The 99026-nt window shown below is 73.2% G+C and carries 92 protein-coding genes and 1 riboswitch; of the genes, 52 read left to right on the top strand and 40 right to left on the bottom strand.

The features are described from left to right. The first annotated feature begins 175 nt into the window (after window positions 1-175). The 12 genes from ACWD6P_RS17315 (at window position 176) to ACWD6P_RS17260 (ending at window position 12455) form a co-directional block, all read left to right on the top strand. Window positions 176-1126, top strand: a complete 951-nt coding sequence (locus tag ACWD6P_RS17315; RefSeq protein ID WP_451444944.1) for a hypothetical protein — start codon at window positions 176-178, stop codon at window positions 1124-1126. 156 nt (window positions 1127-1282) lie between these two features. Continuing rightward, complete coding sequence (locus ACWD6P_RS17310) at window positions 1283-1723, top strand: hypothetical protein (RefSeq protein WP_451444943.1); 441 nt, start codon at window positions 1283-1285, stop codon at window positions 1721-1723. Between the two features lie 110 nt (window positions 1724-1833). Beyond that, window positions 1834-2214 (top strand): hypothetical protein, encoded by a 381-nt coding sequence (locus ACWD6P_RS17305; protein ID WP_451444942.1) that lies wholly within the window; start codon window positions 1834-1836, stop codon window positions 2212-2214. A gap of 76 nt (window positions 2215-2290) precedes the next feature. Next, window positions 2291-3343: a zinc-dependent alcohol dehydrogenase family protein gene (locus ACWD6P_RS17300; RefSeq protein WP_451444941.1), complete on the top strand. Its 1053-nt coding sequence runs from the start codon at window positions 2291-2293 to the stop codon at window positions 3341-3343. A 134-nt stretch (window positions 3344-3477) separates the two neighbouring features. Next, entirely contained in the window at window positions 3478-3906 is a 429-nt protein-coding gene (locus ACWD6P_RS17295; RefSeq protein ID WP_451444940.1) for a DUF6234 family protein, read from the top strand. Between the two features lie 218 nt (window positions 3907-4124). Further along, window positions 4125-6572, top strand: a complete 2448-nt coding sequence (locus ACWD6P_RS17290) for a SpoIIE family protein phosphatase (RefSeq protein ID WP_451444947.1) — start codon at window positions 4125-4127, stop codon at window positions 6570-6572. A gap of 1 nt (window position 6573) precedes the next feature. Further along, window positions 6574-7674, top strand: coding sequence for a sugar ABC transporter substrate-binding protein (locus tag ACWD6P_RS17285; RefSeq protein ID WP_451444939.1), 1101 nt, complete (start codon window positions 6574-6576; stop codon window positions 7672-7674). A 12-nt stretch (window positions 7675-7686) separates the two neighbouring features. Continuing rightward, window positions 7687-8466 (top strand): ATP-binding cassette domain-containing protein, encoded by a 780-nt coding sequence (locus ACWD6P_RS17280; RefSeq protein WP_451444938.1) that lies wholly within the window; start codon window positions 7687-7689, stop codon window positions 8464-8466. After that, window positions 8448-9743, top strand: a complete 1296-nt coding sequence (locus ACWD6P_RS17275; RefSeq protein WP_451444937.1) for a sugar ABC transporter permease — start codon at window positions 8448-8450, stop codon at window positions 9741-9743. The genes ACWD6P_RS17280 and ACWD6P_RS17275 overlap by 19 nt, the downstream gene beginning before the upstream one ends. A 99-nt stretch (window positions 9744-9842) precedes the next feature. After that, window positions 9843-10712 carry a universal stress protein gene (locus tag ACWD6P_RS17270; protein ID WP_451444936.1) on the top strand — a complete coding sequence of 290 codons (870 nt, stop codon included), beginning with the start codon at window positions 9843-9845 and terminating at the stop codon, window positions 10710-10712. 49 nt (window positions 10713-10761) lie between these two features. Beyond that, entirely contained in the window at window positions 10762-11061 is a 300-nt protein-coding gene (locus ACWD6P_RS17265; protein ID WP_451444935.1) for a dsRBD fold-containing protein, read from the top strand. Window positions 11062-11108: 47 nt separating this feature from the next. Beyond that, on the top strand, window positions 11109-12455 hold the full coding sequence (locus ACWD6P_RS17260) for a nicotinate phosphoribosyltransferase (protein WP_451444934.1): 1347 nt from the start codon (window positions 11109-11111) through the stop codon (window positions 12453-12455). A 3-nt stretch (window positions 12456-12458) separates the two neighbouring features. Here the strand turns inward: ACWD6P_RS17260 and ACWD6P_RS17255 are convergent, their stop codons facing one another. After that, on the bottom strand, window positions 12459-13361 hold the full coding sequence (locus ACWD6P_RS17255; protein ID WP_451444946.1) for a universal stress protein: 903 nt from the start codon (window positions 13359-13361) through the stop codon (window positions 12459-12461). Between the two features lie 103 nt (window positions 13362-13464). On the opposite strand from ACWD6P_RS17255, the gene ACWD6P_RS17250 reads away from it, so the two are divergent. Beyond that, window positions 13465-14223 (top strand): HAD family hydrolase, encoded by a 759-nt coding sequence (locus tag ACWD6P_RS17250; protein ID WP_451444933.1) that lies wholly within the window; start codon window positions 13465-13467, stop codon window positions 14221-14223. Further along, window positions 14223-16634, top strand: a complete 2412-nt coding sequence (locus ACWD6P_RS17245; protein WP_451444932.1) for a glycoside hydrolase family 65 protein — start codon at window positions 14223-14225, stop codon at window positions 16632-16634. Before ACWD6P_RS17250 ends, ACWD6P_RS17245 begins: the two co-directional genes overlap by 1 nt. A 7-nt stretch (window positions 16635-16641) precedes the next feature. On the opposite strand, the gene ACWD6P_RS17240 is transcribed toward ACWD6P_RS17245, so the two are convergent. From ACWD6P_RS17240 to ACWD6P_RS17180, 13 genes are all read right to left on the bottom strand, one after another. Continuing rightward, window positions 16642-17361: a GntR family transcriptional regulator gene (locus ACWD6P_RS17240; RefSeq protein WP_451444931.1), complete on the bottom strand. Its 720-nt coding sequence runs from the start codon at window positions 17359-17361 to the stop codon at window positions 16642-16644. Window positions 17362-17446: 85 nt separating this feature from the next. Further along, complete coding sequence (locus tag ACWD6P_RS17235) at window positions 17447-18988, bottom strand: AMP-binding protein (RefSeq protein ID WP_451444930.1); 1542 nt, start codon at window positions 18986-18988, stop codon at window positions 17447-17449. Next, window positions 18985-19614, bottom strand: a complete 630-nt coding sequence (locus tag ACWD6P_RS17230) for a 4'-phosphopantetheinyl transferase family protein (protein WP_451444929.1) — start codon at window positions 19612-19614, stop codon at window positions 18985-18987. The genes ACWD6P_RS17235 and ACWD6P_RS17230 overlap by 4 nt, the downstream gene beginning before the upstream one ends. Continuing rightward, window positions 19611-20717 (bottom strand): acyl-CoA dehydrogenase family protein, encoded by a 1107-nt coding sequence (locus ACWD6P_RS17225; protein ID WP_451444928.1) that lies wholly within the window; start codon window positions 20715-20717, stop codon window positions 19611-19613. The genes ACWD6P_RS17230 and ACWD6P_RS17225 overlap by 4 nt, the downstream gene beginning before the upstream one ends. Then, entirely contained in the window at window positions 20710-21891 is a 1182-nt protein-coding gene (locus ACWD6P_RS17220) for an acyl-CoA dehydrogenase family protein (protein WP_451444927.1), read from the bottom strand. The genes ACWD6P_RS17225 and ACWD6P_RS17220 overlap by 8 nt, the downstream gene beginning before the upstream one ends. After that, a complete protein-coding gene (locus tag ACWD6P_RS17215; RefSeq protein WP_451444926.1) occupies window positions 21888-22166 on the bottom strand; it encodes a phosphopantetheine-binding protein in 279 nt (92 codons plus the stop codon). The genes ACWD6P_RS17220 and ACWD6P_RS17215 overlap by 4 nt, the downstream gene beginning before the upstream one ends. Before the next feature lie 29 nt (window positions 22167-22195). After that, window positions 22196-23341: a hypothetical protein gene (locus ACWD6P_RS17210; RefSeq protein WP_451444925.1), complete on the bottom strand. Its 1146-nt coding sequence runs from the start codon at window positions 23339-23341 to the stop codon at window positions 22196-22198. Window positions 23342-23376: 35 nt separating this feature from the next. Further along, window positions 23377-24090 (bottom strand): maleylpyruvate isomerase family mycothiol-dependent enzyme, encoded by a 714-nt coding sequence (locus ACWD6P_RS17205; RefSeq protein WP_451444924.1) that lies wholly within the window; start codon window positions 24088-24090, stop codon window positions 23377-23379. Further along, a complete protein-coding gene (locus ACWD6P_RS17200) occupies window positions 24087-25358 on the bottom strand; it encodes a pyridoxal phosphate-dependent aminotransferase (RefSeq protein ID WP_451444923.1) in 1272 nt (423 codons plus the stop codon). Before ACWD6P_RS17200 ends, ACWD6P_RS17205 begins: the two co-directional genes overlap by 4 nt. Continuing rightward, complete coding sequence (locus tag ACWD6P_RS17195; protein WP_451444922.1) at window positions 25355-26734, bottom strand: KamA family radical SAM protein; 1380 nt, start codon at window positions 26732-26734, stop codon at window positions 25355-25357. The genes ACWD6P_RS17200 and ACWD6P_RS17195 overlap by 4 nt, the downstream gene beginning before the upstream one ends. Beyond that, on the bottom strand, window positions 26734-28413 hold the full coding sequence (locus ACWD6P_RS17190; protein ID WP_451444921.1) for a carbamoyltransferase C-terminal domain-containing protein: 1680 nt from the start codon (window positions 28411-28413) through the stop codon (window positions 26734-26736). The genes ACWD6P_RS17195 and ACWD6P_RS17190 overlap by 1 nt, the downstream gene beginning before the upstream one ends. Window positions 28414-28445: 32 nt before the next feature. Continuing rightward, window positions 28446-30890: an ATP-grasp domain-containing protein gene (locus ACWD6P_RS17185; protein WP_451444920.1), complete on the bottom strand. Its 2445-nt coding sequence runs from the start codon at window positions 30888-30890 to the stop codon at window positions 28446-28448. A 213-nt stretch (window positions 30891-31103) separates the two neighbouring features. Beyond that, window positions 31104-32357, bottom strand: a complete 1254-nt coding sequence (locus ACWD6P_RS17180; RefSeq protein ID WP_451444919.1) for a condensation domain-containing protein — start codon at window positions 32355-32357, stop codon at window positions 31104-31106. A gap of 291 nt (window positions 32358-32648) precedes the next feature. Here ACWD6P_RS17180 and ACWD6P_RS17175 point away from each other — a divergent pair, with 291 nt between their 5' ends. Genes ACWD6P_RS17175 through ACWD6P_RS17165 form a run of 3 tightly spaced genes read left to right on the top strand, consistent with a single transcriptional unit; the run spans window position 32649 to window position 36330 of the window. Then, window positions 32649-34268 carry an AMP-binding protein gene (locus ACWD6P_RS17175; RefSeq protein ID WP_451444918.1) on the top strand — a complete coding sequence of 540 codons (1620 nt, stop codon included), beginning with the start codon at window positions 32649-32651 and terminating at the stop codon, window positions 34266-34268. After that, window positions 34265-35509 carry an MFS transporter gene (locus tag ACWD6P_RS17170; protein ID WP_451444917.1) on the top strand — a complete coding sequence of 415 codons (1245 nt, stop codon included), beginning with the start codon at window positions 34265-34267 and terminating at the stop codon, window positions 35507-35509. The genes ACWD6P_RS17175 and ACWD6P_RS17170 overlap by 4 nt, the downstream gene beginning before the upstream one ends. Window positions 35510-35541: 32 nt before the next feature. Further along, window positions 35542-36330, top strand: coding sequence for a uracil-DNA glycosylase (locus ACWD6P_RS17165; RefSeq protein WP_451444916.1), 789 nt, complete (start codon window positions 35542-35544; stop codon window positions 36328-36330). A gap of 75 nt (window positions 36331-36405) precedes the next feature. On the opposite strand, the gene ACWD6P_RS17160 is transcribed toward ACWD6P_RS17165, so the two are convergent. Both ACWD6P_RS17160 and ACWD6P_RS17155 read right to left on the bottom strand, forming a co-directional pair. Next, window positions 36406-37317, bottom strand: coding sequence for an SDR family oxidoreductase (locus ACWD6P_RS17160; protein ID WP_451444915.1), 912 nt, complete (start codon window positions 37315-37317; stop codon window positions 36406-36408). A gap of 1 nt (window position 37318) precedes the next feature. Continuing rightward, window positions 37319-38125: an SDR family oxidoreductase gene (locus ACWD6P_RS17155; protein ID WP_451444914.1), complete on the bottom strand. Its 807-nt coding sequence runs from the start codon at window positions 38123-38125 to the stop codon at window positions 37319-37321. 82 nt (window positions 38126-38207) lie between these two features. Here ACWD6P_RS17155 and ACWD6P_RS17150 point away from each other — a divergent pair, with 82 nt between their 5' ends. The 4 genes from ACWD6P_RS17150 to ACWD6P_RS17135 are packed head-to-tail and all read left to right on the top strand — an operon-like array spanning window position 38208 to window position 41651. Further along, window positions 38208-38981 (top strand): enoyl-CoA hydratase family protein, encoded by a 774-nt coding sequence (locus ACWD6P_RS17150; protein WP_451444913.1) that lies wholly within the window; start codon window positions 38208-38210, stop codon window positions 38979-38981. Next, window positions 38978-39817, top strand: a complete 840-nt coding sequence (locus tag ACWD6P_RS17145; protein ID WP_451444912.1) for a CoA transferase subunit A — start codon at window positions 38978-38980, stop codon at window positions 39815-39817. Before ACWD6P_RS17150 ends, ACWD6P_RS17145 begins: the two co-directional genes overlap by 4 nt. Then, window positions 39814-40584, top strand: a complete 771-nt coding sequence (locus tag ACWD6P_RS17140) for a CoA-transferase subunit beta (protein WP_451444911.1) — start codon at window positions 39814-39816, stop codon at window positions 40582-40584. Before ACWD6P_RS17145 ends, ACWD6P_RS17140 begins: the two co-directional genes overlap by 4 nt. Further along, window positions 40581-41651, top strand: coding sequence for an NAD(P)H-dependent flavin oxidoreductase (locus ACWD6P_RS17135; RefSeq protein WP_451444910.1), 1071 nt, complete (start codon window positions 40581-40583; stop codon window positions 41649-41651). The genes ACWD6P_RS17140 and ACWD6P_RS17135 overlap by 4 nt, the downstream gene beginning before the upstream one ends. A 31-nt stretch (window positions 41652-41682) precedes the next feature. Here the strand turns inward: ACWD6P_RS17135 and ACWD6P_RS17130 are convergent, their stop codons facing one another. Genes ACWD6P_RS17130 through ACWD6P_RS17120 form a run of 3 tightly spaced genes read right to left on the bottom strand, consistent with a single transcriptional unit; the run spans window position 41683 to window position 44236 of the window. Next, window positions 41683-42840 carry an acetyl-CoA C-acetyltransferase gene (locus ACWD6P_RS17130; RefSeq protein WP_451444909.1) on the bottom strand — a complete coding sequence of 386 codons (1158 nt, stop codon included), beginning with the start codon at window positions 42838-42840 and terminating at the stop codon, window positions 41683-41685. Window positions 42841-42849: 9 nt separating this feature from the next. Further along, on the bottom strand, window positions 42850-43461 hold the full coding sequence (locus tag ACWD6P_RS17125; protein ID WP_451444908.1) for a TetR/AcrR family transcriptional regulator: 612 nt from the start codon (window positions 43459-43461) through the stop codon (window positions 42850-42852). Beyond that, a complete protein-coding gene (locus ACWD6P_RS17120) occupies window positions 43454-44236 on the bottom strand; it encodes an SDR family oxidoreductase (protein WP_451444907.1) in 783 nt (260 codons plus the stop codon). The genes ACWD6P_RS17125 and ACWD6P_RS17120 overlap by 8 nt, the downstream gene beginning before the upstream one ends. A gap of 79 nt (window positions 44237-44315) precedes the next feature. Between ACWD6P_RS17120 and ACWD6P_RS17115 the strand changes: the two genes are divergently transcribed. The 3 genes from ACWD6P_RS17115 to ACWD6P_RS17105 are packed head-to-tail and all read left to right on the top strand — an operon-like array spanning window position 44316 to window position 47346. Continuing rightward, window positions 44316-45200: an enoyl-CoA hydratase gene (locus ACWD6P_RS17115; protein ID WP_451444906.1), complete on the top strand. Its 885-nt coding sequence runs from the start codon at window positions 44316-44318 to the stop codon at window positions 45198-45200. Continuing rightward, window positions 45200-46366 carry an acyl-CoA dehydrogenase family protein gene (locus tag ACWD6P_RS17110; RefSeq protein ID WP_451444905.1) on the top strand — a complete coding sequence of 389 codons (1167 nt, stop codon included), beginning with the start codon at window positions 45200-45202 and terminating at the stop codon, window positions 46364-46366. The genes ACWD6P_RS17115 and ACWD6P_RS17110 overlap by 1 nt, the downstream gene beginning before the upstream one ends. Then, window positions 46366-47346, top strand: a complete 981-nt coding sequence (locus ACWD6P_RS17105; protein WP_451444904.1) for an acyl-CoA dehydrogenase family protein — start codon at window positions 46366-46368, stop codon at window positions 47344-47346. The genes ACWD6P_RS17110 and ACWD6P_RS17105 overlap by 1 nt, the downstream gene beginning before the upstream one ends. A 75-nt stretch (window positions 47347-47421) precedes the next feature. Here ACWD6P_RS17105 and ACWD6P_RS17100 read toward each other — a convergent pair whose 3' ends face one another. Further along, window positions 47422-48027, bottom strand: coding sequence for a PadR family transcriptional regulator (locus tag ACWD6P_RS17100; protein WP_451444903.1), 606 nt, complete (start codon window positions 48025-48027; stop codon window positions 47422-47424). A 164-nt stretch (window positions 48028-48191) separates the two neighbouring features. Here ACWD6P_RS17100 and ACWD6P_RS17095 point away from each other — a divergent pair, with 164 nt between their 5' ends. Next, window positions 48192-50465 (top strand): FUSC family protein, encoded by a 2274-nt coding sequence (locus ACWD6P_RS17095; protein ID WP_451444902.1) that lies wholly within the window; start codon window positions 48192-48194, stop codon window positions 50463-50465. Window positions 50466-50500: 35 nt separating this feature from the next. Here the strand turns inward: ACWD6P_RS17095 and ACWD6P_RS17090 are convergent, their stop codons facing one another. Next, window positions 50501-51139 carry a UdgX family uracil-DNA binding protein gene (locus tag ACWD6P_RS17090; RefSeq protein ID WP_451444901.1) on the bottom strand — a complete coding sequence of 213 codons (639 nt, stop codon included), beginning with the start codon at window positions 51137-51139 and terminating at the stop codon, window positions 50501-50503. A 310-nt stretch (window positions 51140-51449) separates the two neighbouring features. On the opposite strand from ACWD6P_RS17090, the gene ACWD6P_RS17085 reads away from it, so the two are divergent. The 3 genes from ACWD6P_RS17085 to ACWD6P_RS17075 are packed head-to-tail and all read left to right on the top strand — an operon-like array spanning window position 51450 to window position 54925. Beyond that, window positions 51450-54014, top strand: coding sequence for an ATP-dependent Clp protease ATP-binding subunit (locus ACWD6P_RS17085; protein ID WP_451444900.1), 2565 nt, complete (start codon window positions 51450-51452; stop codon window positions 54012-54014). Between the two features lie 42 nt (window positions 54015-54056). Continuing rightward, the gene (locus ACWD6P_RS17080; protein WP_451444899.1) at window positions 54057-54578 is read left to right on the top strand and encodes a DUF6328 family protein; all 522 of its coding nucleotides are present in this window, start codon (window positions 54057-54059) and stop codon (window positions 54576-54578) included. Then, window positions 54575-54925 carry a PRC-barrel domain containing protein gene (locus ACWD6P_RS17075; RefSeq protein ID WP_451444898.1) on the top strand — a complete coding sequence of 117 codons (351 nt, stop codon included), beginning with the start codon at window positions 54575-54577 and terminating at the stop codon, window positions 54923-54925. Before ACWD6P_RS17080 ends, ACWD6P_RS17075 begins: the two co-directional genes overlap by 4 nt. A gap of 83 nt (window positions 54926-55008) precedes the next feature. Here ACWD6P_RS17075 and ACWD6P_RS17070 read toward each other — a convergent pair whose 3' ends face one another. Further along, window positions 55009-56097 carry a hypothetical protein gene (locus ACWD6P_RS17070; RefSeq protein ID WP_451444897.1) on the bottom strand — a complete coding sequence of 363 codons (1089 nt, stop codon included), beginning with the start codon at window positions 56095-56097 and terminating at the stop codon, window positions 55009-55011. A gap of 300 nt (window positions 56098-56397) precedes the next feature. Between ACWD6P_RS17070 and ACWD6P_RS17065 the strand changes: the two genes are divergently transcribed. Next, on the top strand, window positions 56398-56589 hold the full coding sequence (locus ACWD6P_RS17065; RefSeq protein WP_451444896.1) for a DUF6381 family protein: 192 nt from the start codon (window positions 56398-56400) through the stop codon (window positions 56587-56589). Between the two features lie 69 nt (window positions 56590-56658). On the opposite strand, the gene ACWD6P_RS17060 is transcribed toward ACWD6P_RS17065, so the two are convergent. Continuing rightward, window positions 56659-57459: a caspase family protein gene (locus ACWD6P_RS17060; RefSeq protein ID WP_451444895.1), complete on the bottom strand. Its 801-nt coding sequence runs from the start codon at window positions 57457-57459 to the stop codon at window positions 56659-56661. A gap of 197 nt (window positions 57460-57656) precedes the next feature. On the opposite strand from ACWD6P_RS17060, the gene ACWD6P_RS17055 reads away from it, so the two are divergent. The 6 genes from ACWD6P_RS17055 to ACWD6P_RS17030 are packed head-to-tail and all read left to right on the top strand — an operon-like array spanning window position 57657 to window position 65859. Continuing rightward, on the top strand, window positions 57657-58550 hold the full coding sequence (locus ACWD6P_RS17055) for a DNA/RNA non-specific endonuclease (RefSeq protein ID WP_451444894.1): 894 nt from the start codon (window positions 57657-57659) through the stop codon (window positions 58548-58550). A gap of 17 nt (window positions 58551-58567) precedes the next feature. Next, on the top strand, window positions 58568-59506 hold the full coding sequence (locus ACWD6P_RS17050) for an alpha/beta fold hydrolase (RefSeq protein ID WP_451444893.1): 939 nt from the start codon (window positions 58568-58570) through the stop codon (window positions 59504-59506). 7 nt (window positions 59507-59513) lie between these two features. Continuing rightward, window positions 59514-60641 (top strand): hypothetical protein, encoded by a 1128-nt coding sequence (locus tag ACWD6P_RS17045; RefSeq protein WP_451444892.1) that lies wholly within the window; start codon window positions 59514-59516, stop codon window positions 60639-60641. A gap of 40 nt (window positions 60642-60681) precedes the next feature. After that, window positions 60682-63621, top strand: coding sequence for an ATP-binding protein (locus ACWD6P_RS17040; protein WP_451444891.1), 2940 nt, complete (start codon window positions 60682-60684; stop codon window positions 63619-63621). Beyond that, window positions 63618-64751, top strand: coding sequence for a trypsin-like peptidase domain-containing protein (locus ACWD6P_RS17035; RefSeq protein WP_451444890.1), 1134 nt, complete (start codon window positions 63618-63620; stop codon window positions 64749-64751). Before ACWD6P_RS17040 ends, ACWD6P_RS17035 begins: the two co-directional genes overlap by 4 nt. 43 nt (window positions 64752-64794) lie before the next feature. Next, window positions 64795-65859, top strand: coding sequence for a trypsin-like serine peptidase (locus ACWD6P_RS17030; protein ID WP_451444889.1), 1065 nt, complete (start codon window positions 64795-64797; stop codon window positions 65857-65859). Between the two features lie 19 nt (window positions 65860-65878). On the opposite strand, the gene ACWD6P_RS17025 is transcribed toward ACWD6P_RS17030, so the two are convergent. The 3 genes from ACWD6P_RS17025 to ACWD6P_RS17015 are packed head-to-tail and all read right to left on the bottom strand — an operon-like array spanning window position 65879 to window position 68643. Continuing rightward, entirely contained in the window at window positions 65879-66916 is a 1038-nt protein-coding gene (locus ACWD6P_RS17025; protein WP_451444888.1) for an ABC transporter substrate-binding protein, read from the bottom strand. Window positions 66917-66965: 49 nt separating this feature from the next. Continuing rightward, window positions 66966-67838 (bottom strand): ABC transporter permease, encoded by an 873-nt coding sequence (locus ACWD6P_RS17020; RefSeq protein WP_451444887.1) that lies wholly within the window; start codon window positions 67836-67838, stop codon window positions 66966-66968. Continuing rightward, window positions 67828-68643, bottom strand: coding sequence for an ABC transporter ATP-binding protein (locus tag ACWD6P_RS17015; RefSeq protein WP_451444886.1), 816 nt, complete (start codon window positions 68641-68643; stop codon window positions 67828-67830). Before ACWD6P_RS17015 ends, ACWD6P_RS17020 begins: the two co-directional genes overlap by 11 nt. A 223-nt stretch (window positions 68644-68866) precedes the next feature. Between ACWD6P_RS17015 and ACWD6P_RS17010 the strand changes: the two genes are divergently transcribed. The 8 genes from ACWD6P_RS17010 to ACWD6P_RS16975 all read left to right on the top strand — a co-directional run bounded on the left by ACWD6P_RS17010 (window position 68867) and on the right by ACWD6P_RS16975 (window position 77685). Then, entirely contained in the window at window positions 68867-70540 is a 1674-nt protein-coding gene (locus tag ACWD6P_RS17010; protein WP_451444945.1) for a sensor histidine kinase, read from the top strand. Beyond that, window positions 70537-71229, top strand: a complete 693-nt coding sequence (locus tag ACWD6P_RS17005) for a response regulator (protein WP_451444885.1) — start codon at window positions 70537-70539, stop codon at window positions 71227-71229. Before ACWD6P_RS17010 ends, ACWD6P_RS17005 begins: the two co-directional genes overlap by 4 nt. Window positions 71230-71298: 69 nt before the next feature. After that, window positions 71299-71883, top strand: coding sequence for an N-acetyltransferase family protein (locus ACWD6P_RS17000; RefSeq protein ID WP_451444884.1), 585 nt, complete (start codon window positions 71299-71301; stop codon window positions 71881-71883). Window positions 71884-71969: 86 nt separating this feature from the next. Continuing rightward, window positions 71970-72653 carry a FadR/GntR family transcriptional regulator gene (locus tag ACWD6P_RS16995; RefSeq protein ID WP_451444883.1) on the top strand — a complete coding sequence of 228 codons (684 nt, stop codon included), beginning with the start codon at window positions 71970-71972 and terminating at the stop codon, window positions 72651-72653. Next, window positions 72650-74146, top strand: a complete 1497-nt coding sequence (locus tag ACWD6P_RS16990) for an amino acid permease (RefSeq protein ID WP_451444882.1) — start codon at window positions 72650-72652, stop codon at window positions 74144-74146. The genes ACWD6P_RS16995 and ACWD6P_RS16990 overlap by 4 nt, the downstream gene beginning before the upstream one ends. A 52-nt stretch (window positions 74147-74198) precedes the next feature. Next, window positions 74199-75230, top strand: a complete 1032-nt coding sequence (locus ACWD6P_RS16985; RefSeq protein WP_451444881.1) for an asparaginase — start codon at window positions 74199-74201, stop codon at window positions 75228-75230. Window positions 75231-75323: 93 nt separating this feature from the next. Beyond that, window positions 75324-76745, top strand: coding sequence for an aspartate ammonia-lyase (gene aspA / locus ACWD6P_RS16980; protein WP_451444880.1), 1422 nt, complete (start codon window positions 75324-75326; stop codon window positions 76743-76745). Between the two features lie 145 nt (window positions 76746-76890). Next, window positions 76891-77685 carry a carbon-nitrogen hydrolase family protein gene (locus tag ACWD6P_RS16975; protein WP_451444879.1) on the top strand — a complete coding sequence of 265 codons (795 nt, stop codon included), beginning with the start codon at window positions 76891-76893 and terminating at the stop codon, window positions 77683-77685. A gap of 37 nt (window positions 77686-77722) precedes the next feature. On the opposite strand, the gene ACWD6P_RS16970 is transcribed toward ACWD6P_RS16975, so the two are convergent. After that, entirely contained in the window at window positions 77723-78349 is a 627-nt protein-coding gene (locus ACWD6P_RS16970) for a GntR family transcriptional regulator (RefSeq protein ID WP_451444878.1), read from the bottom strand. 105 nt (window positions 78350-78454) lie between these two features. Further along, window positions 78455-78832 carry an ArsR/SmtB family transcription factor gene (locus tag ACWD6P_RS16965; protein ID WP_451444877.1) on the bottom strand — a complete coding sequence of 126 codons (378 nt, stop codon included), beginning with the start codon at window positions 78830-78832 and terminating at the stop codon, window positions 78455-78457. Between the two features lie 96 nt (window positions 78833-78928). On the opposite strand from ACWD6P_RS16965, the gene ACWD6P_RS16960 reads away from it, so the two are divergent. Beyond that, window positions 78929-80935 carry a heavy metal translocating P-type ATPase gene (locus ACWD6P_RS16960; RefSeq protein WP_451444876.1) on the top strand — a complete coding sequence of 669 codons (2007 nt, stop codon included), beginning with the start codon at window positions 78929-78931 and terminating at the stop codon, window positions 80933-80935. Between the two features lie 48 nt (window positions 80936-80983). Here ACWD6P_RS16960 and ACWD6P_RS16955 read toward each other — a convergent pair whose 3' ends face one another. From ACWD6P_RS16955 to ACWD6P_RS16935, 5 genes are all read right to left on the bottom strand, one after another. After that, the gene (locus ACWD6P_RS16955; protein WP_451444875.1) at window positions 80984-81196 is read right to left on the bottom strand and encodes a hypothetical protein; all 213 of its coding nucleotides are present in this window, start codon (window positions 81194-81196) and stop codon (window positions 80984-80986) included. Window positions 81197-81390: 194 nt separating this feature from the next. Further along, window positions 81391-82566 carry an aromatic ring-hydroxylating oxygenase subunit alpha gene (locus ACWD6P_RS16950; protein ID WP_451444874.1) on the bottom strand — a complete coding sequence of 392 codons (1176 nt, stop codon included), beginning with the start codon at window positions 82564-82566 and terminating at the stop codon, window positions 81391-81393. An 11-nt stretch (window positions 82567-82577) separates the two neighbouring features. Then, a complete protein-coding gene (gene solA, locus ACWD6P_RS16945; protein ID WP_451444873.1) occupies window positions 82578-83738 on the bottom strand; it encodes an N-methyl-L-tryptophan oxidase in 1161 nt (386 codons plus the stop codon). 33 nt (window positions 83739-83771) lie between these two features. After that, a complete protein-coding gene (locus tag ACWD6P_RS16940) occupies window positions 83772-86216 on the bottom strand; it encodes a GcvT family protein (protein WP_451444872.1) in 2445 nt (814 codons plus the stop codon). Window positions 86217-86473: 257 nt separating this feature from the next. Continuing rightward, a complete protein-coding gene (locus tag ACWD6P_RS16935; protein ID WP_451444871.1) occupies window positions 86474-87277 on the bottom strand; it encodes an IclR family transcriptional regulator in 804 nt (267 codons plus the stop codon). A 168-nt stretch (window positions 87278-87445) separates the two neighbouring features. Here ACWD6P_RS16935 and ACWD6P_RS16930 point away from each other — a divergent pair, with 168 nt between their 5' ends. Together ACWD6P_RS16930 and ACWD6P_RS16925 are read left to right on the top strand one after the other, a co-directional pair. Then, window positions 87446-87766 carry a bifunctional 3-phenylpropionate/cinnamic acid dioxygenase ferredoxin subunit gene (locus ACWD6P_RS16930; protein WP_451444870.1) on the top strand — a complete coding sequence of 107 codons (321 nt, stop codon included), beginning with the start codon at window positions 87446-87448 and terminating at the stop codon, window positions 87764-87766. Beyond that, the gene (locus ACWD6P_RS16925; protein ID WP_451444869.1) at window positions 87763-88971 is read left to right on the top strand and encodes an NAD(P)/FAD-dependent oxidoreductase; all 1209 of its coding nucleotides are present in this window, start codon (window positions 87763-87765) and stop codon (window positions 88969-88971) included. The genes ACWD6P_RS16930 and ACWD6P_RS16925 overlap by 4 nt, the downstream gene beginning before the upstream one ends. Here ACWD6P_RS16925 and ACWD6P_RS16920 read toward each other — a convergent pair. The 3 genes from ACWD6P_RS16920 to ACWD6P_RS16910 all read right to left on the bottom strand — a co-directional run bounded on the left by ACWD6P_RS16920 (window position 88931) and on the right by ACWD6P_RS16910 (window position 91887). Beyond that, window positions 88931-89749: an SDR family NAD(P)-dependent oxidoreductase gene (locus ACWD6P_RS16920; RefSeq protein WP_451444868.1), complete on the bottom strand. Its 819-nt coding sequence runs from the start codon at window positions 89747-89749 to the stop codon at window positions 88931-88933. The genes ACWD6P_RS16925 and ACWD6P_RS16920 overlap by 41 nt on opposite strands. A gap of 99 nt (window positions 89750-89848) precedes the next feature. Continuing rightward, window positions 89849-90703, bottom strand: a complete 855-nt coding sequence (locus ACWD6P_RS16915; protein WP_451444867.1) for a bifunctional 5,10-methylenetetrahydrofolate dehydrogenase/5,10-methenyltetrahydrofolate cyclohydrolase — start codon at window positions 90701-90703, stop codon at window positions 89849-89851. Between the two features lie 21 nt (window positions 90704-90724). After that, a riboswitch (ZMP/ZTP riboswitch) is annotated at window positions 90725-90813 on the bottom strand. A 39-nt stretch (window positions 90814-90852) separates the two neighbouring features. Continuing rightward, window positions 90853-91887 (bottom strand): hypothetical protein, encoded by a 1035-nt coding sequence (locus tag ACWD6P_RS16910; protein ID WP_451444866.1) that lies wholly within the window; start codon window positions 91885-91887, stop codon window positions 90853-90855. A 162-nt stretch (window positions 91888-92049) separates the two neighbouring features. Here ACWD6P_RS16910 and ACWD6P_RS16905 point away from each other — a divergent pair, with 162 nt between their 5' ends. Further along, window positions 92050-92367, top strand: coding sequence for a hypothetical protein (locus ACWD6P_RS16905; protein ID WP_451444865.1), 318 nt, complete (start codon window positions 92050-92052; stop codon window positions 92365-92367). 33 nt (window positions 92368-92400) lie between these two features. Here ACWD6P_RS16905 and ACWD6P_RS16900 read toward each other — a convergent pair whose 3' ends face one another. Next, complete coding sequence (locus ACWD6P_RS16900; RefSeq protein ID WP_451444864.1) at window positions 92401-93165, bottom strand: SDR family oxidoreductase; 765 nt, start codon at window positions 93163-93165, stop codon at window positions 92401-92403. A 231-nt stretch (window positions 93166-93396) separates the two neighbouring features. Between ACWD6P_RS16900 and ACWD6P_RS16895 the strand changes: the two genes are divergently transcribed. Continuing rightward, on the top strand, window positions 93397-93816 hold the full coding sequence (locus tag ACWD6P_RS16895; protein WP_451444863.1) for a PPOX class F420-dependent oxidoreductase: 420 nt from the start codon (window positions 93397-93399) through the stop codon (window positions 93814-93816). Between the two features lie 6 nt (window positions 93817-93822). On the opposite strand, the gene dacB is transcribed toward ACWD6P_RS16895, so the two are convergent. From dacB to ACWD6P_RS16880, 3 genes are all read right to left on the bottom strand, one after another. Further along, window positions 93823-95442, bottom strand: coding sequence for a D-alanyl-D-alanine carboxypeptidase/D-alanyl-D-alanine endopeptidase (gene dacB, locus ACWD6P_RS16890; RefSeq protein ID WP_451444862.1), 1620 nt, complete (start codon window positions 95440-95442; stop codon window positions 93823-93825). 99 nt (window positions 95443-95541) lie between these two features. Beyond that, entirely contained in the window at window positions 95542-95919 is a 378-nt protein-coding gene (locus ACWD6P_RS16885; protein ID WP_451444861.1) for a hypothetical protein, read from the bottom strand. A gap of 204 nt (window positions 95920-96123) precedes the next feature. Further along, a complete protein-coding gene (locus ACWD6P_RS16880) occupies window positions 96124-96750 on the bottom strand; it encodes a TetR/AcrR family transcriptional regulator (RefSeq protein WP_451444860.1) in 627 nt (208 codons plus the stop codon). A 118-nt stretch (window positions 96751-96868) separates the two neighbouring features. On the opposite strand from ACWD6P_RS16880, the gene ACWD6P_RS16875 reads away from it, so the two are divergent. The 4 genes from ACWD6P_RS16875 to ACWD6P_RS16860 form a co-directional block, all read left to right on the top strand. Beyond that, the gene (locus tag ACWD6P_RS16875; RefSeq protein ID WP_451444859.1) at window positions 96869-98059 is read left to right on the top strand and encodes a cytochrome P450; all 1191 of its coding nucleotides are present in this window, start codon (window positions 96869-96871) and stop codon (window positions 98057-98059) included. 8 nt (window positions 98060-98067) lie between these two features. Further along, the gene (locus ACWD6P_RS16870) at window positions 98068-98283 is read left to right on the top strand and encodes a ferredoxin (RefSeq protein ID WP_451444858.1); all 216 of its coding nucleotides are present in this window, start codon (window positions 98068-98070) and stop codon (window positions 98281-98283) included. 132 nt (window positions 98284-98415) lie between these two features. Next, the gene (gene rpmF / locus ACWD6P_RS16865; protein WP_451444857.1) at window positions 98416-98586 is read left to right on the top strand and encodes a 50S ribosomal protein L32; all 171 of its coding nucleotides are present in this window, start codon (window positions 98416-98418) and stop codon (window positions 98584-98586) included. Between the two features lie 9 nt (window positions 98587-98595). Next, on the top strand, window positions 98596-99026 hold a 431-nt coding region (locus ACWD6P_RS16860; protein WP_451444856.1), incomplete at its 3' end, for a GTP-binding protein.

The raw sequence follows: 99026 nt of genomic DNA, 5'->3' as shown, positions 1-99026 counted from the left end.
GCCCCCCCCCACACCTCTACAAACCTCCAACCCCACTTTTACCCCCCCCTGCTTTTTCCCTTTGTGCTGTTTCTCCACAGGGGCGGGGTCGGTGCAAGGCACGCCGCCGCCCTTCGCGGGCCGCTCCGCCCGCACCCGAACCGATGACGCCCCACCCCGGAAGGCCACCGCGGACATGCCCGCCTTCAGACGCCGTAAAGGCAGCCGTGCCCGTCTGGTCCCCGAGCTCGACGACCTCGATCTGGGCAAGGTCCGCCGACGCGTCGAGACCTGCTGGTCCCGCGGCTCGCTCGACACCGCCGTGATGGCCCTGATGGCGAACGTGATCGACGACGCCGGCCAGGACTGGGACCGCAAGGCCCATCGCCTCCAGGTGCTGGCCGGGAGCGCGGGGCGGGCGCTGCCCGGCATCTGGCGGCAGCACAGCCCGCGCAACCAGGGCGCCCTGCTGCTCCACGCCTGGTCGGATCTGCTCCAGGCCCAGCAGCAGGGCTCCGTCGCCGGTCTGGACGAGACCCGCGAGACCTGCCGGCTGGCGGCCGAACTGCTTCCCGCCGACCCCACGCCCTGGACCCTGTACCTGGCCGCACTCCGGCTGGAGCGGCGCCCGTCCAGCGAGATGTCGGCGATCTGGCGCGAGATCAAGGCGCGCGACCCGTGGAACCGGGAGGCCCACCTCCAGGCCCTGGGCTACCTCTCGCCGGACGAGTGCGGCTCCAGCGCCATGGTGCTGGACCTGCTCGACGGCGTCCGCTCCGTCATGCCGCCCGATGCCCCCGTCGCCGGTCTGGAGCTCACCGCGCTCGTCCGTACCCATCTGCGAGCCGTTGCTCCCGGCGGCCTGACGGCGCTCGGCGCGGGCGAGATCTGGCGCCGCCCCGACGCCACCCGGGCGCTCGACCATGCGGCGCACTACTGGCCGCGCCCGGGGTTCCTGCACCACGCGGCGGCGCTGGCCGATCTGAACACACTGGCCTTCGCGCTGATCAAGTCCGCACGGATCACCGACGCGGCGACCGTGCTGCGCGCCACTGAGGGCATCGGGACGCCCTGGCCGTGGAGCACGGACGGCGATCCGCTGGAGCGGTTCTCGCACTACTTCGGCCGCGCCACCTCGGCGAACTGACGAGGCCTCGCGAACTGACGCAGCATTGTGCGGTTTAAGGACCATATGCCCGCCCACTAGCCAAAACGGGTGGAATTGCGGCCTCTTTCCGGTCTCTCCGGAGTGCCCCGATGTCGTCCAGGGAACCCCTTCCTGGAAGAGCGTTGGGAGACCCGCATGCGCGACACCGTCAGCACCGGCCGCTCCGCGGCGACCGGTGGCTGGCGCGTACTGCTGTTCCTCGCGCTGCTGGCCCTGCTGCACGCCGCGCTCACCACCGGCGCTTCCGACGCAGCGGCGCTGGAGACCCACGGCTGTCTGACCCGCGCCGGCGCCTCCCTGGTGCCCGGCCCCGCCGAGCGGCCGTGCGTCGCCGCGGCGCCGGTGCTGGCGTCGAACGGGGACGGCGACAAGCGCCCGGGCAGTGGCTTCCGGCGCATGTGCGAGGCGTCGGTCTGCCATCTGCGCCACCCCGTCCCGACCGGGCCCGGTGGCAAGGCGATCCGGGAATCCGCCGTGACGGAGAGCGTCGGCGCACCGAGCGACGCCTCTTCCTGGGCCGTCATCACGGCCGCCGCCGCCCCCTCGCCGACGCGGGTGACCGTCCTGCGCTGCTGATCCGCCCCGGCCGCACCCGCGCTCCCTTCCGCCCCTCGACGGGGCCGACGGGGGCGGTCGCGGCCTGCCGCCGTCAGCTCTCACGCTTTCCGCATCGCAGGAGATCCGGCATGCCCATCGACATCTTCGCCGCCCTTGGTGCGCTCGTACGCGCCGAGGCCTCGCGCACCGCCCCCAAGGCCAAGCCCACGACGACGACCACCCCGCACACCGACAAGCCCCCGGCCCAGCGCCCGAGCACGCCGGAGCCCCCGCCCGCCAGGTCGTCGGGCGCGGCGCCGGGAGGACCGCCCGGCGGATCGCCCGGCGGGTCGCCCGGCGGACCGTCGACCGGGGCGCCAGTCGCCGCGTCCGGTGCCGCCTCCGCCGCCGCGTCCTCCGGCCGGGACCACCCCCGCTCGAAGCTGCTGCGGAAACTGAAGGCGCTCACCTCGGTCGTGCAGAAGGCCCGCACCGGCTCCGCCGACGGGCGCAGGCCCTCCCGGTCCTGACGAAGACGCCACGGCCGCCGGGCCGTAGCGCCGGCCGCCGTTTGTCCCGCGCACGGCCGGGCGCGATCCTGGACCCATGGCCGATCACCCGGCCGGGAACCCCGCTTCGGCCCCCGGCACGGACACCGTCCGCGGCTGGGCCGTCCGGCGGCCCGGTCCGATCGCCTCCGGCCCGCTGGCCTCCGTCCGGCGCCCCCTGCCCGAGCCGGGCCCCGACGAGCTGCTGCTGCGGGTGGAGGCCTGCGGGGTGTGCCGTACGGATCTGCATCTGGCGGAGGGCGACCTGGCTCCGCGCCGCCCGGCGACCGTACCCGGCCATGAGATCGTCGGGAGGGTGGTCGCCACCGGGGAGGTGGTCAGCGGTTTCCGCGTCGGCGACCGGGCGGGCGGCGCCTGGCTGCGCGGCACCTGCGGAGACTGCCGGTACTGCCGTGCCGGGCGGGAGAACCTCTGCCCGGCGTCCCGGTACACCGGCTGGGACGCCGACGGCGGCTTCGCCGAGGCCGCCCTCGTGCCGGCCGACTACGCCTATCCGCTCCCGGACACCGAGCCCGCCCCGGAGCTGGCGCCACTGCTGTGCGCCGGGATCATCGGCTACCGGGCGCTGCGCCGCAGCGCGCTGCCGCCGGGCGGCCGGCTGGGCATCTACGGGTTCGGCGCCTCGGCGCATCTGGCCGCGCAGGTCGCGCTGCCCGAAGGGGCGAGGGTCCATGTGCTGACCCGGTCGGCGCAGGCCCGTGAACTCGCCCTCGGCCTGGGCGCCTCCTCGGCCGGCGACGCCTACGAGCATCCGCCCGAGCCACTGGACTCGGCGATCCTCTTCGCACCGGTGGGTGATCTCGTGCCGGTGGCCCTCGAAGCGCTGGACCGGTCGGGCACCCTCGCCATCGCCGGGATCCACCTCACCGACGTGCCCGCGCTGAACTACCAGCGCCACCTCTTCCACGAGCGGAACCTGCGCAGCGTGAGCTCCAACACCCGCGACGACGGCCGGGAGTTCCTCCGTACCGCCGCCCGCATCGGCATCCGGGTCACCGTCAGCCCCTACCCGTTGAGCCGCGCCCCCGAGGCACTCGCCGACCTGGCCGCCGACCGGGTCCACGGGGCGGCGGTACTGATCCCCGGTTGACCGGAAGGGCCGGAAGGGCCGGATCCGTTTCCTGACGGAGCGTCAATGCGGCGGATTCGCCGCGCGGGCCGCCGTGTCCACATGAGTACGCGTACTCATGTACCGCCCCGTATCCACTGGCGACACTCACGGGCATGAACACCTCCACCACCCCAGCGAGACGTCGCGTCGACCGAGGCGCGGATGTGGGTGCGGCCATCGGGCTGCTGCTGCTCCAGGCGCTCGTCCTGGCCTTGATCTTCGCCAAGTGGTTCACGTCCGGGTGGAGCTTCGATCCGGGCAGGCCGGGCGTCACCGATTCCCTGACGGGTTACCTGTGGGCCGCGGGTGCGGTCGGCCTGACCATGCCGCTGTCCGCGGCCGTCGCCGCGCGCAGGGGCGCTTCGGTGACGGCGTGGGCCCAGGGCTGCCTGGCCGCGCTGCTCGCCGTGGTGCTGTGGAGCGGGGCGGTCTACCAGCAGCGCGAGGACCAGCGCAAACACCCCTCCGAGCCGACGTTCTCCGGCCAGGTCGGCTGCCGCAGCGGCGGCGACAACAGCGAGTGCGAGGGCACCAGCGGGTGACCGGACGCCTCGCTCACGCACCGTAACCCCCCGCGGTCGCCCCGCCGACTGGCTCGCCTCTCCTCACATGCCGCACCATGGGGTAAAGGGGTGTAAAAGGCGGTAAATTTCGGAATATCCGATGAGGCGGTGGCGGGGTCGACGCCCTTGCCCCGAGGGCGGATACGACGACCGTGGCTTGTGACGACGGCTTCCCACGTACGGAGGCGGTGCAGGTAGTGACCGCGCGGGTACTTGGGTCTTCCGGGGCTGAGCTGACCGCCGTCTACGTGCCGGCCGAAGGGGACGGCGATCTTCAGCTGGCCGAGATGGTCGGGGGCTCCGGCGTCCCCTACGCACTGCCGACGAGCTACCCGCTGTCCGGTGACTCCCCGGTCGCCGCGGCCTTCCGCACCGGCCTGCCGCAGTGGGTGAGCCCGGCCGAGCTCGGCGAGCTGGGTGCCACCGCCTCTCCGGACAGCGTCGGCGCGGTCTCGCTCGGCGTGCTGCCGCTGGGCGGGGACGCCCGGCGGCTGGGCTGCCTGGTCGTCGTCGACCAGACGGCACACGCCTTCGACGCCGACCGCCGCCACCTCCTGGAGCTGCACGCCGACCAGGTGGCCGCGGGGCTGGAGGCGGTCGAGGCACGGGTGATGGCCCGGACGGAGCGGCGTTCGCTGCTGGGGCCGGGGCTGGACACCCTCCGGGGCGGTGCCTTCACGCTGGTGCTGCACACCGGGCGGATGGAGGCGGACGCCCAGGTGCTGGAGCTGTTCGGGATCGACCCGCCGGAGTTCGACCGGCGGGTGGAGACGCTGCTGGAGCGCACCGCGCCGGACGACATCCCGGCCCTGATGTCGATCGTGGAGCCCGGCGGGGTGCCGGTCGCCGGTCAGCAGCTGTCGTTCCGGATCCGCCGGCCCAACGGTGAACTGCGCTGGCTGAGTCTGCGCTGCCGGGTGCTGACCGGCAGCGACGGGGTGCCGGAGCGGATGCTCGGAGTGGTCGCGGACGCCTCGTATCTGCGCCCGAGTGCCGACGAGGTCTCCATCGTGCAGCGGCTGTCGACGACGCTGGCCGGGGCGACGACCCTGCGGGACGTCAGCCGGGCGGTGATCGCCGCCCTGCGTGCGCCGCTCGCCGCCAGCCGGGTGGCGGTCGCCGAGCTGGAGGCCGACCGGCTGGTGGTCACCGCCCTCGACCCGCCGCAACCCGACTCCTGGCCCGCGTCCTGGCAGGCGGAGTGGCGCACCGAGTGGCCGGACGCGTCGTGCCAGTCGCTGCCCACGCTGGAGGGCGTGCTGCGGGCCGGCCATGTCGCCCTGTGGCCCCCGGGGGCGGCCCTCGAACCGGGGCTGGCGGGTATCGGGCCGGGCGGTCTGGCCGTACTGCCGCTGCCGGCCGACGGCCGCATCGTGGGGGTGTGTCTGGTCGGGTGGGACGCGGAGCACCACTTCGGACCGGAGGAGCGCTCGCTGCTGACCGCGACCGCGGGTCTGGTGGGGCAGGCCCTGGTGCGCGCCCATGCGCTGGACGCCGGGCATGAGCTCGCGACGATGCTCCAGCGCAGTCTGCTGCCCCGCAAGCTGCCGAAGCTGGCCGGCGGGGAGGCCGCGGTCCGCTATCTGCCCGCCACGATGGGACTGGAGGTCGGCGGCGACTGGTATGACGTCATTCCGCTCTCCGACGGCCATGTGGCGCTCATCATCGGCGATGTGGAGGGGCACAGCGCGGGGGCCGCGACGATCATGGGTCAGATGCGCACGGCCATCCGGGCCTACGCGGTGGAGGGCCATCCGTCCGACGTGGTGATCTCCCATGCCAACCGCCTGCTCCTCGGCATGGAGACCGATCTCTTCGCCACCTGCTGCTATGTGGACCTGGACATGGAGGAGGGCATCGCCTGGTTCGTGCGGGCCGGGCATCTGCCGCCGTTGCTGCGGTACCCCGACGGCAGCACCGAGGCCATGTCGGTCGAGGGCGGGCCGCCGCTGGGCGTCGCCGAGGATGCGGAGTTTCCGCTGACCGAGGTCGGGCTGGCACCCGGCACCGTGCTGGTCCTGCTCACGGACGGGCTGGCCGAGTCGTCCAGCCTCACCCTGGAGGACGGCATCCGCCGCGCACGTGACGTACTCGGTGCCGCCGATCCGGCCGATACCGGGCGGCTCGCCGACGCCCTGCTCGGCAGTGCGAAGCGGCGCGACGACGATGTGGCGGTGCTGGTTCTGCGCTACGACGGGATGCGGGTCCGCCCGACCCGGGCCCGCTGGGCGGTGTGGCGGCTGCCCGACGCCGTCATGCACGCCCGCCGCTTCACCGGGCGCACACTGCGCGCGTGGGGCGTGACGGAGGAGCTGGACGTGGCGCTGCTGGTGGTGTCCGAGCTGGTCACCAACGCCATCGCGCACACGCAGGGCGAGGTGCAGCTGGATCTGACGCTCGCCGCCGACCGGCTGCGGATCGCCGTGAACGACGCCTCACCGCGGGCGCCGGTCAAGCCGGTGAGCGTCGACTGGGAGTCCACCGGAGGCCGCGGGCTGCTGCTCGTCTCGGCGATGTCGGCGTCCTGGGGCTCGGTGCCGCTGAGCGGCGGCAAGCAGGTGTGGAGCGAGATCAGCCTGCAGCCGGGCGAACGGATCGGCACGGCGCGGGGGGCCGGCACGGCGGAGGGTGAGGAGGTGCCCTGAGATGAATCCCCGTCTGCGCGGGACCGCGGCGATCCTGGCCGGGCTGTGCCTGATGGCCGGGCCGGCGGCCTGCGGCGAGGCCGGTGAGGTGCACCGGCATCCCGGGTCCGGGCCCGATGGGCCGCCGCGGATCGGTGTGCTGCTCCCGGACAACCACTGGCGCTTCTACCACTTCGACAAGCCCCTGATGGCGAAGAAGATCCACCAGCTGTGCCCCGAGTGCAAGGTGGACATCGTCAGCGCGGAGCACGACATCGCCACCCAGCAGGCCCAGATGGACGCGATGATCACCAAGCGGGCGGATGTCCTGGTCCTCGACGCGGTCGACTCCCGGTCTCTGCGCGCCCCGGTCGAGCACGCCCGCCGGTCCGGCGTCCATGTGGTCGCCTACGACCGCCTCGCGGAAGGGCCCATCTCCGCGTATGTCTCCTTCGACGGCGCGAAGGTAGGCCGCCTCCAGGCCGACGCGCTGCTGCGGGCACTCGGCGACAAGGCCCGCAACAGCCAGATCGTCATGATGAACGGCGCGGCCACCGACCCCAACTCGGCCTGGTTCGAGGAGGGCGCGCTGTCCGTCCTGCGGGGCAAGGTGCACATCGGCAAGGCGTACGACACCGCCGGCTGGCGCCAGGAGGCCGCGAACGCCAATATGTCCGCCGCCATCTCGGCCCTCGGCGCCGACCACATCGACGGCGTCTACTCCGCCAACGACGGCCTCGCCACCGGCATCATCGCCGCCCTCAAGGCCGCGAAGGTCTCTCCGCTGCCCCCGATCACCGGGCAGGACGCCCAGCTCGACGCGATCCAGCGGATCGTCGCGGGCGAGCAGATCATGACCGTGCTCAAGCCCTACGCACCCGAGGCCGACACCGCCGCCACCATGGCCGTCGCGCTGGCCCGCGGCAAGAGCCTGAAAGGCATCACCACGCACCACGTCAACAGCCCCACCGCGCGCGGCATTCCGGCGGTGCTGCTCACCCCCATTCCGGTGACCGTGAAGAACATCAAGGAGACCGTGGTCAAGAACGGGATGTACACGATCGACCAGATCTGCACTCCCAAGTACGCGTCCGCCTGCGCCAAGGCCGGGCTCACCAGGTAAGGCAGGTTCCCCATGACGGCACCACCGCTGCTGGCGCTGCGCGGAGTCTTCAAGCGGTACGGCGCGGTCCAGGCGCTGGCCGATGTCGAACTGGACGTGCGTGCCGGGCAGGTGGTCGCGCTGGTCGGGGACAACGGGGCGGGCAAGTCCACACTCATCAAGGTGATCTCCGGGGTCGACCCGGCCGATGCCGGAACCGTCGAGTGGGAGGGCCGCCCGGTCCGCATCACCCGCCCCCACGAGGCCCAGGACCTGGGCATCGCCACCGTCTTCCAGGACCTCGCACTGTGCGACAACCTCGATGTGGTCGGCAATGTCTTCCTCGGCCGGGAGATCCACCGGGCCGGGATCCTCGACGAGGTGGAGATGGAGCGCCGCACCCTGGAGCTGCTCGACGCGCTCGCCATCCGGATGCCCGACGTCCGGCTGCCGGTCGCCTCGCTGTCCGGGGGCCAGCGGCAGACCGTCGCGATCTCCCGCTCGATGCTCGGCGAGCCGCGGCTCGTCCTGCTCGACGAGCCCACCGCGTCGCTGGGCATCGAGCAGACCGCGCAGGTCCTCGACCTGGTCGAGCAGCTCCGCGAGCGGCGTCTCGGGGTGCTGCTGATCAGCCACAACCTGGGGGACGTGAAGGCCGTCGCGGACTGGATCGCGGTGCTGCGGCTCGGCCGTAACAACGGCTTCTTCGATGTGGGCACGACCTCCCACGAGCAGATCATCTCCTCCATCACCGGGGCCACCGACAACGCGGTGACGCGGCGCAAGGCGCAGGGATGGGAGGGGGACCGGTGAGCCGGCCGTGGACGGCGGCGCTGCGCGGTATCCGGCCGGCCCGCCCCGACGGCGGGCCGCCTAAGGGTCACGGCGGCGGGCCCCCCAAGGGGCACGGCGGGCAGAACCCGCTGCAGATCCTGCGGCGCCGGTTCCACGCCGGTGAGCTCGGCTCGGTCCCCGTCGTCCTCGGGCTGCTCGTGGTGTGGATCATCTTCCAGAGCCTCAACGCGAACTTCCTCTCACCGCGCAATCTGTCCAACCTGAGCGTGGACATCGTCGGCATCGGGATGATCTCGACCGGCGTCGTCTTCGTGCTGCTGCTCGGTGAGATCGATCTGTCCGTCGGCTCGGTGAGCGGTCTGGCCGCGGCCGCGTTCGCGGTGCTGAACGTGCAGCACGGCGTGCCGGAACCGTTCGCCCTGCTGTTCGCGGTGCTGGCCGGCACGGTGATCGGGGCCGTCCAGGGGTTCTTCTTCGCCAAGGTCGGGGTGCCCGCGTTCGTGGTGACCCTCGCGGGCCTGCTGGGCTGGAACGGGCTGATGCTCTACGTCCTGGGCTACAGCGGCACCATCAACCTCGACGACCGGGGCCTGGTCGCCATGCTGACCAGCTTCTACTTCACCAACGTGGCCGCCGCGTACGGCGTGGCGGTGATCGGCACCGCCGGGTACTTCCTCGCCTCGTACCTGGACGTACGGCGTCGCAGGGCCGCCGGGGTGCCGGCCAGGCCGCTCGGCGAGATCGCGGTGCGCACCGGTGTGCTGGCGGCGGTCTCCCTGGCCGCGGCCTGGGTGCTCAACCAGTACCAGGGCCTGCCGCTGGCCCTGCTGATCTTCCTCGTCTTCCTCGTCGGTCTCGACCACGTACTGCGCCGTACCCGCTACGGACGGATGATCTTCGCGCTGGGCGGCAGCGTGGAGGCCGCCCGGCGCACCGGCCTCAATGTGGATCGGGTGCGGATCTCGGTGTTCATGGTGTCGGGCACGATGGCCGCGATCGGCGGGCTGTTCCTGGCCTCACGCGTCACCTCGGCCACCCAGACCTCGGGGACGGGAATTCTGCTGATGGACGCCATCGCGGCCGCGGTCATCGGCGGCACCAGCCTCTTCGGCGGCCGGGGCCGGACCTGGTCCGCGCTGCTCGGTGTGCTGGTCATCCAGTCGATCGCCTCCGGGGTGGCGCTGATGGGCATCCAGACCGCCGCCCAGTTCATGATCACGGGCGGGGTGCTGCTGGTCGCGGTGGTCATCGACTCGCTGTCCCGGCGCGCCCAGAAGGCGCACGGCCGGGTGTGACGGCGTCGCCGTGCGCGCGGAGCGGCCCCGGGCGGACGCTGGAGGTGTGGCGGCGGACGACCGGGCCGGCCACTGCCGCCGCAGGAGAGGAGCGAGGCGATGAAGGATGTCATCACCGTCGGCGTGGACGGTACGCCGGAGTCCTTGTCCGCCGTCCTGTGGGCGGCGCAGGAGGCACGGCTGCGGCAGGCGCGGCTGCGGCTGCTGCACGCCTGGGTGCTGCTCGCCCCCGAGAAGGAGTCCCGCCCCCTCGCCAAAGACGATCAGAACTACTGGGCCCACCGGATGCTGGACGAGGCCGCGGCGGCCGCCCGCGGCCGCTGCCCGGACCTGGCGGTGGACCAGGACCTGGTGGCCGCGGACCCCTTCGATGCCCTCAAGGAGGCCGCCGACCACTCCGACCTGCTGGTCCTCGGCTCGCGGGACCTGGGCCCGATGACGCGCTACGTCCTGGGCGAGCTCGGTGTGAAGCTGGTGGCGCACACGGATTCCCCCGCGGTGCTGGTACGCGCCCAGCAGGACGGCTCGGCGGCCGGGCGGGAGGGTCCGGTGGTGGTCGGGGTCGGCCTGCACAAGCCGTGCGGGGAAGTGCTCGCCTTCGCCTTCGACAGCGCCGTGCGACGCGGTGTCACCCTGCGCGCCGTGCACGGCAGACATCTGCCGTCGTTCGCGTACAACCGCGGGGGCGGCGTGGAGCCGTACGCCGCCGAGGAAGCGGCGGCGCTGGCCCGGGACGAGCTGGACCGGGCGCTGCGGCCCTGGCGGGAGAAGTACCCGGACCTGCGGGTGGACGCGCGGGTGGAGATGGAGAGCGCGGCGCCGGCGCTGCTGCGCGACACGACCGGCGCGGCGCTGGTGGTCGTGGGGCGCCGGCACCGGCGGGTGCTGCCCGCGGCGCGGATCGGCCATGTCGTCCAGGCGGCGATCCATCACGCTCCGTGCCCGGTGGCGGTGGTGCCGCACGAGTGAGAAGGCGGATGATGACGACAGGGGCCCACAGAGGAAGCTGGGGTGAGCCATGGCGAACGCAGTGGAATGGCCCGTCCGTCTCTCCCTCGTCGAGGAGGACGGCACGACCACGGCGCAGGTGGTGCTCCGCACCACGACCACCACCTTCACCGGGCGCGGCACGGCCCGGTGCAGCCCCGACGACCGGAACATCCCGGAGATCGGGGACGAGATCGCGGCCGGGCGCGCCATGCGGGACCTCGCCGGGCAGCTGCTGCGGCTGGCGGACGAGGAGATCGAAGGCGCCGGAGCCGCGCCGCCGCGGCGGGAGAACCGTGTCGCCTACGGCTGGACGGATGCGATGGCGTGAGCCGGGGGCCGTGACCGGCGGCGTCGCGGTCGTGGAAGGAGTCGGCGATGTCGGATGCGACGATCACCGACCTGTACGAGGTGACCATGGCCCTGTCGTATCTGCGCGAGGGCATGGAACAACCGGCGACCTTCAGCTGCTTCGTGCGGGAACTGCCGCCGGAGCGGGGCTTCCTGATCGCCGCGGGCGCCGAGTCGGTCCTCGACTACCTCGCCGCGTTCCATGTGGGACGCGAGGACGTCGAGGTGTTCGCCGAGACGCTGCAACGGCCGGCGCGGGACCTGGCGCCGCTGCTGGGTCTGCGCTTCACCGGCGAGGTCCGGGCCGTGCCGGAGGGGCGGGTGGTGCTGGCCGGGGAGCCCCTGCTGGAGATCACCGCGCCGCTCCCCCAGGCGCAGCTCGTCGAGTCGTTCGTGCTGAACCAGCTCAGCCACCAGACGGCGATCGCGTCCAAGTGCGTGCGCTGTGTGCTCGCCGCGCGCGGGCACCCCGTCGTGGACTTCTCGCTGCGGCGCACCCACGGCACGGCGGTCGCGCACCAGGTCGCCCGGCTGGGTGCCATGGCCGGTTTCGCGGGCACCAGCAATGTCGCGGCGGCGCACGCCGAGGACCTGCCCGCGGTCGGGACGATGGCGCACTCGTACGTCGAGGCGTTCGAGAACGAGGAGGCGGCGTTCACCGCGTTCGCGCTGTGCCATCCGGGGCCGGTGACGCTCCTGGTGGACACCTACGACACCGCCTCCGGGGTCGCGGCGGCGGCCCGGGTACTGGCGGCGCTAGGCCGCGGGGACGGCTCGGCGATCCGTCTGGACAGCGGTGACCTGGCACAACTGTCCCGCCGGGCACGGGCGATGCTCGACAACGCGGGCCTGCCGCAGGTACGGATCGTCGCCAGCGGCGGTCTGGACGAATTCGCGGTGCACGACCTGACGGCCTCGGGAGCGCCGATCGACGTCTACGCGGTGGGCACCAAGGTCGGGGTGAGCGCCGACGCCCCCTACCTCGATTCCGCGTACAAGCTCGTCGCCTACGACGGCCGGCCCGTGATGAAGCTGTCGGCGGCGAAGGTCACCGCCCCGGGGCGCAAACAGGTCTTCCGCCGCCCCGGTTGCCTCGATGTGATCGGGCTGGCCGACGAGACGGCCCCGGCGGACAGTACGCCGCTGCTGGAGACGCTGATGAGCGGGGGCCGGCGCCGCACCCCGCGGGCCCGGCTGGAGGACGCCCGGCGGCGGGTCGCCGACGACCTCATGGAGCTGCCCGCGACGGCCCGGCGCATCCGGTCGCCGCAGCCCGTACGGGCGGTGGTCTCGCACCGGCTGTCCGTCCTGACGGACAAGGTACGGCGGCGCACCGAGCGCGAGATGCTGGCCCCGTTCGGCCTGCACACCTGAGGGTCACAGGCGCTGCGGCACGACCGCGACGGGGCAGGCGGCGTGGCACAGCGCGGTGTGCACCACCCGGCCGAGCGGCAGCCCGAAGTGGCCGTGGCGGTGCCCCGCGCCGACGACCAGCAGGTCCGCGGCGGCGGCGCGGTGCACCAGCACCTTGTGCGTGGGCCCCTCGACGGTGGTGCGGCGCACCTTGACGTCCGGATGCGCGCCGGCCGCCTCGGCCAGGGCGGCGTCGAGCTGTGCCGCCGCCTGCCGCTCGTGGTAGCTCTGGGCCTGTCCGGCGAGCAGCGGCGCCTCGGTCCGCTCGTGCGCGGGGCAGCGCCAGGCGCGTACCGCCTTCAGCGGGCAGCGGCGGGCCTCGGCCTCCTGGAAGGCGAAGCGCACCGCCTCCGAGCCCTTCTCCGCATCGCCGACGCCGAGGAGCACACACCGGTGCGTGCCGGCCACCCCGGCCGCGTCTCCGCGCACCACGATCACCGGGCACCGGGCCCGCGCGGCCACCGCCAGTCCGACCGATCCGAGCAGCAGACCGGCGATCTCGCCGCGCCCCCGGGAGCCCAGGACCAGCGCCGAGGCGTAGTGGCACGCCCGCAGCAGGGCGGTGACCGCGTCGTCGGCCACCACCTCCGCGGCGACCGCGATGTCCGGGTTGCGGCAGCGGGCCTGTTCGGCGGCGGATCCGGCGATGCCCTCCGCGATGACCTGCTCGACGGGGCGTTCCGGGCCCTGCGCCGTTCCCTCGAAGCGCTCCCAGGCGGAGGCGTGGACCACCTGGAGCGGGAGCCCGTGCAGCGCCGCCTCGTCCGTCGCCCAGTCGAGCGCCCGCAGCGCGGAGTCCGAACCGTCGACGCCCACGACCAGGGACCGCTCCATCGCCGCCACCGCCTTCCTGCCCGTGTTCTCCATCGTCACCCCGCGTCGGTGCACATGCCAGGTCCGGCCGTGCCGCGCCCCGGGCCGTCGGCCGTGGTGCCATGGAAGGGACACACCGACGAACGGAACCGTCACCATGACCGGTGCGCCGTCCCTGGCCACGTGTCTGCACTCGCTGCGGGCCGTGGTCTTCGACACCGACGGGGTCATCACCGACTCCGCACACGTCCATGCCGCGGCGTGGAAGGGCGCCTTCGACCCCTGTCTGGCGGCCGCGGGCGAGCGCCCCTTCGACCCGGTGGAGGACTATCTGCGGTTCGTCGACGGGCGGGCGCGGCAGGACGGCGCGGCCTCGTTCCTGGCGTCCCGGGGCCTTGAGCTGCCGCTCGGCGATCCCGACGACGCGCCGGGCACGGACACCGTACGGGCCGTCGCGGCCCGCAAGGACGAGCTGTTCGGCGCGCGGCTGCGGGCCGGCGGTATCGCGGTGTGGCCGGGCACCGTACGGCTGCTGCACGCGCTGCGGCACGAGCGCCTGCCGTGTGCCGCGGTCTCGGCGTCCCGGCATGCGACCGAGCTGCTGTCGGCGGCCGGGCTGCTGGCGCTGTTCGCGGCCGTGGTGGACGGCGAGGAGGCGAGCCGGCTCCGGTTGCCGGGCAAGCCGGATCCGGCGCTCTTCGTGGAAGCGGCGCGCCGCCTCGGTGTGCGGCCCGAGGACACCGCCGTGGTGGAGGACGCCCTGGTCGGTGTGGAGGCCGGCCGGCGCGGCGGGTTCGGGCTGGTGGTGGGCGTGCACCGGGCGGGCGGACCGGCCGGCGCGGCCGCGCTGCGCCGCCGTGGCGCCGATGTGGTCGTCACCGACCCCGGCGAGCTGCTGATCTGCGGGGAGGAGTGATGCCCAGCGGCGGCAACGCGTGGACCTGGTCGTACGAGGGGTACGACGCGGGCGCGGAACGGCTGCGCGAGACGCTGTGCGCGCTGGGCAACGGCTACTTCGTCACCCGGGGCGCGGCCGGCGAGGTGCTCTCGGGGCCCGCGCACTACCCGGGCACCTATGCGGCCGGCTGCTACAACCGGCTCACGTCCACCGTCGCGGGCCACCCCGTCGAGAACGAGGACATGGTCAACCTGCCCAACTGGCTGCCGCTGCGCTACCGGATCTGCCCCGCCGACGCACCCGCCGGGCCCTGGCTCTCCCCCGGCCACCCGCAGCTGACGGAGCACCGGCAGACCCTGGACCTGCGGCACGGCACGCTGATCCGCTGGTCGGTCTACGAGGACGAGGCCGGCCGGCGCCTGCGCGTGGAGCAGCGCCGCCTGGTCCACATGGGCGAACCCCATCTGGCCGCGGTGCGCACCTCGTTCACGGCCGAGGGCTGGGCGGGCGAGGTGGAGGTGGAGTCGGCCCTCGACGGTGCGGTCCGCAACGCCGGCGTCGAGCGCTACCGCGGGCTGGCCGACCAGCATCTGAGGGGGTGGGAGACGGGCGCCGAGCGGGCCGACACGGTGTGGCTGAGCTGCCGCACGGTCGACTCGGACATCGTGATCGCGCTGGCCGCGCGGATCAGGGCCACGCCCGGGCGGGGCGCGGCGCCGCGCACCCGGCTCACCGTGCTGCGGGCCTTCCAGACGCTGACGCTGCCCGTCACCTCCGGGTCGACCGTCGTCGTCGACAAGACGGTGGCGCTGTACACCTCCCGTGACCCGGCGATCGAGAGCCCGCGGCACGCGGCCGTCGACTGTGTGGTGCGGGCCCCGCACTTCCGGCAGCTGATGGCCGCGCACCGGCGTGCCTGGGAGGACCTGTGGCGGCAGGCGAGGCTGGAGGTGCCCGGGGAGGCGGGCCGGATCCTGCGTCTGCACCTCTTCCATGTGCTGCAGACCCTCTCGCCGCACACCGCGGAGCTGGACGTCGGGGTGCCGGCGCGGGGCCTGCACGGCGAGGCGTACCGCGGGCACGTCTTCTGGGACGAGCTGTTCGTGCTGCCGTTCTTGAACCTGCACCTCCCCCAGGTCTCCCGGGCGCTGCTGGAGTACCGCTACCGGCGGCTGCCCGCCGCCTGCCGCGCCGCGCAGGAGGCGGGCCGGGCGGGGGCGATGTACCCGTGGCAGAGCGCCGGCGACGGCCGGGAGGAGACCCAGCAGCTGCATCTCAACCCGCGCTCCGGCCGCTGGCTGCCCGATCACTCCCGCCTTCAGCACCACGTCGGTTCGGCGATCGCCTACAACGTCTGGCAGTACGCCCAGGCCAGCGGCGACACGGAGTTCCTGCACACCAAGGGCGCGGAGATGCTGCTGCAGATCGCCCGGTTCTGGGCCGCCGCCGCGACCTGGGACAACGACCTCGGCCGGTACCGCATCCGGGGCGTGGTCGGCCCCGACGAGTACCACGACGGCTATCCGGGGGCCGCCGAACCGGGCGTCGACGACAACGCCTACACCAATGTCACCGCGGCCTGGGTCCTGATGCGCGCCCTGGACCTGTGCCGGTCCCTCCCCGAGGCGCATCAGCGGCAGCTCTACGAACGGATCCAGCTCACCCCGGACGAGCCGGAGCGCTGGGCGGACATCGCGCGGCTGCTCCATGTGCCCTACCACCAGGGCGTGATCAGCCAGTTCGCCGGTTACGAGGAGCTGGCGGAGCTCGACTGGGACGGCTACCGGCAGCGGTACGGCGACATCCGCCGGCTGGACCGGATCCTGGAGGCCGAGGGCGACACCGTCAACCACTACCAGGCCTCCAAACAGGCCGATGTGCTGATGCTCGGGTACCTCTTCTCCCCGTCCGAACTCGGCTCGGTGTTCCGCCGCCTCGGCTACCCCCTCGACGACGACACCTGGCACGCCACCGTCGACTACTACCTGCACCGCACCAGCCACGGCTCCACCCTCAGCGCCCTGGTCCACGCCTGGGTCCTGGCCCGTGTGCACCGGCCCGACGCCTGGACGTACTGCGAGGAGGCGCTGACCGGGGACGTCGCGGACCTCCACGGCGGCAGCACCGCCGAGGGCATCCACCTGGGTGCGATGGCCGGCACCCTGGACCTGGTCCAGCGCGGTCTGACCGGCCTGGAGACCCGCGACCAGGCCCTGTGGCTCGACCCGGCCCCGCTGCCGGAGCTGTCGAAGTTCGCCGTCCGCATCCGCTACCGCCGCCACTGGGACGTCGACCTGCGGATCCGCGCCGAGCAGGTGCGGATCGCGGTGCCGGAGTCCGAGCTGGCGGCGGTGCGGGTGCGGCTGCGGGAGCGGTCGTTCAGCATCGTGCCGGGGACGACCCGGCGGCTCGATCTGCCGGAGGACTGACGCCCCGTCAGCCCTGGTGTGCGGCCCGCGTGCGCTCCGGCCGCGGCACCGCCCGCGGCTCCTCGCGGCCCTGTGCCCACAGGGAGCGGACATGGCCGAGATGACGGGCCATACAGGCCTCGGCCGCCGCGGCGTCGCCCGACAGCATCACGTCGAGCAGCTCCACATGCTCCTGCGCGGAGGGCAGCAGCTGATCGCTCTCGTCGAGGCGGGTGAGGCCGTAGAGCCGGGAGCGCTTGCGCAGCTCGCCGACCGTCTCGACGAGGCGGTCGTTGCCGCTCAGGCCCAGCAGTTCGAGGTGGAAGCGGCGGTCGGCCTCCAGATAGCCGATGAGGTCGTGCGCGCGGGCGGCGGCGACGATCTCCAGCGCGATCGGGCGCAGCGCGGCCAGCTGCTCGCGGGTGGCGGTGCGGGTGATCCGCCCGACGACCGGGACCTCGATCAGCGCCCGGATCTCGGTGTACTGGTCGAGGTCGCGCTCGCTGACCTCGGTGATCCGGAAACCCTTGTTCCGCACCGGCTCGACCAGACCCTCGCGCGCCAGGTCGAGCATCGCCTCGCGTACCGGTGTGGCCGAGACCCCGAAGTCCGCGGCGAGGCCCGGGGCCGAGTAGACCGAACCCGGGCGGAGCTCCCCCGCTATCAGCGCGGCGCGCAGCTGATGGGCGACCTGGTCGCGCAGCCGCTCCTGAGCGGTGATCAGGCTGCGGTGCTTGAGTTCACCCATCGGGGCCTCCGGGTTGACGCGGAGTGCCAGCGTACAATGTCACGTTTCGCAAAACGCCTGGCAGTGACGGCTGTTGCGCCCCGCGTCACGACGGGCCGAGGAGGTCACCGAGCGCGGCCCGGTCGACCTTGCCGTTGCCGTTGAGGGGGAGGACGGCCAGCGCGGTGAGATGGGCCGGCACCATGTAGGCGGGCAGCCGGCCGCGCAGCGCGGTGCGCAGATCGTCCTCGGTGCCCGGTGTGCCGGTGTAGGCGGCGGTGAGTTCGAGGCCTCCTGGGGTGGCCCGGGGCAGCACGGCCGCGTCCAGGACGCCGGGCAGGGCGCGCAGCGCCGCCTCGACCTCGCCGAGTTCGACGCGGTAGCCGTGCACCTGGACCTGCTGGTCGCCGCGCCCGAGGTGCACCAGCGGCGGACCGCCGGCCGGGTCGCCGGGCGCGGGCAGCGGGCGGACGCGGTCGCCGGTGCGGTACCAGTGGTCGCCGGTCAGCGCGGTGGCGGGGTCGTACGGGGTGCCGTCGGGTGCCAGGAAGCGGCCGGTGTTGTTCGCCGGATCGAGGTAGCCGGGGAAGCGCTGCGGCCCGCGAACGCACAACTCGCCCTCGTGCAGGAGGAGTTCGAGGCCCGGGTAGAGGGTGCCGATCGGGACGGTGCCGTTGGCGGGCGCCGGCCAGTCGGCGGGATCCCCGGGAAGGCGGTAGGAGGCGCAGGTGACGGTGAGCTCGGTGGGGCCGTAGGCGTTCTCCAGCCGGCTCTGCGGAGCGGCCCGTTGCCAGGCACCGGCCTGCTGGAGGGTCAGCGGCTCGCCGCAGAACATGCTGCTGCGCAGGGTCGGCATGCTGCCCGGCCGCAGGGCGCGGAACCGCTGGGCGAGCGAGATCACCGAGGGTACGGAGTTCCAGTGCGTGAGGGCGCGCCGGTTGACGAAGCGGACCGGCGCCAGGAGGTCGTCCCGGGTCGGCACGACGAGGGTGGCGCCGCTCCCCCAGGCGGTGAACATGTCGTGGACCGAGGGGTCGAAGGTGAGGTCGAAGGTCTGCGAGAGGCGGGCGCCGGGGCTGGCCCCGCAGCGCGGGACGACGTGGGTGAGGTAGGCGCAGATGTTCCGGTGCTGGACGGGGACGCCCTTGGGGGTGCCGGTCGAACCCGAGGTGAACAGGAGGTAGGCGAGGTCGTCGGGGCGGGCGGTGCGGATGTCGGGCAGCGGCGGGGCGGTCAGGCGGAGCAGCTCGGGGTCGGTGAGGGCGAGTACCGGGGCGCCGGGCCGGGGGGCGGGGTGTTCGGCGGTGCCGTCGGTCAGTACGGCGTCGAGCCGGGCCGCGCGGACGATCCCGGCGTTGCGCTCGGCGGGGAAGGAGGGGCCGAGCGGGACGGCCGTGGCGCCGAGGCGCTGGATGGCGAGGTAGCCGGCGTAGGCGACGACGGTGCGGCCCGCCAGCAGCCCCACCCGGTGCGGCGGCCGCCCGTCCAGGTGCCGGATGAGGCGGGCCGCGAGGGCGTCGGCCAGGCCGGTCAGTGCGGCGTAGGTCAGCTCGGTGGCGCCGATCTCCAGCGCCGGGTGGTCCGGATGGGCGGCGGCGGAGGCCGCGAACCAGTCGTAGAGGGTGTGCCGCGGTGCGGGGATGCTCACCGTTCGCCTTTCCTGAGGGTCTCGGCCAGGGGGAATGCGCAGCTGAGGGGGGTGGTGGAGTGCTCGCGCAGGGCGATCCAGCGGTGGTCGCGCCAGCGGCCGGAGCGGGCGCCCGGTGGGATGCCGATGGTCCACGGGCGGCCGGCGAGCCCGGTGCCGGTGGCCTTGACGCAGGCCTCCTGGGCGGTCCACACCCAGGCCACCTCCTCGGCGGCCCGCGCCGGCGGCAGCCCGGCGATCCGCTCGGCGTGCGCGCCGAGCAGCCGGCGGGCGAACGACGCGCTGACGCGGGCGCCGGGGCGCTGGAGGTCCACGCCGAGGGCGCGCCCGACGGCGACTCCGGCGGCCAGCGCGCCGTCGCTGTGCGAGACGCTGATGCCGATACCGGGGTGCCCGCGCAGCCAGGGCTTGCCGCGCCGGTCCGCGACGATGTCCGCACCGGCCAGGGCCGGCCGTACGGCGGCGAGCAGCTGCCGCAGCAGTGCGCGGCCGGTGAGGAACTCCTGGGCGCGCCACCCGGGCATCGCCGCCGCCCGGCGCAGATCGTCGCGGTGGGTGCTGGACGCCGGGCGGTCCGCGGCGGTGGTCACCCAGACCCGGTCCGCCACCTCGATCGGTGCCGTCACGGCAGGGCACCCGGCCGGACGAGGCCGGCCAGTACGCTCTCGGCGGCGTCCGCGAGGGTGCCCAGGACCACCTCGTTCGCGCCGCCGCCGATGCCGAACAGCGCGGCCTGGGCGCGTACTTCCTGGATCCCGCCGGTGGCGAAGCCGGCCGCGCCCCACAGCTGTCCGCACTCCGTCAGCACGTGGTTGACGGCCGAGCCGGCGGCCGCCTTGAGCGTGGCGGCGGCCGTCGCGTCGTGGTGCACGGCCACCGCGTCCTCGCACTCCGCGACCAGGGCCCGCAGTTCCCGCACCCGCAGCAGGCAGGCCGCGAAGCGCTGCCGCACCACGTCCAGGTCCCACAGGGTGCCGTCGCCGTGTGCGCGGCCGGTCAGATGGCGATGGGTGTCCGCGAGGACGCGGCGGCACAGGGCGACGCCCCACTGTGCGCCGGCGAGCCGTTCGGCGGCGATGTGCCGGGCGAACAGCGGCAGTCCGAAGCCGGTCCGGCCCAGCACATGCTCCCGGCCGAGGCGGACGCCGTCGAGGGTGAGATGGCCGACGCCCGAGTCGGCGAAGAGCGCGCTGTCCGCGGGGCGCACGCTGACGCCCGGGGCGTCGGCGGGCACCAGCACCCAGGTGAAGTGGGTGAAGTGCCGCCCGGGGCGGTGCCGGGCGAGGACGAGGAAGGACTCGGCGGTGGTGGTGTTGGCGATCCAGTGCTTCTCCCCGGACAGCTCCAGGGCGTCGTCCTCGATCCGCACCCGGGTGCGCAGCGCGGTGAGGTCGGTGCCCGCGGTGACGTCGGTGGCCGCCAGCGCCAGGGTCGCCCGTCCGGTGAGCGTACGCTCCAGCGCCCGCTGCGCCACCGGGGCGTTGCCCGCCGCGAGGACGGGCAGTGCGGTGGCCAGCTGGACGCTGACGGAGAGGGTGGCGGCGATCGAGAAGCGGGCGTCCACGGCGGTGAGCAGGCCGTCGAGTCCCGCCGGGTCGATGCCCGCTCCGGCCGCGCCGTCCCGGTAGGCCCGGCCGATCAGGCCCGCCCGGCCGAGCGCGGCCCACACCTGGGCGCCGTTCGCGGTGCGCGGCAGGGCGTCGAGCGTGTCGTGGCCGGTCTCAGGCAAAGCTCACTCCCTGGTCGCGCAGCGCCAGCCGGCCGTCCGCGAGGTGCAGCCGGTCGTTGCTGTAGTTCAGCGGCGCGGAGCGCAGGTCCCGCAGGGCCAGTTCGAGCCGGGTGGGCGAGTCCTGGAGGTAGCCGTGCCGCAGCCCGAGCGCGGTGATCAGGCCGTCGACCGCCGCGAGGCACTCCTCGGCGGCGGTGATCTTCAGTGCGTTGAGCTGGAGCTGACGCGCCGGGACGGAGAGGTCCGCGCCGGATTCCACCGTACGGAGGGTCTGCTGCAGCAGGGCGTGCACGGTGTCCAGGCGCTGCCGCGACCGGGAGATCCGGGTGAGCAGCAGCTCCGAGCCCATGTCGAAGCGGGCCCGGCCGGCCGGGCTGCGCAGCAGCCGCAGTACCCGTGACAGCGCCCCCGCCGCCGTGCCGAGCCACACCGCCGACCAGCCCAGATGCGCCAGCGGGCCGAAGACCTCGGTGGCGATGCGGTGGAACGCACCGTGTTCGCCGACCACTTGGCGGTCGGGTACGCGGCCGGTCAGGTTCAGCGCGAGGCTGTGGCTGGCGCGCATCCCCATGGGCTGCCAGTCCCCGGACGCGGTGATGTCGAGCTGGTCGCGGTGGGCGTACACCAGCGACACCTCGTGCGTGGTGGCGTCGGCTCCGGGGCTGCGCATGGTGATCAGGAATCCGTCGGCACGGTCGCCGCCGGTGACGATGGGGGCGAACCGGTCGATCGCCAAGTAACCGTCGTCGTCGGCGAGTTGGGCCTGGGCGCTGAGCAGGTGGCCGCCCTTTCCGGCCTCCGTGGTGACGGAGGCCAGGTAGATCTCCCCGGCCGCGATCCGCGGCAGCAGCTCCTTGCACAGCAGCTCGCCGCCGTGGCCGACCAGCGCCGCGGTCTGCTGGCAGTGCATCGCGAAGATCATTCCCACCGACATATCGCTGCGGCCGAGCGTCTGCGCGGCGGTCACCAGATCCCGTACGGTGCCGCCGAGTCCGCCGTACTCGGCGGGGACCAGCAGGCCGAGCAGCCCGGTGCGGCGCAGTGCGGCGAGCGCGTCCGCGGGGAACTCCGCGGCCCGGTCGGTGTGCGCCAGATGCTCCTCGGTGACCTCGGCGACCTCGGCCAGACGGGACGTCAGATCGAGGGGCGGGGTGCTCGGGGCGCCGGTGTTCATGAGGTCTCCCGGCCGTCGGTGCCGTCGGCGCTGCCGTCGGGAAGCTGTGCGGAGATCACTCGCCACAGGCTGCCGGCGGTCGCGAAGGTGGCGTCGTTGAGCTCGTCGTCCGGCAGCGAGATCCCGAAGGTGTCCTCGATCGCGAAGAGCAGCTCGATGGCCTGCATGGAGTCGACGCCGAGCTTGCGCAGGTCGGCGTCGGGGGCGAGGACGGTGTCGCCGGGGCCGGCGTGCTTGAGGAAGGGGCGCAGCAGTGCGGTGAATCGGGCGTCCACGGGGCGGCCTTTCTGGGGTGCGGAAGGGGTCAGCGGGCGATGCGGCACAGGTCGTCGACCCGGCGGAGGTTCTCCGGGACGAGCTCGTCGGCGTCGAACTCCCGGTTCAGTTCGCCCTCCAGCCGCTCGATGATCTCGACCAGCCGGAAGGAGCTGAACGAGGCGAAGGAGTCGAACGCGGCGCCGTCGAGGAGGACGGCTCCGTCGACGCCGAGCACCGCCGCGGCCACGGCGGCCACGCGGTGCCGCAGCGCCTCGTCGGGCGGGCCGGACGCGGCGAGGGCGGCGGGCGCGGCACCGAAGACCGTCCGGTCGGCGGCGAGGGCCTCCCGCAGGCGGTCGACGATCCCGGGCGGCTCGGCGCGGCCCCGGGACACCCGGCGGTGGGCGAGGTAGGTCTGCTCGACCACCTTGTCCCAGCGCGTCAGCTGCGCGCGCTCGGCGTCGGTCGGCTCGCTCCGCCCGGCGAACCGCGCGCGGTGGGCCGCGTGCAGCCTGCGGGCCCGCGCCAGCAGCCAGGTCTCGACGGTGAGCTGTTCGACGGCTCGGGCCCGGTCGGCGCAGGCGTCGTACGCGCCGAGGTACGCGCTCACCGCGGCCTCGTCCACGGTGTGGGCCGGCGGCGGCTCGGCGACCGGGCGGACGCCGTCCGGTGCCAGCTCGATGACCTCGGCCGACTCGATGCCCGCCAGGTCCTCCGCGGACAGCACCCAGTGGCCGGGCGCCGCCGTTCCCCATGCGGTCTCGCTGCGGTACGCGTCCGTGACGTGCCAGCCGTCGGGCCCCGCGGCGAGCAGGAAGCTGTGCTCCATGTGGGCCTGGCGGTGGTAGGGGAGCCAGGGCAGCTGGAAGGAGTCCGCGACGACATAGCGGGCCGTGCCGGCGGCGCGGATCGCCGCGAACATGCCGCCACGGTCCAGGCGTTCCTGCCGTACCACCCGCAGCCCCAGGAGAGCCGGCGCCGCGGCCAGCGCTTCCGGCAGCGGCGGGTCGACCGTCGGCAGCCCGTTCGTCCCCTCCCAGCAGCGAAAGCCCAGCGGCGCGCCGAGCCGGAGGTGCGCTCCGGGGCCGTGGTGATGGTCCGCGAGCACCGCCAGGTTGGCCTGGATGCAGTCCAGCAGACCGCTGTGGACCGAACCGAGGCCGAACCGTTCCGGTTCGACGGTGACTGCCATATCCGTTCACTTTTCCTTTCGGGGTGGGGCGCAGGTCAGAGCCACGCAGGCAGTGCGGGCAGCTCCGCCGTCGAGTGGAGTGCGGTGCCGGTGGAGCGCCCGGCCAGCCAGGCGAGGATGTCGGCGGGCGGGCCGGAGACGACCGGGCCGCCCGTGCCGAACTGGCCGAGCAGCCCGCCTTCGGGGTCGCTCAGCACACAGTCCGGTACGCCCTCGGCGGCGGCGTAGTAGCCGAGTACGTCGTCGAGGATGATCTGCCGCGCCGTCTCGGGGATGTCGGCGAAGCCGTATCCGATGTCCAGGTCGACGTGGTGCAGTTCGAGTTCGCGGATCCGGATCACCAATATCCGCCCGGGGGTGCAGAGTTCACCGGTGAAGGGCCGGACGGTGGCCCGCCATGCGGGCGCGGGCAGCTGCTCGACGGTGCGCTGGAAGTGCGCCGCGCGCGCCCGGACGTCCGCCAGCAGGGTCGCGGCCGGCCGGTGGGCGCCCGCTTCGATCTCGGCGTCACGGGCCCGGCGGCTCGCGTACTGCGGGGTCTCGACGCCCGTACGTGCCCACTCCAGCAGCCGTTCCAGTGCGGGGGCCTGGCGCGCGAGGTGGCAAAGGACGTGTCCCCGGGTCCAGCCCGGGAGGTGGGACGGGCCGGCGACGTCCTGGTCGCCGAGTCCCGCGAGGCCGGTCAGCAGCCGGTCCGTCGCGGCGGCGATCTCGGCGAAGGCTGCGGGGGTGGGGGGCAGCTCCTTCATCGTGCTCCCTTCAGGCGGGCGAAGCCCTCGGCGATCCTGGAGAGTTCGCCGGCGAGGTGCGGCAGGCGGGTGGGGTCCTCGGCGCGCAGCGCCTGGTGCTGCTGGTCTTCGTCGCCGTACAGCAGGCTGGTGGCGGCCTTGAAGCGCAGGGCGTGCGGGTCGTCGCCGAGCAGGTGGCCGGCGAGTACGACGATCCCGGAGTCGTCCAGGAGCCGGGCGGCGAGCGAGGCCGAGTCCTTGACGCCTTGTGCGGCCAGGGGGTCGCGCAGCGGTGCGAAGTCCGGGTAGACGTAGAACCCGCCGGCGGGCCGTCGGCAGACGGCGCCCGCTTCGAGGGCGATGCGGTGCACCGCGCGGGCCACCGCGCCGTGCAGCCGGGCGCTCGCCCGCATCCGCTCGGTGATCTCCGGCGGCTCGGCGTAGGCGTACTGGGCGACCTGCTGCATCGGCCCGGCGAGGGTGGACCACAGTTCGCTGGCGGCCGCGACCACGGCGTCGCGCAGCAGCGCGCCGGTGTCGCCCGCGGGGAAGCGGGCCACCCCGATCCGCCAGCCGCCGAGCCCCAGCGTCTTGGACAGTCCGCTGGTGACGACGGTGCGCTCGGGGGCGGCCTCGGCGGGGCTGAGGAAGGGCGTGGACTCGGGGTCGTGGACGATGTCGCGGTAGATCTCGTCGGAGATGATCAGCAGGTCCTCGGACCGGGCGAGCGCGCACAGTTCGCGGACCAGCGCGGGCGGCGCGAGGGTCCCCGTGGGGTTGTCGGGGAGGGTCAGGACGAGCAGCCGGGGGTCGGCGCCGGACGCCCTGGCCCGGTGGATCGTCTCGCGCAGCGCGCCCGGTTCGGGGACGCCGCCGCAGTCCGCGGGGATCGGTACCCCGTAGACCTTCTTGCCCGCGTAGACCGCCTGCGGTGCGTAGGTGTTCCAGGCGGGGCGGGGCAGCAGCACATCGCCGGGGATGACGAGCTGCAGCGCCATCAGGAGGGGCTTGCTGCCCGGTGCGACGATCACCCGGTCGGCCTCGGTGGGCAGCCGGCGGCGGGTGAAGTAGCCGGCCACCGCGTCGCGTACGCCCTCGGCGCCGGCCACCGGCCCGTAGGCGGCGCGCGCCGCACCCAGCGCCAGCTGCTCGGCCAGTTGCGGCAGGACCGGCAACCGGGCCTCGCCGAACGCGAGATGGACCAGTGACGCCCCCTCCGCGCGGCGCCGGTCGACCAGCTGGTTGAGGGCCAGGTTCGGGGAGGGCGGGGCAACAGTCACGGCGGTCATGGCGAGGTCCTTTGCGTGCGGTGGCCGCGGGGTGCGCGGTCGGGCACCGGGGTGGTCGCGGCGGGGGCGGTGCCGCGCAGTGCCGCCGCGAGGTCGGGCGGGGTGGCGGGGTCCGGCTCCAGTTCGTCGAGCCAGGCGGCATGGGCCGAGTAGCGGGCCCGGAACGGCCTGCCCACCAGCGACGGCCGGCGGGCCTGGAGCATCCGCAGCCGGAAGAACGCTCCTTCGGGGGTCTCCTCGACCCCGTCGACCACGACCTTGCCGGGCGTCGCCGACATCACCGGGCCGCGCACGGTACGGGCCAGGCCGGGCAGGGTGCGGTACGCCTCGGCGTAGATCTCCACGGCGCGGGCCAGCGGCACCTTGAAGTAGTCGTGGGGCCCGGTGTCCCGCTCCACGAACAGGTAGTACGGCACCGCCCCGGCCGCCAGCTCCGCCCGCCACAGCTCGCTCCACACCCGGGCGTCGTCGTTGACGTGCGCGATCAGCGGCGCCTGGCAGTAGACGACCGCGCCGGTGGCACGGATGCGGGCCAGTGCCCGCTGCGCGAGATCGGTGGCCACCTCGCGCGGATGGCTGAAGTGCGCCATCACCGCGAGCTGCCGCCCGGAGGCCACCACCTGCTCGAACAGCCGCAGGACGTCGTCGGCGTCGGGGTCGGTGACAAAGCGCTGCGGCCAGTAGGCGACGGACTTGGTGCCGATCCGGATCGTACGGACCGAGGCGACGCCCAGCAGCGGCTCCAGGTGGCCGCGCAGCCGCTCGGTGGACATCACCATCGGGTCGCCGCCGGTGACCAGGACGTCCTGCACTTCGGGGTGCTGGCCCAGGTAGTCGATCAGCCCGCCGGGGTCGGGGGCGGCGAAGCGCAGATCGGCGTCGCCGATGAACTGCGCCCAGCGGAAGCAGTAGGTGCAGTAGGCGTGGCAGGTCTGGCCCTGCCCGGGGAAGTAGAGCACCGTCTCGCGGTATTTGTGCTGGAGGCCGGGCAGCTGCACGCCGTCCCGGCTGGGGACGTTGAGCTGCTGCTGGCCGGAGGGGTGCGGGTTGAGGCGGCCGCGGATCTCCGCCACGGCCTCCCGCAGCAGCGGTTTGTCGGCGGGGTCGGCGGACAGCTTGGCCAGTTGGTCCTCGTCGGCCGTGGTCAGCATGCCGCGCTGGGGGAAGGTCAGCTGGAACATCGGGTCCTCGGGGACCCGGTCCCAGTCGATGAGCTGGGACAGGACGTATTGGTTGACGCGGAAGGGCAGTACCAGCGACACCCTGCGCACCGTCTCGCGGATGTCGTCGGGCAGCCCGTGGCGCCGGGCGATGTCGTCGATGTGGCGCGGGCCGAACGCCCGGAAGCGGGCGGTCTCCGGCAGGCCGGCCGGCATCAGCGCGCACCTCCGGTCCGGTTCGGTTTGCGGTAGAGCTCGTCGCCGAGCACCAGGAAGTCCAGGTCCATCGCGCGGAACGCGGCCAGCGCGTCGGCGGCGGTGTTGACGATGGGCTCGCCCTTGTCGTTGAAGGAGGTGTTGAGCAGGACGGGGGGCGCGCCGTGCCGCTGCAGGGCGTCCAGTGCGGCGCCGACGGCCGGGGCCTCGTCGCCGTGCAGCACCTGCGGCCGGGTGGTGCCGTCGACGTGGACGACGCCGGGCGCGACCTGCCGGCCGAGGGCGGTGGCCTTGGCGGCGCCGAGCATGTAGAGGCTCAAGTACTCCTGCTGCTCCCACAGTTCGGCGCCGTAGTCGGGCCGGGTGACGCCGGCGAAGGGCCGCCACTGCTCACGGTTCTTGATGGTGTTGACCCGGGTGTTGACGTCCGTGGTGTCCGGCACGGCGATGATGGAGCGCCGGCACAGCGCCCGCGGCCCCACCTCGGCCCGCCCCTGAGCCACCGCACCGACCCGCCCGTCCAGCAGCAGCCCGGCCAGCTCGTCGATGTCCAGCTCCGCGCGCACCAGCCCCGAAATATCCGCGCCTCCCCGCCCGTTGAGGCGATCAGGGGCCCCCACCTCCCCGCCCAGATAGGGACTCAGCGCCCCTTCCCGCCTCCTGGGCGGCCGCACGCTCCAGGCCGCCCCCAGGGCGACCCCCGCGTCATGCGGCACCGGCGGTACGTACAGCGGGCCGGGCAGGGTGCCGTTGGTGCTGCAGTTGAGCGCGACGCCGCCGCTCAGGCACAGCTCCTCGGTCCCGGCCGCCTTGCGCGTCAGCGCGGCGAGATGGGTCACGGTCTGCTCGATGAGGCGCTGCGCGGTGTAGGCGACGAGGATCGCGCGGGGGTCCTCGGTGAGGCGCTCCTCGGGTGCGGTCGGGCCCGGAGCCCCGGCGATCTTCGTGTAGCGCTCCCGCCACCGCCCGACGACGGTCTCGTACTGCTCCTTGATCTCGTCGGCGGTGGCGCTCCCCCGGCTCTCCGCCAGCGGCTCGACGGCGAGGCGGAAGTCATCGGCCGCGAGGTCCACGAGGGGTTCGGTCTCCAGCTGTGCGGCGCGTCCGTAGGCGGCCAGGCCCATCGTCTTGCCGGCGTTGAGGAAGGAGAAGCCGAGCCAGGTGGAGGCGGCGTCATAGGCGTAGCCGAGCGAGGCGGTGCGCTGCCAGGTGCGCTCCAGGCGGGGCTCGGCGCCGTCCTCGTACGTCCAGATGGTGGAGGACTCGTTCTCGCCGTGGCCGTCGATGACCAGTACCCCGGCCTTGGTGAAGGGCGAGGCGTAGAAGGAGGAGGCGGCGTGTGCCTGGTGGTGGGGGACGCGGACGACTTCGGGGGTGCGTGCGCCGAAGTCCAGGCCGACGGCGTAGGCGAGGAAGTCGGCGTCGCTCGTGAAGCGGCGGGGGTAGAGCTGTTCGCTGTCCCAGCCGAGGGCGACCACATCGATGTCGGCGGCGGAGATACCGGCCTGGGCCAGGCAGAAGCGGGCGGCGCCGAGGGGTTTGCGGTAGAGGGAGTGGCGGTGCCGGTTGCAGCGCTCCTCCTCGGTGAAGGCGATGATCTCGCCGTCGCCGTTGATCAGGCAGGCGGCGCTGTCGTGCCAGCCGGTGGGCGGTGCGTTGACACCGAGGATCCAGGTCATGGGTGTGGCTTTCCTTCGTCGGCGGGTGAAGTTCAGGGGAGCGGGGTGAGGGTGTGCCGTACGGCGCGCTGGGCGCGGACGAGCGCGGTGGCGCACTCCTGCGGGCTGTCGCCGACGGCCACCAGCGCGGCGAGCCGCGGCACGATTCCCCGGGGCGGCAGCAGCAGTTCGGTGCCGGGCGCGGCGAGCGGGACGGCTGCGACGATGCCGGGGACGTCCGCGGCGGCGGTCAGGTCGAGGGACCGCACGGTGCCGTCGCGCTCGGGGTAGACGAAGCGGACCTCCGCGCAGCGGTCGCGGACGGGGGTGAGGTGCGGGGTGCGGCCGAGGGCGAGGTCGGCGGCGGCCGCGACCTGGTCGACTCCGGTGGCGAGGGTGCCCAGCAGCGGGATGAAGTCCCCGCCGAGCCGGCCGTTGACCTCGACGATGCGCGGGCCGGTGGGCGTGCGGCGCAGCTCGGTGTGGGTGATGCCGGTGCGGATGCCGAGGGCGGTGTGGGCGTCGGTGACGACGGACTGCACCTCGTCGGCCCAGGGCGCCTCGCGCCAGGGGGCGACGAGATGGCCGATCTCCTCGAAGTGCGGGGTGAACCCCAGCCGTTTGTGCGCCACGTTCAGGATCCGTACGGCGCCGTCGGACACCGCGCAGTCCACGCTGATCTCGGGCCCGGACAGATACTCCTCCACGATCGCGCCGGCCGGTGCGCGGATGCCGGGGAAGGAGGCGGTAAGTGCCTGGTCGAAGGCGTGGGAGACCTGTCCGGGGTCTTCGGCGAGGGTGACGCCGATGCTGCCGGCCAGGGCGCGGGGCTTGACCACGACCGGCAGCCCGAGCGCCTCCGCCGCGGCCAGGGCCTCCTCGCGGGTGTGCACATGCCGGAAGCCGGCCGAGGGCACACCGGCGGCGGCGAGCAGCCGGCGGGTGGCCAGCTTGTCGCGGCAGCGGCGCGCGGCCTCGGGGCCCAGATGCGGCAGCCCCAGGCGGCGGGCGACCTCGGCGGTGGTCTCCAGGAGCGTTTCGTCCCAGGTCAGTACGGCTCCGGGGCCGTGGTGGCCGGCCAGTAGCGCGGCGACGGCGCGGGTGGTGGCGTCGGTGTCGGAGGTGTCCGCGATGCGGAACCGGTCGGCCACATAGGGCCGTTGCCAGTCGATGCCGGTGCGCTGGACGAGGGCGGTGGTCACCCGCCGGGCGACGGTGTCGAGCGCGTACTCGCGGTAGGGCGGATTGCCGCAGCCGACCACGACGAGCCGGCCGGGTGCCCGCGGGTCCACGGGTTCGCACTCCAGCGCCGCGTCCCGCATCGTGCGCCGTACGGCGGCGGTGACCTCCGCGCTGCTGCGGCCCCGGAAGCGGAACCTTGCTCCGGAGTGCTCGTATCCGCCGCCGGTCAGCAACGCGCCGGGTTCCGGGAGGACTTGTGCGTACGGTCCGTCGTGCGGCCCGTCCGCCGGGGGCGACGCGGCCGTGCGCACCCGGCAGGGCGGCGGCACGGACGGCGGCACCAGCAGCCAGCCCGCCACCTCTGCGGGCCCGGCGAGGGAGCGGGCGGTGGGGTCCGGGGTGCCCGCCTGGTGGGCGAAGGCCGCGGCCATCAGGTCGATGCCGTGTACCTCGCGCCAGATGAAGGGCACTTCGGCGCCGCCGGGCCGGGCGCCGATCTCCAGGACGGTCAGCGCGCCGCAGTCACTGTGGAAGAGCTCCAGGTGGAAGACCGAGGGCCCGGTGAACAGCGCGCCGACGGCGGCGGTGGTGATCTCCCCGATACGGGCGAGGAGTTCACCGTCGTCGATCTCGACGGAGCCGAGGGCGGTGCCGGCGGTGAACTCCAGGCAGGTGTTGAGGTAGCGCGATGCCCGCCAGGGGCCGAGTCGCTCTCCGGTGAAGACACCGTCGACGTGCAGGACCTGATCGGGCCGCCACTCCTGGACGAGCAGGTCGGTGTCGCGTGGGAAGGCGTATGTCCGGAGCCGCTCGGCCGAGTCGAGGCGGGTGATGCCCGCGCTGGCGGTGCCGCGGCGGGGTTTGACCAGCACCGGCCAGCCGTGCCGGGCGGCGAAGGCGGCCACGGCCTCGGGGCCGGGCGCCGCGGCGGTCGCCGGCACCGCGACCCCGGATGCCGCGAGCCGCTGTGCCATGAGCAGTTTGTCGCGCAGCGGCAGCAGGTCCGCGGCGCGCTGGCCGGGCAGGTCGAACTCGCCGCGCAGATCGGCCGCCAGGTCGAGGTCCGTCTCCTGGAGGGCGACGATCCGGGTCGGCGGTCCGAGCCGTTCGACCAGCGCGTCGACCGCCTCGCGTACCGCCTTGGCGTTCTCCGTGCTGTCCACCAGCCGTACTCCGGCGGCCTGTTCGGCGGGCAGGTGGCGGGCGGCCCGTTCGGTGGTGAGGTAGCTGACGCGGTGGGCTGTGTGGTCGAGGTAGGCGGCGTAGTCGGCGTAGCGGTCGGTCCAGCGATGGACGATCATCACGTGTTCGGGCACGGGCGGCCTCCTGGGACGGGAACGAGCGCGGGGAAGGGTCGGGCGGCAGGGGGCGGCCGGTGGCGGGCGCGGCGCGAGGCGATGCCGTACGGGGCCGGGCGGGGCCGGTGGGGGCGCGGCGCGGCCCGGCGGCGGGGGCTCTTCGGGGGCGGGCGGCGGTTGGCCGCGGCAACTCCCGTGGTCGTGGGGCGATCCGGCGCGGGCGGTTTCCCGTCAGGGGCGCCCGGCGGCGGTCAGCAGGCTCTCGTGGACGTCCCACAGCACTTCGGCGCACTGCGCACGGCTGAGGTCCTTGGCGGTGAGCCGGAGCGTGAGCGCGTCCGCGCTCTCCAGGGCGCGGACGTAACATCGCGGGCCGATGGTGGTGAAGGGTTCCTCCCAGGTGAGGGCGGGCGGGCCGGCGGGCCGCGGCTGCGGGGCGCCCGATGGCGCTTCGTCCGGCAGGGCCACGTAGTTGAAGGCGCAGGCCGGTTCGGCGGCGGCGGGCATACGGGCGCGCAGCGCGGCGACGGCGGTGACGTCGTGCGTTCCGTGCCGGAAGGCGCCGAGGCCGGTCCAGTGCACGGCGTCGGCGAGTGTGACCAGGTCGTCGTTGCGGGCGTGCTCGATCAGCGCCGGTACCCACTGGTTCATCGAGGTCACCACGTGCTTCCAGCGGCCGGTGAACCGGTTGGCGCTCATCAGCTGCACCAGCAGGGTGTCGGCGCCGCATCGGCGGGCCACGCTGCGGGCGTAGGCGGCCAGGAGGACGCTGGAGACGGAGACCCGGGCGCGTTCGGCGATGGTGTGTGCGGCCGGGCGGGCGGGTGCGGAGCGGAGGGTGCACTGGACGGCGGTGCCGGCCGTGCCGTCGGTGTGCGGCAGGGCGACCGAGGGGGCGTGGCCCAGCAGGTGCGTCCAGTGGTCGAGTGCCGCCGTCTGGCGGCGGAGTCCGGCGGGGCCGTACTGCTCCGCGGCGAGGTCGGCGGGGCCGGGCGGGGTGGGGCCGAGCCCTTCGGGGTCGGTGAGTGCCTGCCGGAACTCCCGGTGGAGCAGTTCCTGCGCCCAGGCGTCGGCGGCGATGTGGTGCTTGACGAACAGCAGGTGGGTGGGGGTGCCGTCGCGGGTCAGCAGCCGTGTCCGCCAGGCGTGTTCGCGGGCGAGGTGGAAGGCCTCGGTGGCGAGTCGGGCGGCGAGCCGCTCGGGCTCGGCGTCCCCGCCCTCGGTCACCGGCAGGTGGTCGTCGAAGTCGGCGTCGGGCGGCAACTGCCGTGGTGCTGCGGCGTCCTGGATGTCGTAGCGGGTGCGCAGTGACGGGTGCCGGGTGGCGATCGCGCGTATCGCCGTGCGCACCTGGTCGGTTCCGACGCCCTGGGGAAGTGGCCAGGCCGCCGCGTTGTTCGGCTCGTGCCACCGTCGCGCCGGGAGCCCCCGGATGTCGTGCCATACCGAGAGCTGGCCCAGCGAAAGCGGTCCTGCCTCGGACATACGATCCCCCATCAACACACTTCCATCATGCGAAAGATGAATTCCATGCAGAGCCGACGCTGCCACATTCTGCTGAAGCCTGTCCAGGTCGAACCGCCCTCGAATACCCCCAAACGTGACCCACCTCACACGCCGCACCCGTCGCGGACATGAGAGCCTGACCACCGTTCTACGGAATCCAACTTCCGCACAGCGAAAGCCTGATGGGCCCCCGGGGCGCCACAAGGGGCTTCGCCATGTGCGCTTCGCCATGTGCGCCACACGTGCGTCAAGACAAGGGGTCACCGCCACGTGAGTCAGCAGCCGCCGGCACCGGCCGGCTCCGCCGGGGAATTCCTCCATGACTTCCTGCTCGCCGCCGGTCGGCACACCCCGGACGCCCCCGCCGTCATCGAGTCCGCACAGCCCGGCCCGACCACCGTCACCACCTACGCCCAACTCGGCGCCCTGGTGGACCGCTACACCGCCGACCTGCACACCCTCGGCATCGAGACCGGCGCCCGGGTCATCCTGGAGTCCGACGCCGACGCCCGCTCGCTCGCGATGTTGCTCGCCGTCTCCCGGGCGGGCCTCGCCTTCATCCCGGTGAGCCCGGAGACGCCGCAGCAGCGGCTGCGGTCCGTCATCGACACCGCCCGGCCCGCCCTCCACCTCCAGGCCCCGGACGGCACCCGCGCGGCCCTCCCCCGGGCCGTCGGAACCGCCCGCTTCGGCCCCACCGGGCTGACCGTGGAGCGCGCTCCCGAACAGCCCCGTCCGCGCCGCCGGATGCCCTGTGTCACCGACCCCGCGTACATCATCTTCACCTCCGGCACCACGGGCCGCCCCAAGGGCGTGGTGATGAGTCACCGGGCGGTGGTCGCGTTCTACCGGGGCATGCTGACGCAGCGCATCGCCACACCACAGGACCGCATCGCCAGTACGTCGCCCCTGCAGTTCGACTTCTCGCTGCTCAACATCGGTCTGGCGCTGGGCAGCGGCGCCAGTGTGGTGCCGGTACCGCAGAGCCTGGTGCGCTGGCCCCGGCATCTGCTGCGGGTGCTGCGCGAGACCGGTGCCACCCAGGTCAACGGCGTACCGTCGATCTGGCGGCAGATCCTGCGCCATGAGCCCGAGCGGCTGGCCGCCCTCGACCGGCTGCGCTCCGTCCTGTTCTGCGGCGAGGAGTTCCCGCTGCCCGAACTGCGCCGGCTCCAGCAGCTGCTGCCCCAGGCGCGCATCATCAACTGCTACGGCGCCACCGAGTCGATGGCCTGCTCCTTCGAGGAGGTGCCGAGCCCCCTCCCCGGGAGCGTGCGGCGGCTGTCCATCGGGGTCGCCCACCCCGGCGCGGAGATGCTCCTCGTCGGCGAGCGCGGCGAGGTCGTGGACGAGCCCGGCGTGCCCGGCGAGATCCATCTGCGCAGCCCCGCGCTCTTCTCCGGCTACTGGGACGACCCGCGGGCGACCCGCTCGGCGCTGGTTCCCGACCCGCTGTGCCCGCAGTCCGGTCAGGTGGTCCTGCGCACCGGCGACCTGGCCGTCAAGGGCACGGACGGCGAGTTCTACTTCTGCGGCCGGACCGACTCCCAGGTGCAGATCAACGGCAACCGCGTCGAACTGGGCGAGGTGGAGCGCCGGTTGACGGAGTTCCCCGGCGTCACGGCGGCGACCGCGATGGCCCTGCCCGGGCCCGAGGGCGCAGGGCGGCGGCTGGCCGCCTTCGTCGTCCTGACGGCGGATCACCCCGCCGTGGCCACCGCGGAGCTGGGCGAGTTCTGTGCGCAGACGCTGCCCCCGTACATGGTTCCGCAGGAGATCCGGCTGCTGGACGCGCTGCCCACGACCGCGAACGGCAAGGTCGACCGCGCGGCCCTGGCGCACGCCCTGTCCGTACGCCCCGCAGGAGAGAGAGCGGAGGAGAGCACGTGAGCAGAATCGACGTGTCCGGCCCGGCGACCGGCGGGCTCCGGCTGGGCCGGCTGCGCGGGTACATACGGGTGCGGGCGGGCGGCCTGCCCGGTGCGTTCTGGGTGCTGTGGGGCGGGTCGCTGGTCAACCGCCTGGGGTCGATGGTCAACCCGTTCCTGAGCCTGTATCTGACCGGGGCCCGAGGCGTCTCCGTCGCGGCCACCGGGATCGTCCTCGGCGTCGTCGGCGTCGGGTCGGTCATCTCCCAGCCGCTCGGCGGGTTCCTCGCCGACCGCTTCGGCCGCCGGGTGGCGCTGACCGGCGGAATGCTGGCCAACGGCGCGACCCTGCTCACGCTCGGCCACGCCCCGAACCTCACGGTCCTGGTCGTCTGCTGCTTCGTCCTGGGCATCACCATCGACCTCTTCCGTCCGGCGGCCCAGGCCCTGATCGCCGACGCGGTGCCCGCCGCCGACCGCACCCGCGCCTTCGGCCTCCTCCTGTGGGCCGTCAACCTCGGCTTCTCGCTCGCCATGGTGCTGGGCGGCTACCTCGCCTCGCACGGCTACCGGCTGCTGTTCTGGCTGGACGCGGGGGCCTGCGCCTTCTTCGGCCTGCTGGTCTGGACCGCCATCCCCGAAACCCGCCCGGCCGCCCGGGAACGCACGGCGGGCAGCTACCGCACCGTCCTCGGCGACCGCACGATGGCGGCCTTCGCCGGCATCATCGTCGTCTACGCGATCGTCTTCCAACAGGCCTTCGCGACCCTCCCGTTGGCGATGCAGGGCGTAGCGGCTTCGAGCAGCGCCTACGGCATCGTCATGGGCGTCAACGGCATCGTCGTCATCGCGGTGCAGCCGCTGATCGGCCACCGGCTGGCGGCCTTCGACAAGAGCCGGGTGCTCGCCACCGGCTTCACGATCGCGGCCTGCGGCAACGCGGTGGCGGCCGCCGCCTCGGCGACCGCCGTCTACGCACTGGCCGTCGCGGTCTCCACCGTCGGCGAGATCCTGGTCTTCGCCGTCACCGCGGCCGTCGTCGCCGACCTCGCGCCCGCCCACCTCCGCGGCCGCTACAACGGCCTGATCGGTATGGCCTGGGGCACCGGCTTCCTGATCGCACCTATCGTCGGCACCCGCCTCCTGGTCCTCGGCCCCACCACGCTCTGGCTGGCCTGCGCCACGCTGTGCCTGGTCGCGGCGGCGGGCCAGCTCCTGCTGGCGCCGTTGCTCCGCCGCCGCGCGGACGCCGCCGCCACCTGAGCGGCGGCGCGGTGCTCGTCTACCGTGGGCGGATGGACGAGACGGGGACGGCGCAGTCGCCGGGCTTCGACGACGGCGCCTATCCGGCCCACCACGCGGCGCGCTGCCGGGGACTGGCGGAGCTGACGGACCGCCTGGTGCGGTGCCGGGCCTGTCCTCGGCTGGTGGCGTGGCGGGAGCAGGTCGGGGCGAGCCCGCGGGCGGCGTTCCGGGACTGGGAGTACTGGGCGCGGCCGGTCCCCGGGTTCGGTCCGGCGGACGCGGCGCTGGCCGTCGTCGGGCTGGCGCCCGCCGCCCACGGCGGCAACCGGACCGGCCGGATGTTCACCGGGGACGCCTCAGGCGACTTCCTGTTCGCCGCGCTCCATGCGGTGGGTCTCGCCTCCCAGCCGACCGCGACGCATCGCGGGGACGGGCTGGAGCTGTACGGAGTCCGGGTCACCGCGCCGGTCCACTGCGCTCCGCCCGCGAACAAGCCGACACCGGCCGAGCGGGCCACCTGCCGGCCGTGGCTGGCGGCGGAGTTGGAACTGCTCGCCCCGGAACTGCGCACGATCGTGGCGCTGGGCGCCTTCGCCTGGCAGGCGCTGCTGCCCGTACTGGGCGAGGCGGGGTGGGCACTCCCCCGGCCCCGCCCCGCCTTCGGCCATGGCGTGGAACTGTCCCTGCCCGCCACCGGCGGACGCCGGGAGCTGCACGTCCTGGGGAGCTACCACCCCAGCCAGCGCAACACGTTCACCGGCCGGCTCACCGACGACATGCTCGTCGGTCTGCTCACCCGGGCTGCCACTCTCGCGGGGCTGAGTACCGGGCGGCGGTGAGGCGGCGTACCGAGGAGGCGGCGGTCCGGCGTACCGGACGGCGACGAGCCGGCGTCCGTCGCCTCCGCTCATGCGTCACCGCGCCCCGTACACCGGAAGCGGGTCCCCCGTCTCCGCCAGCAGCTTGCGGGCCGTCTCGCCCGCCTCCGCCGGGGTCCAGCGGCCGCCCTTGTCAGCGGTGGGGCCGCGGCGCCAGCCCTCCATGACGGTGATCCGGCCCGCTTCGGCTTCGAAGACGCGGCCGGTGACGCCGTCGCTGGCGGTGGAGGCGAGCCACACCACCAGGGGGGAGACGTTCTCGGGGGCCATCGCGTCGAACTCCCCCTCGGCGGGCGCCGCCATCGCCCCGGCGAAGGTCCGCTCGGTCATGCGGGTGCGGGCGGCGGGGGCGAGGGCGTTGCTCTGTACGCCGTAGTGGCCCAGCTCGGCGGCGGCGACGAGGGTGAGGCCGACGATGCCCGCCTTGGCCGCGGAGTAGTTGCCCTGGCCGACGCTGCCGAGCAGTCCGGCGCCCGAACTCGTGTTGATGATCCGGGCGTTGGGCGTACGGCCGGCCTTGGCCTCGGCGCGCCAGTGGGCGGCGGCGTGCTTCAGCGGCAGGAAGTGGCCCTTGAGGTGGACGCGGATGACGGCGTCCCAGTCGTCCTCGTCGAGGTTGACCAGCATCCGGTCGCGCAGGAACCCGGCGTTGTTGACGAGGGCGTCGAGGCGGCCGAAGGCGTCGAGGGCGGTGGCGACGAGCGAGGCGGCGCCGTCGGCGGTGGTGATGTCGCCGGTGTGCGCGACGGCCCGGCCGCCGTGGGCGTGGATCTCGTCGACGACCTGCTGGGCCGGTCCGGACGAGCCGCCGGCGCCGTCCTGGGACACGCCCAGGTCGTTGACGACGACGGCGGCCCCTTCGGCAGCGAGGGCGAGGGCGTGGGCGCGGCCGAGGCCGCGGCCGGCGCCGGTGACGGCGGCGACGCGTCCGGCGCAGATTCCGGTCATGTCAGCTCTCCTCGGGGGCGGGCGGTTTCGCGGGCTGATTGACGGTGGCGGCGTCGAGGAAGGCGGGGCGCTCCCCGCCGCCGTGGACGAGCAGGCTCGCGCCGGTGAGATACGCGGCCCGGTCGGAGGCGAGGAAGACCCCGGCGTCACCGATCTCGTCGGGCTCGGCGAGCCGGCCGAGCGGCACGGTGGCGCCGACGGCCGCGACGCCCGCCTCGTCGCCGTAGTGCAGGGCGGAGAGTTCGGTGCGCACCATCCCGAGGACGAGGGTGTTGACCCGGACCAGCGGGGCCCATTCGACGGCCATGGTGCGGGCGAGGCTCTCCAGGCCCGCCTTGGCCGCGCCGTAGGCGGCGGTGCCGGGCGAGGGGCGGGTGCCGCTGACGCTTCCGATCATGATGATCGAGCCGCCGGCGGGCTGTCCCCGCATCACCTCGTACGCGGCGAGGGAGGCGGTCAGCGGGGCGGTGAGGTTGAGTTCCAGGACCCGCGCGTGCCGTTCGGGGTCGGCCGCGCCGAGCAGGCGGTACGGCGTGCCGCCGGCGTTGTTGACCAGGCAGTCGAGGCGGCCGTGCGCGGCCGCGACATGGCGGAGGAACTCCCGCACGGCGGGCGGGTCGCGCAGGTCGAGCGGGCGGTAGTGGGCGGTGCGGCCGGCCGCGGTGACGGGGGTGTCCGGGGGCCGCCGGGCGCAGACCACGACCTCGGCCCCGGCCCGCAGGAACGCCCGCGCGATCCCCGCGCCGACGCCCCGGGTGCCGCCCGTGACGACGGCCACCCGCCCGGACAGATCGAGAGTCAGGCTCAACCGGCACCCCTCCCGCAGCGCGCGATCCGCTGCTAACTTCGCTACCTAACAAACGCTTGGTGGAAAGGTAGCTGATCCGCTCATGGGTGTCTCCACCTCCCGGCCCGAACCGGGCGTCGCGGTCGTCACCGTGGACTTCCCACCGGTCAACGCCCTTCCCGTGCAGGGCTGGTACGCCCTCGCCGACGCCGTGCGCGCGGCCGGCCGGGACCCCGGCATCCGCTGTGTGGTGCTCGCCGCCGAGGGGCGCGGCTTCAACGCGGGCGTCGACATCAAGGAGCTGCAGCGGGACACCGCCGACGGCGGCCACGGCGCGCTGATCGGCGCCAACCGCGGCTGCGCCGAGGCCTTCTCGGCGGTCTACGACTGCGAGGTGCCGGTCGTCGCGGCGGTGCACGGGTTCTGTCTGGGCGGCGGTATCGGCCTCGTCGGGAACGCCGATGCGATCGTGGCGAGCGACGACGCGACCTTCGGCCTGCCGGAGCTGGACCGCGGCGCGCTCGGTGCGGCCACCCACCTCGCCCGGCTGGTCCCCCAGCACCTGATGCGCGCGCTCTACTACACCGCACGCACCGCCACCGCCGCCGAACTGCGGGCGCACGGCTCGGTCTGGAAGGTCGTACCGGGGGATCGGCTCCACGCCGCCGCGGTGGAGCTGGCGTGCGAGATCGCCCGGAAGGACGGCGTGCTGCTGCGGCTCGCCAAGGCCGCCATCAACGGCATCGACCCCGTCGACGTACGCCGCAGCTACCGCTTCGAGCAGGGGTTCACCTTCGAGGCGAACCTCAGCGGAGTCGCCGACCGGGTCCGCGGCACATTCGGCACCGGGAACCGACAGGGGGCCGGCCGGCCATGACCGACAAGACCATGACACCCGACGAGGTCGTCGCCCAGCTCGGCAGCGGGATGACCCTCGGCATCGGCGGCTGGGGTTCGCGCCGCAAACCGATGGCGCTGGTGCGGGCGCTGCTCCGCTCCGAGATCACCGATCTCACCGTCGTCTCGTACGGCGGGCCCGATGTGGGCCTGCTCGCCGCGGCGGGCCGGATCCGCAAGCTGGTCGCCGCGTTCGCGACCCTGGATTCCGTCCCGCTCGAACCGCACTTCCGCGCGGCCCGCCAGCGCGGCGCGTTCGAGCTGGTGGAGGTCGACGAGGCGATGTTCATGTGGGGGCTGCGGGCCGCCGCCAACCGGCTGCCGTTCCTCCCCGTACGGGCCGGCCTCGGCTCGGACGTGATGCGCGTCAACCCCGGCCTGCGGACCGTGACCTCGCCGTACGAGGATGCGGAGACGCTGGTCGCCATGCCCGCGCTGCGGCTGGACGCGGCGCTGGTCCACGTCAACCGCGCCGACCGGCTCGGCAACGGCCAGTACCTGGGCCCCGACCCGTACTTCGACGACCTGTTCTGCGCGGCCGCGGACCGGGCGTATGTCTCGTGCGAGCGGCTGGTGGACGGGTTCGCGACGGCCGTCCCGCAGACCCTGCTCGTCAAACGGCACTCGGTCACCGGAGTCGTCGAGACGCCGAACGGCGCGCACTTCACCTCCTGTGTCCCCGACTACGGCCGCGACGAGCCCTTCCAGCGGCTGTACGCGACCACGCCGTGGCCGCGGTTCGCCGAGCGGTTCCTGCACGGGGACGAGAAGACCTACCAGTCCGCGGTCCAGACCTGGCACGAGGAGCAGCAGTGAGGACGACCCCCACGACGGCCTCCAGGGCGGCCTCCGCGCCGACCCGCGCCGAGTACTGCGTGCTCGCCTGCGCCGAGGTCTGGCGCGACGCCGGCGAGGTGCTCGCCAGCCCGATGGGCGTGATCCCGTCCGTCGGCGCCCGGCTCGCCAAGCGCACCTTCTCGCCCGACCTCCTGCTCACCGACGGCGAGGCGCGGCTGGTGGATCTCGACGGGGAGACCGAGGGCTGGCTGCCCTACCGGCAGCACCTGGCCATGGTCACCGGCGGCAAGCGACACGTCATGATGGGCGCCGCCCAGCTCGACCGCTTCGGCAACCAGAACATCTCCTGCATCGGCGACTGGCAGCGGCCGGACCGCCAGCTCCTGGGCGTACGCGGAGCGCCCGTCAACACCCTGAACAATCCGGTCAGTTACTGGGTGCCCAAGCACTCCCCGCGGGTCTTCGTGGAGCGGGTCGACATGATCAGCGGAGTCGGCTATGACAGCGCGGCCGCCGCCGGGCCGTCCGCGACCCGCTACCACCACATCGCGCGCGTCGTCTCCCACCTCGGGGTCTTCGACTTCGCGACGGCCGACCGCGCGATGCGGCTCGCCTCCGTGCATCCGGGTGTCACGGTCGAGGAGGTCCGGGCGGCCACCGGATTCCCGCTCGTGGTGGCCGACGAGGTGCCCCGCACCCGGGAGCCCTCGGCCACCGAGCTGCGGCTGATCCGGGAGGTCATCGACCCCGAGGGCCTGCGCGACGGCGAGGTGCCGGCGGTATGACGGCCCCCCGCATCGAGACCCGGCTGACCGAGCTCGTCGGGGTGCGGTATCCCCTCGTACAGACCGGCATGGGGTGGGTGGCCGGGCCCCGGCTGGTGTCGGCCGCCGCGAACGCGGGGGCGCTGGGCATCCTCGCCTCGGCCACCATGACCGTCGGGCAGCTGCGCTCGGCGGTCCGCGAGGTCAGGTCCCGTACGGATGCGCCGTTCGGCGTCAATCTGCGGGCGGACGCGGGCGATGCGGGCGAGCGGGTGGGGGTCATCGTGGCGGAGGGCGTACGGGTCGCCTCGTTCGCCCTGGCCCCGTCCCGTGAACTGATCGCCCGGCTCAAGGACGCGGGTGTGCTGGTCATCCCGTCCGTCGGGGCCCGCCGGCACGCCGAGAAGGTGGCCGCCTGGGGCGCGGACGCGGTCGTCGTGCAGGGCGGTGAGGGCGGCGGGCACACCGGGAGCGTCGCCACGAGCGTGCTGCTCCCCCAGGTCGTGGACGCGGTCGGCATCCCGGTGATCGCCGCGGGCGGGTTCTTCGACGGCCGGGGCCTGGTCGCGGCGCTCTCCTACGGCGCGGCCGGCGTCGCCATGGGCACCCGCTTCCTGCTGACCTCCGACAGCACCGTGCCGCCGGCCGTACAGGCCCGCTACCTGGCCGCGGCCGTCAAGGACATCACCGTCACCACGAAGGTGGACGGTCTGCCGCACCGGATGCTGCGCAGCGAACTGGTCGAGGCGCTGGAGCGGTCCGGGCGGGCCGCCGCGCTGCTGAGGGCGGTGCGCCATGCCGCGTCGTTCAGGAAGCTGTCCGGGCTGAGCTGGGCCCGGATGGTCCGGGACGGCCGGGCGATGAAGCACGGCAAGGAGCTGTCCTGGAGCCAGGTCCTGCTCGCGGCCAACACCCCGATGCTGCTGCGGGCGTCGATGGTGGAGGGCCGCACGGACCTCGGGGTGATGGCCGCCGGGCAGGTCGCCGGGCTGATCGAGGATCTGCCGTCCTGCGCGGAGCTCGTCGAGCGGATCATGACCGAGGCGCACGGCACGCTCACCGCGCTGCCCCGGCCCGACGCCGACTGACGCTGATGCCGATGCTGATACTGATGGCCCATCAGATCCGTTCGATGATGGTGACGTTGGCCTGCCCGCCGCCCTCGCACATGGTCTGCAGCCCGAACCGGCCGCCGGTGCGCTCCAGTTCGTGCAGCAGCGTCGTCATCAGCCGGACGCCCGTCGCCCCGAGCGGGTGGCCCAGGGCGATGGCGCCGCCGTTGACGTTGACCCGCTCCGGGTCGGCGCCGGTCTCCCGGAGCCAGGCCAGCACCACGGGCGCGAACGCCTCGTTGATCTCGACCAGGTCGATGTCGTCGATCGTCATGCCCGCCTTCTTCAGCGCGTACGCCGTCGCGGGGATGGGCGCGGTCAGCATCCGGATGGGGTCCTCGCCGCGTACCGACAGATGGTGGATGCGGGCCCGCGGGGTGAGGCCGTGCTCGGCCACCGCGCGCTCGGAGGCCAGCAGCATGGCGGCCGCGCCGTCGGAGACCTGCGAGGAGACCGCCGCGGTCAGCCGGCCGCCCTCGACGACGGGTGCCAGCGCGGCCATCTTCTCCAGCGAGGTGCCGCGGCGCGGTCCCTCGTCGACGGTGACGTCGCCGTAGGGGACGGTCTCGCGGTCGAAGCGGCCCTCGTCGATGGCGCGGACGGCCCGCCGGTGGGAGCGGAGCGCGAACTCCTCCATGTCCCCGCGCGTGAGGTGCCACTTGGTGGCGATCAGTTCGGCGCCGTGGAACTGGTTGACGGGCTGCTCGCCGTAGCGGGCCCGCCAGCCTTCGGAGCCGGCGAACGGGCCCTCGGCCAGGCCCAGCGGTTCGGCGGCCTGACGGCTGGCGAAGGCGATCGGGATCTGCGACATGTTCTGTACGCCGCCCGCGACGACCAGGTCCTGCGTGCCGGAGAGCACGCCCTGGGCAGCGAAGTGGACGGCCTGCTGGGAGGAGCCGCACTGGCGGTCGACGGTGACACCGGGGACCTCCTCGGGCAGCCCGGCGGCCAGCCAGCAGGTACGGGCGATGTCCCCGGCCTGCGGGCCCACCGCGTCCAGACAGCCGAAGACGACGTCCTCGACGGCGGCCGGGTCGGCGCCGGTGCGGGCCATCAGCGCGGTCAGCACATGGGCGCCCAGGTCGGCGGGGTGGACGCCGGACAGACCGCCGCCCTTCTTGCCGACCGGGGTGCGGACCGCGTCGATGATGTAGGCCTCGGACATGCTGGTCTCCTAGGTCAGATTCTGCGGACCGGCCGGCCGCTTCCGCAAGGCGATGCCGTCGAGCACCGTCGACAGGTACTGGCGGGCGATCTCCTCGGGGCCGTGCCGTGCGCCCGGCCGGTACCAGGACGCGGCGACCCAGACGGTGTCGCGGACGAACCGGTACGTCAGCCGGATGTCGAGGTCGGCGCGGAAGACGCCGGCGGCCACTCCGCGCTCCAGCGTGCCCAGCCAGGCCTGCTCGAACTTGCGCTGCGCGGCGGCGAGGTAGCCGAAGCGCGGCTGCTGGGCGGCGAGGTGGCGGGCCTCCTTCTGGTAGATGGCGACGGCCGCGCGGTGCCGGTCGATCTCCCGGAAGGACTCGGTGACCAGGGCCTCCAGGGTTTCGCGCGGGCCGAGCCGGGCGCCGAGCACCGCGTCGTAGCCGTCCCACAGCTCGTCCAGGAAGGTGGAGAGGATCTCGTCCAGCATCGATTCCTTGGAATCGAAGTGGTAGTAGAGGCTGCCCGCGAGCATCCCGACCGCGTCCGCGATCTGCCGGACCGTGGTCGCGCTGTAGCCCTGGACGGCGAACACCTCCGCGGCGGCGGCGAGGAGTTCACGGCGGCGGGCCTCAGGCATGCTGGGAGCTGACGGAGACGGTCTCGCCGGTCATGTACGAGGCGTAGTCGCCGGCCAGGAAGACGATGACGTTGGCGACCTCCCAGGGTTCGGCGTGGCGCTTGAACGCCTCCCGCTCGGTGAGCTCCGCGAGCAGCTCGGGCGTGGTCACCTTCACCAGGTGCGGATGCATGGCGAGGCTGGGGGAGACCGCGTTGATCCGTACGCCGTACTCGGCGGCTTCCACGGCGGCGCAGCGGGTCAGCGCCATCACCCCGGCCTTGGCGGCGGCGTAGTGGGCCTGGCCGCGCTGGGCGCGCCAGCCGACGACGGAGGCGTTGTTGACGATCACGCCGCCGCGGCCGGCGCCGCGCATCCGGCGCAGTGCGGCCCGGGTGCAGCGGAAGGTGCCGGTCAAGGTCACGTCGAGGACCTGGCTCCACTGCTCGTCGGTCATCTCGGCGAGGTCGGCGGTGCCGCCGAGCCCGGCGTTGTTGACCACGATGTCGAGGTGGCCGTGGCGCTGCTCGGCCAGCTCCAGCAGAGCGCCCACCTGTTCCTCGTCGGTGACGTCGCAGGGCAGCGCGGCGACCTTGTCCGCGCCGAACTCCGCGGTGAGCGCCTCGGCGGCCTCCTTCAGCCGCCGCGCATGGGCGTCGCCGACGACGATCCGGGCGCCCTCCTCCAGGAAGCGCCGGGCGGTGGCGCCGCCGATGCCGGCGCCGGCGGCCGCGGTGATCACGGCGGTGCGGCCGGCGAGCAGATCGTGGCCGGGCACATAGCGGGGCGTGGTCATCCGCGGGCCTCCTCGGGCCTCGACGCTGCTCCTGGCCGTACGTTAACCTACCAAACACTTGTTAGGGAAGGAGGGGCGGATGCCCGCTGCCCACGACGACGAGCCCGTGCGCTACGCGCGCCAGGGCCCGGTCGCGACCGTCACCATGAACCGCCCGGACTACCGCAACGCCCAGAATTCCGCGATGACCTACGCCCTCGACCGCGCCTTCTACCGCGCCGCGGACGACGACGAGGTCAAGGTCGTCGTGCTCGCCGGCGCGGGCCGGCACTTCTCCGCGGGCCATGACATCGGCAGCCCCGGGCGCGATGCGCACCTCCCCTTCGATCGCACGGCGGGGCTGTGGTGGGACCACTCGGACAAGGCGGGCGCGGAGAGCCGCTTCGCCCGCGAGTCCGAGGTCTACCTCGGCATGTGCCGCCGCTGGCGGGAGCTACCCAAGCCGGTGCTCGCCGCCGTCCAAGGAGCCTGCGTGGCGGGCGGGTTGATGCTCGCCTGGGTCTGCGATCTGATCGTGGCCGCCGACGACGCCTTCTTCGCCGATCCGGTCGTCCGCATGGGGATCCCCGGCGTCGAGTACTTCGCGCACCCGTGGGTGATGCCACCGCGGATCGCCAAGGAGTTCCTCTACACCGGGGACCGGATGAGCGCACAACGGGCGTACGAGGTGGGCATGGTCAACCGCGTCGTACCGCGCGACGAACTGGCCGACCGGACAACGGAGTTGGCGCTGCGCATCGCCCAGATGCCGCGGCTGGGACTGGCGCTGACCAAGCGCGCCGTCAACCAGGCAGAGGATCTCCAGGGGCTGCACGGCGGCCTGGACTCGGTCTTCGGCCTGCACCATCTCGCGCACGCGCACAACGCCGAGACGGCCGCGGACCCGCTGGGCGGTATGGACATCCATGCGATGCGGCGGCACACCGGGGACCGGCAGCAGCCCTCCCGCGGGGCAGGTTCCTGATGGACCTGGCCTTCACCGCCGCCGAGGACGCCTTCCGGGCCGAGGCCCGCTCCTGGCTCGCGGACCATGTGCCCGCCGCCCCGCTGCCCTCGCTGGAGACCGCGGAGGGCTTCGCCGCCCACCGGGAGTGGGAGCGCCGCCTCTTCGCGGACCGCTGGTCGGTGGTCTCCTGGCCCGAGGAGTACGGCGGCCGGGGCGCCTCGATCCTGCAGTGGCTGATCTTCGAGGAGGAGTACTACGCCGCGGGCGCCCCCGGCCGGGTCGGCCAGAACGGCATCAGCCTCCTGGCCCCCACCCTCTTCGAGCACGGCACCGCTGAGCAACTCGCCCGGATCCTTCGCCCCATGGCCAGCGGCGAGGTGGTCTGGGCGCAGGCCTGGTCCGAGCCGGAGGCGGGCTCGGATCTGGCGTCGCTGCGCTCGACGGCGGTGCGGACCGCGGGCGGCTGGCTGCTGAGCGGACAGAAGACCTGGTCCTCCCGGGCCGCCTTCGCCGACCGCGCCTTCGGTCTGTTCCGCAGCGACCCGGACACCGCCCGGCCGCACCAGGGCCTGACGTATCTGATGTTCCCGCTGGACGCACCGGGCGTGACGGTGCGTCCCATCGGCCGGCTCGACGGCAAGCCCGCCTTCGCCGAGCTCTTCCTGGACGAGGTGTTCGTGCCCGACGCGGACGTGATCGGCGAGCCGGGGCAGGGCTGGCGGGTGGCGATGAGCACCGCGGGCAACGAGCGCGGGCTGACGCTGCGCAGTCCGGGCCGCTTCACCGCGGCCGCCCGGCGGCTGGCCGCGCTCTGGCGCGACACCCCGGACGCGGCCGGGCCCCTCGCCGACCGGGTGGCCGATGCGCTGATCGGCGCCCGCGCGTACCAGCTCTTCGCCTACGCCCACGCCTCCCGGCTCGCGGAAGGCGGGTCGCCGGGCGCGGAGTCGAGTCTGAACAAGGTCTTCTGGTCCGAGCTGGACATCGCCCTGCACGAGACCGCGCTGGACCTGCTCGGCCCGTACGGCATGCTCGCCGACGACGCCGAGGAGGCACCCGCGCACGGGAGCTGGGCCGACGGCTACACCTTCGCGCTCGCCGGGCCGGTCTACGCCGGCACCAACGAGATCCAGCGGGACATCATCGCCGAGCGGCTGCTCGGTCTGCCGAAGGGACGCCGGTGATGCGCTTTCTCCTGACCAAGGAGCAGCGGGAGTTCGCCCGTGCGCTGGACGGCATGCTGGGGGCCGCCGACACCCCCGCGGTGGTGCGGGCCTGGGCGTGCGGGGACGCCGCGCCGGGCCGTGGCCTCTGGGCACGGATCGCGGCGGCGGGGGTGTTCGGGCTCGCCGTTCCGGAGCGGCACGGCGGGACGGGGCCGCTGCCGGTCGAACTGGCCGTCGCCTTCGAGGAGTTGGGGCGGCACGCGGTGCCGGGCCCGCTGGTGGAGACGGTGGCGGCGGCCGTGCTGTGGGACCGGCTGGGCGAGCGCGCCGCGGCCGGGGAGTGGCTGCCGCGGATCGCCGCCGGCGACGCCGTCGTCAGCCTGTGCGCGGGAACGCCGTACGCGCTGGACGCGGATGCCGCCGACGCCGTCCTGGTCGTCCGGGGCGACACCGTCCGCCGGACGGACGACCACGGGCCCGTGCAGCCCTCGCTCGACCCGGCCCGGCGGGCGGCCCGGCCGCGCGGCGGCACCGTCCTCGCGCGGGGACCGGAGGTGACCGCGGCCGCCGCGCACGCCGCCGGCCTCGCGCGGCTGGCCACCGCGGCGCAGTCGCTCGGCCTCGGCCGCACACTGCTGGCAAAGACGGTCGCCTACGTCCGGCAGCGCACCCAGTTCGAGGTGGCCATCGGCTCGTTCCAGGCGGTCAAGCACCGGCTGGCGGACGCCCTCATCGGGCTGGAGTTCGCGCGGCCGCTGGTGTACGCGGCGGCGCTGGCGGTGGCGGCGGGCGCCCCGTCGGCGGGCCGGGAGGTGGCGGCGGCCAAGGTCGCCGCGGGCGAGGCCGGCTACGCCGCGGCCCGTACCGCGCTCCAACTGCACGGCGCCGTCGGGTACACGGAGGAGCTGGACCTCTCCCTGTGGATCCGCAAGGCCCGCCCGCTGCGGGACGCCTGGGGTACGCCGGCGGAGTGCCGGGCGCGGGTGTTGGCGGACTGAGCGGACCACCACCGGCGCACGTACTGACTGACCGTCAGGAGCCGCTTGCCGACGGCCGGTTCAGTGCCTCGGGCGCTACCGGCTCCGGGCGTCCAGCTCTCGCAGGTCGGCCAGCATCGCATCGGCCAGATCCCGCTCGGCGGCGTAGAACCGTTCGGACCACTTCAGGACGAGCGAGGGGTAGGCCCAGGCGTCCTCGGCGCAGGTGTTCTCGACGTCCACCTCGGCGCGCCGCCGCATCGCCTCCGCGTACTCCCGGTGCCGGCCGAGCACTTCACGCATCCGCTCGGCCTCCAGGAGATGGCCCAGCCACAGCCGCAGCATCACTCCGTGCTTGAGGACCGGGGGTTCCACCGGCGCCTCGCGCGCCCAGTGACGGACCGCAGCCAGGCCCTCGTCGGTGATCACATAGACCCGCTTGTCGCGGCTGCCGGTCCCCTGGGCGACCGTCCGCGAGCTGGCATAACCGGTCTTCTCCAGGCGCTTGAGCTCGCCGTAGATCTGACTGAAGGACGGGCTCCAGTAGAAGAAGCACAGCGAGTCGTCCGACCACTTCTTGAGGTCGTAGCCGGACAGCTCCTCACCGAAGGAGAGCAGCCCCAGCACCGCCCAGCTGGTCGCCGGCAGCGCCGGACGCTCCGCATCGCCGGCGTTCGCGGCACCCGCCTTCTTCTCCGTCACGTGCCGCAGTCTACGGCCGCCGCCGGGCCGGGCCGCGGGCGCGACGGCGTCAACTCCCCTCCCGCGCCCGCGTGATGGGCCTCGTCGGCGCCGGTGGCATCCGGGGCGGGCGCCGCGGTCCACGACGAGGTGCGGGCCCCGGGCGGCTGGCCAATAGTGGAAGGGTGAGGCCGCAGCAGGGAGCTTCCGCACGGCGTGGGCCGGGCGCGGCGGCGCCGGGCGGTGTGCCCGGTGTGCTGGAGCGCGGCGGCCGGTTCCTGCGCGCGCACCGGCCGGTGGTCGGCAACGCGGTCCGGGTGACGACCGCGTCCTGCGTCGCCTTCTACGTCTGTCTCTACGGGCTCGACCGGCCCGTGATGTCCGTGTATGCCGCCTTCACCGTGGTCGCGCTCGGCGCGCTCTCGCGGATCCCGGGCTCCGGCCGGCAGCGGGCCGCGACCACCCTCACCGCGATCCCCGCGGGCCTGGCGCTGCTCACCCTGGGCACCCTGCTCGCCGTCCACACCTGGACGGCCGTCCTCGGCATGCTCGTCATAGGGTTCCTGGTCGCGTACGCGGGCACCACCGGGCCGCGGATCGCCGGCGCGGCTCCCGGGATGCAGCTGCTGTACATCCTGCCGTGCTTCCCGCCGTACGCCCCGGACGCCCTGGGCCAGCGGCTGTCCGGCTTCCTGCTGGGCGCCGTACTGCTCGCGCTGGCCCAGCGCTTCCTGCTGCCCGAGCCGGACACCCCGCCCTTCCGCCGGCTGCTGGCCGATGCCGCAAAGGCGGCCGCGGACCTGGCGGACCACCACGGCGGGGCCACCCCGCGGGAGGCGCTCGACCGGGCACGCGCGGCCTTCGACGCCCTGCGGCCGGACCGGGTGCCGCCGGCCGACCGGCCCGCCTCCCCCACCGTCGTCCACAAGGCCATGGCGCACGCCGCCGAGTCGGTCCGCACCCTGCTGGCCCGGCTGGAGGCCCTGCACAGCGCGGCCGGGGCGCACCGCACCTACCACCCGGAGACGGTCGCCCTGCTCCAGGGCATCAGCGCCGCCGCCCGCGCCACGGCCCGGGCACTGGAGCAGGGCAGGCGGCTGCGGCCCTGCGAGGGTCCGTCGGCCGCGCCCCTGCACAGCGCGCTGGCACCCGCCCGCACCCACCGGGCCCTGGAGACGCTGGAGCGGCTGACCCCCGACGACCGGCTGGTCTATCTGCGCCGCCGGTCCCTGGTCGTCCAGGCCGCCGACGCCGCCGTCGTCCTCGTACTGGCGGCCCGGCTGGCGCTCGGCGACCGCAGCGTGGACCGCAACCCCGCCGGGCACTCCTTCGCCTATGCGCGGGCACCCGCCCCTGAGCTGTGGTGGCGGCGGCTGACCACCCACCTCACCCCGCGTTCGGTGATCTTCCAGAACGCCTGCCGGTTCGCGCTCGGGCTGGCCGCGGCCCGTGCCGTCGCCGGAGTCCTCGATCTGCAGCACGGCTTCTGGGTGCTGCTCGCGACGCTGACGCTCACCCGTACGACCACCCTGGAGACCCGCTCCGCGGTCCGGCAGGCGCTCATCGGCACGCTGATCGGCGCCGCGGCGGCCGGCGGTCTGCTCGCGATGGTCCACGACCGGGCGGCGGTGTACGCGGTGGTGCTGCCGCTGGTGATGCTGCTGGCCTTCATCGCGGGGCCGCTGCGCGGCCTGGCCTGGGCACAGGGCGGCTTCACGCTGGTCGTCGCCACGCTGTTCGCGCAGGTCTCCCCCGTCACCTGGCAGCTCGCCCCGCTCCGGGTGCTGGACGTGCTGACCGGCAGCGTCATCGGGCTGGTCTGCGGGCTGGTGGCCTGGCCGCGGGGCGCGGGGCGGGAGGTCAGCAGAAGCATGGCGGGCGTGTGCTCGGCCGTCGCGGACTCCATCGGGCGGACCGTGGCGCATGTCGTGGAACCGGCCGGAGCGCAGCACGCGCGGGCCCCGGCGGGGGCCACGGGTGCCGCCGGCCCGGCCGGCGCCGGCGGCATCGTCGCGATCAACCGTGCGCTCGCCCTCGCGCAGGAGAGCCTGGCCCAGTACCAGAGCGAACCGAGGGAGGCGACCGCCCGGCAGCCGGACTGGCCCGCGGTGCTGGTCGCCGGGGCGGACGCGCGGCGCGGCGAGCGGCTGCTGCCCGGCCGCCCCGGGCGGATCGGCCACGACGAGACGGCCGCCTGGCTGCGGCGGGCGGCCGGTGTCACGGCGGCCGACTACCAGGCCCTCGCCCGGCACCTGTGCGCCGACGCCGCGGGCCGGGACCACCGGCCCGTCCCGCCCCCTTCGCTCGACATCCGCGCCCTGCTGGCCGTCGTCCCGCCCGCTCCGCGCGACGCCGCCGAGCGGGGGGCCGGTGCGCTCACCGCCGCTCTGCTGATCGACTCGGTCATCTGGCTCGACGCGCTCACCGCCGATCTGACCCGCATCCACCAGGAGGTGTGACGGCGTCCGCCGGGGGCGTCCGGCGGCCGCTGCCGTCAGTCCAGGGTCCCGGCCACCACCCGCAGGTCGGAGACCAGACCGGCATGGGCCTCGGCGCGGTCGTCGGAGCGCAGCACCGCCGACGGGTGGATGGTCGCCACCACCAGCCCGTGATCGCTCTCGATCGGTGTGCCGCGCTCCTTCGTCACCCGGAACGAGGAGCCGAGGAGGGCCCTGGCCGCGGTGGCGCCGAGCACCACGATCACCTCCGGGCCGACCAGCTTCAGTTCGGCGTGCAGCCAGGGGCGGCAGGCCGTCATCTCGCGCAGGCTCGGCGCCTTGTGGATCCGGCGTTTGCCGCGGGCCGCCGCGGTGAACTTGAAGTGCTTGACCGCGTTGGTGAAGTACGCCTGCCGCTCATCGAGCCCGGCCTCGTCCATCGCCCGGCGCAGCAGCCGTCCGGCCGGTCCCACGAAGGGCTCGCCGCGGCGGTCCTCCTGATCGCCGGGCTGCTCCCCGACGAACATCGTCCGCGCCGAGGTACTCCCCGACCCGAACACCGTCTGCGTCGCCTCGCGGAACAGCGGACAGCCCCGGCAGTTTGCCGCGGCCCGCCGGTGCGCCGGCAGCCCGCCGCGCGAGGGCAGGTACGGGGTGGCGTCGTAGCCCTGCCCGCTAGCTTCGGGGTCGCTCATCCCCGCACGCAGCCGGGCGAGGGGCGGGTCGCGGCGGCCGCCGGCCGGTTTCGTGGCATCTGTGACGGATTCCCGGCGCGCGCCGCGGATAACGGCAAGCGGGGCGTATTGCACCGGATGCGGGGACCCGGGCGTGGCCCGCCCGGGTGCGGACGGGCCTGTTGGACCCGATCCTGAAGCAGAGGAGTGGCGTGTGACGTGTGGCGTCCCGTCTGCCGGGCACCCGCCAGGACGGGAGGCCCGAGGGCACCACAGGGAACCCGACAAGGCAGCATGTCGCGGTACCGCCGTGACAGCGGAACGGACACACATGAGCAATGGATTCGTGGGTCCGGAGGGTTACGGCCCGGACCCGTTCGGTGAATTCCTCGCGCGCTTCTTCGGCGCGGGCGCGACGTCCGGGAGCGGCGAGCCGGGGCAGCAGCCCGTGCCCCGGCAGGCGGACATCGCGCGTCTGATGAGCGGCCCCGCCCGGGACCTGGTGACCTCCGCGGCGGCGTACGCCGCCGAGCACGGCAGCCCGGAGCTCGGTACCGAGCACCTGCTGCGGGCGGCCCTGGCCGCCGAACCGACCCGGACCCTGCTGCAGCAGGCGGGCGCGGACCCCGACGCGCTGGCGGAGGAGATCGACCGCAGCGCGGGCGACGGCCCCCAGCAGTCCAGCGTCGCGGTCACCCCCGCGGTCAAACGGGCCCTGCTGGGGGCGCACGATCTGGCGCGGGACAACGGGGCGTCGTACATCGGTCCTGAGCATGTGCTCGACGCGCTGGCGGCCAACCCCGACTCGGCGGCGGGGCGGATACTCAACCTGGCGCACTTCGACCCGCAGGCCGCGGCGCACGGCGGCCACGGCCCCCAGCACGGCGGAGCCGAGCACGGCGCTCCGCCCAAGCACGACACCCCCACGCTGGACAAGTACAGCCGCGATCTGACCGACCTGGCACGGGCCGGCCGGATCGACCCGGTCATCGGCCGCGAGGAGCAGATCGAGCAGACCATCGAGGTGCTCTCCCGCCGGGGGAAGAACAACCCGGTGCTGGTCGGCGACGCGGGCGTGGGGAAGACCGCGATCGTGGAGGGCCTGGCGCAGCGGCTCGCCGACGGCGAGGTGCCCGACACCCTGGCGGGACGGCGGGTGGTCGCCCTGGACCTGACGGCCGTCCTCGCCGGCACCCGCTACCGCGGTGACTTCGAGGAGCGGATGAACGGGATCATGGAAGAGGTCCGCGCGCACCCCGCATCGCTGATCGTCTTCATCGACGAGCTGCACACGGTCGTCGGGGCCGGCGGCGGCAGCGGCGACGGCGGCTCCCTGGAGGCGAGCAATATGCTCAAGCCCGCCCTGGCACGCGGGGAGATGCATGTCATCGGCGCCACGACGCTGGAGGAGTACCGGCGGCACATCGAGAAGGACGCCGCCCTCGCCCGCCGCTTCCAGCCCATCCTGGTGCCGGAGCCGACCGTCGCCGACACCGTGGAGATCCTGCGCGGACTGCAGGACCGCTACGAGGCGCACCACCAGGTGCGCTACACCAACGAGGCGCTGCTCGCGGCGGTGGAGCTCTCCGACCGCTACATCTCCGACCGCTTCCTGCCCGACAAGGCCATCGACCTCATCGACCAGGCGGGCGCGCGGGTCCGGCTGCGGTCGGGCGCCAAGACCACCGACGTACGGGCGCTGGAGCGCGAGGTGGAGCGGCTGGCCGTGGACAAGGACCAGGCGGTCGCCGCGGAGCAGTACGAGCGGGCCACCGAGCTGCGGGACCGCATCAACACCCTGACCGCCCGGATCGAGGCGGAGCAGGGCACCCGGCCGAGCGGTGACGGCCGGATCGTGATGGTCACCGCGGAGGACATCGCCGAGATCGTGTCGCGGCAGACCGGCGTGCCGCTGAGCAGTCTGACGCAGGAGGAGAAGGAGCGGCTGCTCGGCCTGGAGAGCCGGCTGCACACCCGGGTGATCGGGCAGAACGACGCCGTCACGGCGGTCTCCGAGGCGATTCTGCGCTCGCGGGCCGGGCTGTCCGACCCGAACCGCCCGATCGGCAGTTTCCTCTTCCTCGGCCCCACCGGCGTGGGCAAGACGGAACTGGCGCGGGCGCTCGCCGAGGCCCTGTTCGGCAGCGAGGACCGCATGGTGCGGCTGGACATGAGCGAGTATCAGGAGCGGCACACCGTCAGCCGGCTGGTGGGCGCCCCTCCGGGATACGTCGGCCATGAGGACGCCGGCCAGCTGACCGAGGCGGTGCGGCACCACCCGTACTCGCTGCTGCTGCTCGACGAGGTGGAGAAGGCCCACCCGGATGTCTTCAACATGCTGCTGCAGGTGCTCGACGACGGGCATCTGACCGACTCCCAGGGCCGTAGGGTCGACTTCAAGAACACCGTCGTCGTGATGACCAGCAACCTCGGCTCCGAAGCGCTCAGCGGCGGTCGCGGGGTGCTCGGTTTCGGCCCGGACATCTCGGGTGCGCAGGGCGGCGACGGCGCGCGGGAGCGGGCGCTGGCCAGCCTGCGCGAGCACTTCCGCCCGGAGTTCCTCAACCGGCTCGACGAGATCATCGTCTTCCACCGGCTCACCGACACGCAGTTGCGGGAGATCACCGGTCTGCTACTCGAAGGGACCAGGCGCCGGCTGCACGCCCAGGACATCTCCGTGGAGTTCAGCTCCGAGGCCGTCGACTGGCTCACGCACCGCGGCCATCAGCCCGAGTACGGGGCGCGGCCGCTGCGCCGCACCATCCAGCGCGAGGTGGACAACGCGCTCTCGCGGCTGCTGCTGGACGGTGCGGTGGCGGCCGGGGACGAGGTGCAGGTGGAGGTGCGGGACGACGAGCTGGCATTCCGTACCACGGAGAAGAGCGGGCAGAGGTAGCCGGCCCGCGCGGCGGCGGACAGGGAAGAGGGGTGAGGCCGGGTGGAGTCGGAGTCGCTGGGTCCGCGCCAGGCGCCGCAGGGACGTGACGAGACACCGGAGGAGCGTGCCGACCGGCGGTGGATCGAGCTGCTCCAGGAGGTGCGGGTCATCCAGACCGGTGTGCAGATCCTCTTCGGGTTCCTGCTCACCGTCGTCTTCATGCCGCGCTTCGCCACGCTCGGGCAGACCGACAAGACCATCTACGTGGTGACGGTCCTGCTGGGCGCGGCCACCACCGGCGCGCTGATCGGCACGGTGACCTTCCACCGGGTGGTCACCGGCCACCGGCTGAAGCCGGAGACGGTGGTGTGGGCATCGCGGCTGGCGGTGATCGGGACCGTGCTGCTGCTGGCGACGGTCGCCTCGGCGCTGCTGCTGATCCTGCGGATCGCGATGGACGACTCGGCCGTCCCGTGGATCGTCGCGGTGCTCGCCCTCTGGTTCATCGTCTGCTGGTTCGCGCTGCCCGCCTGGGCTCTGCACCGGTACACCGCGAAGAGGGAGGAGGGAAGGACACCGTGACGGACAGCATCTGGGGCTACCCGCAGGGCGTGGACCGGCGGACCGGGACCGATCTCACCGGGTACTCCGTCGAGGCCATCGACGGCACCGTCGGGACGGTGGATGAGCACTCCGACGAGGTCGGCGCCGCCTATCTGGTCGTCGACACCCGAGTGTGGATCTTCGGCCGGCAGATCCTGCTGCCGGCCGGTGTCATCTCCTCGATCGACCACGACCGCAGCACGATCTATCTGGCCCGTACGAAGAAGGACATCGAGGACGCCCCGGAGTTCCACCGGGACGAGCACATCGAGGACGACGAGTACCACCAGCGGCTCGCCGGGTACTACGGCGCTCCGCACTCCTGAGACCGCGACGGCAAAGGGCGCGGGCCGGGACCCCCGTCAGGGTCCCGGCCCGCGCCCATGGCGCCGCCTGTGCGGCCGACCGCTCACACTCCGGCCGGGGCCGGACCCACCCGCCGCGGGCGGCTGAGCAGCGCCGCACCCGCGAGGCCCGCACTCACGATGGCCAGTCCCACCGCGACCACTTCGGGCCACATTCCGGTCTCGCCCAGTCCGCTGCCCAGCGGCGTGAGGACACCGGCCCGGGACAGTGCGTGCAGGGCGACGATGACCATGGCGGCGGCCGCGCTCACCGTCCAGACCATGGCGGTGTCGCGCATCGCCAGCCAGCCCGCCAGCAGCAGGTAGACCACGGCGATGGCCATCGAGAGCCCCGCGGCGGCCTGTGCGCCCTGCAGAGGGGACGAGTTCACCGGCAGATGGCTCAGACCGCACAGCGCCAGCGCCGCGGCCGCGGGCCAGCGCAGTACCGAGCGCAGCACGCCGGGCATCGCATAGCCGGGCTGCCGGGGCTCCTCGTGGGCGGCCGCCCACGCCGGACCGCCCTGCGGCATGCTGCCGTCCGGCCGGTGGGCCCACGGCGGGCGGTTGGGCGGGTGCGGCGGCGCGGCCTCGCGGTGGCCGACCGCGGCCTGCCCGGCGTGGCCCAGGGGCCGTACGTCGGGGTCGAGGACGTGCATGGCCGCGGTGTGCTCCGGTTCCACGGGGCCGCCGGGTCCGGGGCCGCCGGGCCCGGGAGGGAAGGGGTCGGGCGGGAGGTGGGGTTCCGCAGCGCCGTAGAGGCCGGTGTCGCCTCCCTTCGTACGGTCGAACAGCTCGATGAGCTGCACCACCTCCTCCACGGATCTGCCCACCGCCGCCGCGCGCAGCGCGTCATGGCTCGATTCCACGGTGTGCGGGGTGGCCTGGAGCAGCTCGAAGAGCGCAGCGACCTCGCTCACCGGACGGGACACGACCGCCACCCGCAGGGCTTCGTCACCGGGGTTGGGCACCTCGCCGCTGCGCTTGAGGAGTTCCACAAGGGCGGCGACCTCCTCCAAGGGCCGATGGGTGACTGCCTCCCACAAAAGGGTGCGGGCCGAGTTGTTCTCATGGTTGTCGGGCGGAATGTGCTCGCCGTGTTCTGTCGATGACAGTTCGGCGTCGCCCCCACAAAGTGCTGGTTCGGATGTCATGGAGGGTCTCCACTGAACGAGGAGAGCGTCAAACACCAGAAGCGCTGACACTCAGCGGACGTTGTGCTGCTGTGCTTCAGCCAACGTCCCTCTGGGTGGCCCTCGCCATTCAGGAAGGCCATCCGGTGGAGACACGCCGAGACACCCGGGCGCGCCGCGGTCGGCGCCTTCCTACGATCCGGCTTCGTTGCGGCCGGCGGTTTCTCCGCATCCCGGACGGCCGCCTTTCGAGGTGCCGAAGGACGCCGGGCCTGATTCGCTGGTAATGCAGTTCTCCCTAATACCGCGCGAGGACAGATCATGAACGCAGCAGGAGAAGCACGCGCACGCATCCAGCAGATGCGTGACAAGGCCCAGGAATTGGAGGCCGCCGCGAAGCGCTCCACCGACCCGGACGAGCAGAAGCGGCTCCGGGAGAAGGCCCGCAGGCTGCAGTCGCAGAGCGAGCAGGAAAGCATGATGCGGGGCGGCGACATCTACCCCGCGGAGTGAGCGAGCCGTGGGTGACGACGGGACGCGGCCCCCGGGCCGCGTCCCGTCCGCATGTGCCCGCGTGCGCCGTCACACCGTGAAGGGCTGCTGTCCGAGGAAGGCGTCGCCGGGCTGACCGGTCATATGGAGCCGGGGAATCTGGGTGCGCGGCATATTGCCTTGGATGTCGCGGTGGAAACTGCGGTAGTCGCCGCGGAAGGCCCCGTCGTTCCAGACCTTCAGCAGGGTTCCGGTGAAGGCTCCGTTGACGTCGCCGTCGGAGGCCAGCTGATCGTCCTGGCAGGCGGAGATGAGGAGCGCGTCGGCGGGCCGCGCACGGCCCTTTCCGGCGGCGAGTTCGCGCTGGATTTCCTGGAAGAACTCCTTGTCGCGCTGGTAGATCTCCTGCTGCCGGGGCTCCGGCATAAGGCGTGCGGCCGGTTCGTTGCGGTCGGGCAGCTCGATTCCGGTGCCGCTGTGGCAGCAGTCGAGGAGGGTCAGGATGCGGACGCCCTCGGCGAAGCGTCCGAATTCCCGGTGCAGCTCGTCGTCGAGGAATTCGCGGTCGTAGAACACCAGGGTCTCGTCGAACGCGTCCGGCTCGTCGTCGCCGCCGTCGGCATCGGGGACCTGTCCGCCGTGTCCGGAGTAGGTGAACAGCAGGATGTCGCCGCTGCGCAGGGCCTTGGCCGCCTTGCGCAGCTCGGCGGTGACGTTGTGCACCGTGCCGTCCGCGGTGAGCAGCGTCGTGTCGGCGAACCCGGCGCCGCGCGCCAGCCGCGCCATGTCGTGCGCGTCGTTCTCGCAGGCGACCAGCCGGCCGTCCCAGCCCTCGTACGCGGCTGGATCGACCTGGTTGAGTCCGACGTGGAGGGAGAGGCCGGCCGGCATGGGGCTCCTTCGGTACGGCGGGGGTGACGGGCGACGCCTGGATGCGTTCCGTGGCCCGTCGGCCGCTGAACGCGGCGAGGTGCCCAACCGCCTGAACGGTCGCCTCCCGCCGGGGTGTCGGGAGGGCGCCCGGCTGTTCGAGTGGCTTCCCGGTGGGCACCGATCGGTGGTCCGCGGCACCGGGAAGCGGTGGTCACATGATCCCCTCAGATTCCCCACGGGCAGGTGGTGCGACGGCCGGGACCGAATCCCGGGATCCGCTGACCGACCGGGCGGGCTACGACGAGACCTTCCTCGGCGTCCCGGTCCCCCTGCCGAGGCCGAGCCTTCCCGGTGTGGAGACCGTGGTGCTGCCGTACACCCACTTCTCCGTCGTCCTGCGCCCGGACCGGCGGATGGCCGCCGCCACCGCCGTCTGCATCGACGGCCGGCGGCTGGTGGAGCATGTGCCGCGGGAGAGCAGCTGGCGGTTCGACCCGCGGCTGGACGAGCACCGGCAGACCGGTGACGACGTGTACCGCGACAACTCCCTGGACAAGGGGCATCTGGTGCGGCGGCTCGATCCCGTGTGGGGCGACGCCGTGGAGGCGAACAAGGCCAATGCGGACACCTTCCACTACACCAACGCCGCCCCGCAGGCCGATGTGTTCAACCAGGGCAAGCAGCTGTGGCAGGGGCTGGAGAACTTTCTGCTCGACCACGCCGCGACCTTCGACCGCAGGCTGACCGTCCTGACCGGGCCGGTGCTGCACGACTCGGACCCGCCGTACCGGGGCGTACAAGTGCCGCTGCGGTTCTGGAAGGTGGCGGCGTTCGTCCAGGACGGGTCGCTGGCGTCGACGGGGTACGTCCTCGACCAGAGCCCGGACCTCACCCGGGACGCCGAGCGGGCGCTGGCCGGTGCGACGCCGGGGGCGCCGCCTCCCCTGGGGGCCTTCCGGACGTTCCAGGTGCCGGTGTCGGACGTGGTCGAGCTGACCTCGCTGGATCTGGGGCCGCTGCCCGCCGCCGATCTGATGCCGGCGCTGCGCGCCCCGCGGGAGCGCTGGCGGCGCCTGACCTCGCACGACGACATCATGCTGCGGCGCTGAGGGGCGGGGGAAGCGCAATGTCACCGATGGTTGTCTATGTGCACGGGGCCGGGAACAAACCGCGCGCGGAGCTGCTCAAGTCCCAGTGGGACACGGCGCTGTTCGGCCGGGACATGGGCGGGGCCTCGCGGATGGCGTACTTCGCCCCGCTGCGGCATCCGGCGCCGCTCACCGAGCTGCGGCCGGACCTGGTGGCCGGCGGGCCGGAGCTGTTCGAGGAGCTGCCGGACCAGGCCGCGCGGGCCGAGGCCGAACCGCCCGAGGAGTTCGTGGCGCGGACGCTCGGCGAGGCGCGGCGGGAGGCCGGCGACGTCGGCCTGGAGGGGCGGGCCGGCCTCGACGAGGGTGCGCTGGCCGACTGGCTGCGGGACATGACCTACCTCGCGGACACGCTCGCGCACGCCGGTGAGGAGGAGGAGCCCGGCGCGGAGCTCCCGCTGGAGTCGCTGCCGCTGCCCCGGCCCGGCCGTACGGCGCTGTTCCGGCTGCTGGTCAGGCACGCCTTCCAGGACGTGCACGCCTACTTCTTCGGCGGGGCGGGGCCGGCGATGCGCCAGGTGGTCGCCGAGGCGCTGGACGGCCCGGACAGCGGCCCGCTCGTGGTCGTCGGCCACAGCCTGGGCTCGATCGTGGCCTACGAGGTGCTGATGGAGCAGGGGCGGGAGGTGGAGCTGCTGGTGACCGTCGGATCCCCGCTGGCGATCACCGAGGTGCAGGACCACTTGGCGCGGCCGCCGGCCGTTCCGGCGGGCGTGGCGGCCTGGCGCAACGCCTCCGACCTGCGGGACCTGGTGGCGCTCGACCACACCCTGCGGCCCAAGTACGCACCGCAGGAGCGGGTCACCGACCTGCTGGTCACCAACGACAGCAGGAACCACCACGGCATCAGCGAGTATCTGGCCCAGCCACCGGTCAGGGAGCCGATCCTGCGGATCTTCGACGACGGTGCAGGGTAGGTGTGCCGTGCCGCTGACCGAAACCGAGTGGGATCTGGTCACCACCTGGGCGCAGGACTTTCTGCTCGACACCACCGATCCGCACACCCAGCTCGCCCAGTACGGCTTCGCCCGGGAGTTCATCGCCGCGCTGGCGCTGACGCACATCGCCGCGGACAACGCCCGCGCGCTCGTGCACAGCTCGCGCAGCGACATCGAGCGGCAGCTCAGGCTCGTCGAGGCGCTCACCATGGTCGACCGGCTGATGGTGCTCCCGGACATCGTCAAGGCCCGGGAGTTCCTGGAGCGGCTGCGCGAGGACTTCCGCGCCCACGCCGCGCGGGACCACTTCCGCACCTGTGTCCTGAAGAACGGCACCGAGGCCTTCATCGACCGTGAGGACCTGCGGGAGACCCTGCGCCGGTTCATCGCGGATCCCGACAAGTTCATCCTGCTGGTCGACGGCGAGCCGGACAGCGGCCGCTCCTACACCTACAACTTCCTCCGCCACATCGGACAGCACCTCGGTTTCCGTCCGGTGCGGGTCACCCTGTCGCACACCTCCACCGCCGCCAAGGTCGTCCAGCGGCTGGCCGACTTCGTCGCCGATCCGGCGGCCGGGGCCTCCCCGCTGAACCCCACCGGCCTCAACGACCTGCTGCCGTCGATCGACGAGGCGGCGCACTGGGTGGCCGGGCGGGCGACCGCCGTGGAGGAGCGCCTGTGGGTGGTCCTCGACGAGTGCGACAAGCTCGACCCCGGCTCCGATGTGTGGGACTTCATCGGGCAGCTGGCCACGGCCATCTACGAGCACGCGGCCGTGCACGGCGACGAGGCGCCCCGGCTGGTCCTCCTCGGCTACGGGCGTTCGATGCGTCAGCTCCCCTACGACCTGCGGGGAAATCTGTGCTGGGACACGGCGCGGGTGGCCGGTGCCGGCGATCTGCGGACCTTCTTCGACCAGGTCTTCCACGAGTCGCCGCCCGCGCTCGTCGGGTCGGGCGGCTCCCGGGACGCGACCATCGCCGAACTCGTGGAGGTCGCCGTCGAAGAGGTGCTGCACGCCTCCCGAGCCGCTTCCCGGCGCGGCGAGAGCTATATGCGCAAGGTCTGCACGGCGGCGGAGGGGGCCATTCGTGTCTACCAATCCCTCTGAGGGGGCCACCGAACTCCCTTATGGAGTAAGGGAGTTGTTTTTGACGCGATTACGGGAGGAGCTGCGCAGCGGCGAGGAGCGCCCCCCGGATGTGCCGCCGGCCCGCCGGGCCTACCGGGAAGCGGCCTGTCTGCTCGCCCGGTTCGACCCACGCCGGCTCAGGCTGCCCGGGGAGGAGCGGGCCGCCGGCGGCGCGGTCCTGGAGCTGGTCGACGACTGTACGACCCTGGGGATGCAGGACCGGCCGGAGTGGGCCCTCAAGTCGGATGTCCGGGACGAGGCGTTACGCGACCTGGCCGGTCCCGAGGCGGCCCGGCGTGTCCTGGAGCGCAACCTCGACCAGCTGCCCGCCGGGCCCGGCCCGGAGCGCTTCGCGCTGGCCTGTCTGTCCGGCAGCCCGCCCGTCCCCGACCGGCTCACCGCCGACGAACTGGCCGACGCCCTCCAGGCGGTGCTGTGGCTGTCCCGGGTGCCGGATGTGACCGGACTGCCGGACGCGGCCGAGCTGCAGCAGGCCCTGGAGCGGGCCCGTCTGCTGCAGCCCCTGGAACGCCTGGTGCGGCGGCCGTTCCAGGGCCGGGCCCGCGAACTGGAGGAGCTGCGGCGCTACGCCGGGCTGCCCGGCGGGTCCGCGGAGGCCGGCTGCCTGCCGACCGGTGGCCGCCCGGCCCCGGCGCCGCCGCTGGTCATTCACGGACCCGGCGGTATGGGCAAGAGCACCCTCCTCGCCAAGTTCGTGCTCGACGGCGCCCGCGCCTGCGGCGCCCGCTTCCCCTTCGCGTACATCGACTTCGAGCGGCCCACCCTCTCCCTGCGGGAGCCGGTCACCCTGATCGCCGAGGCCGCCCGGCAGCTCGGTATCCAGTACCCGGCCCACCGCGCCGAGCTGGACGCGCTGGCGGACGAGTGCCAGCAGGCCGCCCGCAGCCAGCGTGAGGGGCAGGACCGGGTGACCCAGCTGCACGAACTCGCCACCACCCGGGCCGTGCTGGGGCGCCGCTCCTCTCAGGAGTTCCAGATGCTGGCCACCGGGCGGGAGACCGATCTGATCCGGCGGGTCGCCGATGTGCTGGTACGGGCGGTCGCGGACGGCAAGGCCACGCAGGACGAGCCGGACCCGCCGTTCGTGATCGCCATCGACTCGTTCGAAGCGGCGCAGTACCGCGGATCGCCGGTGGTGGGCCGGATGTGGGCGATCTACCTCTCGCTGCAGAGCGTCTACCCGCGGCTGCGGTACATCGTCTCCGGGCGGGCGCCGGTGGAGCATCCGGCGAAACCCATGGCACCGCTCGACATCGAACTCGGCGAGCTCGACCCGGAGGCGGCCGTCGGCGTGCTGCTGTCCTGCGGGGTGGAGGACGCGGAGGTGGCGCGGGCGCTGGCCGACCGGGTCGGCGGCCATCCGCTGAGCCTGAAGCTGGCCGCCCGCGCCGCCACCCTCGCCGGGCTGGAGACCGAGCAGACCAGCGAGCTGATCCGCAGCCTGCCCGAACGCCGCCGCGAGGTGTTCCGGCGCGTCGACCAGCTGCTGGTCCAGGGCATCCTCTACGAACGGATCCTCAGCCATATCGCCGACGAGGACGTGCGCCGGCTCGCCCACCCGGGCCTGGTGCTGCGGGTCATCACCCCGGAGGTCGTCAAGGAGGTGCTCGCCGGGCCCTGCGGGCTGCGGGCGGTCACCACGGAGCGGGCCCGTGCGCTCTTCGACGAGCTGAGCCGCCTGGACATGGTTGAGCCGGCCGGCCCGGACGCCGTGCGCCACCGCGGCGATGTCCGCGCCATCATGCTGCGGCTGCCGGGCGGTGACCGTACGGAGGTGATGCGGGCCGTCGAGCGGCGCGCGGTCGACTACTACGCCGCGCGCGACGGGCTGGAGGCGCGCGCCGAGGAGATCTACCACCGGCTGCGGCTCAACGAGAACCCGCGGTCGGTGGAGGAGCGGTGGCTGCCGGGCGTCGAGCGGTTCCTGGCCGGCGCGCAGCAGGACATGACGCCGCGGGCCGCCGGGCTGCTCACGGCCAGGCTCGGCGGCGGCGCCCCCGACCAGGTGGCGGCGGGCGCCGACCAGGAGGACTGGGAGCGGATCGCCGCCCGCGAGGTCGAGGATCTGCTGGCCCAGGGCTTCGCGGAGGCGGCGTTAGAACGGATCGGCCGGCGCCGGCCCTGGACGGCGTGCAGCCCCCTGCACGCCCTGTTCGCCGAGACCCTCAGCCGGCTCGGGCGGCTCGCCGAGGGCCGGCAGGCCGTGGCGGACGCGATCGGCCCGGCGGAGCGCGCCGGGTGCCAGGAACGCCGGCTGGAGCTGCTGCTGCTCTCCGCCCGGCTCGCGGAGGAGGCCGGCGACCGGGCGAGCGCGGACCGCGATCTGCGGGCGGCGGAGGATGTCGCGGTCGGCCTCGGTCAGGATCTGGAGGCGATGGGGGCGCTGCTGGCCCGGGCGCAGCTGACCGCCGAGGACGGCGGCACGGATCCGGAGGCCGATCACCAACTCGCCGAGAGGTTACAGGAGTTGCCGGACGATGTACTCGCCGATCAGCCCGTCCTCGTACGGGCCGTCGCCTCGCAGGTCTACGAGCGGTCGCCCGGGGCGCTCGATCACGCGCTGGAGGTGGTGGGCCTGCCCGCCGACGATGAGACGCTGGACGCGCTCGGCGCGGCGATGTGCCGTGCCACCCGCCGGCAGCCGGCCCTGCTGGGGGCGGTGATGGAGATCCTCAACGAGGCCGTGGGGCCGACCCGGCCGCAGGCGGGCGGCGCGCCCAGCGGCATCGCGGGGATCCTGCGGCTGGCCCGCGACCGCGGCACGCTCGACGCCCTCGCCCGGCGGCTGCTGGCCATGCCCGACAACAGCGGGGAGATCGTCGCCGGGGTGGCGGCCGCGATGGGGGTGGGCAGCACCGGTCGCCCGGCGGCCGCCTCCCGCATCACCCACCGCACACCGGCGGAAGAGTGCGGCCCCGCGGGGAGTGAGCCCCGGTGACCGCCTACCTCTCGCCCGACGAGATCCGCCAGGTGCTGGACGCCGCGGTGGAGACCGGGCTGGCCGATCCCGCCGTACGGCCGCTGCTGCTCGACGGGATCATGCGCCGTTACCGCGGCACCCTGCCGCTCAACCCGGCGCCCGGCCGCCAGGTGCACTCGGATCTCAACGAGATGAACCGGGTGGAGCGGCTGGTGGACGGCTCGGTGCCGCTGGAGATCTGGCTGCGCAACGCGGTCGCCGAGACCACCGAGGCCGAGCCGCTCGCCGTGTTCCAGAAGGCCCTGGACGAGGTGGCGCGCAAGGCCGGCGGTGAACCGGACGTGCTGGCCGGGATGCCCGCTTTGGGGGCGGAGCTCAAGGAGGAGATCGTCCACCGGGACGACACCGTCCCGATCGGCTTTCTGCGCGGCGGTGAGCTGGCCGGCGGGGCGGTGGCCCGGATCAAGGTGCCGCCGTACCAGGGGGGCGCCCCGCTGCAGCCGAACGGCTTCCCGCACTCCGGTACCGGGTGGATGATCGCCCCGGACCTGCTGATCACCAACCACCATGTGGTCAACGCCAGGGCCGGGACGGGCACCGGGCGGCCGGTGGCCGACAGCGAGGATCTGCACCTCCAGGCCCGGCACACCACCGCCCGGTTCGACTTCGACACCGACGAGGTGGAGACGGAGGAGGCCACCGTCAGCGAACTCGTCGCCGCGGACGCCGGGCTGGACTACGCGGTGCTGCGGCTGACCGACGGGCCCGGCCGGCCGGTGCTGAAGCTGGCGGAGCGGCCGCTGGTGGTCGCCCGGGGGGACTATGTGGCCGTCAACATCATCCAGCACCCCGGCGGCCGGCCCAAGCGGGTGGCGCTGCGCAACAACCTCGTCTACGAGGCGGACGAGCAGGACGTCCGCTACTTCACGGACACCCGCGGCGGCTCCTCGGGCTCGCCGGTCCTCACCGACGACTGGCAGGTGGTGGCGCTCCACCGGGGGACGCGGCGGGTGGAGAACGTGCTGTTCCAGGGCCGGACCACGGCATTCGTCAACGTCGGCACCCAGATCCGCAGCGTGCTGCGCCATCTGGAGGCCGGCAGTCCAGGGGTCCATGCCGAGATCACCGCGGCACAGGCGGGGCTCTAGGCCCCTTCTCCAGCAAGCGGCTACAGCGTCCAAGGAGGGCGAGATGCACAGTGGGAGCAGATCACCGGTGTCGGCCGGGCCCGAGCAGGTCTTCTCGGACCTGCGGGAGGTCGCGGCGCGGGTGCGCGACGGGCTGTCCTGGGAGATCCCCGAGTCCCTGGAGGAGTTGCCGGCGGACGAGCTGCCGGCCGGGCAGATCTCCCAGTTCGCCCAGCAGGAGCGGACCAGGGTGCTGTCGGCGGGCGTCAGCGGTCTGGAGAAGCTCGCCGAGGGGCGCCCCGACGAGATCAGCGACGACGAGTCGTTCGGCATCGAAGCCATCGTGCTGCTGGAGGGCCGGCCCGCCATCCTGGTGCAGGACCACGACTTCGCACCGCAGCAGGGCGACTGGGCGGTGCTCGACGGGCACCGGGCGGCGATCCGGGAGTCGCTCGCCCGGGTGGGGCGGGTCGAGCTCACCGGGCACCTGAGCCTGGACTGGCTCGGTACGGCGTTCCTGGTGGGCCCGGACGTGGTGCTGACGAACCGTCATGTGGCGGCGGAGTTCACCCGCGGTGACGCCGCCGGCTGGACCTTCCAGCCGGGCATCACCGCCAGTGTCGACATGGGGGAGGAGTACGGCGGCGCGGCGGGCGGTGGCGGCCCCTCGTTCGACGTCGTCGAGGTGCTGGGCATCCACGAGGACGTCGATCTGGCCCTGCTGCGGGTCGCGCCGCCGGCCGGCGGCGGGGCGCTGCCCACTCCCCTGGCGGTGGCCGCGGACGGGCCGGCCGATCTCCGCGGGCGTCCGGTGTACTGCGTCGGCTACCCGGCGTACGACGGCCGGCGCAATGAACCGGAGTCGATGCGCCGGATCTTCATGGACATCTACAACGTCAAACGGCTGCAGCCCGGCACCGCCACCGAGCTGGTGCCGAACCGCAACGTCATCAAGCACGACTGCTCCACGCTGGGCGGCAACAGCGGCTCCCCGGTCATCGACCTCACCGACCACCGCGTGCTGGGCCTGCACTTCGGCGGGCGCTACGGCTCCGGCAACTTCGCCGTACCGCTGTGGCAGCTGGTCGACGACCCGCTGCTGGCCCGGGCGGAGATCAACTTCGTCTGACCGGGGCGCCGCCGCCCGGTCAGCCCGCCTTCCTGACGAACTCGGTGGTGTAGGTCTTCTTCAGGTCCACCGAGGCGTTCTTGAGGTTGGGGTTGAAGGCCTTCAGGACGCGCTCGACCGTCGCGGGGCCGTCGGCCGGCATCACCCCGTCCTTGGTGAACATCGGCAGGGTGTCCTTGATCGCCTGGATGTAGAGCTCCTCGCCGCCCTGGGCGTAGTCGGCCGGCATCTTCTCGGCGATCTGCTTCGGGGTGTGCGTGGACATCCACTTGAGGGTCCGCACCAGGGCGTTGGCCAGCTTCTGCACCTCCTTCTTGTGGCTGTTCACCCAGTCGGTGTTCATGTAGAGGCTGGAGGAGGGGTACGGGCCGCCGAGCGCCTCCTTGGAGCCCTCGGGCGTGCGCATGTCGACGAGGATCTTGCCGAGGTTCTTGTCCACGATCCGCGCGGCCGTCGGGTCGGTCGTCATCCCGCCGTGGATCGAGCCCTGCTCGATGGCCGAGATGAAGGTCTGGCCGGCGCCGACCGCCACCGGCGTGAACTCATCGGTCCGTACGCCGTTCTTGACGGCGAGGTACTTGGTCAGGAAGTCGGTGGACGAGCCGAGGCCGGTGACCCCGAGCTTCTTGCCCTTGAAGTCCCGGGGCGAGGTGAGCTCGCCGGCCGCCTGGTTCGAGACGACCTCGACCTCGCCGGGCGCATGCGCGAGCTGTACGACGGATTCCACCTGCTTGCCCTTGACCTGCAGATCGAGGGTGTGGTCGTAGAAGCCGACGACGCCCTGCACATCGCCGGAGACCAGCGAGGTGGTGGCCTGCACACCGGCCGGTTCGGTGAGCAGGGTGACGTGGATGCCCTCGTCCTCGAAATAGCCCAGTTGCTGGGTGAGTCTGGCGGGCAGATAGATGACCTTGTCGAGGCCTCCCACCATGATCTTGATCTTGCCGTTCCCGTTGCCGGCGGTGGCCGCGGAGCCACCGCCGCCACACGCGGTGAGGGTGGTCAGGGCGAGCATCGCGGCGGCCGCGACGGCCGTGAGCTTGAGCTGCTTGGGCATGGTGGGGTCCTTGAGGAAGGAGAGTGAGAGAGGGCGGTGGAGCGGGAGTTCAGCGTCCGGCGGTGTCGGACGGCTTCCAGCGGAAGAGCCGCTTTTCGAGGAAGGCCAGCAGCCCTTCGGCGAGCAGCGCGACCACGGCCAGCATCACCATCGCCGCATAGACACCGGCCGCGTTGAAGGTGCCCTGCGACGCCGAGACCAGCAGGCCGAGGCCCTTGGTCGCGCCGATGTACTCGCCGACGATCGCGCCGATCAGCGCGAAGCCGAAGCTGACGTGCAGGCTGGTGAAGATCCACGAGGTGGCGGAGGGGATCACGACATGGAGCGTGACCTGGCGGCTGCTCGCGCCCAGGATGCGGGAGTTGGCGACCAGGTTGCGGTCCACCTCGCGGGCGCCCTGGAAGGCGTTGAAGAAGACCGGGAAGAAGACCAGGACCACGGCGGAGGCGACCTTGGAGGCCGGCCCCAGCCCGAACCAGATCAGGAAGATGGGGGCCAGCACGATCCGCGGCAGCGCGTTGAGCACCTTGATGTACGGGCCGAGCACCTCGGCGAGGAAGCGGATCCGGCCGAGCGCGATGCCCAGCACCACACCGCCCGCCACACCGATCACCCAGCCGAGCAGGGCCTCGTAGAGCGTGTACCAGATCTGCTCCCACAGAGGGCCCTGCGGGGTGCCGTGCAGCGCCCACTGGACCATCTGGTCCCAGATCTTCGAGGGCATCGAGAAGTTGAAGGGATCGATGACGGCGGCGCGGGCCAGCCCCTCCCACAGCCCGATCAGTCCGACGAGCAGCAGCACCCGCGCGCCGTGGACCAGCAGCCCGTGGTTGCGGGCGGCGCGCGCCCGCTGCCTCGAACGGTCGGCCCCCGTGGCGGACTTGGCCGACCCGGGGCGGGCGGGGACGGTCTCAGGCGACATCCGCGGCACCCCTCTCGCGGGTGATCCGCACCTCTTCCCCGAGCGAGGACCAGATCTCCCGGTAGATCTCGACGAACCGCGGCTCCAGCCGCACCGACTCGACCCGCCGGGGGCGCGGCAGATCGATCTCGAAGACCTCCTTGACGGTCGCGGGACCGGCGGTCATCACCACGACCCTGTCGGCGAGGGCGATCGACTCCTCCAGGTCGTGGGTGACGAAGACGACCGAGGCACCGGTCCCCGACCACAGCTCCAGGAGTTCGTCCGACATCAGCGCCCGGGTCTGCACGTCGAGTGCGGAGAACGGCTCGTCCATGAGCAGGAGTTCGGGGTCGTTGACGAAGGTCGCGGCGAGCGCGACCCGTTTGCGCTGGCCGCCGGAGAGCTGATGCGGATAGCGGTCCTCGAAGGACGCCAGCCCGACCCTGGCGAGCCATTCCCGCGCCCGCCGCCGGGCCTCGGGCTTCGCTACGCCACGGAAGCGGGGGCCGGCCATCACGTTCGACAGCACCGTGCGCCAGGGGAAGACCGCGTCCTGCTGGAAGACGAACCCGATCTTCTCCCCGATGCCGCGGACCGGCACACCGCCGACCAGCACCTCGCCCCGGGTGGGCTCCTCCAGCCCGCTGATCAGCGTCAGCGTGGTGGACTTGCCGCACCCGGTGGGGCCGACCACCGCGACGAACTCACCGCGCTCGACGACCAGATCCAGATCCCGGACGGCGGTGTGCGACGCCCCCGACGGAGTCCGGAACGTTTTGCTCGTTCCCCGCAGTTCGATCGCGGGGCTCGTGTGCCTGCTCATGGCCCGGGAGGCTAGGTGTGAGCCGAACCACATCGGTGGTTCTGGGCACAAGCCGCCTTTCTGAGCGCAAACCCTGTTGTGCTCGTTTTGCTCACGCGAGAACATCAACTTCGGTACAGGGGGTGGGCAGTTGGTCACGAACGGCTTACGTCGCGGACCTCGCGGCGTAAGGAAGAGACGTCGGTTCCGCACGGGTACGAAGAGCCCGGGACGAGGCAGACCCCTGCGGATCCACTGGCCGCGGCGCGTCTTCGCGCAGGTGCTGACGGCGCAGCTCGCCCTCACCACCGGTGTGCTGACGCTCGCCACCGGCCTGTTCCTCGCCCCGCTCAGCTCCGAGCTGGACGACCAGGCGATGCGCCGGGCGCTGTCCATCGCCCAGACCACCGCCGCCGATCCGGACCTCGTCCGCGAACTGGCCACCACCGGCCCGGCCGTCCACGGGCCGGTGCAGGCGGACGCGGAGCGGATCCGCCGGGCGACCGGGGCGCTGTACGTCGTGGTGATGGACACCCATGGCGTGCGCTGGTCGCACACCCGCCCCGCCGAGATCGGCCGGCATGTCTCCACCGACCCGAGCCGCCCCCTCGCCGGACAGGAAGTACGGCAGATAGACACCGGGACACTGGGGCGTTCGGCCCGTGCGAAGGTGCCGCTGCGCGATGCCCGCGGCCGGATCGTCGGCGCGGTCTCGGTCGGCATCGCCTACGACAGCGTGCGGGGGCGGCTGCTGGGCACCCTCCCCGCCGTGCTGGGGTACGCCGGTGCCGCGCTGGCCGTCGGTGTGCTGGCCGCGGTCGTCCTCTCCCGCCGGCTCCGCCACCGTACGCACGGTGTGGCGTTCGCCGATATCTCCGCGCTGCTCGACGAGCGCGAGGCGATGCTGCACAGCATCCGTGAGGGCGTGGTGGCCTTCGACCGGCGGGGCAGGATCCGGCTGGTCAACGACGAGGCCGGGCGGCTGCTCGGACTGGACGCGGGGGCCGCGGGACGGGCGGGGGACGAGGTGCTGCCGCCCGGCCGGACGGCCGATGTGCTGGCCGGCCGGGTGGCGGGGGCGGATCTGCTGGCCGTGTGCGGGGACCGGGTACTGATCGCGAACCGGGTGCCGACCCGGGACGGCGGGGCCGTGGTGACGCTGCGGGACCGTACCGAACTGGAGCTGCTGGGCCGCGAACTGGACAGCACCCAGGGGCTGTTGGACGCGCTGCGGGCCCAGGATCACGAGCACGCCAACCAGCTGCACACCGTGCGCGGGCTGCTGGAGCTGGGCCGGCACGAGAAGGCGGTGGAGTTCGTCACCGAAGCGGCCGGCGCCCACCGGGCCTCGGCGGAACAGATCGCCGAGCGGGTGCACGACCCGCTGCTGTCGGCGCTGCTCGTCGGCAAGGCGGCGATCGCCGCCGAGCGCGGGGTGTCGCTGCGGGTGTCGTCCTCGACGCTGCTGCCCGATGCCGTCGTCGACCCGCGCGACCTGGTCACCGTCCTCGGCAACCTCCTCGACAACGCGCTCGACGCCACCGCCGGGCACCGCCGCGACCAGCCGTTCGTCGAGGTGGAGCTGCGCGCCGAGGGCACCACGGCCGTCCTGCGGGTCTCGGACACCGGGCCGGGGGTGCCGCCCGCCCTGCGCGAGCGGATCTTCGCCGAGGGCTGGTCCACCAAGGCCGCCGCGCCGGCCGGGGACGGCGGCGCCCCCACGGCGGCGGCCTTCCGCCGGGGCCGGGGTATCGGCCTGGCGCTGGTGCGCCGGCTCGCCGAGCGCTACGGCGGGACGGCCCGGGTGACCGCCCGCGCGGGCGGTGGCGCGGTGTTCACCGTCGTCCTGCCCGAGGCGCTCGCGGCCGGCGTGCACCACCAGGAGCGCAGCGGCACGGCGATCGGAGCGGCACGGTGATCGACGTCCTGGTCGTCGACGACGACTTCCATGTCGCCGACATCAACGCCGGGTACGTCTCCCAGGTGTCCGGCTTCCGCGTCACCGGCCGCGCCCACACCGCCGCCCAGGCGCTGGCCACCGTGGAGCGCACCCATGTCGACCTGGTGCTTCTCGACCACTACCTGCCGGACGAGACGGGCCTGGCCCTGGTGCGGCGGCTGCGGCAGCTGGGCCATCGCACCGACGTGATCATGGTGACGGCGGCCCGGGACGTGACCACGATCCAGGACGCGATGCGCTCCGGCGCGCTGCAGTACCTCGTCAAGCCCTTCGGCTTCTCCGGGCTGCGCGCCAAGCTCGACGGCTATGCCGCGCTGCGCCGTACGGTCGAGGGGGTGAGCGGCCGCGGCGAGGCCGGCCAGGAGCAGGTCGACCGGATCTTCGGCGCCTTCCGGACCACCGGGTCCCCGCACACCGAGCTCCCCAAGGGCCACTCGGCGGCCACCGTCGACCTCATCCGGCGCGTCCTGGGCGAGGCCGGGCACCCGCTGTCCGCCCATGAGGTCGCCGAACGCTCCGGCGTCAGCCGCTCCACCGCCCAGCGCTACCTCAAGCACCTGGAACACAGCGGCCACATCCACCTGACCCTCAAATACGGCGACACCGGACGCCCCGAACACCGCTACCGATGGGCGGACGCCCAGTGACGCCCCGGGCACCGTCGACCCGCCGAAACCCATGGCCGGAACCGCGGCCCGGCCCCTAGTCTGCCGATCATGACTCCTTCGCCACCCAGCGCCGCCGGCCCCCGGCCCTCGCTCCTGGACGCCGCTCAGCTGTCCGCCGACCCGGAGCTGGCGGCGGACTTCCCCGGGGCCGCGCACCGGATCCTGGCGGACCTGGTGCACGCGGGTGCGCCGCTCGGCTGGGTGGAGCCGCCGGGCGCGGACGAGGTGGCGGAGCTCATGGACCGCGTCCTGCGGGCCGCGCGGGCCGGGGACGGGGCGCTGCGCGCCGCCTACCTCGACCGGCGGCTGGTCGGGCTGGGCTACTGGCTTCGCCATGCCCTGCCGACCAATCGGCAGCACGCCGACCTGGACAAGGTCGCGGTGGCCGCAAAGGCCCATGGCCGGGGCGTCGGCAGGGCGCTGACCTGCGCATTGGTCGCCGACGCCCGGGAAGCGAAGATCGAGGTCCTCACCCTGGAGGCCCGCGCCGACAACGCCAGGGCGCTGGCCCTGTACCGCTCGCTCGGCTTTCGCGAATACGGGCGTCTCCCCCGCTTCATCGCCATGGGCGGCCGCCGCTACGACAAGGTCTTCTACATGCTGGACTTCCGCGAGGACCGTCACACCTCTTGACAGCGCACCCCACCGGCCTTGACGATCCCGGGGTGAACCTGTCAGACAGCCAGACAGCTGGCGATGTGCCCCGGCGGATCAGCGCGATGGAAGCGGTTCTGAACCATCTTCGCGACGCCATCGAACGGGGCGACTACGCGGTCGGGGACAAGCTCCCCTCGGAGGCGGAGCTCTGCCGTCGCCTGGAGGTGAGCCGGCCGGTGCTGCGCGAGGCACTGCGGGCGCTCCAGACGATGGGGCTAACCGTCTCGCGTACCGGCAAGGGCACCTTCGTCGTCTCCGACGGCGCGGTCGCCGACCCCACCTTCGGCGACTACGCGGCCAGCGACCTCCTTGAGGTGCGCCGGCATGTGGAGGTCCCGGTGGCCGGGTACGCGGCGGTGCGCCGTACGCCGGAGGACCTCGACCAGCTGAGTCACCTGCTGGAGCGGATGGAGCGGGAGACCGACACCACCGCATGGGTCGCCATGGACACCCTCTTCCACCTCTCGATCGCCCAGGCGGCCCGGAACCCGGTCTTCCGGCGGGTGATCGAGGAGATCCGCGACGCGCTGGCCCGGCAGTCGGCGTTCCTCAACGAGCTCGGCGGACGGCGGGAGCAGGCGAACCGGGAGCACCGGGCGATCGTCGAGGCGCTTGTCGACCGGTCCGAGCACGACGCGGTGGAAGCCATGAAGCACCACCTCGCACGCGTCGAGTCGACGCTGACCACCATCGTGCGGCCGCCCCACCGTACGACCCCCTCAACGGAAGACGAGGACCAGACGTGAGTGAGCAATCCCTCCGGCAGGCGGAACGGCGGCAGGAACAGGAGCAGCGGCCGGAGCCGCACGGCCATGTCGACGCGGGCGACGCCGGGTACAGCAAGGCGCTGAAGTCCCGGCACGTCAACATGATCGCCATCGGCGGGGCGATCGGCACCGGGCTGTTCCTCGGTGCGGGCGGCCGGCTGGCCGGCGCCGGGCCCTCGCTGGCCCTGGCGTACGCGGTCTGCGGTGTCTTCGCCTTCCTCGTGGTCCGCGCGCTGGGCGAACTGGTGCTGCACCGGCCGTCCTCCGGTGCGTTCGTCTCCTACGCCCGGGAGTTCCTCGGCGAGAAGGGTGCGTTCGTCGCCGGGTGGATGTACTTCCTGAACTGGGCCACGACCGGGATCGCCGACATCACGGCGGTGGCGACGTACACGCACTACTGGGGGATGTTCTCCGACGTACCGCAGTGGGTGATCGCCCTGGTCGCGCTCGCGGTCGTGCTGGCCGTGAATCTGATCTCCGTCAAGATCTTCGGTGAGCTGGAGTTCTGGTTCGCGATCGTCAAGGTCGGCGCACTGGTCGTCTTCATGCTGATCGGCATCTTCCTCCTGGTCACCCAGCACCCGGTCGCAGGACACTCCCCCGGCCCCTCCCTGATCACCGACCACGGCGGCATCTTCCCCACCGGGACGCTCGCGATGCTGCTGGTCGTCCAGGGCGTCGTCTTCGCCTATGCCTCGGTCGAGCTGGTCGGCGTCACGGCGGGTGAGACCGCGGAGCCGGAGAAGATCATGCCCAAGGCGATCAATTCCATCATGTGGCGGGTGGGTCTCTTCTACGTCGGCTCGGTGGTGCTGCTGACGATGCTGCTGCCCTGGAGCTCGTACACGGCCGACGAGTCCCCGTTCGTGACCGTGCTGTCGAATGTGGGAGTGCCCGCGGCGGGCGGTGTGATGAACCTCGTCGTGCTGACCGCCGCGATGTCCAGCCTCAACTCCGGCCTCTACTCCACCGGGCGGATTCTGCGCTCCATGGCGATGTCCGGTTCCGCGCCGCGGTTCACCGGCGTGATGAGCCGCAGCCAGGTCCCCTACGGCGGCATCATGCTCACCTCGGGCGTCTGTGTGCTGGGTGTGGGCCTCAACTACGTCGTGCCGAGCGAGGCGTTCGAGATCGTGCTGAACTTCGCGGCGATCGGCATCCTCAGCACCTGGGCCATGATCATGCTCTGCCATCTGCTCTTCTGGCGGAAGGCGCAGGCCGGGCAGGCCGTCCGGCCCTCCTACCGGCTCCCCGGCTCGCCGTGGACGGAGATCGTCACCCTGGCCTTCCTCGCCCTGGTCCTGGTCCTGATGTGGGCCGACGGCGGCGCCGGCCGGACCACCGTCCTCTCCCTGCCCGTGATCGTGGCGGCGCTGGTCGGCGGCTGGTTCCTGGTACGGGGCCGGGTCGGCGCCCTACGGGACGCGGCGACGCGGGAGAGCACCGCAACCACCCACCCCGACACTCCCTAGAGCACCACCGAACCAGAACATCGAAAAGCACCGAAAGCACCGAGAACTGATCATGAGTCAGAGCACCACCCTGCCGCGCCGCGCTCCCCAGCCACCCCCCGAGGTGCGCGAACCGGCCCACGTTCCCGTCGCCCATGTGGTGCGCGGAGGCATCGTCGAGGGCGTCCACCACGGATCGGTGGTCGTCCTGGCGGCCGACGGGAGCGTGGAGTTCCAGGCGGGCGACATCGAGGCCGCCTTCTATCCGCGCTCGGCGCTCAAGCCGGTCCAGGCGGTCGGTCTGCTGCGCGCGGGCCTGCCGCCGCTGGACGACGAGGCGCTCGCCCTGGTCGCGGCCAGCCACTCCGGCGAGGAGCGGCACCAGGCCACCGCCCGGCGCATCCTCGCCTCCGCCGGCCTGGCCGAGGACGACCTGCGCAACGTCCCCGACCTGCCGTACGGGAGCGCCGTACGGGACGAGTGGATCGGGCGGGGTCTCGGCCCCACCCGGCTCGCCCAGAACTGCTCGGGCAAGCACGCCGCCATGGTGCTGACGGCCCGGGCCCGGGGCTGGCGCCTGGACGACTACCTCGACCCGGGGCACCCGCTGCAGGCCGAGATCGCCGCGGCCGTCGAGGACCTCACCGGTCAGCGCATCGCCCACGTCACCGTCGACGGCTGCGGCGCACCGCTGTTCGCCGTCTCGCTGCACGGCCTGACCCGGGCCGCGGCCCGCCTCGCGACCGCCGCCCCCGACACCGACGAGGGCCGGGTCGCGCGCGCCATGCGCGAGCATCCGGAGATGGTCTCGGGCCGCGGGCGGGACGTCGCCCGGCTGGTGCGGGCCGTACCGGGGCTGCTCGCCAAGGACGGCTTCGAGGGCGTGCAGATCGCGGCGCTGCCGGACGGACGGGCCGTCGGCGTGAAGATCGCCGACGGCGCCGACCGCGCCCGGATGCCGGTGACGGCGGCGGCCCTGGCACGCTGCGGGCTCGACCCCGAAGTCCTCGCCGCCTTCGCCACCGCGCCGGTCATCGGCGGCGGCGCCCCGGTCGGATCGCTCCGCGCGGCGGGCACACTCGCCCCGCCCGCCACCGGCCTCTGACACCCCGTCAGCTCCCCCTCCCCGCACTCCCCTCCTCCCCCTCTCCCTCCTCCCTCCCCTCTCCTCCCAGCTCACGAAGGACCCACCCGCACCATGACTGCCGCCGCCCACCGCCGCGAACATGATCTGCTCGGCGACCGCGAGATACCCGCCGACGCGTACTGGGGCGTGCACACCCTGCGCGCCGTGGAGAACTTCCCCATCACGGGTACGCCGATCGCCGCCTACCCGCATCTGATCGGCGCGCTCGCGGCCGTCAAGGAGGCCGCCGCCCGCGCCAACCAGGACCTCGGTCTGCTCGACGCGGAGCGGGCCGACGCCATCGCCGCCGCCTGCCGGGAGATCAGGACCGACGGCCGGCTGCACGACCAGTTCATCGTCGACGTCATCCAGGGCGGTGCCGGCACCTCGACGAACATGAACGCCAACGAGGTGATCGCCAACCGGGCACTGGAGCTCCTGGGCCACGACAAGGGCGACTATCGGCATCTGCACCCCAACGAGCACGTCAACCTCAGCCAGTCGACCAACGACGCCTACCCGACCGCGGTCAAGGTCGCCACGATCAGCGCCGTACGGGAGCTGCTCGACGCGATGACCGTGCTGCGCGAGGCCTTCGCCGCCAAGGCCGAGGAGTTCCGCGACGTCCTCAAGATGGGCCGCACCCAGCTCCAGGACGCGGTGCCGATGACGCTGGGCCAGGAGTTCTCCGCGTACGCGGTGATGCTGGAGGAGGACCAGAGCCGGCTGGCCGAGGCCGTACTGCTCATCCACGAGATCAACCTCGGCGCCACCGCCATCGGCACCGGGCTCAACGCCCCCAAGGGCTACGCCGAGGCGGCCCGCGGGCATCTCGCCGCCCTCACCGGTCTGCCCCTGGTCACCGCCGCCAACCTCGTCGAGGCCACGCAGGACTGCGGGGCGTTCGTCCATCTCTCCGGGGTCCTCAAGCGCATCGCCGTCAAGCTCTCCAAGAGCTGCAACGATCTGCGGCTGCTCTCCTCCGGCCCGCGCGCCGGTCTCGCCGAGATCAACCTGCCGCCGGTGCAGGCCGGTTCGAGCATCATGCCGGGCAAGGTGAACCCGGTCATCCCGGAGGTCGTCAACCAGGTCGCCTTCGAGGTCATCGGCAACGACGTCACCATCACCATGGCCGCCGAGGCGGGACAGCTCCAGCTCAACGCGTTCGAGCCGGTCATCCTGCACTCCCTGTCGGAGAGCATCACCCACCTCGGCGCCGCCTGCCGCACCCTCGCCGAGCGCTGCGTGTCGGGCATCACCGCCAACACCGAGGCGCTGCGCGCGAGCGTGGAGAACTCCATCGGGCTGGTCACCGCCCTCAACCCGCACATCGGCTACACCGCCGCGACCGCGATCGCCAAGGAGGCCCTCGCGACCGGGCGCGGGGTCGCCGAACTCGTCCTGGAGCAGGGACTGCTCCCCGCCGAGCGGCTGACGGCCCTGCTGCGTCCCGAGGAAGTCGCCGGCACGGGCGGCGGCTTGACCTCGGTCTGAGCCGAGGCGCCCGCATCAGCCGGGAACCGGCCGGCCCCGGATCCGCAACGGCCCGGCCCGCACCCCGCGGGCCGGGCCGTTCCCGTACGCCGCTCAGGCAGGATGGGCACAAGGGAAGCACGAGGGAAGAGGGAAGAGGGTTCGCATGCGTATCGCGCTGTGCCAGATGACGGCCTCGACCGATCCGAAGGAGAACCTGGCGAGGGTGCAGGACCAGGTGCGCCGCGCGGCGCGCGAGGGGGCGCGGCTGGCGGTGCTCCCCGAGGCGTCCATGGTGCGGTTCGGTGTGCCGCTGGGGCCGGTGGCCGAGCCGCTCGACGGGCCCTGGGCACAGGGGGTGCGCTCGGTCGCCCGTGAGACGGGGGTGACGGTGGTGGTGGGCATGTTCACCCCGGCGCCCGACGGGCGGGTCACCAACACCCTCCTGGCCACCGGGCCCGATGTCGAGGAGTCCTACGACAAGATCCACCTCTATGACGCCTTCGGGTTCCGGGAGTCCGACACGGTCGCCGCGGGCACGCGCGTGGTCACCATCGACGTCGACGGGGTCCGGGTGGGCCTGGCGACCTGTTACGACCTGCGGTTCCCCGAGCTCTTCCGGGCGCACGCGGACGCCGGGGCGGTGGTGTCCGTACTGCCCGCCGCCTGGGGCGCGGGACCGGGCAAGCGCGCGCAGTGGGACCTGCTGGTGCGGGCCCGCGCTCTGGACGCGACGGTGTGGCTGGCGGCCGTCGGCCAGGCCGCCCCGGATCCGGCCGCCGATCCGGAAGCCCCGACCAAGGCCCCGACGGGCGTCGGGCGCAGCGCCCTGGTCGGCCCCGACGGCACCGTACGCGCCCAACTGGGCAGCGCACCGGAGCTGCTGGTCGCCCACGCGGACATCGCGGAGACCGCGCGGGTACGGCGGGCGGTGGCGGTGCTGGACAACCGCCGGCTGTAGGAACCGCCGCTTCGAGGGCCTTACCCGGAAGGTCCTCTCAAGCGGCCAGGAGGATGCGCCGGGTCGCCTGGAGGTGGCTGTCGATGGCCGCGCAGGCGGCCGCGGCGTCCCCGGCGGCCAGGCCGGCGAGGATCTTCCGGTGCTCGGCGAGCACCTCGTGCCGACGCTGGTCCGAGTGGTAGAGCGGGATCACGCCGGCCCTGGTCTGACGGCTGCGCAGGGCGGCGTACTGACGGCTCATCAGCGCATTGCCGACGGCGGCGACCAGGGCGGTGTGGAAGCGGAGGTCGGCGGCGAGGAACTCCTGGACTCCGGCCTCGCCGCGCAGCGCGTCCTGCTGGTCGAGGATGCCGGCCATCTCGTCGACGGGCGCGGTGCCCTCGGCCGTCGTACGCTCGGCGGCGAAGCGCTCGATCAGGCCGCGCATCTCCATCAGTTCGCCGATCTCCCGGCCGGACAGCGGGGCGATATGCGCCCCGCGCTTGGGCACCAGCCGCACCAGGTCCTCGGCGGCGAGCAGCAGCAGGGCCTCGCGGATCGGGGTGCGCGAGACGCCGATCCGGTCGGCGATCTCCTGCTCGGACAGGAACCGGTCCTGCATCTCCGGGTCGGTCAGCACGCTGTCCTTGAGATACGCGTAGGCCTTCTCGCGCCCCGACTGCATCGCCCGCTCCCCCAACTCGTGAAGATCCCCTTGCACCGACCAGCACGGCATATGAGCTGAATGCGCCATGCGCGCCGTATGCGAAGGCTACACGGCGGCCGGCCGTCAGCGACGCATCGCGTCCGTCGATTCTGATGGGGCGTCACGCAGCCCCAGGCGCAGATGCTCGACGTGGTAGAGCGCCTGGTCGAGGAGTTCGGCGACATGGTGGTCGTAGAGCGCGTAGACGATCGAGCGGCCGTTGCGCTCGCCGGTGACCAGGCCGAGGTTGCGCAGCAGCCGGAGCTGGTGGGAGCAGGCGGACTGCTCCATGCCGACGGCGGCGGCGAGGTCGCCGACCGCACAGGGGCTCTCCTGGAGACGGGCGAGGATGCGCAGCCGGGAGGGCGTGGACAGGGCCTGGAGGGTCGCGGCGACATCGGCGGCGCCCACCGCGTCCAGGCGCTCGCGGGTGGTGCTGCGGTTGTCCATTCCGTGGCCCATGGGAGCCATCCTAACGACGAAAGATGAAGATCTCTTCATTTGTTCCTGTACGGTGGTGGGGTTGCCGTTTCCCCGCCCGTGAAGGGTCGTTCCGCCATGCCTTCTGCCGCGCCCTCCGCCGTGCTGCGGCGTCCGCCGCAGGCGCCCGCCCCCCGCCGCCAAGCCCCCCGCCGCACCCGTGTCCTCGCGCTGGCCGAGGCCCGCTGGGCGGCCGCGGCCACGGTCGCGTTCCTGCTCGCACTGCCGCTGCAGCTCACCGGCGCACCCGCGTGGACATGGGCACCGCTGTACGCACTGGCGTATGCGACGGGCGGCTGGGAGCCGGCCTGGTCCGGGCTGCGGGCGCTCAAGGACCGGACCCTCGATGTCGATCTGCTGATGATCGTCGCCGCGGTCGGCGCCGCGGCCATCGGCCAGCTGATGGACGGCGCCCTGCTGATCGTCATCTTCGCCGGCTCCGGGGCGCTGGAGGCGCTGGCCACCGCCCGTACCGAGGACTCGGTCCGCGGTCTGCTCGACCTCGCGCCGAGCACCGCGACCCGGCTCACGGGCGACGGCGAGGGCGAGGGCGAGGGCGAGGGCGAGGAGAGCGTGGCCGCCGCGGACCTCGTCGTGGGCGACATCATCCTGGTCCGGCCGGGCGAGCGGGTCGGTGCGGACGGCCGTGTGCTGGACGGGACCAGCGAGGTCGACCAGGCCACCATCACCGGCGAACCGCTTCCGGTGGCCAAGGAGCCCGGCGACGAGGTGTTCGCCGGCACCCTCAACGGCACCGGTGCACTCCGCGTCGAGGTCGAGCGCGACGCGGGCGATTCGGTCATCGCCCGGATCGTGGCCATGGTCGCCGAGGCCTCCGGGACCAAGGCGCCGACGCAGCTGTTCATCGAGAAGGTCGAACGGCGCTACTCGGTCGGCATGGTGGCCGTCACCCTCGCCGTCTTCGCGGTCCCGCTCCTGTTCGGCGCGGACCTCACCCGCTCGTTGCTGCGGGCGATGACCTTCATGATCGTCGCGTCGCCGTGCGCCGTGGTGCTGGCGACCATGCCGCCGCTGCTGTCGGCCATCGCCAACGCCGGGCGGCACGGCGTACTGGTCAAGTCCGCCGTCGTCATGGAACGCCTCGGCCAGGCGGACCTCGTCGCGCTCGACAAGACCGGCACGCTGACCGAGGGCGTCCCCCAGGTCACCGCGATCCGTCCGCTGCCGGATCAGGGCCCGACCGAGGCGGACCTGCTGACCTGGGCGGCCGCGGCCGAGCACCCCAGCGAACACCCCCTGGCCCGCGCGATCGTGGCCGCCGCCCGCGGACGGGGCCTGCCCCTGCCCGCCGCCGAGGAGTTCACCGCCGCACCGGGCACCGGCGTGTGCGCCACCGTCAGCGGCGCGCGCATCGCGGTCGGCGCCCCGGCCCGGCTGCTGCCCGCCGGCCACCCGGCCGCCGCGGCAGCCGCAGCGGTCGTCGCGGAACTGGAGCAGGACGGACACACGGCCGTCCTCGTCCTGCGCGACGGCCTGCCGGCCGGGGTGCTGGGCCTCACCGACCGGCTGCGCCCCGGCGCGGCCGCCGCCCTCGCCTCCCTGCGGGCGCTGACCGGCCGTCAGCCGCTGCTGCTGACCGGCGACAACCCGCGCGCCGCCGCCCGCCTCGCCGCCGAGGTCGGTATCACCGACGTACGCGCCGGACTGCTGCCCCAGGACAAGGTCGGCGCCGTACGCGAACAGGAGACCGCCGGGCGACGGGTGCTGGTGGTGGGTGACGGGGTGAACGACGCCCCCGCGCTGGCCGCCGCCCACACCGGTATCGCCATGGGCCGGGCCGGCTCCGACCTCGCCCTGGAAGCCGCCGACGCGGTCGTCGTCCGGGACGAACTGGCCGCCGTCCCCGCGGTGATGAAGCTCTCCCGGGCCGCCCGCCGGCTGGTCGCCCAGAACCTGTTCCTCGCCGCGCTCTGCCTCTCCGTCCTGGTCGTGTGGGACCTGGCCGGAGACCTCCCGCTCCCTCTGGGAGTCCTCGGCCACGAGGGCTCCACGGTCCTGGTCGGTCTCAACGGCCTGCGCCTGCTGCGCGATACGGCCTGGCGGCGGGCATCCGGCACGGAGTAGGGGCGCATCTGCTCAGCGGCCCCGGCCCGGCGCGGCGGGCGCAGGTCCTCACCGCTCAGCGGCAGGGACCAGCACCATCCAGTCGTCCTTCCCCGCTTCCTCGTGCAGCCATCCGACCATGGTGGGATGCGGCCCCGGGTAGGCCGGCCCCTCGTCTCGCACGCCGGAGGCGCTGCCCGTGTCCGACCGCCCGACCACCACGGTCACGGCGAACACCAGCGACACGGCGGCCAGGGCCGCCCCCCTCGTACCCCTGCTCACCCTCGCCCCTCCCGGCCGGAACCGCTTCCGATGGCAACGGCCCCTGCCGCTGCGGAATGTGCCATGCCCCCATCCTGCTCCTCGCCGTGTCCGGCGTGGCCGCCGGGGTGGGACCGACCGCGCGGACGCACGCCGCCCCGGCAAGGCGCCGTGCCCGCCTAGCCGTCGTTGGACGCCTAGCCGTCGCTGGACGCCTAGCCGTCGCTGGACGCCTCCAGACGGTCGGCGACCCAGCGGTGGAAGGCGGCGATGTGGTGCTCGCTGGGCACCAGCACCCCGCCGTCGCGGTAGGCGCGGGAGTGCATGGCCGGCTGGGTGCGCTCGCAGGCGTCGAAGTCCTGGGTGTTGACCCGGTGGAAGAGCTCGACGGACCGGGAGACATCGGCACCGGAGTCGACGACCTCGGGCAGGTAGAGCCAGTCGCACTCGACGTGGGTGCGGTCGGGGGCGGCCGGGAACATCCGGTGGACGATGACATGGTCGGGGACGAGGTTGACGAACACCTGCGGGCGGACGGTGATCGCGTAGTAGCGGCGGTCCTGGACGTCCTCGATGCCGGGCAGCCGGCCGAAGCCCGCGCTGCCGTCGACGGTGAACCCCGCGGCCTCCGCGGCGAACTCCGCGCCATGGCCGACGTAGTACTGGGCGGCGAAGCCGTCGGCGAACTCCGGTAGCACATCGGTGAGTTCGGGGTGGATGGTGGCGCAGTGGTAGCACTCCATGAAGTTCTCGATGATGAGCTTCCAGTTGGCGCGCACGTCGTAGGTGATGCGCTTGCCGAGGGCGAGTCCTTCGGTGCGGTAGCGGTCGATGGCGGCCGGGTCCCCCAGCCGCTCCACGGCCGCGCCGATCACGGTGTCCTCGAAGGACGGCGGGTCGTCGGCCAGGCACACCCAGGCGTAGCCGAGCCACTCGCGCAGCGGGACGGCGACCAGGCCGCGCTCGGTGCGGTCGATGTCCGGCATCCGCTGCAGGTTGGGGGCGGCCACCAGGCGCCCGTCGAGGTCGTAGGTCCAGGCGTGGTACGGGCACTGGAGGTTGCGGCGGACCTCGCCGGACTCCTCGGTGCACAGCTGCGCGCCGCGGTGCCGGCAGACGTTGAGGAAGGCGCGCAGCTCACCGGCGCGGTTGCGGGTGATCAGTACGCTCTCCCGGCCGACCCGCACCGTGCGGAAGGCGCCGGGCCTGCCCAGGTCGGCGCCGCGTACCGCGCAGAACCACAGGCGCTCGAAGATCCTTAGCTGCTCCCGGAGGAAGATTCCGGGGTCGGTGTAGTAGCGGCCTGCGAGGGTGGCGATCAGGCTCGGGGCGGCACCGGTCGCGGGCGCACCGGCCGCCGTCGGCGCGGACTCGGTGGAGGTGGTCGTCATGGGTGCTCTCCTCATACGGCCGCGACGGCGGGCCGGCGGGGGTCGAACAGCTCGATGGGGTGCGTGGTGGTGCCGGTCAGCGCGAGGTCGGCGACGATCTCACCGACCACCGGTACGAACTTGAAGCCGTGTCCGGAGAAGCCGCAGGCGACGGTCGTGGTCTCCGGGTGCGCGGGGTGCCGGGTGATCACGAAGTGTTCGTCGGGGGTGTTGGAGTACATGCAGGTGGCGGCCTTGAGGAAGCGGCCGGGCAGGGCGGGGATCCGCGGGGCGAGCTGGTCGGCCATGGCGCGGACCTCGTGGTCGTGCACGGTGCGTTCGATGGTCTCCGGGGTGCAGACGGTGCCCTTGCGGAAGAAGGCGACCTTGGCGCCGCCGCCGGGGCCGTCGATCGACGGGAAGCCGTAGATCTGCACGCCCCGGGCGTCCTCCCAGATGTAGATCGGATGCCGCTCGGGGCTGAAGGGCGCGGTGCCGCCGTCGGGGGCGAACCAGTACATGACCTGCCGTTCGATGGTGAACGGCACGCCCAGGTCGGCGAGCAGCTGCGGCGCCCAGGCTCCCGGGCAGATCACCAACTGTCCTGCGGTGTAGGTGTTCTCGGCGGTGTGCACGCGGACGCCGCTGCCGCCGGGCAGCTCCTCCCAGCGGGTGACCGGCTCCTCGAAGTGCAGCTCGGCGCCGTCCTGGGTGGCGAGCTGGACATGGGCGGCTACGGTGTACTCCGGCCGGATCAGCCCGGCCCGCGCCTCGTACAGCGCGACCTCGTCGTCGGCGGGGGTCAGGGTGGGGAAGCGGCGGCGGATCTCCTTGGCGTCGAGCATCTCGTGCGGGAGGTCCCACTGCCGGGCGGACTGCAGACTGCCGCTGACGGTGCGGCTGCCGGGGCGGCCGACCATCACCCCGCCGCACAGCGTGGCGATCCGGCGGCCGGTGTCCCGCTCCAGCTTGTCGTACAGCTCGTACGAGCGCAGCAGCAGCGGGACGTAGGCGGGGTCCTCGAAGTAGGACTGCCGGGTGATGCGCGAACCGCCGTGGCTGGAGCCGCGGTTGTGCGCCGGGCCGAACTTCTCCAGGCCCAGGACCCGGGCGCCCCGGGCGGCGAGATGGTGGGCCGCGGCGCTGCCCATCCCGCCGAGACCGAGGACGATGACGTCGTACGTGGGGGACACGGTGGCCTCCTGGCGTGTACTGGCGCAGGCTTGCTAGCGGCGGATGCGGGTCATCTCCGGGTCGAGGAGCGGCTCGTCGGCGACGGTCGCCGCGACCTTCTCGCCGAAGTACTCGATGTGCACACCGGTGCCGGCGGCGAGCGGCGGCAGCCAGGCGTAGGCGACGCAGCGGCCCAGCGTGTAGCCGTACGCGGCGCTGGTGACATAGCCGGCCACAGCGCCGTCCAGGGACACCGGCTCCTTGCCGAGGACGTGGGCCGCGGGGTCGTCGAGGAGCAGCGCGGTCAACTTGCGTTCCGGAGGCGGGAGTTGTTCGAGGGCGGCGCGTCCCAGGAAGTCGCCGTGGTCCATCCGGACGGCGAAGCCGAGACCGGCCTCGTAGGGGGTGTGCTCGTCGGTCATGTCGTGCCCCCAGGCGCGGTAGCCCTTCTCCAGGCGCAGGCTGTTGAACGCCGACCGCCCGGCCGCGATCACCCCGTGCTCCTGGCCCGCCTCCCACAGCGTGTCCCACAGCCGCAGCCCCAGGTCGGCGGTGGTGTACAGCTCCCAGCCCAGCTCACCGACGTAGCTCAGCCGCATCGCGGTGACCGGCACATGCCCGAGGTACGTCCGCTTCGCGCGGAAGTAGCCGAAGGCCTGGTGCGAGAAGTCGTCGCGGGTCAGCGGCTGGACGAGGTCGCGGGCGCGCGGGCCCCACACGCCGATGCAGCAGGTGCCGGAGGTGATGTCCCTGATGTGGACGTCGCCGGGGGCGTGGCGCCGCAGCCAGACGAGGTCCGCCGGGGAGTTGGCGCCCACCTGGAAGTGGTCGGGCGCGAGGCGGGCCACGGTCAGGTCGGAGCGGATGCCGCCCTTCTCGTCGAGGAGCAGGGTGTACGTCACCGCACCCGGCTTCTTCGCGAGGTTGTTGGTCGTCATGCGCTGGAGGAAGGCGAGCGCGCCGGGCCCGGTGACTTCGAGGCGGCGCAGCGGGGTCATGTCGTACAGGGCGACCTTCTCGCGGGTGGCCCTCGCCTCCGCCGCGGCGAGGGGGGACCAGTGACGGGCGGACCACGGGTCGCGTACCGCGGTCTCGGTGACCAGGTGGGCGTTGGCCTCGTACCAGTGCGGACGCTCCCAGCCGCCGCCCTCCAGGAAGTACGCGCCGAGCTCCTGCTGCCGTGTGTGAAAGGGGCTGACGCGCAGCGGACGCGGCTGCTGTGGCGGCTGGAGCGGGTGGATGACGTCGTAGACCTCGATGAACTGCTGTGCGCCGCGGTCGTGGACGTAGGCGGGAGAGCGCTGGGCGTCCTCGAAGCGGTGCAGATCGCACTCGTGGAGATCGGTCCGGGCGTGCCCGTCGGTCATCCACTCGGCGACCGCCTTCGCGACGCCGGCCGAGTGTGTCACCCACACCGCCTCCGCGAGCCAGAATCCGCGCAGTTCACGGGACTCGCCGAGCAGCGGCATCCCGTCGGGGGTGAAGGAGAAGACGCCGTTGAAGCCCTCGGCGATCTTGGTGTTGCCGAGCGCGGGGAGCAGGCCGACGCTGTCGTCCCAGCTGGGCGCGAAGTCCTCCGCGGTGAAGGGCAGCGAGGACGGCATGACGGGCGCCGCGTCGTAGGCGGGGACGGTGCGGGGGTCGACGGGCATCGGGCGGTGGGCGTAGGAGCCGATGCCGATGCGGTCGGTGTGCTCGCGGAAGTACAGGTCGCGGTCCTGGAAGCGCAGGATCGGCCTGCTCGCCTCCGTACGGGGGTCGTTGACGCCCGCGAGCTCGGGCAGCGGCCCGGTCTTGGCGTACTGGTGCGCCAGCGGCAGCAGCGGTACGTCGACCCCCGCCATCGCGCCGATCACCGGGCCCCAGAATCCGGCGGCCGAGACGACATGGTCGGCGGGGAAGGTGCCGCGGTCGGTGACCACGCCGGTGACCCGGCCGCCGTCCTGCTCGATGCCGGTGACGGTGTGCCGCTCCAGGAAGCGGGCGCCGCGGGCCTTCGCCCGGGTGATCTGGGCGCGGCAGGCGAGCAGGGCGCGGGCCAGCCCGTCGTCGGGGGTGTGCAGTCCGCCGTGGATCCTGTGCGCGTCGAGCAGCGGCCAGAGCTCCTTGCACTGTTCGGGGGTGAGCAGCTCACCGCGTACGCCCCAGGAGGCGGCGAGTCCGGCCTTGCGGTGCAGATCGGCCCAGCGCGCCTCGGTGGTGGCGATCTCCAGTCCGCCGACCGGGTTGAAGCAGGAGAGTCCGTCCACCTCGAGGGAGCTGAACTTCTCGACGGTGTAGGCGGCGAACTCGGTCATGGTCTTGGACGGGCTGGTCCGGAAGACCAGTCCGGGGGCGTGCGAGGTGGAGCCGCCGGGGGCCGGAAGCGGGCCCTGCTCCAGGACGGTGACCTCGGTCCAGCCGCGGGCGGTCAGCTCGTCGGCGAGGGAGCAGCCGACGATTCCGGCGCCGATGACGACGACGCGGGAGTCCCGCCCCGCCGCGTGTGCCGTGCTCACCGGACCACCACCGATCGCTCGACGGGTGCGCCTCGTTCCGCCGCGACGACGGCATGGACTTCGTGTGGCATGCCCTCCCCCTCATGTTGCGCAGTGCACGACTGGTTGCGCGATGAGAGACATAGTGGGAACGCTGAATCGGCACCGTCAAGAGGTAGGCCCCAGCTCTTCGCCAACGGCCCGGCACCGTCCAGGCACGGCCGCGGGGCCGGAACAAGCGCTCCGGCCCCGCATCCGTCCTTGCGCCCGTCAGCCGCTCAACAGGCGTACCCCATCCGCCGCGAGAGCTCCTCGGCCGCGGTGACGGTGCCCCTGACCACCTCCGGCAGCCGCTCCTCGTCCAGCCGGTAGGCGGGCACCGAGACGCTGATCGCCCCGATCACCGAGCCGTCGTGCGCCCGCACCGGCGCGGCGACCGCGCGCAGCCCGAGCTCCAGCTCCTCGACCGCGATCGCGAAACCCCGCTCGACGACCTCCGCGAGCTCCCGGCGCAACGCGGCCGCCGAGGTGACCGTCCGCTCGGTCAGCCGCGGCAACTTCCGCCCCAGGACCGCGTCCTGGACCGGAGCGGGCTGGTGGGCGAGCAGCGCCTTGCCGCTGGAGGTGGCGTGCAGCGGCGTACGCCGGCCGAGCCAGTTCTGCGCGGTGACCGAGGCCGGGCCGCGCGCCTGCATGATGTTGACCGCGGCATCGCTCTCCAGCACCGCGATGTTGACCGTCTCCCCCAGCTCGTCGGCGAGCCGCCGGCAGACCGCCGCGCCCTCCTGGGAGATGTCCAGCCGTACGGCCGCCGCGCCGGCCAGCCGCAGCACCCCGGCGCCGAGGAAGTACTTGCCGCGCTCCTGCTCCTGCCCGACCAGCCCGCGGCTCTCCAGCACCCCGAGGATCCGGAACGCGGTCGACTTGTGCACCCCCAGCTCGTCGGCGACCTCGGTCACCCCGGCCTCGCCCAGCCGCGCGAGGATCTCCAGCACGGTCACCGCCCGGTCCACCGACTGCACGGCGCTCACCGGCGCCTTCGACGGCCCGCCCGCCACCTGCTCCGCCACGATGTCCGTCATGAGCTGGATCTCACCACCCGGGAACCCGATCGCGGGTCCGATGTCGAACGACCGGCATGTGCGGGGATCGCTTGACGCATGCGCGCCCCGCCTGGATTCTGTTGCGCATAGCGCTTCATCGTGCGCAAAGCGAAACTCGATGATACCGAACAGTAACAGGGGGGTCCCGTGATTCCTGTCTGCCACCTCGCCGATCTGCCCGCAGGCGAGTCCGTACGCATCGACACCGCACCTCCGATCGCCGTCTTCAACGCCGACGGGCAGCTCTACGCCATCGACGACACCTGCACCCACCAGGACGCCTCGCTCGCGGACGGCTGGCTGGAGGGGTGTCTGGTCGAATGCCCGCTGCACGCCGCTTCATTCGATCTCCGCACCGGAGCGCCCACCTGCCTGCCCGCACGCCGCGCCGTGCGCACCCACCCGGTGACCGTCGAGGACGGCATGGTCTACGTCCACCGCGCCGCCGAGGAGGGCACCGCCGCATGAACTCGGTCGCCGTCATCGGCGCTTCGCTGGCGGGGCTGTACGCCGCGCGGGCCCTGCGCGCCCAGGGGTTCGACGGCCGCCTGGTGATCGTCGGGGACGAGCGGCACCGCCCCTACGACCGGCCGCCGCTGTCCAAGGACTTCCTCACCGGTACCACCGGCCAGGACCGACTCGCCCTCGCCGACGCCGAGGAGATCGCCGAACTCGACGCCGAGTGGCTGCTGGGCACCCGGGCTACCGGCCTCGACACCGCCGCGGGCTCGGTGCTCCTCGAAGGCGGCCGGTCCCTGACCACCGACGGCGTGGTCATCGCCACCGGCGCCGCCCCGCGCCGGCTGCCCGGCCCCGCGCCCACCGGAGCACACCTGCTGCGCACCCTCGACGACGCCCAGGCGCTCCGCGCGGACCTCGCCCGCGGCCCGGCCAGGGTCGTGGTGATCGGCGCCGGCTTCATCGGCGCCGAGGTCGCCTCATCGTGCGCCGCCCTCGGCCATGACGTCACCGTCGTCGAAGCCGCGCCCCTCCCGCTCCTGCCCCAACTCGGCGACGAGATGGCCCGGATCTGCGCCGCGCTGCACGCGGACCACGGCGTCACCCTCGTCACCGGCACCGGCGTCGCCGCCCTGCACGGCGGCGGCGAAGGCCACCGCGTCACCGCGGTCGAACTGTCCGACGGCCGGCTGCTGCCCGCCGAGGTCGTGGTGGTCGGCATCGGCGTACGCCCGAACACCGCCTGGCTCCAGACCTCCGGACTGCCGCTCGACGACGGCGTACGCTGCGACGCCGGCTGTGTCACCGCACTCCCCAACATCGTGGCCGTCGGGGACGTCGCCAGGGTGGACGGCACCCGCGCCGAACACTGGACCAGCGCGACCGAACAGGCCGCGGTGGCCGCCCGGAACCTCCTGGCCGGCCGCACCGTCGCCACCCATGACGCCCTGCCCTACTTCTGGTCCGACCAGTACGGCGTACGCATCCAGTTCGCCGGCCGGCGCGGGCCCGCCGACACCCCGCGCATCCTCGAAGGCTCCCCCGACGACCGCAGCTTCCTCGTCCGCTACGAACGCGACGGGCGGCCCACCGCCGTCCTCGCCCTCAACCGCCCCCGCCCCTTCATGCGGCAGCGCCGCGAACTCGCCCGCGCCGCACCGCCCTCCGGCGGCCTCACTCCGCCCCGCCACCCCGCGGTTCGAGGCGGAAGCTGAACGCCGCGCCGCCGGTGTCGACGGCCGTCGCGCCGCCGTCGACGGTGAGGACCGCGCCGTTGACGAAGGACGCGGCCGGGGACAGCAGCCAGTTGACAGCCTCGGCGACCTCCCGCGGCTCACCGGGACGTCCGGCGGGCAGGAGCCGGGTGGCCTCCTCGTACGCGGCGTCCACACCGCCCGCGAGGCCGGACTCCTCGGCGAACCGGGCCATCCGCCGGTCGGCCATTTCGGTGCGCACCCAGCTGGGGCAGACGATGTTGGCGCGGAGCCCGTCGCGGCCGTAGTCGACGGCGAGGGAGCGGCAGAGCTGGAGCAGCGCCGCCTTGGACGCGGCATAGGCGGCGTTGCCGTTGCCGTTGCGCAGGGCGGAGACCGAGGCGACCGCGACGACCGAGCCGCGCGCCGCCAACAGGTGCGGCAGGGCGGCGCGTTGGAGGAGGAAGGGGCCGGTGACATTGGTGGTCATGACGGCCTCCCAGTCCTCGATCGACAGGTCGCCGACGGAGCCGCTGCGGGCGATGCCGGCGTTGAGGACCAGCCCGTCGAGCCGGCCGTACGCCGCCACGGCGGCATCGACGAGGCCCTGGACGGCCTCGGGGTCGGCGGTGTCCGAGGGATGGGCCAGCGCGCCGGTCTCCTCGGCGAGGCGGTGCAGCGGTTCGGGCCGGCGGCCGGAGATCACCACCTGATGGCCGGCCGCCCGCAGCAGCCGGGCCGTCGCGGCGCCGATGCCCGTACCGCCGCCCGTCACGATGACAACGCGCTGTTCCGCCATGGCCGTTCCGCCTCCGGATGCTGATCGCTCGGTCCTCCCGCGATCATACGGACGGCAGGCACCGCACGGCCGCCCGCTTCCGGCCGCAATGGCGCCCCGTCAGACCGCCTGCAGCTGACGGGTCGCGGCCTCGACGGTCTGGGTCAGCAGGGTGGCGATCGTCATCGGGCCGACACCGCCGGGGACCGGGGTGATCAGGGAGGCCCGGGCGCTCGCCGAGTCGAAGTCCACATCGCCCACGTTGCCGGGGTTGGAGCCGGCGTCGATGACGACGGCGCCGGGCTTGATGTGTTCGCCGGTGAGGAGGCGGGGCCGGCCGACGGCGGCGACGAGGATGTCGGCCTGCCGGGTGATCGACGCCAGGTCGGCGGTGCGGGAGTGGCAGTAGCTGACGGTGGCGTTGCGGCCGAGCAGCAGCATCCCGACGGGCTTGCCGAGGATCGCGCTGCGGCCGACCACGACGGCGTGCTTGCCGGCCAGTTCGACCTCGTAGTGGTCGAGGAGCCGGAGGATGCCGGCCGGCGTGCAGGAGGCGAAGCCGTCACCGCCGAAGCTCATGGTGGCGAAGGAGTGGAAGGTGACGCCGTCGACGTCCTTCTCGGGGGCGATGGCCTCGAACGCGGCGCGCTCGTCGATGTGCGGGCCGACGGGGTGCTGGAGCAGGATGCCGTGGACCCCGGGGTCGTCGGAGAGCGCGGTGACGGTGTCGACCAGCTCCGCGGTCGTGGTCGTGGCGGGCAGGGCGACATGCCGCGACCGGATCCCGGCCTTCTCGCAGCGGGCGCGCTTCATACGGACGTACATCGCCGAGGCGGGGTCGTCGCCGACGAGCACGGTGGCCAGGGTGGGGGTCTGTCCGGTCTGCCGGGTGAGGGCCGCCGCGCGTTCCGCGGCCTGTTCGACGATGCTGCGGGCCAGTGCGCTGCCGTCCATGAGGCGGGCGGTCTGGGACATCGGATGCTCCTGAGCGTCGTGACGGATCGCCCAGGCGCGCGGCACTGGCCTCGTATGGCCGGGCCGCTCCCCGGTGGTACTCCACCCAAGCGCCAGTCACGGCCCGCCGTCCACTGTAATCGACGCCGGGATGCCCTTGAAGACCGGCGTCAGGCGCCCCCGTGTCCTGGTGCCGGGGTGGGCGTGGTGGCCTCCCATTGGCTGAGGATGCCGTCCCAGTCGTGCTGGGCGGTGGTGATGGCGCTGGCGTCCCATGTGGGAGCGGAGTGCTGCTGTTGCCCGTCGTACGCCTGGTAGTCCTGGTAGCCCTGGTACTCCTGATGGCTCCGGTAATCCGTGTGGTTCTGATAGCTCGGGTACGACTGCTGTCTCCAGGCTTCGTGCTCGTACTGGGGCTGCGACGGTCGCTCCCGCCAGGGCAGATGGGCGGTGTCGTGCTGCTGGGTGGGCGGGAGCGTGGCCATCCGGCGGTGGCGGCCCAACCGGTCCTGCGGCGGTGCCGGCGGGGCGGTCTGGCGGCCGTCGGCGGACAGCTGCTGGGCGCGGGCCACGAGGAACCGGACGTCGAGACCGAGTTCGGTGGCGAGGGCCGTGAGATCGACTCCGGTGTGCCAGCTGCTCATCAGGACCGCGTCGAGGGCGGGCGCCCAGGTCGGTTCGGTGACCTGCGCGGCGGCGGCCGGAGGCGGGGCGGCCGCGGGCGTCGGCGTGGGCGCGGTGGCGTGGCCCGCCGGGACCTGGCCGGGCGCCGCGGGCTGGCCCGGCGCGACGGGCTGGCCCGCGGGGTGGCCGGGCGCGACGGGCTGGCCCGCGGCGGGGTGGCCGGGTGCGGTGGGGTGGGCGGCGGCCTGCTGCGCGGCGGGCGGCTCCTGGGCGGGGGGCTGCTCGGGCACGGGAGGCTGCTCACGGGGCGGCGCGGGCTGGGACAGCAGGCTCTTGGCGACCGCGCGGGCGTCTTCCTTGCCCACCGTGCGGCGGGCCAGGCGCACTTCGCGTTCGTCCAGGCCGAGCAGGTCGGCCACCACCGCATCGCTGCCCACGGTCACGGCGAAGGCGGCCAGGGTCCGCGAGCGGCGGACCTCGGCCTCGTCGAGGAGTCCCTGCGTCCGGCGGACCTCGTCATCGCTGCTGCAAAACGCCTGTGCGAGTACCGCATGGCGCTCCCACAACTCCCTCGGTTCCATGACTGCGACAACGTTCCTTCGTCCGGATTGGTCTGCTTCCCGGCAATAGATCACTGCATGGGGTGATATTCGAGGGTGTTCCGCCCCTGTGTCCAGGACGCATGTGCGGGGAGCCGCAAAAATACGCAGTGACCCCAAGCGGGCAGACTCGTTTCAACGGCCATGAGCGCTCCTACCTCCGGCACCGTCGCAGGTCATGGACAGACGTCCCTCCCCCACCCCGGATCCACGCCTCGGTGGATCACCGCCGAGGTCGTCCGGCAGACTCCGCTGTACGCGACGCTGGCGCGGCTCTGGACGGAGCGCGCCGCCACCGTGCCCGGGGTCGCCGACCCGGAGTGGCAGCGGCTGATCTCGTACCACTGCCTGATGGAGGAGACCGAGGCCGCCCTCGCCGCCCTCCGGCCGCACCGGGCCCCCGATGTGCTCCCCGCACGCAAGCCGGTCCCGGCCGCCCGTCCGGCTCGCCTGGACTCCTGAGGGCACCGGTGCGGCCGGCGGCCCCTGCCGGTGTCAGCGCAGGGTGTACCCCCCGTCCGGGTAGAGGGTCGAGCCGGTCATGTACCGGTTGGTGAAGAGGAACAGCACGGCATGTGCGATCTCGTCCTCGGTGCCGAGCCGGTGCAGCAGGGTGTCCCTGCGGTACTGCGCGAAGGCCGCCTCTCGCTCCTGCGCCGGGCGCTGCGCCCAGAGGTTGCCGTCCACGGTGCCCGGCGAGACCACGTTGACGCGTACGGGCGCGAGCTCGACCGCCAGCCCCCGGCCGAGCCCCTCGATGGCGGCGTTGCAGGCGGCGTAGGCGGGTGCGGGCGCCGGAGGGCGGGCCCCCGCGGCCCCGGACATCAGCACCACCGAGCCGTCCTCCGACAGCAGCGGGGCGGCATGCTTGGCCACGTGGTACTGCCCCCAGAACTTGGAGGTGAAGGGGCTTGCCGCATCGGCGTCGCTCAACTGCAGCATCGGGCCGACCCGATAGGACGCGGCAGAGGTGAAGACATGGTCCACGGCGTCGAGTCCGGCGAAGAAGCCGGCCACGGACTCGGGGTCGGTGACGTCCACCGTCCGCCAGCGGGCGGTCTCCCCCAGCTCCCGGGCGGCGGCCGCCAGCCTGGCCGGTGTACGGCCGCCCAGCACGACCTGAGCCCCGGCCGCGGTCGCCTGATGGGCGACGCGTAATCCGATGCCCGAGGCTCCGCCGATGAGGACGACGACCCGGTCGCGCAGATCGCCCGGCGGGGTGGGAGCGTGCGCGTCGGGGGTGGTGGGCGGGAGCGGCATCGGGCACCTCACAGCGTTTCGGGGATCCGGCCGGCCGCGGAACGATCGGAACCCGGCCCGCCGAAAACATGATCATGAAGTCCGAACACCGCCTGCCTCCGGAACATTCCGGCGCCGCTCCGCCATGATTCCGCCAGAAGCCGGGGCACGCGCACGCTCGTCCCGGACGGCCACGGCAATGTGCCCGACGACGTGCTCAGCACGGCCACGAACCGACCGGAGGTGCCCCGTATGTCGAAACCACCGCTTCCCGACGCCGCCCTCGCCATGCTGGCCAAGGCCAACCCCGCCGTGATCACCACGCTGCGGCCCGACGGGCAGCCGGTGTCCACGGCCACCTGGTACCTCTGGGACGACGGCCGGGTGCTGGTCAACATGGACGAGGGCCGTAAGCGGCTGGAGCATCTGCGCAACGATCCCCGGGTCACGCTCACCGTGCTCGACGAGGGCAACTGGTACACTCACCTCAGCCTCATCGGCCGGGTCGGCGAACTCCGTGACGACGAGGAGCTGGCCGCCATCGACCGGCTGGCCCGGCACTACCTCGGGCGCCCGTACCCGCAGCGGGACCGCCGCCGGGTCAGCGCCTGGATCGAGATCGACCGCTGGCACGGCTGGGGCAGCCTGAAGGACAGCGACCAGGCGGGGTGAGCGGGGTCAGCGGCCGGCCGGTGGGCGGGTCTGCTGCAGAGCGGCCGCGACATTCGCCACGTCGTTCTCCATGGCCAGGACGCCGTTGATGTCCGGGCCGGCCGTCGAGGCGCCGTTCACGCCGGCGAAGAACACGTCGAAGCGGTCCTTGCCCGTCTCCAGGTAGCCGGCCGTGGTCTCGGCGCCCACCGCGATCCGGTCGTTGAGCGCGTCGCCCCCTGCCACCGTGCCGGTCTTGGCGAAGACCCTGCCGCGTGCCGGGCAGTCACGGCAGTTGTCCGCCAGGGACCCGTCGACGCCCAGGATGGGCAGGGCGGCACGGAAGCGCCGGGCCTCGCCGGTGCGCTGCCAGTACGTCAGAAGCTGTGCCACGGCCCGTGGTGTGGTCCGGTCGACCGGATTCCCGCCCCGGCCGTCGGCGAGCTGAACGGCCCTGTGGTCCACGTTCGCGCGGTCCAGGAACGCGGTGAGCACCGGGAATCCGGCCTCGCAGTCGGTCTTCCCCCTGCTCGTGGCCATCAGGCAGATCGCGAGGTTCGCCCCGAGGTTGTGGCTCACCTTGAAGATGAGCTCGGCGTAGTCGGCGTACGGCGGGGAGGTGTAACGGGCCACGGCGGGTGCGCCCTGGTAGGAGCGTGACAGCCGGGCGGCGGGGTTGGGGCCGACGGCGGGGGCACGGACCTCGACCCCGGCCCGCTTCAGCGCCTCGATCATCGCGGTCCGGCCGAAGGCGTTCGGGTCCTTGACCGCCGACACCCGCAGGACGGGGGCGGAGCCGGCGGCGATGGTGCCGGACAGCGTGATCCGGGTGCCGTCGGCGGAGGCCTTGACGGCGATGTCGGTCGGTTCGTCCGCGGCGACGGTGCGCACGGAGGACGTGACCCGGTACGGCGCGACCTTCGGGCGTACCTCCAGGCCGGCCGGTGCGCCCGCGCCGCTGCCGGGGGAGGTGAGCAGGTCGATGACGTTGTCGTTGATGATCAGCGGTGTGGGCGTCGGGCGGAGCTGCGAGTCCGGGGTGAACAGCCGTGCGTCGATGACCACATCGCCGTCGACCCGCCGGATCCCCGCGGCACGCACCTGCCGGGCGAGCTGGTCGAGGCCGGCCAGCGGGTTCTGCGGGGTGAGGGTGGCTCCGGGGATGTCGTTGGCGTAGGTGTGGTCGATGGTGGTGTAGGCGACGGTGCCGTTCTGGCGCGTTCTGCCGCCGAGGGTCAGGTCCCCCTGCGCGACCAGATCGAGGTCGCCCTGGAGGGTCGCGTTCCGGCGCTTGCCGACGGCGTACACCGGGGTGACGAAGCGGTGGTCGCTGCCCAGGGTGTCCCAAGCGCCGCTGACGCCGAAGAGTTTGGCCACTGAGCCGGGGATGAAGAACTGGTCGGCGTTACGGGACTGCGTCACCTTCCCCGTCTGCGGGTTCTGCTGGAACAGGCCCCATTGGGCGTGCCGGTACTCCGGCTTCTGCATGATCGCGGTGATGCGCGGATCGAGGGCGTCCGAGGGAGCCGTGCGGGACGGCGGCGCCGCCTGGACGAGGCCGGCGACGGCCGTGGCGGCGGCCGCGATCAGGGCCAGGGCACGGGCGGTGCGCCGGCGGTTCCTCCTGCGCGTGACGGATGCTGACATGCGGACTCCAGGGCCGCGCCCAGGGCGACGAGGGATGTCACACGGCAGTGGGCCCGGGAGGAAGCCCCCGGGCCCGCTGGGTGAACTGCCTGATGGGTGTCAGAGGAGACCGAGCAGGCCGAGACCGAGCAGACCCGCTCTGCCGAGGCCGTAGGGGAAGCCGTAGCCGTTATGGCGGATGATCTTGTCGTAGCCGTCGCGGTGGTCACCGTCACGGACCTTCTGGTCCTTGGTGAACTTCTGACCCTTGTTGCCGCTGTGGCCCTTGTGGCTCTTGCTGGCGTCGTGGCCCTTGCTGGCGTCGTGGCCGCTGCCGGCGTCGTGGCCCTTACTGCCGCAGCGGTGCGCGTCACACACGGCGTTCTGCGTGTTGCTGGGGGCCGCGGTCGCTGCGGTGGCGGCGCCTGCCGTCGGCACGACCAGGGCGGCCGCGGTCAGACCGGCCACTGCGAGGCCGCGAGGGAGCGAACGGAGCATGTTTCCACCTTCAGTCGAATCTGCAGAAAAGGAATATCCTCTGCAAAGGCGACGTTAGAGTGGCTTTTTCCCTCTCAGCCCAACGACCCGCCGCGGTGTCACTGGAACGCAGCAGGAACTGCAACAGCCCGCGCCACGGTCCCACCCGCCGACCGGCGATCCCGCCAGCCGGCGCGGCCGGTTAACCCCTTCCGCCCCACCCGTTCACCCGTCCGCCGCGCCGCCCGTCGCCCCGTCCGCCCCGCCCTGCGGCATGCTCTCCAGCAGGCTCCCCAGCGCTCCCACGACGAGCGCGCAGACCGCGTCGGGATCGGCGCTCGCCAGCGGCTCCTTGCCGACGACCACACGCATCAAGCCAATTCCCAGCAGCCAGGACAGCGCCAGATCGGCGCGGAGGGCGCCGTTGTCGGACCGCGAGAGGGTGGCGAGGACGTCCGCGTACTCCTCCCCCAGCCCCCGCAGCGCGTCCGCGATCTCGTCGCTGCCGCCGATCGAGCGCAGACACACCTCCAGCGAGCGGTCGGCCCCCGCTTCGCCGTCGGCCAGCATGCCGCGCAGCGCGACCTCGAACAGCCGCTCGGCGGGGGTGGTCCGCAACTGCTCCTGCCCGCCGCGCGCCATCACCTCTCCGAACAGGGCCTTCTTCGAACCGAAGTAGCGGAACAGCAGCGCCTGGTTGGCCTCGGCGCGGGCCGCGATGTCCCGTACCGTCGCCCGTTCGTAGCCGCGCTCCGCGAACAGTTCCGACGCCGCGTCGAGCAGACGCAGCCGGGTGTTCTGCGCATCCCTGCGGTGTGTGCCCGCGGTGCCGTGCTGCGGGGTCTCCCCCATCGTCTTGTCACGCTCCCTCTGCTGTCGGACCGTCAGGATGACGGCCACTATGCGCCGTTGACCGCCCTGGGGGAGCGATCTACCTTTGTAAGCAGGTGCTTACACAAGGGAGGTCACGTTGACCACAGCCGACACAGCACCCCTCTCCTACCCCTTCAATGTCCCCGAGAGCCTTGAGCTGGCCGACGAGTACGAGCGCGCCCGCAACCGTCCGGGGCTGCTCAAGGTACGGATGCCCTACGGCGAGGCGGCCTGGCTCGTCACCCGTTACGCCGAGGCCCGCCTCGTCCTCGGCGATCAGCGCTTCAGCCGTGCCGAGGGCGCCCGGCACGACGAGCCCCGGCAGTCCGAGGCCCGCCGTGACAGCGGCATCCTGGGCATGGATCCGCCCGACCACACCCGGCTGCGGTCGCTGGTGGCCAAGGCGTTCACCGTCCGCCAGGTCGAAAAGCTCAGGCCGCAAGTCAGGCAGCTGACGCAGGAACTCCTCGACGAGCTGGCGGCCGCCGGACCGCCGGCCGACCTGGTGGACCGCTACGCGCTACCCATCCCCGTCGCCGTGATCTGCCGGCTGCTGGGCGTGCCGACCGGGGACCGTCCGCGATTTCGGGTGTGGAGCGACGCCGCCCTGTCGACGAGCTCGCTGACCGCCGAGGAGTTCGAGACCAACCTCGAAGAACTCCGCACCTATATGCGCCAGTTGATCGAGGAGCACCGGAGCGCGCCGCAGGACGACCTGATGACCGCGCTCATCGAGGCCCGGGACGTCGACGACCGGCTCTCCGAGGTGGAACTCGTCGATCTGTGCGTCGGAATCCTGGTGGCCGGACACGAGACCACCGCCACCCAGATCCCCAACTTCGTCCTCGCGCTGCTCGACCACCCCGGTCAGCTCGCGCGGCTGCGCGCACAGCCCGGCCTGATCGGCAGCGCGGTCGAGGAGCTGCTCCGCTTCGTCCCGCTGGGCAGTGGCGCGGCCCAGGCCCGCTACGCCACGGAAGACATCGATGTCGGCGGCACCCTGGTACGGGCCGGCACCCCCGTGCTGGTGGCGGTGGGCGCGGCCAATCGCGATGCGCTGCGCTTCGACTCGCCCGGCACGCTGGACATCTCCCGCGCCGGAAACCAGCACCTCGGCTTCGGCCACGGCGCCCACCACTGCCTGGGCGCCCCGCTGGCCCGCCTGGAACTCCAGGAGGCGCTCGGCGCGCTGCTCACCCGCTTCCCGAACCTGCATCTGGCCGGCGATCTGGAGTGGAAGAGCCAGATGCTGGTGCGCGGCCCGCGGGTCATGCCGGTGGGGTGGTGAGCGCGCGGATGACCTGGGAAGTGGACATCGCCCCGCACCGGTGCATGGCCTCGGGCTCCTGCGCCGCCATCGCGCCGGACCTCTTCGTCCTTGACGGCACCCATGCCCGGCCGGCGGAGACGCAGATCACGGAGGACGAGCGCGCCCTGGACGCCGCCGATGTGTGTCCGGCCATGGCGATCACCGTCCGGAAAGGAGAGCAGGTGGTCGGACCGCGGCCCTAGCGACGCGCGGGCACGTGGCCCGCCGGTCCGCCCTACGGACCGGCGGGCGACTCGGTCGGCACCGTTCACTTGATAATGGAATCCATTTCCATATAGCGTATGCCCTTCACCCAACCACCCAGGAGGGCAACCATGGCCGTACCCAAGCGGAAGATGTCCCGCAGCAACACCCGTCACCGCCGCGCGCAGTGGAAGGCCACCGCCCCCAAGCTCGTGCCGATCACCGTCGACGGCTCCCCCTACCTGGTGCCGCAGCGACTGGCCAAGGCGTACGAGCGCGGGCTGCTGCGCCCGGAGAGCTGAGCCGAGGCAATGCCGCACAACCGACTGCCGGTCACCGTCCTGTCGGGCTTCCTCGGTGCCGGCAAGACCACGCTGCTCAATCACGTCCTGGGCAACCGGGAGGGCCTGCGGGTCGCGGTCATCGTCAATGACATGAGCGAGGTCAACATCGACGCGACGTTGGTGCGCGGCGGCGAGGCCGCCCTGTCGCGCACCGAGGAACGCCTCGTCGAAATGACCAACGGCTGCATCTGCTGCACCCTGCGCGACGACCTCCTCGAAGAGGTCGACCGGCTCGCCCGCGAGGGCCGCTTCGACTACCTGCTCATCGAGTCCAGCGGCATCTCGGAACCGATGCCCGTGGCGGCCACCTTCGCCTTCCCCCGCGACGACGGAGCGACCCTGGGCGACCTCGCCAGGCTCGACACCATGGTCACCGTCGTCGACGCCGCCAACTTCCT

It is taken from the genome of Streptomyces sp. NPDC002446 (genome assembly GCF_053595675.1).
Note: the sequence above shows the minus strand (reverse complement) of the source record. Positions and strands in the feature narration are given on the sequence as shown.

Excerpts from the sequence above, each read along its gene's own strand:
- ACWD6P_RS17315 (WP_451444944.1), top strand. The coding sequence starts at position 176 with ATGCCCGCCTTCAGACGCCGTAAAGGCAGCCGTGCCCGTCTGGTCCCC.
- ACWD6P_RS17310 (WP_451444943.1), top strand. The coding sequence starts at position 1,283 with ATGCGCGACACCGTCAGCACCGGCCGCTCCGCGGCGACCGGTGGCTGG.
- ACWD6P_RS17305 (WP_451444942.1), top strand. The coding sequence starts at position 1,834 with ATGCCCATCGACATCTTCGCCGCCCTTGGTGCGCTCGTACGCGCCGAG.
- ACWD6P_RS17300 (WP_451444941.1), top strand. The coding sequence starts at position 2,291 with ATGGCCGATCACCCGGCCGGGAACCCCGCTTCGGCCCCCGGCACGGAC.
- ACWD6P_RS17295 (WP_451444940.1), top strand. The coding sequence starts at position 3,478 with ATGAACACCTCCACCACCCCAGCGAGACGTCGCGTCGACCGAGGCGCG.
- ACWD6P_RS17285 (WP_451444939.1), top strand. The coding sequence starts at position 6,574 with ATGAATCCCCGTCTGCGCGGGACCGCGGCGATCCTGGCCGGGCTGTGC.
- ACWD6P_RS17280 (WP_451444938.1), top strand. The coding sequence starts at position 7,687 with ATGACGGCACCACCGCTGCTGGCGCTGCGCGGAGTCTTCAAGCGGTAC.
- ACWD6P_RS17275 (WP_451444937.1), top strand. The coding sequence starts at position 8,448 with ATGGGAGGGGGACCGGTGAGCCGGCCGTGGACGGCGGCGCTGCGCGGT.
- ACWD6P_RS17270 (WP_451444936.1), top strand. The coding sequence starts at position 9,843 with ATGAAGGATGTCATCACCGTCGGCGTGGACGGTACGCCGGAGTCCTTG.
- ACWD6P_RS17265 (WP_451444935.1), top strand. The coding sequence starts at position 10,762 with ATGGCGAACGCAGTGGAATGGCCCGTCCGTCTCTCCCTCGTCGAGGAG.
- ACWD6P_RS17260 (WP_451444934.1), top strand. The coding sequence starts at position 11,109 with ATGTCGGATGCGACGATCACCGACCTGTACGAGGTGACCATGGCCCTG.
- ACWD6P_RS17255 (WP_451444946.1), bottom strand. The coding sequence starts at position 13,361 with ATGGAGAACACGGGCAGGAAGGCGGTGGCGGCGATGGAGCGGTCCCTG.
- ACWD6P_RS17250 (WP_451444933.1), top strand. The coding sequence starts at position 13,465 with ATGACCGGTGCGCCGTCCCTGGCCACGTGTCTGCACTCGCTGCGGGCC.
- ACWD6P_RS17245 (WP_451444932.1), top strand. The coding sequence starts at position 14,223 with ATGCCCAGCGGCGGCAACGCGTGGACCTGGTCGTACGAGGGGTACGAC.
- ACWD6P_RS17240 (WP_451444931.1), bottom strand. The coding sequence starts at position 17,361 with ATGGGTGAACTCAAGCACCGCAGCCTGATCACCGCTCAGGAGCGGCTG.
- ACWD6P_RS17220 (WP_451444927.1), bottom strand. The coding sequence starts at position 21,891 with ATGAACACCGGCGCCCCGAGCACCCCGCCCCTCGATCTGACGTCCCGT.
- ACWD6P_RS17210 (WP_451444925.1), bottom strand. The coding sequence starts at position 23,341 with ATGGCAGTCACCGTCGAACCGGAACGGTTCGGCCTCGGTTCGGTCCAC.
- ACWD6P_RS17205 (WP_451444924.1), bottom strand. The coding sequence starts at position 24,090 with ATGAAGGAGCTGCCCCCCACCCCCGCAGCCTTCGCCGAGATCGCCGCC.
- ACWD6P_RS17200 (WP_451444923.1), bottom strand. The coding sequence starts at position 25,358 with ATGACCGCCGTGACTGTTGCCCCGCCCTCCCCGAACCTGGCCCTCAAC.
- ACWD6P_RS17195 (WP_451444922.1), bottom strand. The coding sequence starts at position 26,734 with ATGCCGGCCGGCCTGCCGGAGACCGCCCGCTTCCGGGCGTTCGGCCCG.
- ACWD6P_RS17190 (WP_451444921.1), bottom strand. The coding sequence starts at position 28,413 with ATGACCTGGATCCTCGGTGTCAACGCACCGCCCACCGGCTGGCACGAC.
- ACWD6P_RS17180 (WP_451444919.1), bottom strand. The coding sequence starts at position 32,357 with ATGTCCGAGGCAGGACCGCTTTCGCTGGGCCAGCTCTCGGTATGGCAC.
- ACWD6P_RS17165 (WP_451444916.1), top strand. The coding sequence starts at position 35,542 with ATGGACGAGACGGGGACGGCGCAGTCGCCGGGCTTCGACGACGGCGCC.
- ACWD6P_RS17160 (WP_451444915.1), bottom strand. The coding sequence starts at position 37,317 with ATGACCGGAATCTGCGCCGGACGCGTCGCCGCCGTCACCGGCGCCGGC.
- ACWD6P_RS17150 (WP_451444913.1), top strand. The coding sequence starts at position 38,208 with ATGGGTGTCTCCACCTCCCGGCCCGAACCGGGCGTCGCGGTCGTCACC.
- ACWD6P_RS17145 (WP_451444912.1), top strand. The coding sequence starts at position 38,978 with ATGACCGACAAGACCATGACACCCGACGAGGTCGTCGCCCAGCTCGGC.
- ACWD6P_RS17135 (WP_451444910.1), top strand. The coding sequence starts at position 40,581 with ATGACGGCCCCCCGCATCGAGACCCGGCTGACCGAGCTCGTCGGGGTG.
- ACWD6P_RS17130 (WP_451444909.1), bottom strand. The coding sequence starts at position 42,840 with ATGTCCGAGGCCTACATCATCGACGCGGTCCGCACCCCGGTCGGCAAG.
- ACWD6P_RS17125 (WP_451444908.1), bottom strand. The coding sequence starts at position 43,461 with ATGCCTGAGGCCCGCCGCCGTGAACTCCTCGCCGCCGCCGCGGAGGTG.
- ACWD6P_RS17120 (WP_451444907.1), bottom strand. The coding sequence starts at position 44,236 with ATGACCACGCCCCGCTATGTGCCCGGCCACGATCTGCTCGCCGGCCGC.
- ACWD6P_RS17115 (WP_451444906.1), top strand. The coding sequence starts at position 44,316 with ATGCCCGCTGCCCACGACGACGAGCCCGTGCGCTACGCGCGCCAGGGC.
- ACWD6P_RS17110 (WP_451444905.1), top strand. The coding sequence starts at position 45,200 with ATGGACCTGGCCTTCACCGCCGCCGAGGACGCCTTCCGGGCCGAGGCC.
- ACWD6P_RS17105 (WP_451444904.1), top strand. The coding sequence starts at position 46,366 with ATGCGCTTTCTCCTGACCAAGGAGCAGCGGGAGTTCGCCCGTGCGCTG.
- ACWD6P_RS17090 (WP_451444901.1), bottom strand. The coding sequence starts at position 51,139 with ATGAGCGACCCCGAAGCTAGCGGGCAGGGCTACGACGCCACCCCGTAC.
- ACWD6P_RS17085 (WP_451444900.1), top strand. The coding sequence starts at position 51,450 with ATGAGCAATGGATTCGTGGGTCCGGAGGGTTACGGCCCGGACCCGTTC.
- ACWD6P_RS17070 (WP_451444897.1), bottom strand. The coding sequence starts at position 56,097 with ATGACATCCGAACCAGCACTTTGTGGGGGCGACGCCGAACTGTCATCG.
- ACWD6P_RS17065 (WP_451444896.1), top strand. The coding sequence starts at position 56,398 with ATGAACGCAGCAGGAGAAGCACGCGCACGCATCCAGCAGATGCGTGAC.
- ACWD6P_RS17060 (WP_451444895.1), bottom strand. The coding sequence starts at position 57,459 with ATGCCGGCCGGCCTCTCCCTCCACGTCGGACTCAACCAGGTCGATCCA.
- ACWD6P_RS17055 (WP_451444894.1), top strand. The coding sequence starts at position 57,657 with ATGATCCCCTCAGATTCCCCACGGGCAGGTGGTGCGACGGCCGGGACC.
- ACWD6P_RS17050 (WP_451444893.1), top strand. The coding sequence starts at position 58,568 with ATGTCACCGATGGTTGTCTATGTGCACGGGGCCGGGAACAAACCGCGC.
- ACWD6P_RS17030 (WP_451444889.1), top strand. The coding sequence starts at position 64,795 with ATGCACAGTGGGAGCAGATCACCGGTGTCGGCCGGGCCCGAGCAGGTC.
- ACWD6P_RS17025 (WP_451444888.1), bottom strand. The coding sequence starts at position 66,916 with ATGCCCAAGCAGCTCAAGCTCACGGCCGTCGCGGCCGCCGCGATGCTC.
- ACWD6P_RS17020 (WP_451444887.1), bottom strand. The coding sequence starts at position 67,838 with ATGTCGCCTGAGACCGTCCCCGCCCGCCCCGGGTCGGCCAAGTCCGCC.
- ACWD6P_RS17015 (WP_451444886.1), bottom strand. The coding sequence starts at position 68,643 with ATGAGCAGGCACACGAGCCCCGCGATCGAACTGCGGGGAACGAGCAAA.
- ACWD6P_RS17000 (WP_451444884.1), top strand. The coding sequence starts at position 71,299 with ATGACTCCTTCGCCACCCAGCGCCGCCGGCCCCCGGCCCTCGCTCCTG.
- ACWD6P_RS16995 (WP_451444883.1), top strand. The coding sequence starts at position 71,970 with ATGGAAGCGGTTCTGAACCATCTTCGCGACGCCATCGAACGGGGCGAC.
- ACWD6P_RS16985 (WP_451444881.1), top strand. The coding sequence starts at position 74,199 with ATGAGTCAGAGCACCACCCTGCCGCGCCGCGCTCCCCAGCCACCCCCC.
- aspA (WP_451444880.1), top strand. The coding sequence starts at position 75,324 with ATGACTGCCGCCGCCCACCGCCGCGAACATGATCTGCTCGGCGACCGC.
- ACWD6P_RS16975 (WP_451444879.1), top strand. The coding sequence starts at position 76,891 with ATGCGTATCGCGCTGTGCCAGATGACGGCCTCGACCGATCCGAAGGAG.
- ACWD6P_RS16970 (WP_451444878.1), bottom strand. The coding sequence starts at position 78,349 with ATGCAGTCGGGGCGCGAGAAGGCCTACGCGTATCTCAAGGACAGCGTG.
- ACWD6P_RS16965 (WP_451444877.1), bottom strand. The coding sequence starts at position 78,832 with ATGGGCCACGGAATGGACAACCGCAGCACCACCCGCGAGCGCCTGGAC.
- ACWD6P_RS16960 (WP_451444876.1), top strand. The coding sequence starts at position 78,929 with ATGCCTTCTGCCGCGCCCTCCGCCGTGCTGCGGCGTCCGCCGCAGGCG.
- ACWD6P_RS16950 (WP_451444874.1), bottom strand. The coding sequence starts at position 82,566 with ATGACGACCACCTCCACCGAGTCCGCGCCGACGGCGGCCGGTGCGCCC.
- ACWD6P_RS16935 (WP_451444871.1), bottom strand. The coding sequence starts at position 87,277 with ATGACGGACATCGTGGCGGAGCAGGTGGCGGGCGGGCCGTCGAAGGCG.
- ACWD6P_RS16925 (WP_451444869.1), top strand. The coding sequence starts at position 87,763 with ATGAACTCGGTCGCCGTCATCGGCGCTTCGCTGGCGGGGCTGTACGCC.
- ACWD6P_RS16920 (WP_451444868.1), bottom strand. The coding sequence starts at position 89,749 with ATGGCGGAACAGCGCGTTGTCATCGTGACGGGCGGCGGTACGGGCATC.
- ACWD6P_RS16915 (WP_451444867.1), bottom strand. The coding sequence starts at position 90,703 with ATGTCCCAGACCGCCCGCCTCATGGACGGCAGCGCACTGGCCCGCAGC.
- ACWD6P_RS16910 (WP_451444866.1), bottom strand. The coding sequence starts at position 91,887 with ATGGAACCGAGGGAGTTGTGGGAGCGCCATGCGGTACTCGCACAGGCG.
- ACWD6P_RS16905 (WP_451444865.1), top strand. The coding sequence starts at position 92,050 with ATGAGCGCTCCTACCTCCGGCACCGTCGCAGGTCATGGACAGACGTCC.
- ACWD6P_RS16900 (WP_451444864.1), bottom strand. The coding sequence starts at position 93,165 with ATGCCGCTCCCGCCCACCACCCCCGACGCGCACGCTCCCACCCCGCCG.
- ACWD6P_RS16895 (WP_451444863.1), top strand. The coding sequence starts at position 93,397 with ATGTCGAAACCACCGCTTCCCGACGCCGCCCTCGCCATGCTGGCCAAG.
- dacB (WP_451444862.1), bottom strand. The coding sequence starts at position 95,442 with ATGTCAGCATCCGTCACGCGCAGGAGGAACCGCCGGCGCACCGCCCGT.
- ACWD6P_RS16885 (WP_451444861.1), bottom strand. The coding sequence starts at position 95,919 with ATGCTCCGTTCGCTCCCTCGCGGCCTCGCAGTGGCCGGTCTGACCGCG.
- ACWD6P_RS16880 (WP_451444860.1), bottom strand. The coding sequence starts at position 96,750 with ATGGGGGAGACCCCGCAGCACGGCACCGCGGGCACACACCGCAGGGAT.
- ACWD6P_RS16870 (WP_451444858.1), top strand. The coding sequence starts at position 98,068 with ATGACCTGGGAAGTGGACATCGCCCCGCACCGGTGCATGGCCTCGGGC.
- rpmF (WP_451444857.1), top strand. The coding sequence starts at position 98,416 with ATGGCCGTACCCAAGCGGAAGATGTCCCGCAGCAACACCCGTCACCGC.